Source organism: Streptomyces sp. NPDC058751, assembly GCF_042746485.1.
Classification (GTDB): domain Bacteria; phylum Actinomycetota; class Actinomycetes; order Streptomycetales; family Streptomycetaceae; genus Streptomyces.
The window spans coordinates 1-115,343 of record NZ_JBHYPZ010000012.1; the positions used below are offsets into that span (position 1 = coordinate 1).

General features: G+C 72.0%; 93 protein-coding genes, 1 tRNA gene and 4 pseudogenes (1 of these 98 running past the window's edge). 55 read left to right on the forward strand and 43 right to left on the reverse strand.

The window, feature by feature from the left end; all coding sequences use genetic code 11:
• Positions 1-136: 136 nt before the first annotated feature.
• On the reverse strand, positions 137-568 hold the full coding sequence (locus ACFW6B_RS13675) for a hypothetical protein (protein ID WP_386595358.1): 432 nt from the start codon (positions 566-568) through the stop codon (positions 137-139).
• 264 nt (positions 569-832) lie between these two features.
• Between ACFW6B_RS13675 and ACFW6B_RS13680 the strand changes: the two genes are divergently transcribed.
• Entirely contained in the window at positions 833-1,114 is a 282-nt protein-coding gene (locus tag ACFW6B_RS13680; protein WP_386595360.1) for an SHOCT domain-containing protein, read from the forward strand.
• A gap of 116 nt (positions 1,115-1,230) precedes the next feature.
• On the opposite strand, the gene ACFW6B_RS13685 is transcribed toward ACFW6B_RS13680, so the two are convergent.
• Together ACFW6B_RS13685 and ACFW6B_RS13690 are read right to left on the reverse strand one after the other, a co-directional pair.
• Entirely contained in the window at positions 1,231-1,722 is a 492-nt protein-coding gene (locus ACFW6B_RS13685) for an NUDIX domain-containing protein (protein WP_386595362.1), read from the reverse strand.
• 38 nt (positions 1,723-1,760) lie between these two features.
• A complete protein-coding gene (locus ACFW6B_RS13690; RefSeq protein ID WP_386595364.1) occupies positions 1,761-2,828 on the reverse strand; it encodes an ADP-ribosylglycohydrolase family protein in 1,068 nt (355 codons plus the stop codon).
• Positions 2,829-2,995: 167 nt separating this feature from the next.
• Here ACFW6B_RS13690 and ACFW6B_RS13695 point away from each other — a divergent pair, with 167 nt between their 5' ends.
• Positions 2,996-4,114 (forward strand): glycerate kinase, encoded by a 1,119-nt coding sequence (locus ACFW6B_RS13695; RefSeq protein ID WP_386595659.1) that lies wholly within the window; start codon positions 2,996-2,998, stop codon positions 4,112-4,114.
• 298 nt (positions 4,115-4,412) lie between these two features.
• Here the strand turns inward: ACFW6B_RS13695 and ACFW6B_RS13700 are convergent, their stop codons facing one another.
• Positions 4,413-5,642 carry a PucR family transcriptional regulator gene (locus ACFW6B_RS13700; protein WP_386595366.1) on the reverse strand — a complete coding sequence of 410 codons (1,230 nt, stop codon included), beginning with the start codon at positions 5,640-5,642 and terminating at the stop codon, positions 4,413-4,415.
• A gap of 180 nt (positions 5,643-5,822) precedes the next feature.
• On the opposite strand from ACFW6B_RS13700, the gene ACFW6B_RS13705 reads away from it, so the two are divergent.
• From ACFW6B_RS13705 to ACFW6B_RS13725, 5 genes are all read left to right on the forward strand, one after another.
• Complete coding sequence (locus ACFW6B_RS13705) at positions 5,823-6,629, forward strand: ABC transporter ATP-binding protein (RefSeq protein WP_386595368.1); 807 nt, start codon at positions 5,823-5,825, stop codon at positions 6,627-6,629.
• Between the two features lie 139 nt (positions 6,630-6,768).
• Positions 6,769-7,530, forward strand: a complete 762-nt coding sequence (locus ACFW6B_RS13710) for an ABC transporter ATP-binding protein (protein ID WP_386595662.1) — start codon at positions 6,769-6,771, stop codon at positions 7,528-7,530.
• A complete protein-coding gene (locus ACFW6B_RS13715) occupies positions 7,527-8,417 on the forward strand; it encodes a branched-chain amino acid ABC transporter permease (RefSeq protein WP_386595370.1) in 891 nt (296 codons plus the stop codon). The genes ACFW6B_RS13710 and ACFW6B_RS13715 overlap by 4 nt, the downstream gene beginning before the upstream one ends.
• Entirely contained in the window at positions 8,410-9,567 is a 1,158-nt protein-coding gene (locus ACFW6B_RS13720; protein WP_386595372.1) for a branched-chain amino acid ABC transporter permease, read from the forward strand. The genes ACFW6B_RS13715 and ACFW6B_RS13720 overlap by 8 nt, the downstream gene beginning before the upstream one ends.
• Positions 9,564-10,826: an ABC transporter substrate-binding protein gene (locus ACFW6B_RS13725; protein WP_386595374.1), complete on the forward strand. Its 1,263-nt coding sequence runs from the start codon at positions 9,564-9,566 to the stop codon at positions 10,824-10,826. The genes ACFW6B_RS13720 and ACFW6B_RS13725 overlap by 4 nt, the downstream gene beginning before the upstream one ends.
• 137 nt (positions 10,827-10,963) lie before the next feature.
• Here ACFW6B_RS13725 and pssA read toward each other — a convergent pair whose 3' ends face one another.
• The 9 genes from pssA to ACFW6B_RS13770 all read right to left on the reverse strand — a co-directional run bounded on the left by pssA (position 10,964) and on the right by ACFW6B_RS13770 (position 21,887).
• A complete protein-coding gene (pssA, locus tag ACFW6B_RS13730; protein ID WP_386595664.1) occupies positions 10,964-11,746 on the reverse strand; it encodes a CDP-diacylglycerol--serine O-phosphatidyltransferase in 783 nt (260 codons plus the stop codon).
• A gap of 58 nt (positions 11,747-11,804) precedes the next feature.
• A complete protein-coding gene (locus ACFW6B_RS13735; protein ID WP_386595376.1) occupies positions 11,805-12,452 on the reverse strand; it encodes a phosphatidylserine decarboxylase in 648 nt (215 codons plus the stop codon).
• Between the two features lie 170 nt (positions 12,453-12,622).
• Positions 12,623-13,828: an acyl-CoA dehydrogenase family protein gene (locus tag ACFW6B_RS13740; RefSeq protein ID WP_386595378.1), complete on the reverse strand. Its 1,206-nt coding sequence runs from the start codon at positions 13,826-13,828 to the stop codon at positions 12,623-12,625.
• Between the two features lie 2 nt (positions 13,829-13,830).
• Positions 13,831-14,358, reverse strand: coding sequence for a MaoC family dehydratase (locus ACFW6B_RS13745; RefSeq protein WP_386595380.1), 528 nt, complete (start codon positions 14,356-14,358; stop codon positions 13,831-13,833).
• A 5-nt stretch (positions 14,359-14,363) separates the two neighbouring features.
• Positions 14,364-15,329, reverse strand: coding sequence for an HpcH/HpaI aldolase/citrate lyase family protein (locus ACFW6B_RS13750; RefSeq protein WP_386595383.1), 966 nt, complete (start codon positions 15,327-15,329; stop codon positions 14,364-14,366).
• A complete protein-coding gene (locus ACFW6B_RS13755; protein WP_386595385.1) occupies positions 15,326-17,353 on the reverse strand; it encodes a protein meaA in 2,028 nt (675 codons plus the stop codon). Before ACFW6B_RS13755 ends, ACFW6B_RS13750 begins: the two co-directional genes overlap by 4 nt.
• A gap of 9 nt (positions 17,354-17,362) precedes the next feature.
• On the reverse strand, positions 17,363-18,700 hold the full coding sequence (gene ccrA / locus ACFW6B_RS13760; protein WP_386595387.1) for a crotonyl-CoA carboxylase/reductase: 1,338 nt from the start codon (positions 18,698-18,700) through the stop codon (positions 17,363-17,365).
• Positions 18,701-19,132: 432 nt separating this feature from the next.
• Positions 19,133-19,945 carry a TetR family transcriptional regulator gene (locus ACFW6B_RS13765; protein WP_386595389.1) on the reverse strand — a complete coding sequence of 271 codons (813 nt, stop codon included), beginning with the start codon at positions 19,943-19,945 and terminating at the stop codon, positions 19,133-19,135.
• A 136-nt stretch (positions 19,946-20,081) separates the two neighbouring features.
• Entirely contained in the window at positions 20,082-21,887 is a 1,806-nt protein-coding gene (locus ACFW6B_RS13770; protein ID WP_386595390.1) for a 3-hydroxyacyl-CoA dehydrogenase family protein, read from the reverse strand.
• A gap of 369 nt (positions 21,888-22,256) precedes the next feature.
• Here ACFW6B_RS13770 and ACFW6B_RS13775 point away from each other — a divergent pair, with 369 nt between their 5' ends.
• Complete coding sequence (locus ACFW6B_RS13775; RefSeq protein WP_386595392.1) at positions 22,257-22,841, forward strand: adenylosuccinate lyase; 585 nt, start codon at positions 22,257-22,259, stop codon at positions 22,839-22,841.
• Positions 22,842-23,242: 401 nt separating this feature from the next.
• On the opposite strand, the pseudogene ACFW6B_RS13780 reads toward ACFW6B_RS13775, so the two are convergent.
• From ACFW6B_RS13780 to ACFW6B_RS13795, 4 genes and pseudogenes are all read right to left on the reverse strand, one after another.
• Positions 23,243-23,722: pseudogene (locus ACFW6B_RS13780) on the reverse strand (GNAT family N-acetyltransferase); the annotation flags it as partial.
• Between the two features lie 20 nt (positions 23,723-23,742).
• The gene (locus ACFW6B_RS13785; RefSeq protein WP_386595394.1) at positions 23,743-24,141 is read right to left on the reverse strand and encodes a RidA family protein; all 399 of its coding nucleotides are present in this window, start codon (positions 24,139-24,141) and stop codon (positions 23,743-23,745) included.
• A gap of 60 nt (positions 24,142-24,201) precedes the next feature.
• Positions 24,202-25,782, reverse strand: a complete 1,581-nt coding sequence (locus ACFW6B_RS13790; protein WP_386595396.1) for an alpha/beta hydrolase — start codon at positions 25,780-25,782, stop codon at positions 24,202-24,204.
• A 220-nt stretch (positions 25,783-26,002) separates the two neighbouring features.
• Positions 26,003-26,655 (reverse strand): annotated as a pseudogene (locus ACFW6B_RS13795) (radical SAM protein); the annotation flags it as partial.
• Positions 26,656-27,384: 729 nt separating this feature from the next.
• On the opposite strand from ACFW6B_RS13795, the gene ACFW6B_RS13800 reads away from it, so the two are divergent.
• From ACFW6B_RS13800 to ACFW6B_RS13815, 4 genes are all read left to right on the forward strand, one after another.
• Positions 27,385-28,263, forward strand: a complete 879-nt coding sequence (locus ACFW6B_RS13800) for a recombinase family protein (RefSeq protein ID WP_386595666.1) — start codon at positions 27,385-27,387, stop codon at positions 28,261-28,263.
• Positions 28,264-28,409: 146 nt separating this feature from the next.
• Positions 28,410-28,631, forward strand: a complete 222-nt coding sequence (locus ACFW6B_RS13805) for a hypothetical protein (RefSeq protein WP_386595398.1) — start codon at positions 28,410-28,412, stop codon at positions 28,629-28,631.
• A 19-nt stretch (positions 28,632-28,650) separates the two neighbouring features.
• Positions 28,651-29,004 (forward strand): hypothetical protein, encoded by a 354-nt coding sequence (locus ACFW6B_RS13810; protein ID WP_386595400.1) that lies wholly within the window; start codon positions 28,651-28,653, stop codon positions 29,002-29,004.
• A 537-nt stretch (positions 29,005-29,541) separates the two neighbouring features.
• Positions 29,542-29,703: a hypothetical protein gene (locus ACFW6B_RS13815; protein WP_386595402.1), complete on the forward strand. Its 162-nt coding sequence runs from the start codon at positions 29,542-29,544 to the stop codon at positions 29,701-29,703.
• A gap of 184 nt (positions 29,704-29,887) precedes the next feature.
• On the opposite strand, the gene ACFW6B_RS13820 is transcribed toward ACFW6B_RS13815, so the two are convergent.
• The gene (locus ACFW6B_RS13820; RefSeq protein WP_386595404.1) at positions 29,888-30,055 is read right to left on the reverse strand and encodes a hypothetical protein; all 168 of its coding nucleotides are present in this window, start codon (positions 30,053-30,055) and stop codon (positions 29,888-29,890) included.
• A 74-nt stretch (positions 30,056-30,129) separates the two neighbouring features.
• Positions 30,130-30,360: pseudogene (locus ACFW6B_RS13825) on the reverse strand (radical SAM protein); the annotation flags it as partial.
• A 183-nt stretch (positions 30,361-30,543) separates the two neighbouring features.
• On the opposite strand from ACFW6B_RS13825, the gene ACFW6B_RS13830 reads away from it, so the two are divergent.
• The 9 genes from ACFW6B_RS13830 to ACFW6B_RS13870 all read left to right on the forward strand — a co-directional run bounded on the left by ACFW6B_RS13830 (position 30,544) and on the right by ACFW6B_RS13870 (position 42,617).
• Positions 30,544-30,987: an SRPBCC family protein gene (locus tag ACFW6B_RS13830; RefSeq protein ID WP_386595406.1), complete on the forward strand. Its 444-nt coding sequence runs from the start codon at positions 30,544-30,546 to the stop codon at positions 30,985-30,987.
• Positions 30,988-31,433: 446 nt separating this feature from the next.
• Positions 31,434-33,893 (forward strand): SpoIIE family protein phosphatase, encoded by a 2,460-nt coding sequence (locus tag ACFW6B_RS13835; protein ID WP_386595408.1) that lies wholly within the window; start codon positions 31,434-31,436, stop codon positions 33,891-33,893.
• A gap of 171 nt (positions 33,894-34,064) precedes the next feature.
• Entirely contained in the window at positions 34,065-34,790 is a 726-nt protein-coding gene (locus ACFW6B_RS13840) for a class I SAM-dependent methyltransferase (RefSeq protein ID WP_386595410.1), read from the forward strand.
• 74 nt (positions 34,791-34,864) lie between these two features.
• Complete coding sequence (locus ACFW6B_RS13845) at positions 34,865-35,698, forward strand: M55 family metallopeptidase (protein ID WP_386595412.1); 834 nt, start codon at positions 34,865-34,867, stop codon at positions 35,696-35,698.
• Positions 35,691-36,995: a M20/M25/M40 family metallo-hydrolase gene (locus tag ACFW6B_RS13850; protein WP_386595414.1), complete on the forward strand. Its 1,305-nt coding sequence runs from the start codon at positions 35,691-35,693 to the stop codon at positions 36,993-36,995. Before ACFW6B_RS13845 ends, ACFW6B_RS13850 begins: the two co-directional genes overlap by 8 nt.
• Before the next feature lie 9 nt (positions 36,996-37,004).
• Entirely contained in the window at positions 37,005-38,978 is a 1,974-nt protein-coding gene (locus ACFW6B_RS13855) for an LpqB family beta-propeller domain-containing protein (RefSeq protein WP_386595416.1), read from the forward strand.
• 43 nt (positions 38,979-39,021) lie between these two features.
• Positions 39,022-39,969 carry an LD-carboxypeptidase gene (locus tag ACFW6B_RS13860; protein ID WP_386595419.1) on the forward strand — a complete coding sequence of 316 codons (948 nt, stop codon included), beginning with the start codon at positions 39,022-39,024 and terminating at the stop codon, positions 39,967-39,969.
• A 45-nt stretch (positions 39,970-40,014) separates the two neighbouring features.
• Positions 40,015-40,563, forward strand: a complete 549-nt coding sequence (locus tag ACFW6B_RS13865; protein WP_386595420.1) for a GNAT family N-acetyltransferase — start codon at positions 40,015-40,017, stop codon at positions 40,561-40,563.
• A gap of 77 nt (positions 40,564-40,640) precedes the next feature.
• Positions 40,641-42,617 (forward strand): DUF5107 domain-containing protein, encoded by a 1,977-nt coding sequence (locus tag ACFW6B_RS13870; RefSeq protein ID WP_386595422.1) that lies wholly within the window; start codon positions 40,641-40,643, stop codon positions 42,615-42,617.
• Between the two features lie 93 nt (positions 42,618-42,710).
• Here the strand turns inward: ACFW6B_RS13870 and ACFW6B_RS13875 are convergent, their stop codons facing one another.
• Positions 42,711-43,058, reverse strand: a complete 348-nt coding sequence (locus ACFW6B_RS13875; protein WP_386595424.1) for a VOC family protein — start codon at positions 43,056-43,058, stop codon at positions 42,711-42,713.
• A gap of 253 nt (positions 43,059-43,311) precedes the next feature.
• On the opposite strand from ACFW6B_RS13875, the gene ACFW6B_RS13880 reads away from it, so the two are divergent.
• A complete protein-coding gene (locus tag ACFW6B_RS13880) occupies positions 43,312-45,159 on the forward strand; it encodes a transketolase (RefSeq protein WP_386595426.1) in 1,848 nt (615 codons plus the stop codon).
• 174 nt (positions 45,160-45,333) lie between these two features.
• On the forward strand, positions 45,334-46,077 hold the full coding sequence (locus ACFW6B_RS13885) for a GvpL/GvpF family gas vesicle protein (RefSeq protein WP_386595428.1): 744 nt from the start codon (positions 45,334-45,336) through the stop codon (positions 46,075-46,077).
• On the opposite strand, the gene ACFW6B_RS13890 is transcribed toward ACFW6B_RS13885, so the two are convergent.
• The gene (locus ACFW6B_RS13890; RefSeq protein ID WP_386595430.1) at positions 46,058-46,924 is read right to left on the reverse strand and encodes a class I SAM-dependent methyltransferase; all 867 of its coding nucleotides are present in this window, start codon (positions 46,922-46,924) and stop codon (positions 46,058-46,060) included. The genes ACFW6B_RS13885 and ACFW6B_RS13890 overlap by 20 nt on opposite strands.
• Positions 46,925-47,092: 168 nt before the next feature.
• Positions 47,093-48,592: a bifunctional phosphatase PAP2/diacylglycerol kinase family protein gene (locus ACFW6B_RS13895; protein ID WP_386595432.1), complete on the reverse strand. Its 1,500-nt coding sequence runs from the start codon at positions 48,590-48,592 to the stop codon at positions 47,093-47,095.
• A 105-nt stretch (positions 48,593-48,697) separates the two neighbouring features.
• On the opposite strand from ACFW6B_RS13895, the gene ACFW6B_RS13900 reads away from it, so the two are divergent.
• The 7 genes and pseudogenes from ACFW6B_RS13900 to ACFW6B_RS13930 form a co-directional block, all read left to right on the forward strand.
• Complete coding sequence (locus ACFW6B_RS13900; protein WP_386595434.1) at positions 48,698-50,317, forward strand: ABC-F family ATP-binding cassette domain-containing protein; 1,620 nt, start codon at positions 48,698-48,700, stop codon at positions 50,315-50,317.
• 210 nt (positions 50,318-50,527) lie between these two features.
• Entirely contained in the window at positions 50,528-50,770 is a 243-nt protein-coding gene (locus ACFW6B_RS13905; protein WP_355771041.1) for a DUF6158 family protein, read from the forward strand.
• Positions 50,767-51,345, forward strand: coding sequence for a TIGR03086 family metal-binding protein (locus tag ACFW6B_RS13910; protein ID WP_386595436.1), 579 nt, complete (start codon positions 50,767-50,769; stop codon positions 51,343-51,345). Before ACFW6B_RS13905 ends, ACFW6B_RS13910 begins: the two co-directional genes overlap by 4 nt.
• 359 nt (positions 51,346-51,704) lie before the next feature.
• Complete coding sequence (locus ACFW6B_RS13915; protein WP_386595439.1) at positions 51,705-52,499, forward strand: RNA polymerase sigma factor SigF; 795 nt, start codon at positions 51,705-51,707, stop codon at positions 52,497-52,499.
• 440 nt (positions 52,500-52,939) lie between these two features.
• A complete protein-coding gene (locus ACFW6B_RS13920) occupies positions 52,940-54,007 on the forward strand; it encodes a hypothetical protein (RefSeq protein WP_386595441.1) in 1,068 nt (355 codons plus the stop codon).
• 119 nt (positions 54,008-54,126) lie between these two features.
• Positions 54,127-55,374 (forward strand): aminotransferase class I/II-fold pyridoxal phosphate-dependent enzyme, encoded by a 1,248-nt coding sequence (locus tag ACFW6B_RS13925; RefSeq protein WP_386595442.1) that lies wholly within the window; start codon positions 54,127-54,129, stop codon positions 55,372-55,374.
• Positions 55,373-55,678: pseudogene (locus tag ACFW6B_RS13930) on the forward strand (MBL fold metallo-hydrolase); the annotation flags it as partial. The gene ACFW6B_RS13925 and the pseudogene ACFW6B_RS13930, both read left to right, overlap by 2 nt.
• Before the next feature lie 9 nt (positions 55,679-55,687).
• Here ACFW6B_RS13930 and ACFW6B_RS13935 read toward each other — a convergent pair.
• Complete coding sequence (locus tag ACFW6B_RS13935) at positions 55,688-56,428, reverse strand: DedA family protein (RefSeq protein WP_386595444.1); 741 nt, start codon at positions 56,426-56,428, stop codon at positions 55,688-55,690.
• The gene (locus ACFW6B_RS13940) at positions 56,428-57,201 is read right to left on the reverse strand and encodes an MBL fold metallo-hydrolase (protein WP_386595447.1); all 774 of its coding nucleotides are present in this window, start codon (positions 57,199-57,201) and stop codon (positions 56,428-56,430) included. Before ACFW6B_RS13940 ends, ACFW6B_RS13935 begins: the two co-directional genes overlap by 1 nt.
• A gap of 84 nt (positions 57,202-57,285) precedes the next feature.
• Between ACFW6B_RS13940 and ACFW6B_RS13945 the strand changes: the two genes are divergently transcribed.
• From ACFW6B_RS13945 to dnaK, 6 genes are all read left to right on the forward strand, one after another.
• Positions 57,286-57,765 (forward strand): hypothetical protein, encoded by a 480-nt coding sequence (locus ACFW6B_RS13945; RefSeq protein WP_386595449.1) that lies wholly within the window; start codon positions 57,286-57,288, stop codon positions 57,763-57,765.
• A 239-nt stretch (positions 57,766-58,004) separates the two neighbouring features.
• Positions 58,005-60,002 (forward strand): alkaline phosphatase family protein, encoded by a 1,998-nt coding sequence (locus ACFW6B_RS13950; protein WP_386595668.1) that lies wholly within the window; start codon positions 58,005-58,007, stop codon positions 60,000-60,002.
• A gap of 193 nt (positions 60,003-60,195) precedes the next feature.
• A complete protein-coding gene (locus ACFW6B_RS13955; RefSeq protein WP_386595451.1) occupies positions 60,196-61,257 on the forward strand; it encodes an ATP-binding protein in 1,062 nt (353 codons plus the stop codon).
• On the forward strand, positions 61,254-63,053 hold the full coding sequence (locus tag ACFW6B_RS13960) for a hypothetical protein (RefSeq protein ID WP_386595453.1): 1,800 nt from the start codon (positions 61,254-61,256) through the stop codon (positions 63,051-63,053). The genes ACFW6B_RS13955 and ACFW6B_RS13960 overlap by 4 nt, the downstream gene beginning before the upstream one ends.
• Before the next feature lie 168 nt (positions 63,054-63,221).
• Entirely contained in the window at positions 63,222-63,647 is a 426-nt protein-coding gene (locus tag ACFW6B_RS13965; RefSeq protein ID WP_386595455.1) for an OsmC family protein, read from the forward strand.
• 143 nt (positions 63,648-63,790) lie between these two features.
• Positions 63,791-65,689 carry a molecular chaperone DnaK gene (gene dnaK, locus ACFW6B_RS13970; RefSeq protein WP_386595457.1) on the forward strand — a complete coding sequence of 633 codons (1,899 nt, stop codon included), beginning with the start codon at positions 63,791-63,793 and terminating at the stop codon, positions 65,687-65,689.
• On the opposite strand, the gene ACFW6B_RS13975 is transcribed toward dnaK, so the two are convergent.
• Together ACFW6B_RS13975 and ACFW6B_RS13980 are read right to left on the reverse strand one after the other, a co-directional pair.
• A complete protein-coding gene (locus ACFW6B_RS13975; RefSeq protein WP_386595459.1) occupies positions 65,683-66,546 on the reverse strand; it encodes a helix-turn-helix domain-containing protein in 864 nt (287 codons plus the stop codon). The two genes, dnaK and ACFW6B_RS13975, sit on opposite strands and share 7 nt — an antisense overlap.
• Positions 66,547-66,718: 172 nt before the next feature.
• On the reverse strand, positions 66,719-67,558 hold the full coding sequence (locus ACFW6B_RS13980; RefSeq protein ID WP_386595461.1) for a helix-turn-helix domain-containing protein: 840 nt from the start codon (positions 67,556-67,558) through the stop codon (positions 66,719-66,721).
• Between the two features lie 359 nt (positions 67,559-67,917).
• Here ACFW6B_RS13980 and ACFW6B_RS13985 point away from each other — a divergent pair, with 359 nt between their 5' ends.
• Complete coding sequence (locus tag ACFW6B_RS13985; protein WP_386595669.1) at positions 67,918-68,223, forward strand: 4a-hydroxytetrahydrobiopterin dehydratase; 306 nt, start codon at positions 67,918-67,920, stop codon at positions 68,221-68,223.
• 119 nt (positions 68,224-68,342) lie between these two features.
• On the opposite strand, the gene ACFW6B_RS13990 is transcribed toward ACFW6B_RS13985, so the two are convergent.
• Positions 68,343-68,858: a hypothetical protein gene (locus ACFW6B_RS13990; RefSeq protein ID WP_386595463.1), complete on the reverse strand. Its 516-nt coding sequence runs from the start codon at positions 68,856-68,858 to the stop codon at positions 68,343-68,345.
• A 39-nt stretch (positions 68,859-68,897) separates the two neighbouring features.
• Between ACFW6B_RS13990 and ACFW6B_RS13995 the strand changes: the two genes are divergently transcribed.
• Positions 68,898-69,842, forward strand: a complete 945-nt coding sequence (locus ACFW6B_RS13995; protein ID WP_386595465.1) for a helix-turn-helix transcriptional regulator — start codon at positions 68,898-68,900, stop codon at positions 69,840-69,842.
• A 6-nt stretch (positions 69,843-69,848) separates the two neighbouring features.
• On the opposite strand, the gene ACFW6B_RS14000 is transcribed toward ACFW6B_RS13995, so the two are convergent.
• The 3 genes from ACFW6B_RS14000 to ACFW6B_RS14010 all read right to left on the reverse strand — a co-directional run bounded on the left by ACFW6B_RS14000 (position 69,849) and on the right by ACFW6B_RS14010 (position 76,950).
• Entirely contained in the window at positions 69,849-70,679 is an 831-nt protein-coding gene (locus tag ACFW6B_RS14000; RefSeq protein ID WP_386595467.1) for a class I SAM-dependent methyltransferase, read from the reverse strand.
• A 553-nt stretch (positions 70,680-71,232) separates the two neighbouring features.
• Positions 71,233-73,884, reverse strand: coding sequence for a cellulose binding domain-containing protein (locus ACFW6B_RS14005; RefSeq protein WP_386595469.1), 2,652 nt, complete (start codon positions 73,882-73,884; stop codon positions 71,233-71,235).
• Between the two features lie 141 nt (positions 73,885-74,025).
• A complete protein-coding gene (locus ACFW6B_RS14010; RefSeq protein WP_386595471.1) occupies positions 74,026-76,950 on the reverse strand; it encodes a glycoside hydrolase family 48 protein in 2,925 nt (974 codons plus the stop codon).
• A gap of 255 nt (positions 76,951-77,205) precedes the next feature.
• Here ACFW6B_RS14010 and ACFW6B_RS14015 point away from each other — a divergent pair, with 255 nt between their 5' ends.
• The 4 genes from ACFW6B_RS14015 (at position 77,206) to ACFW6B_RS14030 (ending at position 82,401) form a co-directional block, all read left to right on the forward strand.
• Positions 77,206-78,684, forward strand: a complete 1,479-nt coding sequence (locus ACFW6B_RS14015) for a cellulase family glycosylhydrolase (RefSeq protein ID WP_386595474.1) — start codon at positions 77,206-77,208, stop codon at positions 78,682-78,684.
• 11 nt (positions 78,685-78,695) lie between these two features.
• On the forward strand, positions 78,696-80,417 hold the full coding sequence (locus ACFW6B_RS14020; protein WP_386595476.1) for a glycoside hydrolase family 6 protein: 1,722 nt from the start codon (positions 78,696-78,698) through the stop codon (positions 80,415-80,417).
• A gap of 163 nt (positions 80,418-80,580) precedes the next feature.
• Positions 80,581-81,558 carry a class I SAM-dependent methyltransferase gene (locus tag ACFW6B_RS14025; protein ID WP_386595478.1) on the forward strand — a complete coding sequence of 326 codons (978 nt, stop codon included), beginning with the start codon at positions 80,581-80,583 and terminating at the stop codon, positions 81,556-81,558.
• A gap of 141 nt (positions 81,559-81,699) precedes the next feature.
• Positions 81,700-82,401, forward strand: coding sequence for an SDR family oxidoreductase (locus ACFW6B_RS14030; RefSeq protein ID WP_386595479.1), 702 nt, complete (start codon positions 81,700-81,702; stop codon positions 82,399-82,401).
• Positions 82,402-82,506: 105 nt separating this feature from the next.
• Here the strand turns inward: ACFW6B_RS14030 and ACFW6B_RS14035 are convergent, their stop codons facing one another.
• The 5 genes from ACFW6B_RS14035 to ACFW6B_RS14055 all read right to left on the reverse strand — a co-directional run bounded on the left by ACFW6B_RS14035 (position 82,507) and on the right by ACFW6B_RS14055 (position 88,111).
• On the reverse strand, positions 82,507-83,298 hold the full coding sequence (locus tag ACFW6B_RS14035) for an aldo/keto reductase (RefSeq protein ID WP_386595671.1): 792 nt from the start codon (positions 83,296-83,298) through the stop codon (positions 82,507-82,509).
• Between the two features lie 226 nt (positions 83,299-83,524).
• Positions 83,525-84,307, reverse strand: coding sequence for an oxidoreductase (locus ACFW6B_RS14040; RefSeq protein WP_386595482.1), 783 nt, complete (start codon positions 84,305-84,307; stop codon positions 83,525-83,527).
• Positions 84,308-84,408: 101 nt separating this feature from the next.
• Positions 84,409-84,987 carry a TetR/AcrR family transcriptional regulator gene (locus ACFW6B_RS14045; RefSeq protein WP_386595484.1) on the reverse strand — a complete coding sequence of 193 codons (579 nt, stop codon included), beginning with the start codon at positions 84,985-84,987 and terminating at the stop codon, positions 84,409-84,411.
• 139 nt (positions 84,988-85,126) lie between these two features.
• Positions 85,127-86,953: an AMP-dependent synthetase/ligase gene (locus ACFW6B_RS14050; protein ID WP_386595486.1), complete on the reverse strand. Its 1,827-nt coding sequence runs from the start codon at positions 86,951-86,953 to the stop codon at positions 85,127-85,129.
• A gap of 270 nt (positions 86,954-87,223) precedes the next feature.
• Positions 87,224-88,111, reverse strand: coding sequence for a LysR substrate-binding domain-containing protein (locus ACFW6B_RS14055; RefSeq protein WP_386595488.1), 888 nt, complete (start codon positions 88,109-88,111; stop codon positions 87,224-87,226).
• A 144-nt stretch (positions 88,112-88,255) separates the two neighbouring features.
• Here ACFW6B_RS14055 and ACFW6B_RS14060 point away from each other — a divergent pair, with 144 nt between their 5' ends.
• Positions 88,256-89,371 carry a bile acid:sodium symporter family protein gene (locus ACFW6B_RS14060; protein ID WP_386595490.1) on the forward strand — a complete coding sequence of 372 codons (1,116 nt, stop codon included), beginning with the start codon at positions 88,256-88,258 and terminating at the stop codon, positions 89,369-89,371.
• Here ACFW6B_RS14060 and ACFW6B_RS14065 read toward each other — a convergent pair.
• On the reverse strand, positions 89,368-91,314 hold the full coding sequence (locus tag ACFW6B_RS14065; protein ID WP_386595492.1) for an exo-alpha-sialidase: 1,947 nt from the start codon (positions 91,312-91,314) through the stop codon (positions 89,368-89,370). The two genes, ACFW6B_RS14060 and ACFW6B_RS14065, sit on opposite strands and share 4 nt — an antisense overlap.
• 234 nt (positions 91,315-91,548) lie before the next feature.
• Between ACFW6B_RS14065 and ACFW6B_RS14070 the strand changes: the two genes are divergently transcribed.
• A complete protein-coding gene (locus ACFW6B_RS14070) occupies positions 91,549-92,091 on the forward strand; it encodes an isochorismatase family protein (protein WP_386595494.1) in 543 nt (180 codons plus the stop codon).
• A 132-nt stretch (positions 92,092-92,223) separates the two neighbouring features.
• On the opposite strand, the gene fdhD is transcribed toward ACFW6B_RS14070, so the two are convergent.
• Together fdhD and ACFW6B_RS14080 are read right to left on the reverse strand one after the other, a co-directional pair.
• A complete protein-coding gene (gene fdhD, locus ACFW6B_RS14075; RefSeq protein WP_386595496.1) occupies positions 92,224-93,087 on the reverse strand; it encodes a formate dehydrogenase accessory sulfurtransferase FdhD in 864 nt (287 codons plus the stop codon).
• 174 nt (positions 93,088-93,261) lie between these two features.
• Positions 93,262-94,233: a 2-dehydropantoate 2-reductase gene (locus ACFW6B_RS14080; protein ID WP_386595498.1), complete on the reverse strand. Its 972-nt coding sequence runs from the start codon at positions 94,231-94,233 to the stop codon at positions 93,262-93,264.
• Between the two features lie 225 nt (positions 94,234-94,458).
• Here ACFW6B_RS14080 and ACFW6B_RS14085 point away from each other — a divergent pair, with 225 nt between their 5' ends.
• The 4 genes from ACFW6B_RS14085 (at position 94,459) to ACFW6B_RS14100 (ending at position 97,907) form a co-directional block, all read left to right on the forward strand.
• Positions 94,459-95,790 (forward strand): OFA family MFS transporter, encoded by a 1,332-nt coding sequence (locus tag ACFW6B_RS14085; RefSeq protein ID WP_386595500.1) that lies wholly within the window; start codon positions 94,459-94,461, stop codon positions 95,788-95,790.
• Complete coding sequence (locus ACFW6B_RS14090) at positions 95,759-95,947, forward strand: hypothetical protein (protein WP_386595502.1); 189 nt, start codon at positions 95,759-95,761, stop codon at positions 95,945-95,947. The genes ACFW6B_RS14085 and ACFW6B_RS14090 overlap by 32 nt, the downstream gene beginning before the upstream one ends.
• Positions 95,948-96,082: 135 nt before the next feature.
• The gene (locus ACFW6B_RS14095; protein ID WP_386595504.1) at positions 96,083-97,030 is read left to right on the forward strand and encodes a beta-ketoacyl-ACP synthase III; all 948 of its coding nucleotides are present in this window, start codon (positions 96,083-96,085) and stop codon (positions 97,028-97,030) included.
• Positions 97,031-97,187: 157 nt separating this feature from the next.
• The gene (locus ACFW6B_RS14100; RefSeq protein WP_386595506.1) at positions 97,188-97,907 is read left to right on the forward strand and encodes a GntR family transcriptional regulator; all 720 of its coding nucleotides are present in this window, start codon (positions 97,188-97,190) and stop codon (positions 97,905-97,907) included.
• 98 nt (positions 97,908-98,005) lie between these two features.
• On the opposite strand, the gene ACFW6B_RS14105 is transcribed toward ACFW6B_RS14100, so the two are convergent.
• The 3 genes from ACFW6B_RS14105 to frc form a co-directional block, all read right to left on the reverse strand.
• Entirely contained in the window at positions 98,006-99,394 is a 1,389-nt protein-coding gene (locus ACFW6B_RS14105) for an OFA family MFS transporter (protein WP_386595508.1), read from the reverse strand.
• Between the two features lie 123 nt (positions 99,395-99,517).
• A complete protein-coding gene (locus tag ACFW6B_RS14110) occupies positions 99,518-101,665 on the reverse strand; it encodes an acetate--CoA ligase family protein (protein WP_386595511.1) in 2,148 nt (715 codons plus the stop codon).
• 1 nt (position 101,666) lies between these two features.
• The gene (frc, locus tag ACFW6B_RS14115; RefSeq protein ID WP_386595513.1) at positions 101,667-102,899 is read right to left on the reverse strand and encodes a formyl-CoA transferase; all 1,233 of its coding nucleotides are present in this window, start codon (positions 102,897-102,899) and stop codon (positions 101,667-101,669) included.
• A gap of 166 nt (positions 102,900-103,065) precedes the next feature.
• Here frc and sucC point away from each other — a divergent pair, with 166 nt between their 5' ends.
• The 3 genes from sucC to ACFW6B_RS14130 all read left to right on the forward strand — a co-directional run bounded on the left by sucC (position 103,066) and on the right by ACFW6B_RS14130 (position 106,880).
• Positions 103,066-104,196, forward strand: a complete 1,131-nt coding sequence (gene sucC / locus ACFW6B_RS14120) for an ADP-forming succinate--CoA ligase subunit beta (RefSeq protein WP_386595515.1) — start codon at positions 103,066-103,068, stop codon at positions 104,194-104,196.
• An 11-nt stretch (positions 104,197-104,207) separates the two neighbouring features.
• Positions 104,208-105,146: a succinate--CoA ligase subunit alpha gene (gene sucD, locus ACFW6B_RS14125; RefSeq protein ID WP_386595517.1), complete on the forward strand. Its 939-nt coding sequence runs from the start codon at positions 104,208-104,210 to the stop codon at positions 105,144-105,146.
• A gap of 210 nt (positions 105,147-105,356) precedes the next feature.
• Positions 105,357-106,880 (forward strand): aldehyde dehydrogenase family protein, encoded by a 1,524-nt coding sequence (locus ACFW6B_RS14130; protein WP_386595673.1) that lies wholly within the window; start codon positions 105,357-105,359, stop codon positions 106,878-106,880.
• Between the two features lie 50 nt (positions 106,881-106,930).
• On the opposite strand, the gene ACFW6B_RS14135 is transcribed toward ACFW6B_RS14130, so the two are convergent.
• Positions 106,931-108,262 carry a DUF2254 domain-containing protein gene (locus ACFW6B_RS14135; RefSeq protein WP_386595519.1) on the reverse strand — a complete coding sequence of 444 codons (1,332 nt, stop codon included), beginning with the start codon at positions 108,260-108,262 and terminating at the stop codon, positions 106,931-106,933.
• Positions 108,263-108,404: 142 nt separating this feature from the next.
• Between ACFW6B_RS14135 and ACFW6B_RS14140 the strand changes: the two genes are divergently transcribed.
• Positions 108,405-108,492, forward strand: a tRNA-Leu gene (locus ACFW6B_RS14140).
• A gap of 194 nt (positions 108,493-108,686) precedes the next feature.
• Here the strand turns inward: ACFW6B_RS14140 and ACFW6B_RS14145 are convergent.
• A complete protein-coding gene (locus ACFW6B_RS14145; RefSeq protein ID WP_386595521.1) occupies positions 108,687-111,428 on the reverse strand; it encodes a pentapeptide repeat-containing protein in 2,742 nt (913 codons plus the stop codon).
• 466 nt (positions 111,429-111,894) lie between these two features.
• Here ACFW6B_RS14145 and ACFW6B_RS14150 point away from each other — a divergent pair, with 466 nt between their 5' ends.
• From ACFW6B_RS14150 to ACFW6B_RS14160, 3 genes are all read left to right on the forward strand, one after another.
• The gene (locus ACFW6B_RS14150) at positions 111,895-112,815 is read left to right on the forward strand and encodes a glycoside hydrolase family 11 protein (protein ID WP_386595675.1); all 921 of its coding nucleotides are present in this window, start codon (positions 111,895-111,897) and stop codon (positions 112,813-112,815) included.
• Positions 112,816-112,848: 33 nt separating this feature from the next.
• Positions 112,849-113,853, forward strand: coding sequence for a polysaccharide deacetylase family protein (locus ACFW6B_RS14155; RefSeq protein WP_386595523.1), 1,005 nt, complete (start codon positions 112,849-112,851; stop codon positions 113,851-113,853).
• A 362-nt stretch (positions 113,854-114,215) separates the two neighbouring features.
• Positions 114,216-115,343: the 5' end (the start) of a Pls/PosA family non-ribosomal peptide synthetase gene (locus ACFW6B_RS14160; RefSeq protein WP_386595525.1), read on the forward strand. The gene runs 2,748 nt beyond the window's last position; the window shows 1,128 of its 3,876 coding nt (coding positions 1-1,128); its start codon is at positions 114,216-114,218; its stop codon lies off the right edge, out of view.

A 115,343-nucleotide genomic window follows, 5' to 3' on the forward strand; every position in this document is an offset into this window, starting at 1 on the left:
GGGGCGCGGGGGGGCGGGGCGCGGGCGGCGGCCCCCCCCGCCCTGGCGGGCCCCCCCCCCCCGCCGGGGCGCCGCCCCCCCCCCCGGGGGGGGCGGCCCCCCCCCCGGCCGGAGGTTCCGGGGAGGTCGCGGAGGGCTAGGCGGTACGGGCTGAGTCCCGGCCGGATCCGACGCACAGTGCCCAGATGACGAAGGCGTCGACGGCGATCAGCACGCTGGCCCACACAGGGGAGTACGGCAGCCACATGAAGTTGGCGACCATGGCCAGTCCCGCCAGGGTGATGCCGACGATCCGGGCCCACAGCATGCCGCGGAACACGGCGATGCCGGCGAAGACGATCAGGACGCCGAGGGTGAGGTGGATCCATCCCCAGCTCGTGAGGTTGAAGGTGTAGACGTAGTTGCGGGTGGTGACGAACACGTCGTCCTCGGCGATGGCGGCGATCCCCTGGAACACCGCCATCGCGCCTCCGAAGATCATCATGACTCCGGCGAAGGCGGTCCAGCCGGACACCCACGCCCCCGAACCGCCGGCGGTTCCCTGCCGGTGCATACCCGTCGTAGCCATTGCGAGCTCCTCGTGAGTAGACCTCGCCACCGACCGGGCTACGGTCGGTGGCCCACGTTTCAGCTTGCCATGGGAATGACGGACCGGCAGATCGTCGGGAAATGCCCCGGTGGGAAGGGGCCGATGTGCGGGGGAATCCGTTCGGTGTTCCAATGGACCTGCCCGGTGCGCCGAGACGAATTCGGCGCGCACAAGGGATCGAAACGAGGAACGAATCCCTTTCGGGCTCGTTCCGTATGCACTCGCGCCGGAAAGGAAACCACCGTGCCAGGTCTCCTCCGCGGGGTCGCCCGCACCGCCGTGGTGGCCGGTACGGCCACCGCCGTCTCGAACCGCGTGTCACGTCGTCAGCAGGGACGATGGGCGCAGCAGGAAGCACAGCAGCAGTACCAGTACCAGGAGCAGCAGGCCCCGCCTCCGCCCCCCGCCCCGGCCGACGAGATGACCAGCAAGATCGATCAGCTCAAGCAGCTGGGGGACCTCAAGGCCCAGGGCGTCCTCACCGAAGCCGAGTTCGAGGCGCAGAAGGCCCGGATCCTCGGCTGACCCGCACACGCCCGGCCGAGGATCCCCGTCGGGCCCCCTGACGAATCCCGGTGAGGAACCCCGACCGGGCCCGGCCGGTGTCCGAGGTCCTGGGGCGGCCCGCCCGGCGGCCGTCGTCAGCCCACCCGGTGGCCGTTCTCCAGCTCCGCCGTCCCCGAGCCCTCCGCCAGGACGTCGAGCGCGGTGAGGACGCGACGGCCCGTGGCGCCCGACAGATGGGAGGCCACGTCCGCGCGCGGCACCATCCGCCAGGACAGCAGCTCCTCCTCCTGCAGCCGGATCGCCTTGAGGTCCTGGTCGTCCAGCACCCCGCCGTCGTACAGATAGGCCACCAGGGGCGGGCGCTCCGGCCCCAGGATCCAGTCGACCGCCAGCAGCCGTCCGAGTTCCACGTCGAGCCCGATCTCCTCGGCCGTCTCGCGGCGCGCCCCCTGCCGTGGGCTCTCCCCGCTGTCCGACTCCACGGTCCCGCCCGGGAGCGTCCAGCCCGCGCGGTAGTTCGGTTCGACGAGCAGCACCCGCCCCTCGGCGTCCCGGAAGAGTGCGGCGGCCCCGGCGAGGACACGGGGCAGACCGGCGATATATGCGGCGTAGTCCGAAGTGCTCACCCCGGAAGGGTAACCAGGTCCGGCCCCGGACCCCCGGCTCAGACCCCGGCCAGCGCGACCGTGCGGGACGCGAGCTCGCTGATCCGCACCCCGTCGAAGCCGAACACCGCGCTGCGGACGGTGTCCTCCAGCGGCTCCTTCCACTGCGGGGGAATCGCCCGCGCGCCGCACAGGACGCCCGCGACGGAACCCGCGGTCGCGCCGTTCGAGTCGGTGTCCAGGCCGCCGCGGACCGTCAGCGTGATGGTGCGGGTGAAGTCGCCGTCGCCGTACAGCAGTCCGGCGGTCAGCACCGCCGCGTTCGGGACCGTGTGGATCCAGCCCATCCCCGCGGTCTCCTCGGACAACGCGGTGAGCGTGTCCTCCCAGGACAGCCCGGTCTCGTGGAGCGCGATCACCCGGCGCACGGTGCGGGACAGGCGGCTGCTCGCGGGGATCACGGTGAGCGCCGTCTCCAGCGCGTCCCGGACGGAGGCGGCGGTGAAGGCCGCGGAGATCAGCGCCGCCGCCCACATCGCGCCGTACACGCCGTTGCCGGTGTGGGACAGGACGGCGTCACGACGGGCCAGGGAGGCCGCGCGCAGCGGCAGCCCCGGGGACGTCCAGCCGTAGACGTCGGCGCGGATCAGCGCTCCGATCCACTCCTGGTACGGGTTCTCGTACGTCGCCGTCACCGGCGGCCTGAGTCCCTGGGCGAGGTTGCGGTAGGCGGCGCGCTCCGCCGTGAAGGTCTGGAGGTACGGAAGCCGCATCAGCCACAGGTCACCGACCTGCTCGGTGCTGAACGAGAAGCCGTACGTCTCCAGCAGGTCGAGTCCGAGGATCGCGTAGTCCACGTCGTCGTCGCGGCAACTGCCGTGGATGCGGCCGCGCACGCAGTCGCGCCACTCGGGCCGCAGCTCGAACTCGCCCCCGTCGCCGTCGTCGGCGGGCCCGGGGAGGTAGTCGGTCAGGGGCAGGGCCCCGGCCTGCCGCAGGTAGCGGTCGATCCGGTCCCGCGTCCAGTGGTCGCCCTGCTCGACCGGCTTGCCGAGCATGTTGCCCGCGATCCGGCCGAGCCAGCCCCCGAGGACGCGGTCGTCGAGGTCGGTGCCCTGAAGGGTCATGGCTCCGGTCTAACCGATTCCGGGCGGTCCCGCAGGCTGGGCAGGGGCATGACGGCGGGGGTCCGCTGCGGTTATGGTCGCAGCGGCGCGACTGCCTTGACGTGTGCGAGGCCCGGAAGCAAGGGGAGTGCAAGGTGGCGGACGCTGCTGTGGACCGGACCCCGCGTGTGCTCATCGCGGCGGACAAGTTCAAGGGATCGCTGACGGCCGTGCAGGTCGCGGAGCGGGTGACGGCCGGACTGCGCCGCGTCGCGCCGTACGCCGAGATCGAGTCGCTGCCCGTGGCCGACGGCGGCGACGGCACCGTCGACGCGGCGGTCGCGGCCGGGTTCGAGCGCCGCGAGGTGCGCGTCGCCGGGCCGCTGGGCCACGAGGTGACCGCCGCGTTCGCGCTGCGCGGGCGGACCGCGGTCGTGGAGATGGCCGAGGCGAGCGGGCTCCAGCGGCTGCCCAGGGGCGTCTTCGCGCCGCTCTCGGCCTCGACGTACGGCACCGGGGAACTGCTGCGCGCCGCGCTGGACGCCGGTGCCGACACCGTCGTCTTCGGCGTGGGCGGCAGCGCGACGACGGACGGCGGGGCGGGCATGCTCTCCGCGCTCGGCGCGCGCTTCCTCGACGCGGAGGGCGAGCCGGTGGCTCCCGGCGGCGCGGCGCTGGCCGACGTGGAGCGCGCCGATCTGTCCGGCCTCGACGACCGGCTCGCCGCCGTCGACCTCGTCCTCGCCAGCGACGTGGACAACCCGCTGACCGGTCCCGAGGGCGCGCCCGCCGTCTACGGCCCCCAGAAGGGCGCCGGTCCCGACGACGTGGCGGTGCTGGACACCGCCCTCGCCCACTTCGCGGGCGTCCTGGAGAAGGAGATCGGCCCGGGGGCCGCCGGGTACGCGGGCGCGCCCGGCGCCGGTGCCGCGGGTGGGGTCGGTTACGGGGCCCTGGTCCTCGGCGCCCGCTTCCGGCCCGGCATCGAGGTGATGCTCGACGTCCTCGGCTTCGCGCCCGCGCTGGAGCGCGCCACGCTGGTGATCACCGGTGAGGGGTCGCTGGACGAGCAGACCCTGCACGGCAAGGCGCCCGCCGGGGTCGCGGCGGCCGCCCGGGCGGAGGGCAAGGAGGTCGTCGCGGTCTGCGGCCGCCTCGCGCTCCCGCCCGAGGCGCTCGGCAGGGCCGGCATCCGGCGGGCCTATCCCCTCACCGGGGCCGAGCCCGACATCGCGCGGTGCCTCGCCGACGCCGGTCCGATCCTGGAGCGGGTGGCGGAGGACATCGGACGGGACTTCCTGGTCTGAGCACGGGTCCACGGCCACGGCGCGAGGGCAGTCGGCCCCCGGTCCGAGGACCGGGGGCCGGGGCCGACCGGTGTTCCTGCCGGACCCAGGTCCTGCCGGACCCAGGTCCTGGTGGTCCGAGGGCCGGGGCCGACGGCGTTCCCACCGGGCCTGCGACCTGCCGGTCCGGGCACCGGGGTCGACCGGCGTCCCCACAGGGCGCGCGCCCCGGCGGTCCGAGGGCCGGGGGCCGGCGGCTTTCCACCGGGGCCGCGGCTTGCCCGGCGTGCGTACGGTCCGGGCCCAGGGGCCAGGGTTCTCACCGCCCCGGCCCCGCCCCCGTGGCCGCCGTGGTGCCCGTCAGCCGGTAGGCGTCCAGGGCCAGGGTCATCTCGATCAGGTCGCGGGGGCGTGCCAGCGAGCGCGAGGTGAGCTGTTCCAGCCGGCGCAGGCGGTTGAAGACGGTGTTGCGGTGGCAGTACAGACGTCCTGCCGCGCGTCCCGCGGAACCCTCGCAGGCCAGCCACGCGTCCAGCGTCTCGATCAGCACGGCCCGGTCCCCGGGTTCGAGCTCCAGCAACGTGCCGAACACGTCCGACACCAGCCGGTCCGCCAGCTCCGGCTGGCTCACGACGAGCGCCGTCGGCATCCGCTGGTCGAGGCGTACGACACCGGTCGCGTCCGGCGGACAGGTACGCAGCGCCAGTTCGGCCCACCGCCTGGCCCGCCCCAGCTCGCCCAGACCCGACACCACGGGAGAGATGCCGCCCGGGCCCGAACGCCGCCCGTCCAGCAGCCCGGCCACCTTGTCCAGACCCTGTCCCGGGTCCAGCGCCACCACCGCGATCTCGCAGTCGGCCCGCATCCGCCAGATGAACCGCAGCCCCGCGCCCAGCACCGGCCGGACACGGGCGTCCCGTCCGTCGTGACGCTCCGCCCGCAGCACGACGACGGCGTACGGTCCGTGCTCGGGCAGATCGAGCCCGGCCGCCGCCCGTGCCGCGAGCCCCGGCGCCTCCTGGCCCTCGAGCAGCGCGTCGAGCAGGGCCTGCAACTGCTCGTCCGTGCGCCGCCGCAGCTCCCGTTCCGTGGCGAGGTAGGACTCCGAGGCGGCCCTGGCCTGCGCGTCCACCGCCGCCCACACCATCGTGGCGCACCGCGTGAGCACCGCGAGCCGCTCGGGCTCACGGCCCGCCGCGCTCTCCACCAGCGCGTCCCACACCAGATAGCCCGCGGCACGGTAGGCGTGCACGAGGAGTTCGAGCGGCAGCCCCTGCTGGGCCCGCCGCCGTCCCGCCTCCTCGGCGTGCTCCAGATCGCGGCGCGGTGAGTCCCGCGGCGCGGAGATCGCCTTGATGCCGATGCGCATCGCGGTCTCCGCCTCCCGCCACTGCTGGTCGTACGGCAGCACCTGCCCGTAGACGGGGGAGTACTCGGTGAGCTGCCTGAGGTGCTCGTCGACGAGCTCGGGCAGCCGTTCCAGCAGAGCCGCGCACGACTCCGCGAGCAGCTTCCAGTCATGACCGGTCCGCGGTCTGCGCCCTCCCATGGCCGGAGGATGCCACCGCGACGCGGGGTCGCACAGGCCCCTGACACGCGGTGTTGTGCGCGTGCACAACGGGCGGGCGCCACCGGTGGGCTCCCGCCGCGTTTGTGCCGCGGCCCGTGGACGGGGGTGTCCGCCGGTGCTGAGGTGAGCGCCACACCGGGTGAGAACAAGGGAGATGCCATGGGCGGTTCCGCTCTGCTCGTGCGGGAACTGTCGGTCGGATACGGCCCCGTACGCGCACTGCGTCATGTGTCGCTGGAGGTGCCCGAGGGGACCGTGGTGACGGTCCTCGGCGGCAACGGCGCGGGCAAGTCGACGCTGCTGCGGGCGGTGTGCCGCACCCTCTCCTTCCACGGGGGAGCGGTCACCGGCGGCACGGTCACCCTGGGCGGACGCCCGCTGGACCGGCTGCCGCCGGACCGGGTGGTGGCCGCCGGGGTGTCCCAGGTCCCGGAAGGGCGGCGGGTGTTCAGCCGCATGACGGTCGCGGACAACCTGCGTGCCGGAGCGCTCGGCGGCACCGGGGGCCGCGCCGGCAGGGCCCGCGCCCTGCGGCGCGTGCACGACCTGTTCCCCGTCCTCGCCGACCGCGCCGGTCAGCGGGCGGGGCTGCTGTCCGGCGGGGAGCAGCAGATGCTCGCCGTCGGCCGGGCGCTCATGGGCGCCCCCAGGGTGCTGCTGCTCGACGAGCCCTCCCTCGGGCTCGCCCCGCTGATGGCCGCACGGATCGCCGACACCGTGCGGGAGATCAACGAACAGGGCACCTCCGTCCTGCTCGTCGAACAGAACGCGGCCCTCGCCCTGCGCCTCGCCTCCCGTGCCTACGTCCTGGAGGTCGGCGAGGTCACCTTGTCCGGTCCCGCGGACGAACTCGCCGCCTCCGACGAGGTGCGCCGCCGCTATCTCGGCGTGGTCGACGAGGACGCCGCTGCCGACGGTGCGGCCACGCCCGAGGGCGTTCCCTCCCTGTCCCGCTGGAAGGGGTGAACCCACCGTGGAAGAACGCGACACCGCGGCCGCTGCGGGGACCGCGGCGGCCCGCACGGCCGCTCCGGAGACCGCCGCGGCCTCCCCGGACGCACGGACGGCCCCGCCCTCCGGCGTCCCGTCGCTCGACGTCAGGGACGTGACCGTCCGCTTCGCAGGACTGACCGCGCTCGACGGCGTGAGCTTCAGCGTGCGGCCGGGCACCGTGCACGCCCTCATCGGCCCGAACGGCGCCGGGAAGTCCACCTGTTTCAACGTGCTGTCCGGCGTGTGCCGGCCCGCCGCCGGGAGCGTCCGTCTCGGACAGCAGGAGCTCACCGGTCTGCCGCCCCACAGGATCGCCGGGCTCGGCGTGGCCCGGATCTTCCAGAACCTCGCCCTGCCCCCGCACGCCACCGTCGAGGACAGCCTGCTGCTCGGCCGGCACCGGCTGACCCGCGCCGGGTTCCTCGCCGCCGGACTGCGGCTGCCCTCGGCGGCCCGCGAGGACCGGCGCCACCGCGAACGCGTCCGCGAGATCGCCGCGTTCGTGGGCCTGGAGCGGCAGCTCGGCCGGCCCGCCGGATCACTGCCGTACGGACAGCAGAAGCTCGCCGAGCTCGCCCGGGCGCTGTGCATGGAACCCCGGGTCCTGCTCCTGGACGAACCCGTCGCCGGCATGACCGCCGACGAACGGCGCCGTACCGCCGCGGTCGTCGCGGGGGTCCGCGACAGCCTCGGCATCTCGATCGTGCTCGTGGAACACGACATGGGGGTGGTGATGCGGCTCGCGGACGCGGTGACCGTACTGGACTTCGGGCGCCGGATCGCCGACGGCGCCCCCGCCGACGTACAGAACGATCCGGCGGTCGTACGCGCCTACCTGGGCGAGCACACCGGACCGGAGGAGACCCAGTCATGAGTACTTTCGCCGAACTCCTTCTCAACGGACTGTCGTTGGGCTCCGTCTACGCCCTCGTCGCCCTCGGATTCGTCGTCATCTTCCGGGCCACCGAGGTCGTCAACTTCGCGCACGCCTCCCTGCTTCTGGCGGGCGGCTACGTCACCGCGGTCCTCCACGACGACATCGGCTTCTGGCCCGCCCTGCTCGCCGGGGCCGCGGGCGCCGCGACCGTGGGCGCCGCCGTCGAGTTCCTGGTGATGCGCCGCTACCGGGGCTCCGACCAGAGCGTCCTCGCGATCGTCACCATCGGCGTCGACATCCTGCTCACCACCGAACTGACCCGCAGGATCGGCACGGACGTCCTGGTGCCCGGCGACCCCTGGGGCGACGCGGTCCTCACCGTCGGCCCCGTCACCGTCGCCCACACCCGGATCGCGGCCTTCGTCACCGCGTCCCTGCTCATCACGGTCTTCCTGCTGGCCTTCCGGTACACCTCCTGGGGCGTGGCGATGCGTGCCGCGGCCGAGAGCCCGGAGACCGCCGCCCTGATGGGCGTGCGGCTCGGCCGGGTGTCGCTGGGGGCGTGGGCGGTGGCCGGCGGGCTCGCGGCCGTCGCCGCGCTGTTCCTGACCGTCTTCCCGACACCGGGGCTGGAACGCGCCACCTCGCTCGCCGCGCTCAAGGCCTTCCCCGCGGCGATCCTCGGCGGCCTCGACTCGACGACCGGCGCGCTGGTGGGCGGACTCCTCGTCGGCGTCACCGAGTCCCTGGCCACCGGCTACCAGAGCGACCTCACCTTCCTCGGACGCGGACTCGGCGACCTCGCTCCCTACCTGGTCATGGTCGCGATCCTGCTCATCCGGCCCGCCGGGCTGTTCGGCACGAAGGAGCTCGCCCGTGTCTGAGGTCCTCATCCACGACGAAGCGGGCAGCGCGACCGGCCCGGCCCGCCGGCGCACGGTCCGGCTGCCCGCGGCCCGGACCGCCGGCGGGGCGGCGGGCGCCGTCCTGCTGCTCGCGCTGCCCTTCTACGTCGACCGCTTCTGGTTGCAGGCCGGACTGTTCGCGATGGCCGCGGCGATCGGCGCCATCGGCCTGAACCTCCTCACCGGCGCGACCGGGCAGCTCTCCATGGGGCACGCCTTCTTCCTCGCGGTCGGCGCGTACGGCTACTGCGTGTTCGCCGCCGACGGGGGCGACGGGTTCACCGGGCTCGGCCTGCCGGCCTGGCTCGCGGCCGTGCTCGCCGTGGCCCTCTCCGGGGTCGCCGGTGGCCTGTTCAGCCCGATCGCGGGGCGGCTGCGCGGCGCCTACCTCGGCATCGCCACGCTCGCCCTGATCTTCATCGGCCAGCACGTCCTGTTCAACGCCCGGGACCTGACGGGCGGCTTCAACGGCCGCGACGTACCGCCGCTCAGCCTCTTTGGCCTCACCTTCGACGACCGCGAGCTGGTCGTCGCGAACGTGCCCTTCGGCTCGGCCGAGAAGCTCTGGTACGTGGGGCTGCTGCTGCTCCTCGGATGCGGGCTGTTCGCCCGCGGGGTGCTGCGCGGCCGGCCCGGCCGGGCGATGAACGCGATCCGCGACCACCGGATCGCCGCCGGGGTGCTCGGCGTGCCCGTCGCCCGCTACCGCGCCGGCGTCTTCGTCCTGTCCTCGATGTACGCGGGCCTGGCCGGGGTGCTGCTGGCCCTGGTCTTCCAGCGCACGGTGCCCGACTACTTCGGGATCACCCTCTCGCTCGACTACCTCGCCATGATCGTCATCGGTGGGCTCGGCTCGTGGGCGGGGGCGGTGGCCGGGGCCGTGTTCGTCTCGCTGCTGCCCCAGGTGCTGACCCGCTACAGCGACACCCTCCCCCTGGTCTCCGACCCGGGCACGGGCGGGATCGCGCCGGGCGAGGCGGCCCGGTACCTGTACGGCGCCGCCGTCGTGGCGGTGGTGCTCTTTCTTCCGGGCGGCCTGGTCAGGGTGGCCGCCCGGCTGCGCGTCAAGCCCCGTCCCGGGGCCCGCGTCACGCCCCGTCCCGGGGCCACCGAAGGGGAGGAACGATGAGTTCGACACACACCGCGAGGCTGGCCGCAGGGGCGCTGGCCGCCCTGCTCGTGCTGGCCGGATGCAGCTCCAAGGCCAAGGACGGCGACGACGGCGAGGGGTCGGCCGGCGGGGTGAGGACCGGCGAGGGGATCTCGGGGAAGACGATCAGCCTCGGAGTGCTCACCGACATGAGCGGGGTCTATGCGACCCTCGGCAAGAGCGTCACCCAGGCCCAGCAGCTCTACGTGAAGCAGACCAACGCCGCCGGCGGTGTCTGCGGCTACAAGCTGGCCCTGACGGTCCGCGACCACGGCTACGACCCGCAGAAGGCCGTCTCCGGCTACACGGAGCTGGCGCCGAAGGTGCTGGGCTTCACCCAGTTCATCGGCTCGCCGTTCGTCGCCGCCGTCAAGCAGCGCATCGACGGCCAGGACAAGGCGTTGGTCCTGCCGCAGGCGTGGTCGGCCACCCTGCTGGGCAGCCCCTACATCCGGCCCATCGGCGCCACGTACGACATCGAGACGATCAACGCGATCGACTTCCTGATGAAGGAGAAGGGGCTGAAGAAGGGCGACAGCATCGGCCACGTGTACTTCGAGGGCGACTACGGCGAGAACGCCCTGACGGGCTCCCGGTACATGGCGAAGCAGGCCGGTCTCAAGGTCGTCGAGCAGAAGATCAAGCCGACGGACAACGACATGACCGGCCAGGTCGTCGCGCTGAAGAAGGCCGGGGTGAAGGCCGTGGTCATCAGCGCGGGCCCGCGGCAGGCGGCCTCGCTCGTCGGGGTCGCGGCGGCCGGCAAGTTCGACGTTCCGATCATCGGCAACAACTCGGCGTTCGCCCCGCAGCTCCTGGCCACCGCCGCGGCCCCGGCCCTGGAGGCGAACTACTACGTCGCGAACCCCTCGCTGCCGATCGGCGCGGACACCCCGAAGGCGAAGAAGCTGGTCGCGGACTACAAGGCCGCCTATCCGAAGGACTCCCTGGACAACGGCGTGGTGGCCGGCTGGACGGCCGCGACGGCGTTCGGCGAGGCGCTGAAGAAGGCCTGCGCGGCCAAGGACCTCACCCGTGCGGGCGTCGACAAGGCCCTGCTGACCATCGACGCCCTCGACACGGGGTTCGGCATCCCCCAGGACTTCACCGACCCGAAGGCGGCGTCGTCGAAGGAGAGCGTCATCCTGCAGCCCGACAAGAAGGCCGTGGGCGGGATGAAGGTCGTCCGTGACGCGGAGGCGTCGTCCGTCGCCCAGGGGTACACACCCGGCGCCTGACACCGGCGCGCGCCCGGCGCATGCTCCACCGCGCCCCCGCGCGGGGGCGCGGTGGAGAGGCGGGCTCCGCCCAAGCGGAAGGGCCCCGAACCGAGTGGTTCGGGGCCCTTCCGCGTCGTACGGGGTGTTACGAGGTGTTACGGGAGCTGGGCGGCTCGTGCCTCACGGCGGTTGCCCCGGAAGTTGTTCACCCGGCGGGCCGTGGCGAACAGCGGGATCACCGCGCCCATGACGAGCTGCAGTGCGCAGCCGGTCTGGAGGAGGAGCTGCCCGCCGGGAGCGTCGAACGCCCAGGCCGCCAGGAGCGCCATCGAGAGCACGATCCAGGAGAGCATCGCCACCGCGAGGCGGCCGCGCGGCTTGGGGTACTCGACCCGGCTCACCATCAGCCAGGCGGTGCCCATGATCGCCATGAGCGTGGCGACGAAGGGCAGCTCGAGCAGGATGATCGAGACCACCGTCAGCGCGCCGAACGGGCTCGGCATGCCCTGGAACGTGCCGTCCTTCACCGTGACGCAGGAGAATCTCGCGAGCCTCAGCACCACGGCCAGGAGCACCACGATCGCTCCGACCGCCGCCACCTTCTGGTAGGCGTCGTCGGCGACCATGCCGTAGACCAGCACGAAGTACGCCGGCGCGAGGCCGAAGCTGATCAGGTCGGACAGGTTGTCCAGCTCGGCGCCCATGGGGGAGGAGCGCAGCTTGCGGGCCACCAGGCCGTCGAACAGGTCGAAGACCGCGGCGCAGAGCATGAGGATCACGGCCGTCGCGGCGGAGTGGTGGGCCATGCCCGACTCGTCGCTGCCCGTGAGGTGCGGGATCAGGATGCCCGTGGTGGTGTAGTACACCGCCATGAAGCCGCAGGTGGCGTTGCCGAGGGTGAGCGTGTCCGCTATCGAGAGGCGGAGCGAGAGGGGCATCTCCTCCTCGTCGTCCGCCTCGTCGGCCTCCGGCGCCCAGCCGGCCTGTGTCTCGGGATCAATCACGGTCAATTCGAGTCACCCCAGCCACGGTCTTCTGACCGACCTCCACGTCGACCTCGACACCCTCGGGGAGGTAGATGTCGACGCGCGAGCCGAAGCGGATCAGACCGATCCGGTCGCCCTGCTCGACCTTCGTCCCCTGCGGGATGTAGGGCACGATGCGACGGGCGACGGCGCCGGCGATCTGGATCATCTCGATGTCACCGAGCTCGGTGTCGAAGTGCCAGACGACGCGCTCGTTGTTCTCGCTCTCCTTGTTGAACGCCGGAACGAACCCACCGGGGATGTGCTCGACCGACGTGACCGTGCCGGAGAGGGGCGCGCGGTTGACGTGGACGTTGAGCGGGCTCATGAAGATCGCGACGCGGGTGCGTCCGTCCTTCCACGGCATGATGCTCTGCACCACACCGTCGGCGGGCGAGATGACACGACCCTGCGTGATCTCGCGCTCGGGGTCGCGGAAGAACCACAGCATCCCGGCCGCGAGCGCGGTGGCGGGTACGGCCACGGCCTTGGCCGCGCCGGAACGGCGCGAACGGGCCAGGCTGAGTGCTGCGGTGGCAACGGTCGGGAAAAGCCACGGCGATGCTCCGCGCGCGAGGCGGACCCGGCCGCGAGGTGCAGAGGTTTGGCTGTGGGGCATGGATGACCTTCGTAGCGGATGATGCCGCGCTCGGACGGGGGACGGCGGCTTTCACGCGATCGTACCGGTCGCAGACCGCAACTGGGCAAGCCAAGATGCGGAGTCGACGGCTGAAGAGAGCTGACGGGGTGTGATCCTCTTCTCAAAGAAAACACCCCGAACCCGGACATCTAGCCCTGGAGTCGATACTCTTCGAGCAGCCGGCGCCCGATGATCATTTTCTGGATCTCGGCGGTACCTTCGCCGATCAGCAGCATCGGTGCCTCGCGGTAGAGGCGCTCGATCTCGTACTCCTTGGAGAAGCCGTAGCCGCCGTGGATCCGGAACGCATCTTCCACGACCTCTTTGCAGTACTCGGAGGCGAGGTACTTCGCCATCCCTGCTTCGAGGTCGTTTCGTTCCCCGGAGTCCTTTTTGCGAGCTGCGTTCACCATCATTGCATGAGCGGCCTCGACCTTGGTAGCCATCTCGGCCAGCTTGAACTGGATCGCCTGGTGCTGGGCGATCGCCTTGCCGAAAGTGTGACGTTGCTGGGCGTACGAGACACCGAGCTCGAACGCACGCTGTGCGACGCCGCAGCCACGGGCCGCGACGTTGACGCGGCCGACCTCGACTCCGTCCATCATTTGGTAAAACCCTCGGCCGGTGGTGCCCCCGAGGACCCGATTGGCCGGAATGCGCAGTCCGTCCATGATGAGTTCGGTGGTGTCGACCCCCTTGTAACCCATCTTGTCGATCTTCCCGGGGATGGTCAGACCGGGGCGGACCTCACCGAAGCCCGGCTCCTTCTCCACGAGGAAGGTCGTCATCGACTTGTGGGGCGCCGTGCCCTCGGGGTGTCCTTCGTCACTTCTGACGAGAACGGCCACCAGGGTCGAGGATCCGCCGTTCGTCAGCCACATCTTCTGGCCGTTCAGGACGTACTCGTCGCCGTCCTTGACCGCCTTGGACGTGATCGCCGACACGTCCGAGCCGAGCCCCGGCTCCGACATCGAGAAGGCACCGCGCACCTCACCGAGGGCCATGCGGGGCAGGAAGTACTCCTTCTGCTCCTGGGTCCCGTGCTGCTTGAGCATGTACGCCACGATGAAGTGGGTGTTGATGATGCCGGAGACCGACATCCAGCCGCGGGCGATCTCCTCGACGCACAGCGCGTAGGTGAGGAGCGACTCGCCCAGGCCCCCGTACTCCTCGGGGATCATCAGACCGAACAGACCCAGCTCCTTGAGCCCGTCGACGATCGCTTGCGGGTACTCGTCGCGGTGCTCCAGCTCGGTGGCGACCGGGATGATCTCCTTGTCCACGAAATCGCGGACCGTGGAGAGGATCTCCTGCTGGACGTCGGTCAGACCGGCGGTCTGGGCGAGTCGCGCCATGACTACTTCTCCGTCTTCTTCTCCGCCGGGGCGGTGAGTTCGGGCCGGCCGGGCTGCTCGCCGCCGCGCTCCTTGATGTACGTCTCGGTGGGGACCATCACCTTGCGGCGGAACACGCAGACCAGCGTGCCGTCCTGCTTGTAGCCCTTGGTCTCCACGTAGACGATCCCGCGGTCCGACTTGGACCGGGAGGGCGTCTTGTCGAGGACCGTGGTCTCGCCGTAGATCGTGTCGCCGTGGAAGGTCGGCGCCACGTGCCTCAGCGACTCGATCTCCAGGTTGGCGATCGCCTTGCCGGAGACGTCCGGCACGGACATGCCGAGCAGCAGCGAGTAGATGTAGTTCCCGACGACGACGTTCCTGCCGAAATCGGTCGTCTTCTCCGCATAGTTGCTGTCCATGTGGAGCGGGTGGTGGTTCATGGTCAGCAGGCAGAAGAGGTGGTCGTCGTACTCCGTGACCGTCTTCCCGGGCCAGTGCTTGTAGACCGCCCCGACCTCGAACTCTTCGTAGGTGCGTCCGAACTGCATGGTGCTCAGGCCTCCGGGGCTTCGAACGAGGTGGTGCGCTGCATGCCGGCGGCCCGGCCCTTGCCCGAGATGACGAGCGCCATCTTGCGGCTGGCCTCGTCGATCATCTCGTCGCCGAGCATCGCGGAGCCCTTCTTGCCGCCGGCCTCGGACGTGTAGTAGTCGTACGCGTCCAGGATCAGCTCGGCGTGGTCGAAGTCCTCCTGCGAGGGGGAGAAGATCTCGTTCGAGGCCTCCACCTGGCCCGGGTGCAGCACCCACTTGCCGTCGAAGCCGAGCGCGGCGGCGCGCTGGGCCACCGCCTTGTAGCCGTCGATGTTGCGGATCTGGAGGTAGGGGCCGTCGATCGCCTGGAGGTTGTTGGCACGGGCGGCCATCAGGATCTTCATCAGGATGTAGTGGTAGGCGTCCGCCGGGTAGCCGGGCGGCTGCTCGCCCACGACCAGCGACTTCATGTTGATCGACGCCATGAAGTCGGCCGGGCCGAAGATGATCGTCTCCACGCGCTGCGAGGCGGTGGCGATCGCGTTGACGTTGTTCAGGCCCTGGGCGTTCTCGATCTGCGCCTCGATGCCGATCTTGCCGACCTCGAAGCCCATCGTCTTCTCGATCTGCGTCAGCAGCAGGTCGAGGGCGACGACCTGCTCGGCCGTCTGCACCTTCGGCAGCATGATGCAGTCGAGGTTCTGGCCCGCGCCCTCGACGACCGTGACGACGTCGCGGTACGTCCACTCGGTCGTCCAGTCGTTGACGCGCACGACCCGGGTCTTGCCGGTCCAGTCGCCCTCGTTGAGGAACTTGACGATGGTGTGCCGGGCGTCGGGCTTGGCCAGCGGCGCGCACGCGTCCTCCAGGTCGAGGAAGACCTGGTCCGCGGGCAGCCCCTGGGCCTTCTCCAGGAAGCGCGGGTTGCTGCCCGGCACGGCGAGACAGGAACGCCTGGGACGCAGACGGTTCACGGGCGTGGTCATGCGGGGACCTCCAGGGGGTCGAGCTTGTTCGCTTTCCGGATCTCGTCGACGATACGGCCGATGATTCCGGTGATGTCGAAGTCCTTCGGTGTGAAGACCGCGGCCACTCCCGCGGCCCGCAGCTGATCGGCGTCCGCGTTCGGGATGATCCCGCCCGCGATCACCGGGATGTCGCCCGCGCCGGCCGTGCGCAGCTTCTCCAGGACGTCCGGGACGAGCTGGGCGTGCGAGCCGGACAGGATCGACAGGCCCACGGCGTGCACGTCCTCGGCCACGGCCGCGTCCACGATCTGCTCGGGGGTGAGCCGGATGCCCTGGTAGACCACCTCGAAGCCGGCGTCACGGGCCCGCACGGCGATCTGCTCGGCGCCGTTGGAGTGCCCGTCCAGGCCCGGCTTGCCCACCAGGAAACGGAGGTTGCCGGCGCCGAGGTCCTTGGCGGTCAGCTCCACCTTGCGGCGCACCAGGGCGAGCGCGGTGCCCTCCTCCGCGGTGACCGCGACGGGCGCCGAGGAGACACCGGTCGGGGCGCGGAACTCGCCGAACACCTCGCGCAGGGCCCCGGCCCACTCGCCGGTGGTGACACCGGCGCGGGCGCACTCCAGGGTGGCCTCCATGAGGTTGCCGGTGCCCTTCGCGGCCTCCTTCAGCCGCTCCAGCGCCTTGCACGGACGCGGGTGGTTGAAGGGGGGCTGGTACCGCGTGTCGCGCCAGGTCCCGAGCGCGGAGATCGCCTGGGCCTCGACCGAGGGGTCGACCGTCATGATCGCCGCGTCGAGGTCCGCCGTGAGCGGGTTCGGCTCGGTCGACTCGAAGACGTTGACGCCGACGATCTTGTCGGTGCCGCCCTCGATACGGGCCCGGCGCTCGGCGTGCGAGGAGACGAGCTGCGACTTGAGGTAGCCGGACTCGACGGCGGCCATCGCGCCGCCCATCTCCTCGATCCGCGCGATCTCGGCCAGCGACTCCTCGACGAGGGCGGTCACCTTGGCCTCGACCACGTGCGAGCCCTCGAAGATGTCCTCGTACTCCAGCAGGTCGCTCTCGTGCGCCAGCACCTGCTGGATGCGCAGCGACCACTGCTGGTCCCACGGGCGGGGCAGGCCCAGCGCCTCGTTCCAGGCGGGCAGCTGCACGGCACGCGCGCGAGCGTCCTTGGACAGGGTGACGGCCAGCATCTCCAGGACGATCCGCTGGACGTTGTTCTCCGGCTGCGCCTCGGTCAGACCGAGGGAGTTGACCTGGACGCCGTACCGGAAGCGCCGCTGCTTGGGGTCCTCGATGCCGTACCGCTCGCACGTGATCTTGTCCCAGATCCGCCCGAACGCCCGCATCTTGCACATCTCCTCGATGAAGCGGACGCCCGCGTTCACGAAGAAGGAGATGCGGGCCACGACATCGCCCTTGCGGTTCTCGGAGATCTGCCCGGACGCGAACACCGCGTCCAGGACGGCGATCGCGGTGGACATCGCGTACGCGATCTCCTGGACCGGCGTGGCGCCCGCCTCCTGCAGGTGGTAGCTGCAGATGTTGATCGGGTTCCACTTGGGGATGTGGTTGACCGTGTACGTGATCATGTCCGTCGTCAGACGGAGGGAGGGCCCCGGCGGGAAGACGTGCGTCCCCCGCGAGAGGTACTCCTTCACGATGTCGTTCTGGGTCGTGCCCTGGAGCTTGGTGATGTCCGCACCCTGCTCCTCGGCGACGACCTGATAGAGCGCCAGCAGCCACATGGCGGTGGCGTTGATGGTCATCGAGGTGTTCATCTGCTCCAGGGGGATGTCCTGGAACAGCCGGCGCATGTCACCGAGGTGCGAGACCGGCACGCCGACCCGGCCGACCTCGCCGCGGGCGAGGACGTGGTCGGGGTCGTAGCCGGTCTGCGTGGGCAGGTCGAAGGCCACGGAGAGCCCTGTCTGCCCCTTGGCGAGGTTACGCCGGTACAACTCGTTGGACGCCTCGGCCGTGGAGTGGCCGGCGTACGTGCGCATGAGCCACGGCCGGTCCTTCTGGCGCTCTGTCATGGGTGGACCTCAGACGTTCCGGAAGCGGTTGATGGCGTCGATGTGCTGGGCGCGCTTCTCGTGGTCGCGGACTCCCAGGCCCTCCTCGGGCGCCAGCGCGAGGACGCCGACCTTGCCCTGGTGGAGGTTGCGGTGCACGTCGTAGGCGGCCTGCCCGGTCTCCTCCAGGGAGTAGACCTTGGAGAGCGTCGGGTGGATCTTGCCCTTGGCGATGAGCCGGTTGGCCTCCCAGGCCTCGCGGTAGTTCGCGAAGTGCGAGCCGATGATCCGCTTCAGCGACATCCACAGGTAGCGGTTGTCGTACTCGTGCATGTAGCCCGAGGTCGAGGCGCAGGTGGTGATGGTGCCGCCCTTGCGGGTGACGTAGACCGAGGCGCCGAAGGTCTCGCGGCCGGGGTGCTCGAAGACGATGTCGATGTCCTCGCCGCCGGTGAACTCGCGGATGCGCTTGCCGAAGCGCTTCCACTCCTTCGGGTCCTGGGTGGTCTCGTCCTTCCAGAACTTGTAGCCCTCGGCACTGCGGTCGATGATCGCCTCGGCGCCCATCGAGCGGCAGATGTCCGCCTTCTGCTCGCTGGAGACGACGCAGATCGGGTTGGCGCCGCCGGCGAGCGCGAACTGCGTGGCGTACGAGCCGAGTCCGCCGCTCGCGCCCCAGATCAGGACGTTGTCGCCCTGCTTCATGCCGGCGCCGTTGCGGGAGACGAGCTGCCGGTAGGCGGTGGAGTTCACCAGGCCGGGGGCGGCGGCCTCCTCCCAGCTCAGGTGGTCGGGCTTCGGCATGAGCTGGTTGGACTTGACGAGCGCGATCTCGGCGAGGCCGCCGAAGTTGGTCTCGAAGCCCCAGATGCGCTGCTCGGGGTCGAGCATCGTGTCGTTGTGGCCGTCGGAGGACTCCAGCTCGACGGACAGGCAGTGCGCGACGACCTCGTCGCCGGGCTTCCAGGAGTTCACGCCAGGGCCGGTGCGCAGGACGACGCCCGCGAGGTCCGAACCGATGATGTGGTACGGCAGGTCGTGGCGCTTGCTGAGCTCGCTCAGCCGCCCGTAGCGCTCCAGGAAGTTGAAGGTGGACACCGGCTCGAAGATCGACGTCCAGACCGAGTTGTAGTTCACGGAGGACGCCATCACGGCGACCAGGGCCTCGCCCGGGCCGAGCTCCGGCAGCGGAACGTCGTCCAGGTGGATCGACTTGCGGGGGTCCTTGTCGCGGCTGTTGAGCCCGGCGAACATCTCCGCCTCGTCCTTGTGCACGGTGATCGCGCGGTAGGACTCGGGGAGCGGGAGAGCGGCGAAGTCGTCGGCCGTGGCCGTCTGCGACTGGATCGCGTCCAGGATTTCCTTCACGGTGTTGCCTCCGGCGATGCGCGTTCCGAGGGAGAAACGCTGAGGGGTACGTCGGTGCTGCTGCTGAGGGGTGTGCCGTCGGTTCGGCGAAGGTGGTGCTGTGGCAGCGCTGTGGTTGGCGCAGGAGGTTGCCTGTGACGCAGGCGTCCGGGCGCGCAGGCCATGGGGCTTGCGGGGACAGCCGGCGTACGCATGGTCTCTGCACGCCGGCCGCCCGGACTCCTTCAACGTATGGCACGCCGTGTCACCTGACAAGGCACGGAGTGCCAGAAGTTGCGCTCAGGTGAAATCTTTACGTAACACGTGAGCGATGATCGATCAGATCAGATCGCAAAACGCTCAAACCAGGGCACAAAAAACGCCGGACGCGCTCGAAGTGAGCGTGTCCGGCGCATGGTCGGAAGAAATGGACCGTCCTGGGGACGCGGGCCGTTACGGCCGCTCCTTGAGGGCCTGTTCGATGGTGCGCATCACCTGGTCCAGCGGGGCGTCCACACGGGCGACGGTCACCAGGACGTCCCCCTCGGTGAACGAGGAAGCCGGCGCCGGCCGCGGCGCGGTCTCCCGTCCCGCGCCGATCCCGGTGCCGAAGGTCTTGCGGACGATCGCGAAGGCGTGGTCGAGCTGGGACTCCACGTCGCCCTGGCCGTCGGCCCGCAGCCACCGCCGCAGGACGTGGTTGTGGGCCGTGACCACGGCCGACGCGGCCACCTCGGCGAGCAGCGGGTCGTCGTTGGCGTCGTCGTCGTGGGCGTGCTCGTCGAAGTGGCCGAGGAGGTAGCGGGTGAAGAGCCGCTCGTAGCGGGCCACCGAGGCGATCTCGGCCTCGCGCAGCGTCGGCACCTCGCGCGTCAGCCTGTAGCGCGAGACGGAGATCTCCGGCTGGGCCGCGTACATCTTCATGACTTCCTTGATGCCGCGGCACACGGTGTCGAGAGGGTGCTCGTGAGGGGGTGCCGCGTTCAGCACCGCCTCGGCCCGGATCAGGGTGTCGTCGTGATCGGGGAAGATCGCCTCTTCCTTGGAGCGGAAGTGGCGGAAGAACGTCCGGCGGGCCACTCCGGCCTGGGCCGCGATCTCGTCGACGGTGGTCGCCTCGTACCCCTTGGCGGCGAACAGCTCCATGGCCGCGGCCGCCAGTTCCCGGCGCATCTTGAGGCGTTGGGCCGCCGCGCGACTGCCCGCGGCGCTCTCCGGCGCGTCGGGCGTGGCTGGTGTACGTGAGGACCTGGCGGGCTGGGACATGCCCCGAACGTACTGCATGTATGCAGGGGAGCGCGCATGTCCGGGGATCCCCCCGCCCCAGAAGGGCGGGGGGTGTCCGGCGGGGCCCAGCAGTCCGCCCCAGTCCGCGTCGGCCGCGAGCCGGTCGCCCGGACCCTCAGCGGCGGGCATATTCGCGGAAGCCGCGGCCCGTCTTGCGGCCGAGGCAGCCCGCGGCCACCAGGTGCTCCAGGAGCGGTGCGGGGGCGAGTCCCGGGTCCCGGAACTCGCGGTGCAGGACCTTCTCGATGGCCAGCGAGACATCGAGCCCGACCACGTCGAGCAGCTCGAAGGGTCCCATCGGGTAACCGCCGCCCAGCTTCATCGCTGCGTCGATGTCGTCCAGCGAGGCGTAGTGCTCCTGCACCATCTTGATCGCGTTGTTCAGGTACGGGAACAACAGCGCGTTCACGATGAAGCCGGCCCGGTCGCCGCAGTCCACCGGGTGCTTGCGGATCTTCGCGCAGACCTCGCGCACGGTGGCGTGCACGTCGTCCGCGGTCAGCACGGTCCGCACGACCTCGACGAGCTTCATCGCCGGGGCCGGGTTGAAGAAGTGCATGCCGATGACGTCCTGCGGGCGCGAGGTGGCGCGGGCGCAGGCGACGACGGGCAGCGAGGAGGTGGTGGTGGCGAGGATCGCCCCGGGCTTGCAGACCTTGTCGAACGTGGCGAAGAGCTGCTGCTTGATGTCCAGGTCCTCGGCGACCGCCTCCAGCGCCAGGTCCACGTCGGCGAAGTCGTCGTAGCTGCCGGTCGGCGTGATCAGCTCCAGGGTCCGCGCCGCCGCCTCGGCCGTCATCCGGCCCTTGTCGACGGAACGGGAGAGCGACTTGCCGATGCGGGCCTTCGCGGTCTGGGCCTTCTCATCCGTACGGGCGGCGAGCACGACCTCGTAGCCGGCCTTGGCGAAGACCTCGGCGATCCCGGAGGCCATCGTGCCCGAGCCCGCGACACCCACCGAGCGGACCGTGCGCCCCTCCGCCAGGACGGCGCCCTCCAGCGGCGTCAGCGCGTCCCGCACGACGGCGTCGCTGCCGGGGGCCTCGTACGAGTAGAAGCCGCGGCCGGACTTGCGCCCGGTCAGGCCCGCCTCGCTGAGCTGCTTGAGGATGGGCGCGGGGGCGTGCAGCCGGTCGCGCGACTCGGAGTACATCGCCTCCAGGACGGTCCGCGCCGTGTCCACGCCGATCAGGTCGAGCAGCGCGAGCGGGCCCATGGGCAGTCCGCAGCCGAGCTTCATCGCCGCGTCGATGTCCTCGCGGGAGGCGTACTTCGCCTCGTACATCGCGGCCGCCTGGTTGAGGTAGCCGAAGAGCAGCCCGTCGGCGACGAAACCGGGACGGTCGCCCACCGCGACGGGCTCCTTCCCGAGCTCCAGCGCCAGGTCGGTGACCGCGGACACGGCCGTCGGCGCGGTCAGCACCGAGGAGACGACCTCGACGAGCTTCATCGCGGGCGCCGGGTTGAAGAAGTGCAGGCCGAGCACGCGCTCGGGGTGGGCCGAGTCGGCGGCCAGACGCGTCACGGACAGGGCGTTGGTGCCCGTCGCGAGGATCGCCTCGCGGCGCACGATGCCGTCGAGCGCCCGGAAGACCTGCTGCTTGATGTCGTACGACTCCGGGGTCACCTCGATGACGAGGTCGGCGTCGGCGGCGGCCGCGAGGTCGGTGAAGGTGCGGAAGCGGGCGAGGGCGTCGGTGCGCTCCGGCTCGCTGAGGTGCCCGCGTCGCACGGCGCGGGCGGTGGAGGCTTCGAGGGTGGACACGGCCTGGACGGCCGCGGCTTCGCTGACGTCGATGCCGATCACGTCACGGCCGGCCCGGACCAGGACCTCGGCGATGCCGGTGCCCATGGTGCCGAGGCCGACGACGGCGACGGTCTTCAACGGGGACAGAGGGGTGTCGGACAGGGGAGTGGCCATCGCGGGACTCCTGGAAGAGGTGACGACTGAGGAGCGCACGCGGGTGCGCCGAAAGGCGCACACCGTGCGGAGGTTGCGGGTGTTTCCGGGCTGACGAGCGCACACGCCCGGTGCCGTCCCAAGGCGCCGTCGAACGGGCGCCCACGGGCGGTGAAAGCCGACCGGCCCTGTCCCGGAGCCATGTCGTACTGAGGTACCTGAAGTACCGAACCGACTGCTCTCACGGCGGCTGCGTCACCAGGCCACCGGGAGGTGAGACACGAGTGGGTAACTCGCTCGTCTGAGCTTAACCCGCGGGTAACGAGCGCGCCAGTCCCCGACTTTGTGATGTACGTCCCCGCACCCCACGGGCTTGCCTAAGCTCGCCCCATGGACGAAGCGTTGCGATCACTCACGGAGCGTCTACGGGCCGAGGCCGGGGCCGGTTCCTCGGCGGCGTACGAACGCCTGGCGCTGACGGAGGACCGCGAGGTGCTGGCCGCCGCGCTGACCGAGCCCGGACAACCGCTCTGGGCACGGGAGTTGGTCGCCTTCCGGCTCGGCACGGCCGGGGACCGGCGGGCCTTCGAAGCACTCGTCCTGCTGCTCAACCACCGCGATCCGCAGCGCTGCGCGTCCGCGGCCCATGCCCTGGCCCGGCTGGGCGACCCGCGCACCGCCCGCGCCGCCGCGGCGCTCGCCACCAACGAACTGCGGGTCGCGTACGCGCTCCAGCCGGTACGGCTCCTGGTCGAACTGCGCGCGCCCGAGGCCGTACCCGCGCTGATCACCACACTGCAGCGCCGGCTGCGCCCGCACGATCCCCACCGCAAGGTCGCCCTCGCGTGCGCGGAGGGCCTCGGCGTCCTGGGCGACGCCCGCGCGAGAAGGGTCCTGAACGAGGCGCTGGCCCATCCGGTGCTCGCGGAGACGGCAGTGCGCGCACTGGCCCGGCTGCCCGGGGCGCAGGTCTAGGCGGCACCCGCGCGGGCCGGTGCGCCTGAGCCCGCGCCCGGGCTCAGGCGCACCGGTGCCGCACGCATCGTCCGGTGCCGGGCCAGCCCGCCTTCGTCAGTCCTGTCCCGCGCCCGTCAGCACGCGCGCTTGACGCCCTCATCTGCCGGAGGGCAGGTGATTCCGGTCCGTACTGCTCCGCAGCACCACCACGGGTTCCTGTTTCACGGGCCTCCGCCGACCGGTGAAGGTCGGTCTTACGTGGCCTCCGCAGGCCTGACATCCCGCCCGTCCGGCGGTAGGCCGGACAGCTCTGTTGTCCGACGAGACGATCCTGCCATGCCGCTGCGGCTCTCCGGGCCGCCATGGACAGGATGCCCTTCACCTCCACCCTGAAGGAGGGAGCGCTGGATAAGTATTCGATAGCGCACCTCGGGTACCGCGACCCCGTCCGCCTCGAAGGGCTCCTCGGCGCCGTCGGGGCGGAAACCGGCCCTCTCGTAGAAACGGCGGGCCGGGGTGTTCTCCTTCAGGACCCACAGCAGCATGCGCTCGTGCCCGGCCGCCGCGCAGCGGCGCACCGACTCCCCCAGCAGGGCGTGCCCGACCCTTTGGCCGAGCACGTCGGGGTGTACGTAGATGGCGTACAACTCGGCTTCCCCGGAACGGACCTCGCCGTCCCGGTGCGGTCCGTGGCAGGCCCAGCCGACCACGGACCCGTCGCGCTCCGCGACCAGGTTCACGACGCTGCCGTCACCCTGTTCGAGGTTGCGGCGGCGCCGCGCCGTGTCCTCGGCCACGCTGAGCCCGTCCAGGTACGACTGCGGTATCAGCCCCTTGTACGCGCTCTGCCAGCCGCGCACCCGTATCTCGGCCACGCGCGGACAGTCGTCGAGGGTCATCTCACGGACCAGGAGCCCGCTCACGCGCCGACCACCGCGTACGCCTCGATCTCCATCAGGAACTCGGGCCGGACCAGCGCGGCGACCTGGACCGCCGAGGCGGCCGGAAGACGGTCCGCCGGCATGTGCTCGGCGCGGGCGGCCCGGATCGCGGGCATGTGGGCCATGTCCGTGACGAAGAAGGTGAGCTTGACGACGTCGTCGAAACCGGCGCCCGCCGCCGCCAGGCAGCGGCGCAGGTTCTCGAAGACCTGGCGGGCCTGGGCCCCCGCGTCACCCTCGCCGACGAGATCGCCGTTCTCGTCCAGGGGGACCTGGCCCGACACCGCGACGAAACGGCCCGTGGCCGCCACGACATGGGAGTAGGCGGCGGCTGGGGCGACCCCGTCGGGGGCGGGGATCCGTGTCGGCTCACTCATGGGTCCATGGTGGACCACGGGTCCGACAGCGCCCCCGACGGGTGTGCGCGTGGGGGAGGTTCAGCCCCGGTAACCGAGCAGTCCGTGCAGTGTCGAACCCCGTGACGAGGACGAGGCGGCCTTCGCCGTCAGCGGCTTCGGGTCGGGCAGCGCCTCGCACACCGCGTCGGCCTCGCCGCCGCCGCGCGGCACCCTGCCGTCGGTCAGGTAGGCGGCCAGGTACTTGTCGAGGCAGGCGTTGCCGCTCAGCGTGATGCCGTGGTTGCCGCCGCCCTGCTCGACCACCAGGCTGGAGCCGCGCAGCTGGTGATGGACGGTCACCCCGCCCTCGTAGGGAGTGGCCGCGTCCCCGGTCGCCTGGAAGAGCAGCGCCGGCGGCAGGGAGCGGTTGGAGACGTCCACCGGCCGCAGCGAGTCCGTGGGCCAGAACGCGCACGGCGCGTTGTACCAGGCGTTGTTCCAGGCCATGAACGGCGCCTTGTCGTGCACGGCCCAGGTGTCCCGGCGCCACCGGCGCCAGTCGCGCGGCCAGGACGCGTCACGGCACTGCACCGCCGTGTAGACGCTGTAGCCGTTGTCGCCCGAGGCGTCGACGGCGCCGAAGTTCTCGTACGCCTCGACCAGCGGGTCCGCGTTCTTGCTGTTCACGTAGGAGGAGAACGCCTCGGCGAGGTAGGGCCAGTAACCGTTGTAGTAGCCGCCCGGGATGAAGGTGTCCTCCAGTTCGGAGGCGCCGACCTTCTTCTGGGCGGGGTTCTCGGCGAGCGCCGCGCGCATCGCGTACCACTTGGCCTCGACCACGGCCGGGTCCGTGCCGAGCCCGTAGGCCGCGTCGTGCTTGGCGACCCAGGCGAGGAACGCCAGGTGGCGGTCGTTGAAGGCGTAGTCCTGGCTGAGGTTGTCGTCGTACCACACCCCGGTGGGGTCGACGATGGAGTCGAGGACCAGCCGGCGGACCCGCTGGGGGTAGAGCTTGGCGTACACGGCCCCCAGGTAGGTGCCGTACGAGTAACCGAAGTAGTTGATCTTCTTGGCGCCGAGGGCCGCGCGGATCGCGTCCATGTCGCGGACCGCGCTCACCGTGTCGAGGTACGGCAGCAGGTTCGCGTACCTGGTGGCGCAGGCCCCGGCGAAATCCCTGGCGCGGGCGAGGTTGGCCCTCTCGACGGCCGCGGTGCCGGGGACGGTGTCGGGACGGACGGGCTTGAAGTGGCCCGGCTTGCAGTCGAGGGCCGGCTTGCTCCTGCCGACACCGCGCGGGTCGAAGCCGATGACGTCGTACTGCGCCGCCACGGCCTTGGGCAGTGCCGAGGCGACGAAGCCGGCCAGCGTGAGTCCGCTGCCGCCGGGACCGCCCGGGTTCACCAGCAGCGGCCCCTGGTACGTCCTGGCGGTGTGCGGGACGCGGGACAGCGCGAGGGTGATCCGCTCGCCGTAGGGGTTCGAGTGGTCCAGCGGCACCTTCACGGACGCGCACTGGAGCATCGGGTAGTCGCTGGTCCCGCACTTCTTCCAGACGGGTTTCGCGGTCCGGGCGGTGCGCGGTGCGGCGGGGCCGGTGCTCGCGTCGGCGGGGATCGACGTGATCATCCCGGCCAGGACGACGGCCGCCCCGCACAGAGCGGCTGCGCGTTTCTTCACAAGGCCTCCCAGGACGGAGGATTTTGAGCCGTGCACGCCACGGCCTTCGCCGTATCGTGCCGGAGGGGGGTCCTGGAAGAACGTGTTCCGGTGAGACTCGACCCGATTGGACGGCGGGATGCGCTCGGATGCCGTCACGGGCCGTGCGTACGCGCGGTCTTCGGGCGTGTGGTTGCCCGGGGCGGCGCGAGCGGCCGCCGTGACGGGCCGTCATCGGCCCTCAGAGCAGTGTGAGCTGCGTCGGTCCCGGCGCGGCGGGGGCCGGTGCGGCCGCGGGCCCGGGGGAGGTGATCCGGCGCGGCATGCCCGCGCGCGCGGGGCCTATGCCGTACTCCTGCGCCAGCTCGTGGACCTGACGGGTGATCCGGCGCTGGTACCACTTCGGCGCGTAGGCCCCTCCGCGTACAGCCGTTCGTAGCGCCGTACGAGGTGGGGGTGGTGGTGCTCCAGCCAGGCCATGAACCACTCGCGGGCGCCGGGCCGCAGATGCAGCACCAGCGGGGTCACCGAGGTGGCTCCCGAGGCCGCGACGGCCCGTACGGTGGCACGGAGCTGTGCGGGGTGGTCGCCGAGGAAGGGGATCACGGGGGCCATGAGGACGCCGCAGCCGATGCCGTGGTCCGCCAGTGCGCGCACGACGTCCAGGCGGCGCTCGGGGGCCGGTGTGCCCGGCTCCACGGTGCGCCACAGCTCGGTGTCGGTGAAGCCCACGGAGACCGAGATCCCCACGTCGGTGACCTCGGACGCCTGCTTCAGCAGGTCGAGGTCGCGCAGGACGAGCGTGCCCTTCGTCAGGATCGAGAAGGGGTTCGCGTGGTCGCGCAGGGCCGCGATGATGCCCGGCATGAGCCGGTAGCGGCCCTCGGCGCGTTGCACATTGGCAGTCCAGCCCGCTGACATGCGACGAATGATGTGTGGGCACTCAAACGGAAGACACCAGCACCCTGATTGATCTGGTCTGCCGGAAGTCGCAGGCCGTGAAGTCGAAGACCGGCCGCCGGGAAATCTCGGTCAGCGCGCAAGAGGCACGGGGACGACGTACAGCCGCTGTACAGCCGCTGAGCTTGGGCTGACCGTCCGGCACGTCTGGCGGGAAGTCGGCTCGGCCAGCCGCTTTCGCCGGTCGAAGAAAGTTCCGCAGCAGGATTTGGCTTTGCAGGCTCTGGAGCGTGGGGAAATCGGCGGCCTTTGGGTGTTCAGGCTTGACCGCTGGACCCGCCGGGGAGCGGGTGCAATCCTCAGCATCGTTGAACCGACGGACGGGCGGCCCCGCCGTCTGCTGGTGGACAACGGAGACCCTGACACGCCGGGCGTAGGACTGGATAGCGCAAACCCGCGTGACCGTAGCGAACTCATCCGGCGCGCTGAGGATGCCCGCGAAGAAACGGAAGTGCTCAGCGAGCGCGTACGGAACACCAAGACTTTCCAGCGGGAAAATGGGGAGTGGCTTAACGGTGTCGCGCCTTATGGGCTGCGAATCGTGATGGTGTCCACCGAGGACGAGGATGGCGAGGAAATCGAAGAACGCAAGCTAGAGCGTGACACTGAGACGCTGCCGGGGTGGCTAAGCGGGAGATCTCCCGTCGGCTGGACGAACGGGGCGTGCCGTCTCCCACGGGTAAGACTTGGGCTTTCAGTACCGTGGCGAACATGATCGACAATCCCGCGTATGCCGGATGGCAGGTGACCGGGCGTGAGGAAGGAAAGTCCCGGCGACTGCTGTACCGGAACGCTGCCGGGGAAAAGGTCAGCGTGATGATTGGCCCGGCGGTTCTCACTGAGAAGGAGTGGAACGCGGCGCAGGCGGCATCGCGGGGCACCGGGCCGCCCGGAGGCAAGGAATCTTGGAAGGCGCGGCACGTCCTCACGGATCTACTGGAATGCACTGGGTGTGGCGGTTCTATGACGTGGCGTGGCAAGGGGTATTCGTGCTGGCGCCCTGGTGCTGGTGGGGTATGCCCCGCGCCCGCCTATGTCGCGCAGGAAAGCGCGGAAGGCCACGTGTTCTATCGCTGGTCCACTCGGCTTGCAGCGCTGGACCCGGGCGACCGACTGCTGTCGATTGTCGCGGAGCGCTGGAAGGCGCGGCAGGACCCTGAGGCGACCGAGGGCGAAGCGGCGGCGCGGGCGGCGCTGGCGGACGCCGAGGCGGCACTCTCGCGACTGTGGAAGGACCGGCGCGCGGGTCTCTACGACGGGCCGTCTGAAAGCTATTTCGCCCCGTCGCTGAAGGAAGCCAACGACGCCGTGTTGACAGTGCGAAAGACGCTGGATGGGGCGCGCGGGCAAGGTTCCGTAGATATCTCGTTTCTGCTGGAGACGGTAGACCAGCACGAAGCGTGGGAAGTGGCGGATGACCTGCTCAAGCGTGATCTGCTGCGGCTGGCTATCCGGCGTATCCGGGTGAAGAAAGCCGACTACCGGGGCCAGGCGTTCGACGGCCTAAAGCGCATGGAAATCATCTGGCACGACGACGAATAGCAGCAAGGCACCACGGGCCCGGTTCGGAGCGATCCGGGCGGGGCCCTTTCGCGTCCACAGACGGCCATCCAGAGGCCCTAAGGCAGTGCCGCCACCGACCCATAGAGTGTCTGTCGCGGACATGCACAGGCAGAGAGACAGGCACAGTGATAGAGCACGGACCCGAGATCATCGGCCGCGAGATCCTGCGGGTGATGGCGCAGACCGAGCGTGAGGCGGACACCATGGGCAAGACCCGGCGGCGCGAGGTGAACACCCGGCTCAGCGCCCTGAAGTGGGCGCTCAACGTCCTCGTAACGGGTGACACCACCAAACCCCCGGGGGCGGAGCTTGAGGCGTTCCTAGGGGCTCTCAAGTCCTCGCAATAGCGGGTCTCGCGGAACCCAGGTGATCGACATCGTCGGCACGGGAGGAGGCGGCGCCCACACCGTCAACGTCTCCGCCATGGCCGCGATCGTCCTCGCCGCCACCGGTATCTCCGTCGTCAAACACGGCGGCCGGTCCGTCTCCAGCAAGGCCGGCAGCGCCGACGTCCTGGAAGCGCTGGGCCTGCCCTTGGACCTCACCCCCAACGACGTGGCGCGGTGCGTGCACGACGTCGGGATCGGTTTCACTTTCGCTCCGCGGTTCCACCACGGGCTGCGGCACGCCGTCCCGGTCCGAAAGGCCCTCGGCGTGCCCACGGCCATCAACTATCTGGCCCCGCTGACCAACCCCGCCGGCCCCGGCAACGGGACCTGACGCCGGCCGCCATCCGTTGACCGCCGGTACCCGTGCCGCCCAGGGCCTTGGACCAGCAAGACGGCGCCAACAGCCGCCCGATGCCGTACGAATAGTGGTGACCCACGACATCGACCGAGTCCTTCCCCGCCATCTCTGGTCACGCCCGCCCCGCCAGCACCGTCGCGGGTCGCGCGGACTCGCCCGGAGACACCATGGCCCTCGTCATGGCGGAGCATGGCCGGCTCGGCGACCGGCGCAGCGCATCAGCCCCGAGGAGGAAGTGGCGATCTTTGCTCGGGCCGACGAGCTCAACGCCCGCATCGCCGAAATTCTCGAGCAGTACGGTCTAGTGCCGCGGCAGGCAACGTTCGCCCCGTCGCGACGCCCGGCACGCTCCCCCAAGCTCTTCGAGCAGGGGGCACCCCCACTCGCCGCACCGGCCGAAAGCCCGAGTACGCCCAGTACGAGGGCTTCCGGCCGGCACGCCGAGAGCACGCACCGGACGCCGCTCCTCGATGGGCGAACGTTGCCTGCCGCGGCACTAGGCTCGTAGGCATGGGAATCGACTGGGAGAACATGCTCGGCACAAGCGGCAACGGCCTCGACGGCGCCTACGACAGCGCGGTCTCCGCGGTCATCTACAGCGAGGACCCGGGGGACGACCGTCGTTCACTCCCAGTCGGCGAAGAGCGCGACGACACAGACGGCCTGCGCTGACCTGAGCGCACACACGGAAACGCCCCGGTGGGCGTCAGGGAAGTCGCAGGGGTCGTCCGGGCCTTGCAGGGCGATTGTCCGCAGGCTGGTTCCGCGCGGCCTGTACGGGCCGGTGCAGGACTGCCTCGACGGCGTCCTGGGTGACTGACGCGTTCCTGAAGCGTGTCTGCTGCTGGTGCGTCGGTTACAGGCGCTTCGCTGTGCGGTCGCGCAGCAGCAGCCACTGGCTCGCGTCGGCGCCGCCTGAGCGCGCAGCCGGTCCATGCAGCAGCACGGCGTAAGCCGTCCTCTCCGCCTTGCTCGGGGCGGGATGCTGGCCGGGTGCCTCCGGGGTCGGGAATGACCTCGTCATGGCTTTCCATGCCTTGTCCGCGTTCGGAGTGCTGAGCATCGGCCCTCCCGGGCTCAATAGGGTCATGCAGTGAAGTACACGCACGCGTGCGAGCAACCGCGGTAGGGGTTGACCGTCCACTCGAACGGCATCCGGGAGGCGCCCGGAACCCGGTTCACGATCGACCGTGCCCGGATCTCGTGGAACGTGATCCCCCTGAACTCCGGCGTGTCGAACGTCCTCGTGGTGACCGAGTCCGCGCCGAACAGGGCGGCGTCCCGGGCGGGGGTCCCGGCGGGCTCCGCTGTCAGGTTCTCCCAGCGCATGGCGCCTCCTAGGTAGCACTGGACAGAGAATAGAACACATGTTCCCTTGATCGTGCGACCTGATTCCCGTGTCGTCCCGCCGACGCCGCCCGCACCCGCGGGGCACCCCGATTTGGGCGGCCGGGGCGCCGGGTGGTTGGCTGGCCGCACACCCCGAGGAACGAAGTGCTGGAGGAAAGTGCCATGGCGCAGGTCGAGGCCACGACGGAGCGGGTCATCGCGGCGGACGCGGAGGCGGTGTTCGACGCCCTGGCCGACTACAGCAGCACGCGGCAGAAGGTGCTGCCCGAGCACTTCAGCGAGTACGAGGTGCGCGAGGGCGGCGACGGCGAGGGCACCCTCGTCCACTGGAAGCTCCAGGCCACCAGCAAGCGCGTCCGCGACTGCCTCCTGGAGGTGAGCGAGCCCACCGACGGCGAGCTCGTCGAGAAGGACCGCAACTCCTCGATGGTCACCACCTGGCGCGTCACCCCGGCCGGTGAGGGGAAGTCGCGCGTCGTGGTCACCACCGTCTGGAACGGCGCGGGCGGCATCGGCGGCTTCTTCGAGCGGACCTTCGCGCCCAAGGGGCTCGCCCGCATCTACGACGCCCTGCTCGCCAACCTCGCGGCGCAGACCGAGAAGTGACCGTCCCCTCCGGGACGCGCACGGCTCCCGGAGGAAAGGGCGGGGCCGCCGGACGGTGACGTGACGGGCGTGGCCGCCGCGAGGCCGTCCCCGGGCGTGCCGTGCCTTCACCGTTGCGGGCGGATCCCCCTCTTCCGCGCGGCGACGGGCCGCGATCCGTCACGCCCGCCGGGAGCCGTCGCGGCCGGTGGTGATCGCCCGGCGGGCGCCACGAGGGAGCGGGCGCGTCGGCGGGAGCGCTCCGGCGCGGGGCGAACCGGCCGTCTTCCCCCCCCGGCGGACCGGCCCGAGGAGCGCCCGAGGAGTGCCCGGAAGGCCCGCCGCGCGCCGGAGCCGCCCCCGCGGCATCAATTCACGGGTTGCCACACATCGCGACCGGCCGCCGCCGTACGGTAGTGGGGGCGGCACAAATCTTGCGGAGCCGTGGGGAGAGGGGGCCCTGGGTCATGGACCGTGGCACCGAAGCGGGCGCGGCCACCGGCCCCGGCGTCGGGACCCCCGCGGGGGAGCACGCCGGCATCGGCCGTGTCCCGCTGGCCGTGGTGGTCGTGGACCGCGACGGGCTCGTCTCGCACTGGAGCAGCGGCGCGCGGCGCATGTTCGGCGCCTCCAGGGAGGAAGCGCTCGGCCGCCACGCGGTGGACCTGCTCCCGGTCTCCGGCGCACTCCCCGACGACGCGGCCCCCTTCGGGAGCCGTGCCACGTACGACGGACTCGGGCCCGGCCTGGAGTCCTCCCTGGACGGGGACCTCTCCTATCCCACCGCCGGACGCGCCCGCCTCACCGAGGCCGGTCCCGACCGGATCGACGTCCTGTGGTGGGCCTACCCGCTGGTGGGCCCGGGGCCCGAGCGGCTGCTCGTGCTCGCCGCCGACGCGGCCGCGATGCGGCACGAGGACGACGACGTCTCCTTCGAGCGCATCGCGCCCGGCTTCGCGCTGCACACCGACTTCCCCGGCGCCGAGGAACTGGCCCGCCGGCTCCCCGACATCCTGCCCAGCATGAGCGTCGGCGAGAGCGCCCGGATCGTCGCACAGGTTCTGGAACTGGGATATCCCGTCCTGGAGTTCAGCCAGAACGAGCGGGTGCCCGTTACCCCCGACTGGGGAGTGCCCCGGCGCGCGGAGCGCAAGGCGCGCCGCGAGCGGGCGGCCCGGGCCGCGGCCTCCGGGAAGCCCCTGCCGCAGGACCCGCAGGACCCGCAGGACGACGAGGGCGAGGACCTCGAGTACGTGGCCGTGCGGGAGCGCCTGGAGTTCCTGAACGAGGTCAGCGGACGCATCGGAACCTCCCTCGACCTGTCGCGGACCGTCCTGGAGGTCAGCCGGGCCGTCGTGCCGCGCTTCACGGACGTGGCGGGCACCTATCTGCGCGAACAGGTCGTGGCCGGCGAGGGCTTCCCCGAAGGCGTTCCCGACACGACCACGATGTGGCACCGGGTCGCCGTGGAGCACACGGACGAGCCGGGCCGCTGGGACGACGTCGTGCCGGTCGGCGAGGCCATGCCCTTCCCGGCGCACACCCCCTTCTTCCAGTGCATGACCACCGGCGAGCCCGTCCTCGTGCCGCGCATCAGCGAGCAGATGGGGCACATGATCGCCGCGCAGTTCGAGAAGCGCGACATCAGGCCGCTCATCACCGGCCGTTCCATGCTGGTCGTTCCCCTCAAGGCCCGGCAGGTGGTGCTCGGGTTCATGATCCTGCTGCGGCACCCCGAGCGCGTCGAGTTCAACGACATGGACCGGGTCACCGGTGCCGAGCTGGCCGCCCGCGCGGGCCTGGTGCTCGACAACGCGCGCATGTACACCTATCAGGAGAGCGTCGCCGAGACCCTCCAGGACAGCATGCTGCCGACCATCGCACCCCGCATGGCCGGCTGCGACATCGCCACCCGCTACCTGCCGGGAACGCTCCTCGGACGCGTCGGCGGCGACTGGTTCGACTCGGTGAAGCTGCCCGGCTCGCGCACCGCCCTGGTCGTGGGGGACGTCATGGGCCACGGCCTCAACTCCGCGGCGATGATGGGCCAGCTGCGCACCGCCGTGCAGACCATGGCCGCGCTCGACCTGCCGCCCGCCCAGCTCCTGCGCAACCTCGACGACCTCGCCCAGCGTCTCGGCGACACCTACCTCGCGACCTGCCTGTACGCCGTCTACGACCCGATCGCCGGAATGCTGCACCTCGCCAACGCCGGCCACGTCCCGCCGGTCCTGGTCCGCGCCGCGGACGGCCGCAGCGAACTGCTCGACCTGCCGACAGGCGCGCCCATCGGGGTCGGCGGAGTGCCCTTCGAAGCGGTCCGCGTACGGGTGGAACCGGGCGACCGGCTCGTGATGTGCACCGACGGGCTGGTCGAGGTGCGCGGCGAGGACATCGGTGTCGGCCTGGCCACCCTGTGCGAGTCCGCCGCCCACCCGGCCGCCTCCATGGACCACGCCTGCGACACCATCATCCGCGCGCTCAACACACGGGGCGGCCGCAAGGACGACGTCGCCCTGCTGATGGCCCGGCTCAACGGGATCGAGCCGGCGGACGTCGCCGAATGGCGCCTGGCGCTCGACCCGGCCGAGGCCGGCAGAGCGCGCGCCGTGGTCCGCGAACAGCTTCACGAGTGGGGCCTGACGGGTCTCGCCGACAACGCCGGGCTGATGGTCGGCGAACTCGTCACCAACGCCGTACGGCACGCGAACAGCCGTGGGATCGAGCTGCGTCTCGTCCGCGGCGACACCCTGCTGTGCGAGGTGGGCGACGACGATCACACGCTCCCCGTCCTGCTCAGCGCCGGCCCCGGCGACGAGTTCGGACGCGGACTGCGGCTCGTGAGCACGCTGTCCCGCGAGTGGGGGGCCAGTCGTACCGGCGCGGGCAAGACCGTGTGGTTCGAACTCACGCTTCCGCGCCGCTGATCCCTTCCCTCGCCGTCCCGCACGCCGGCGCGGCCACCGCGGGTGAAGACGTACGGGGTTCGAATGAGGGGTGAAGGAACGCGTCAGCCGCTTGTCGCCGCACGCCGGGCGCGGTAGACCGATCAGGTCCGCCGGATCCCGGCGGGCGCGGTCGCGACCCCGGGAGCGGGCATGAGCGTGAGCAGTCGGTACAGGGGAGCCTGGGAGGGCTTCTGGCGCGAGGCCCCCACCGGACAGGGCGGGGTCCTCTGGGACACCGAGCCCGCGCTGACGGCCGCCGTCCACCTCGCCCACTTCGAACCGCACCTGACGGCACCCGACCTGCCCCTGGTGGACCTCGGCTGCGGCAACGGCACCCAGACCCGCTTCCTGGCCGACCGGTTCCCGCAGGTCGTCGGCACGGACCTGGTGTCCGCGGCGCTCGACCACGCCCGCGGCGCCGATCCGGCGGGCCTGGCCCGCTACCGGCTGCTCGACGCGGCGGACAAGGCCGAGACCGAGGCGCTGCACGCGGAGCTCGGCGACGCCAACGTCTACATGCGGGGCGTGCTCCACCAGTCCGAGCCGGACGACCGGCAGTCGCTGGCGGACGGTCTGGCCACCCTCGCGGGCGACCGGGGCCGGATCTTCCTGGTCGAGCTCGCCGAGGCCGCCGGTCCGCTCCTGCGCGCCCTGGCCCAGGGCCCGGACGGCCCCCCGGCCAAGCTGGCCCCGGTGTTCCGGCACGGCATAGCCCCGGGCGAGGTCACGGACGCGGCGGTCCCCGAGCATCTGCGCCGGGCCGGCCTCACGGTCCTCGCGAGCGGTGAACTCCCGCTCCTGACGACCGAGCACACGCCCGACGGCACCGCCGTCGAACTTCCGTCGCGGTGGCTGGTGGCCGGCCGCCCCGGCTGACGCCGGTGGCCCTGACCGGCAGGAGTTGTCCACAGGCTCTGCCGGGTCCGGGCCGGAGCGCGTACGGTTTCGGCATGAAGATCCTCATCAGCGCCGACATGGAAGGCGCCACGGGCGTGACCTGGCCGGCCGACGTGTTGCCGGGGACTCCCCAGTGGGAGCGGTGCCGCGCGTTGTTCACCTCCGACGTGAACGCCGCGGTGCTCGGTTTCTTCGACGGCGGCGCCGACGAGGTGCTGATCAACGAAGCCCACTGGAGCATGCGGAACCTGCTGCTCGAGCGGCTCGACGAGAGAGCGGAGATGCTCACCGGGCGGCACAAGTCGCTGTCCATGGTCGAGGGCGTGCAGCACGGGGACGTGGACGGCATCGCGTTCGTCGGCTACCACGCGGGAGCGGGCATGGAGGGCGTCCTCGCCCACACCTACCTGGCGAACTCCATCACGGGCGTGTGGATCGACGACGTACGGGCCAGCGAGGGCCTGCTCAACGCGCGCGTCGTCGCCGAGTACGGCGTGCCGGTCGTGCTGGTCACCGGCGACGACGTGGCCTGCGAGGACGCCCTCGGGTACGCGCCCGAGGCGCCGAAGGTCGCCGTGAAGGACCACGTCTCGCGGTACGCGGCCGTGTGCCGCACCCCGGCCAGAACCGCCGCGGACATCCGGGCCGCAGCCAAGGAGGCGGCCGCGCTGGCGGTGCGCCACGAGCCGGTCGCCGGCGGGCCGTTCACCATCGTCCTGGAGTTCGACGCCGAGCACCTGGCCATGGCCGCCACCGTCGTCCCCGGAGTGGACCGGGTCGGCGAGCGGAAGATCGCTTACACCAGCGACACGATGTACGAGGGAATTCGGACCTTCAAGGCGGTCACCACGATCGTCTCGGCCGCAGTGGAGGAGCAGTATGGCTGACGAACGCGCACTCGACGAGGTCGTCCGGTTCACCTCCGACCTCATCCGGATCGACACCACCAACCGGGGCGGTGGGGACTGCCGGGAGCGCCCGGCCGCCGAGTACGCCGCCGCCCGGCTGACCGAGGCGGGCCTGGAACCCACGATCCTGGAGCGCACCAAGGGGCGCACGAACGTCGTGGCCCGGCTGGAGGGCACCGACCCGTCCGCCGACGCGCTGCTCGTCCACGGCCATCTGGACGTGGTGCCCGCCCAGGCCGAGGACTGGAGCGTCCACCCGTTCTCCGGGGAGGTCCGCGACGGCGTCGTGTGGGGACGCGGCGCGGTCGACATGAAGAACATGGACGCGATGATCCTCTCCGTCGTCCGGTCCTGGGCGCGCGAAGGCGTACGGCCCCGCCGTGACCTGGTCATCGCGTTCACCGCGGACGAGGAGGCGAGCGCCGAGGACGGCTCGGGCTTCCTGGCCGACAAGCACTCGGGGCTCTTCGAGGGCTGCACCGAGGGCATCAGCGAGTCGGGGGCGTTCACCTTCCACGACGGCGGCGGACGGCAGCTCTATCCGATCGCGGCGGGGGAGCGCGGTACCGGCTGGCTCAGACTCACCGCGCGGGGACGGGCGGGCCACGGCTCCAAGGTGAACCGGAGCAACGCCGTGACCCACCTCGCCGCCGCGGTCGCCCGCATCGGCGCTCACGAGTGGCCGCTGCGCATCACCCCGACCGTGCGGGCCGCCCTGACCGAACTCGCGGCCCTGTACGGGGTGGACGGCGATCCGGACGACGTGGACGCCCTCCTGGGCAAGCTCGGCCCGGCGGCCTCGCTCGTCGAGGCGACCGTCCGCAACAGCGCCAACCCGACGATGCTGAGCGCCGGTTACAAGATCAACGTGATTCCGGGGGAGGCCGTCGCCCACGTGGACGGCAGATTCCTGCCCGGCGGCGAGGACGAGTTCCGCACCACCATGGACCGGCTCACCGGACCGGACGTGGAGTGGGAGTTCCACCACCGCGAGGTGGCTCTCCAGGCCCCGCTGGACTCACCGACGTACGCGCGGATGCGCGCGGCCGTCGAGGAGTTCGCGCCCGAGGGCCATGTCGTCCCGTACTGCATGTCGGGCGGCACGGACGCCAAGCAGTTCTCCCGCCTCGGCATCACCGGCTACGGCTTCGCACCGCTCAAGCTCCCGGAGGGCTTCGACTACCAGGCGATGTTCCACGGAGTCGACGAGCGCGTCCCGGTCGAGGCGCTCCACTTCGGTGTCCGCGTCCTCGACCGCTTTCTGCGCACGGCCTAGGGGGACGAGATGCAGACCACGTCATACGGTTCATGGCCCTCGCCGATCGACGCGGGGCTCGCCGCCGCGCACGACGGCCATCCCGAGTACGTCGGCTTCGTCGGCGACGAGGCATGGTGGACCGAGCCCCGGCCCGCCGAGGGCGGGCGGCGCACACTGGTGCGGCGCAGGGCGGACGGCACCGAGGAGCCGGTCCTCCCGGCCCCCTGGAACGTGCGCAGCCGCGTCATCGAGTACGGCGGCAGCCCCTGGGCGGGAGCCATGCGGCCCGAAGGCCCGCTGGTCGTCTTCGTCGACTTCGCCGACCAGCGCCTCTACCGCTGTGAGCCCGGAGGCGAACCGCGCCCGTTGACACCCCTCTCGCCGGTGGGCGGCGGGCTGCGCTGGGTCGACCCGCAGCTTCACCCGGAGCGCGGCGAGGTCTGGTGCGTGATGGAGGAGTTCACCGGCGAAGGCCCCACCGACGTGCGCCGTGCCGTCGTCGCGGTGCCGCTGGACGGATCGGCGGCGCTGGACCGGGACGCCGTGCGCGAACTGTCCGACGGGCGGCACCGGTTCGTCACCGGCCCCCGGCTCTCGCCGGACGGCCGGCAGGCGGTCTGGCTCGCCTGGGACCACCCGCGGATGCCGTGGGACGGCACCGAGGTGATCCTCGCCGACGTCACCGGGGACGGCACGCTGTCCGACCCGCGGACCGTCGCGGGAGGCCCGGAGGAGTCCGTCGTCCAGGCCGACTGGGCGGCCGACGGCACACTCCTGTACGCGAGCGACCGCAGCGGCTGGTGGAACCTCCACCGCCTCGGCGCGGACGGCGGGCCGATCGCCGTCTGCCCGCGCGAGGAGGAGTTCGGCGGCCCGCTCTGGAAGATCGGACTCCGCTGGTTCGCGCCGCTGGACAGCGGTCTGATCGCCGTCGTGCACGGACGGGGCGCCACCGCGCTGGGGATCCTGGACCCCGAGACCGGCGAACTCGTCGACACGGCCGGCCCCTGGACCGAGTTCGCGGCGACGCTCGCCGTGCACGGCAGCAGGGTCCTCGGCGTCGGGGCGAGCCCCCGCAGCGCCCACGAGGTCGTCGAACTGGACGCCCGCACCGGGCGGGCCCGGGTGATCGGGGCCGCGCACGACGACCCGGTCGATCCCGCCCACTACCCGGAACCCCAGATCCGCACCTTCGCCGGTCCCGCCGGACGCGAGGTCCACGCGCACATCTACCCCCCGCACCACCCCGGCCACGTCGGCCCCGCCGACGAACTCCCGCCGTACGTCGTGTGGGTGCACGGCGGCCCCACCGGCCGGTCGCCCCTCGTGCTCGACCTGGAGATCGCCTACTTCACCTCCCGGGGGATCGGGGTGGCCGAGGTCAACTACGGCGGATCGACCGGCCACGGGCGGGAGTACCGCAACCTGCTGCGCGAGCAGTGGGGCGTCGTCGACGTCGAGGACTGCGCTGCCGTCGCGCTCGCGCTCGCCGACGAGGGCACCGCCGACCGGCGACGGCTCGCGATCCGCGGCGGCAGCGCGGGAGGCTGGACGACGGCCGTGTCGCTCGCCACCACCGACGTCTACGCCTGCGGCACGATCATCTATCCCGTGATCGACCTCACCGGATGGGCCTCGGGCGGGACCCACGACTTCGAGTCGCAGTACCTGGAATCGCTCGTCGGTCCGATCGCCGAGGTGCCGGCCCGGTACACGGAGCGGTCGCCGTCCACGCACGCCGACCGGATCACCGCTCCCTTCCTGCTGCTCCAGGGGCTCGACGACGCCATCTGCCCGCCCGACCAGTGCGAACGCTTCCTGGCGAGCGTCGAGGAGCGGGGTCGCAGGGTCCCCCACGCCTACATCGCCTTCGAGGGGGAAGGGCACGGGTTCCGTCGCGCCGAGACGATGGTGCGCGCGCTGGAGGCCGAACTCTCCCTGTACGCCCAGGTCCTCGGACTGAACCCGCCCGGCATCCCCGCCCTGGAGCTGTCCGAGTGAGGCGGACAGCAGCATCGGAACACCAGCGACCGGAGTACCACGAGTGACCCGAACGACCGCACCGACGACCGCACTGACCAGGCCCGCGCGGCTCACCGCGGGGGCCAGGGTCGCGATCGTCGCGCCCAGCGGCCCCGTCCCCGAGGAACGGCTCCAAGCCGGCCTCGACATCCTGCGGGGCTGGGACCTCGACCCTGTCGTGGCACCCCATGTCCTGGACCGGCACGCCGAGTTCGCCTACCTGGCGGGCACGGACGCGGACCGGGCCGCCGACTTCCAGGCGGCCTGGTGCGACCCGGACGTGGCCGCGGTGCTGTGCGCCCGCGGCGGCTACGGCGCCCAGCGCATGGTCGACCTCCTCGACTGGGACGCCGTCCGGGCCGCGGGCCCCAAGGTCCTCGTCGGCTTCAGCGACATCACCGCGCTGCACGAGGCGTTCGCCACGCGGGCGGGGCTCGCGACCCTGCACGGGCCGATGGTGGCCTCCCTCGTGTTCCTGAAGAACGCGCGGGCGCAGGAGCACCTGCGGGCGACCCTCTTCGAACCCGAGTCGGTGCGGACCATCGCCTCCGGCCGGGCCACCCCCCTCGTGCCGGGGAAGGCCCGGGGCGTCACCCTCGGCGGCTGCGTCAGCCTGCTGGCCGCCGAGCTCGGCACACCGCACGCCCGTGCCGGTGCCCGGGACGGGCTGCTCCTGATCGAGGACGTCGGCGAGGAGGCGTACCGGCTGGACCGGATCCTGACGCAGCTGCTGCGCGGCGGCTGGCTCGACGGGGTGGCCGGGGTGGCGCTCGGCTCCTGGGTGGACTGCGGACCGTACGAAAAGCTCCGCGAGGTGTTCGCCGACCGGCTCGGCCCGCTCGGTGTCCCGGTCGTCGAGCACATGGGGTTCGGGCACGAGGAGGGGACGCTGACGATACCGTTCGGCCTCCGCGCCGAGCTCGACGCGGACGCGGGGACACTGACACTGGAGGAACCCGCGCTGCGCTGACGTCATGAAGCTGTCGCCGGGCCCGTGTTCGCGTAGGGTGACCGGATGCCTGAGAACGCCGGCCTTCTCGCCGAGGGTCCCCGTGTGGGCATCCGCCCCTTCACCCTCGCGGACGGCGCGGAGTTCACCGCACGGGCCCGGGAGAGCAGGAGCCTGCACCACCCCTGGCTCTTCCCGCCCACCGACATCGACGCCTACGCCGCCTACGCCGGGAGGCTCATCGAGGACCCGACCAAGGCCGGGTTCCTCGTCCGCGAGCGGGACGGCGGGGGGATCGCCGGTTTCATCAACATCAACAACATCGTCCGGGGCGGTTTCCTGTGCGGCGCCCTCGGCTACGGCGCCTTCGCGCACGCGGCGGGGCGCGGGCTGATGACCGAGGCGCTCGGCCTCGTCGTGCGGTACGCCTTCGGGAAGATGGGCCTGCACCGGCTGGAGATCAACGTGCAGCCGGGCAACGCGGGGTCGATCGCGCTCGCCCGGACGAGCGGCTTCCGGCTCGAAGGTTTCTCACCGGACTTCATCCACATCGACGGTGCCTGGCGGGACCACGAACGGTGGGCGATCACCGCGGAGATGGTCAAAACCCCCTGACGGCCGGCGCCTTTGCCGAATCCTGACCGGATCCGGACCGGCGGACACCCTGGTCAGCGGACCGACGACCATGTTCCATGGGCGTCGTGACGACGATCCGACGTGACGTGCTGGTCCTCCCGGCGGCGGAACTGGGCCCGAGCAACCCGCTGCCGCCCCTGCGGACCCTCGACGAGATGCACCGTATCGACGACCGCGACCGCGTCGGCCTGCCGGGCGACATGGCCCGGCAGATCGGGTACGAGCCGCTGCGCAGCGTGCTGCCCGAGCGCATACGCGACGGGTACGGGCGGGAACGGGTGCCGCGCGAGCTCGACACGATAGTGATCGAGAACGACCGGCTGCGGGCCACCGTGCTGCCCGGCTACGGGGGCCGCGTCGTCTCGCTCTTCCACAAGCCCACCGCGACGGAGCTGCTGTACACCAACCCGGTGCTCCAGCCGGCCTGCTTCGCCCTCAACGGCGCCTGGTTCTCCGGCGGCATCGAGTGGAACATCGGAGCCACCGGGCACACCACCCTGTCGTGCTCACCCGTCCACGCGGCCCGCGTCCCCGCCCCGGACGGCGGCGAGATGCTGCGCCTGTGGGAGTGGGAACGCCTGCGCGACCTCCCCTTCCAGGTCGACCTGTGGCTGCCGGACGGATCCGACTTCCTGTACGTCGGCGTCCGCGTCCGCAACCCGCACGAGAGACCCGCCCCGCTGTACTGGTGGTCCAACATCGCGGTCCCCGAGGAGCGCAGGGTGCTCGCCCCGGCCGAGGAGGCCTATCACTTCGGCTACGAGCGACGGCTGCGCCGGGTGCCCGTGCCGGCGTACGACGGGACCGATCGGACGTACCCCCTCGACAGCGTCTTCCCCGCCGACTACTTCTACGAGGTGCCCGACGGGCGGCGCCGCTGGATCGCCGCGGTCGACGGCTCGGGCGAGGGCCTGGCCCAGACGTCCACCGACGTCCTGCGCGGGCGCAAGCTCTTCGTCTGGGGCTCGGGACCCGGCGGCCGCCGCTGGCAGGAGTGGCTCACCGAGCCGGGCACCGGCGGGTACTGCGAGATCCAGGCCGGACTCGCCCGCACCCAGCTCGAACACGTACGGCTCGAGGCGGAGAGCGACGTCTCCTGGCTGGAGGCGTACGGGCCGCTGTCGGTGAACGCGGAGACGGCGCACGGGGCGGACTGGGAGGCCGCCCGCACGGAGGTCGAGGGCCGGCTGGAGAGCGCCCTCTCCCGGGACGCGGTCGACGCCGCGTACGCCGCCTGGCTGCCGCACGCCGACACCGCGCCCGGCGAGGTCCTCGCCGTCGGTTCCGGCTGGGGCGCGCTCGAAGTGCTGCGCGCCGCCCACAAGCTGCCCGGGACGCCCTTCGAGGAGAGCACGCTCGGCGAGGAGCAGGAGCCGTGGCGGGAGCTGCTGGGCTCCGGGGCGTTCCCCGAGCCCGGGCGGGCCGGGCCGCCCGGCGGGACGCTGGTGGCGTCGCACTGGCGCGACATGCTGGAGACGGCGCCCGCCACCCCGTCCGCCGAGTACCACCTCGGGGTCGCCCAGTGGCATGCCGGGGACGTGGCGCAGGCCGTGCGGAGCTGGGAGCGGGCGCTCGAACCGGCCCCCTCGCGCTGGCCGTTGCTGCGCTGCCTCGCCGTCGCCGACCAGGAGGCGGGCAACGACGAGCGGGCCGCCGACCGTTACGCCGAGGCCTTCGACGACCTCTGCCGCGAGGTGGGCGACGACGGGCGGCGGTGGACCGAGGTGAGCGCCGCGCTCGGCCGTGAGGCCGTCGAGGCGCTGCTGAAGGCCAGGCGTCCGGCACAGGCGCGTGCCGTGTGGGAACGGCTGGACCGCGGAACCCGGGAGCGCGGCCGGTTCCGCCTCGTCGAGGCCGGACTCCTGCTCGCCGAGGGCCGCCGTGAGGACGCGCGGGCGGTCTTCGAGGCGGGCTTCGAGGTCGCCGACCTGCGCGAGGGGGCGGAGACCATCGACCGGCTGTGGTCCCGGATCGGCGACGAGCCCCTGCCGGCGCGCTACGACTTCCGCATGCGGCCGCCGTCCACGCCCTGAGCCGGCCTCCCCGGACCCGCGTGACCACCGGCCCGGGTGCTCCACCGCCGGGTGGGGCACCCGGGACGCCCCGCCCCGCGGGGCGGGCGCCCGTCAGCCGTTGCGGTCCGCGTACTCGTACACCGATCCGTCGGGATGGACGGCGATGAGGTTGCGGCCCGCGGGTGTCTCCACCGGGCCCGCGACGACACGGGCGCCGAGGCCGGTGAGGACCCGGCCGGTCTCCTCGACGTCCTTGACGGCGATCGTCGCCGCGACCTTGCGCAACACGTCGAGTTCGGACTCCGGCCCGCTCATCAGCAGGAAACAGCCGACCGCGGCGACCGACACGCCGCCGCGCTCGAAGCGGAGCGCCCTGCCGCCCGAGAGCCGTTCGTAGAAGGGGACCGCAGCCTCCAGGTCGTCGACGCAGACGCGCAGCGTGGCTCCCAGAATCTCCATGGGGGCGAGCCTAGTTGGGCGCGCCCGGCAGGGGAGATCGATTCGGGCGATCGCCCACGGTGCCCGAGTGCCTCCGTCGTGTGTCCGGCACGGGCGCGGTCCGTGAGACGCCGGGCGCGCCCGTGTTTGGGTCCCCGGGTCGGGGGGACGCGGAAGGCCCGTGCGGCGGACGGAGACCGGCCCCCCGCCCGTGTGGGTGAGGGGCCGGAGCACCGGGCTGTCCGGAAGCCGCCGGGCGGAGGGAAGGAGCATCATGACCACACGCCGGCTCATCGACCTGGCCCAGCAACTGCGTGTCGACAGCGTCCGGGCCGCCGACGCCGCGGGTTCGGGACACCCGACGTCGTCCATGTCCGCCGCCGACCTGATGGCGGTCCTGCTGGCCAACCACACGCGCTACGACTTCGAACGCCCCCAGCACCCCGGCAACGACCGCTTCGTCCTCTCCAAGGGGCACGCCTCACCGCTCCTGTACGCCGCGTACAAGGCGGCCGGCGCGTTGAGCGAGGCCGAACTGCTCACCTTCCGCAAGGCGGGCAGCCGGCTCGAAGGGCATCCCACGCCCCGGCGGCTCCCCTGGGTCGAGACCGCCACCGGATCGCTCGGCCAGGGGCTGCCCGTCGGGGTCGGCATCGCGCTCGCCGGAAAGAGGCTCGACCGCACCGGGTACCGGGTCCGGGTGCTGTGCGGCGACAGCGAACTGGCCGAGGGGTCCGTGTGGGAGGCCGCCGAGCACGCGGGGTACGAACGCCTCGACAACCTCACGGTGATCGTCGACGTCAACCGCCTGGGCCAGCGCGGGCCGACCCGCCACGGACACGACCTCGACGCGTACGCGCGCCGGTTCGGGGCCTTCGGCTGGCACACCGTCGAGATCGACGGACATGACGTGGACGCGATCGACCGGGCCTTCGGGGAGGCGGATTCCACCGACGGACAGCCCACCGTGATCCTCGCCCGCACCCTCAAGGGCAAGGGCGTGCAGTCGGTCCAGGACCGCGAGGGCCTGCACGGCAAACCGCTGCCGGACGCCGAGGAGGCGATCGCCGAACTCGGCGGTGTGCACGACCGGAGGGTGGAGGTCCGGCAGCCGCCCGCCGCCAGGACGCTGCACGCCGTGCGCTCCGGACACCTGGACCTGCCGCGGTACGAGACCGGTGACGAGGTCGCCACCCGCGACGCCTTCGGAAAGGCGCTCGCCGCGCTCGGCGACGCCCGGGGAGACGTCGTCGCCCTGGACGGCGAGGTCGGCGACTCCACCCGCGCCGAGTTCTTCGCCGAGAAACACCCCGAGCGCTACTTCGAGTGCTACATCGCCGAGCAGCAGCTCGTCGCCACCGCCGTCGGCATGGCGGCGCGCGGCTGGGTGCCGTACGCCTCGACGTTCGCGGCCTTCCTCACCCGGGCCCACGACTTCGTCCGCATGGCCTCCGTCAGCGGTGCGGGCGTCAACCTCGTCGGCTCCCACGCGGGCGTCGCCATCGGGCAGGACGGGCCCTCACAGATGGGCCTGGAGGACCTGGCCATGTTCCGGTCCGTGTACGACTCGACCGTGCTGTACCCGTGCGACGCCAACCAGACGGCGAAGCTCGTCGCCGCGATGGCGGGCCTGGAGGGCATCCGCTATCTGCGCACCTCACGCGGTGGGACCCCCGTCATCTACAGCGCCACCGAGGAGTTCCCGGTCGGCGGCAGCAAGGTGCTCCGCGCCTCCGCCGACGACCGGCTCACGCTCGTCGCCGCCGGTGTCACCGTCCACGAGGCGCTGGCCGCCGCGGAGGCGCTCGGCCGCGAGGGCATCCAGGTCCGTGTGATCGACCTCTACTCGGTGAAGCCCGTGGACCGGGCGACCTTGCGCGAGGCCGCCGAGGAGACCGGCTGCCTGGTCACGGTGGAGGACCACCGGGAGGAGGGCGGGATCGGGGACGCGGTGCTCGACGCCTTCACCGACGGCCGTCCCGTGCCCCGGCTGGTGCGCCTCGCCGTCCGTACGATGCCGGGCTCCGCGAGCCCGGACGAGCAGCTGCGCGCAGCGGGAATCGACGCCGGGTCGATCGCGGCGGCGGGCCGGCTGCTCGTCGAGACGGCCATGGTGCGCTGACCGGTTCCGGGACGGGAGGAACGCCGTGGTGCGCCGACCGGTCCCGGGACGGGTGAGGCGTCTCGGCGCGCCGGCCGGGCGCGGGCGGGCCGTCGTGGTGCGCCGACCGGTGCCCCGAGGGCACCATGGTCAGTACGCCGCGGGGGGTGCGAGTGGAAGCGCGGGAGGAGACCCATGAGCGCTCTGCGCTACGTCTACGCGATCTGCCGCCCCTTCTCGGCTGCGCTGTCGGCCGAGCTCACCGGGGTCGCGGGCGTCCCGCCCGTACTGCTGCGCCACCGTGACCTGATCGCCGTGGTCGGCTCGGTCCCGGAGCGGGATTTCGCCGCCGAGCCCCTGCGCCGCCGGCTGGAGGACGTCCGCTGGCTGGAGGCGACGGCCCGCGCCCACCAGGGCGTCATCGACGCGCTCACCGTCGTCACGAGCCCGCTGCCGCTGCGGCTCGCCACCGTCCTGCGGGACAGCAGCGGCGTACGCGTGATGATGGACGACCACAGGGAGGACTTCCTGCGGACGCTCGACCGGCTCGACGGGCGCGTGGAATGGGACGTGCGGGTGTACGCCGGGAGCGTCCCGGAACACGCGGACGAGTTCACACGCCGGCTGCACGACACCCTTTCCGGGTACGCCGAGGCGAGCCGGCTGGTGGCCCCCCGGGAACCGGCCCCGTCCCGCGGAGCGTCTTCCGGGGCGTCTTTCGGGGAAGAGGGGCACACCGTCCTCGACGCGGCCTATCTGGTGCCGCGCGCTGCCTCGGGGGAGTTCGTGGAACGGGTGAACGGAAGCGTGGGCGAGGAGCCGGGGCTGCGCGTGGAGCTGACGGGCCCCTGGGCGGCGTACTCCTTCACGGGAGCGGCCGCCTTCACCGGGTTCACGAGCCTCACCGGATTCGCCGGCCTCATGAGCTGTACGGGCTGAGGGGCGCGGAGCGGGAGCCCGGGTCCTCCTTCCGGCAGAGGATCTCCCCGTGCAGCACGGAGAACCAGGCGTCCTCCTGCCGCCCCCACAGCCGCCAGGCGTCCGAGACCGCCCGCAGCTCCCGCGCGCTCGCGTGGCCCCCTTCCGTCGCCCGCTCCGCGTACGCCGAGGCCAGTGTGCGGTCGGCCCACAGACCGCTCCACCACTCCCGTTCCTCCTCGGTGGCGAACGTCCAGGTGCTCGACGTGGCGGTGATGTCCCGGATGCCGGCTGCCAGTGCCCACGACCTGAGACGGCGACCCGCGTCGGGCTCGCCCCCGTTGCCGCGGGCGACCCGCAGGTACAGGTCCAGCCAGTCGTCCATGCCCGGTACGGACGGGTACCAGGTCATGGCCGAGTAGTCCGCGTCGCGGACCGCGACGAACCCGCCGGGCCTGGTGACCCGGTGCATCTCGCGCAGCGCCCGCACCGGGTCGCCGACGTGCTGGAGCACCTGGTGGGCGTGGACCACGCAGAACGTGTCGTCCGGGTACTCCAGCGCGTGGACGTCGGCGACGGCGAAGTCGACGTTGCGCAGGCCGCGCTCGTCCGCCGTCCGGCGCGCCCGGTCGAGGATGCCGGGCGCGTGGTCGACGCCGGTGACATGGCCGTCCGGAACCCGTTCGGCCAGGTCCGCGGTGATGGTGCCCGGTCCGCACCCGATGTCGAGGATCCTCATGTGCGGCTTCAGCGAGCCGAGCAGGTAGGCGGCCGAGTTGGCCGCCGTGCGCCAGGTGTGCGAGCGCAGCACCGACTCGTGGTGGCCGTGGGTGTAGAAGGCGCTCTCCTGCGGCTTCGACTGCGACATGACCGTTCCCCTTCTCGTCGTACGGACCTCACGGGCGTGCACGCACTCCCCGGGGCGATGTCATCACCGTACGCGGTCATGCCAAATTATGAGACCCGTATCTCGCCATGTGGACGACGGGTCGTCCGTGCGGGTGCGCGGCGGGCGTGGACGAGGCGCGCGGACGGATCAGCGCGCGGGAAACGGGCGGTAGACGGTCAGCGCCTCGCGGCTCTTGCTCAGCGTCACCTCGCCGCCCACCTCGGTGACCTCGCCGTCGTAGGCCAGCAGCGTGCCGGGCGCGATGCCCTCGACGCGCAGCCGGCCCACCCGTACGGCCGCGTGGGCCGGCGAGCGGGTGAGGGGCCCGGCGAAGGCCGCGGCCAGCAGACGGACGGCGGGACGACGGCCGCCGTGCACGACCCGTACGTCGAGACGGCCGTCCGCGAGGTCGAAACGGCGGGCGGGTGCCAGACCCATCCGGTGGTAGGTGCCGTTGCCCGCGAACAGCAGCCACAACGGGTGGCTGCGGCCCCCGAGTTCGGCCCGCAGCGGATGGTGGTCGGCACGCAGCACGCGCAGGGCGCCCAGCACCCCGGCGGGCCAACTGCCGATCGCCCCGGACCAGTTCTCCCGCTCGCGCACCAGCTCCGGATAGACGCCCAGGCTGCAGGTGTTGAGGAAGACACCGCTCCTGCCGCCGGACGTGAACCGGCCCACGTCCACCCGGACCGCCCCGCCCTCCCGGAGCGCGCGGACCAGATCGCGTTCGCCCTCCACGCCGAGGTCGTGCGCGAAGTGGTTGAGCGTGCCGCCCGGCAGGACGGCGAGGGGGATCCCGTGCCGCAGGGCCACCTCGGCCGCGGTGTTCACCGTGCCGTCGCCGCCGCACACGCCCAGCACCCGGGCGCGGGCCGCCGCCTTCTCCAGTTCCTCCCGCACGTCGTGGGGTTCGCACTCCACGATCTCGGCGCGCGGTAACGCGCCGGCCAGCGCGCCGACCCGCTCGGCGGTGCCCGAACCCGTGTTGGCCACCATGACCAGACCCTCGCCGTCGGCCGGCGCGGGCGCGTCGGTGCGCGGACGGCCGGGCGGGGTGAGCCGGTCCCGGGTGGGCACCAGCGCGCGCACGGCGTACGCGGCCCCGACGCCCAGAACCGCACCGGCCACGACATCGCTCGGGAAGTGGACGCCGGTGTAGACGCGGGACAGTGCCACCGCCGCCGCCAGCGGGGCGACGGCCGCGCCCCAGCCGCGGGACTCCAGCGCCACCCCCGTGGCGAAGGCGGCGGCGGAGGCGGCGTGCCCCGAGGGGAACGACGTGGTGACCGGCTGCCGCTTGAGCTGCCGGACGGCGGGGACCGGGCCGAGACCGGGACGGGTACGGCGCACCGAGCGTTTGCCGACGGTGTTGATCGCCGCGGAGGCCAGGGCGAGCGAGGCCACACCCCGTGCGGCGGCCCGGCGGGCCCGCGGAGTGCGGCTCGCCGCCACGGCGGCGGCCGTGGCGAACCACAGGAGCCCGTGGTTCGCGCCCCGGCTCAGCCGCGGCAGCACCGGGTCGCCGCCCGGCCAGTGCCGCGCCGCGACCGCCTCGAAGAGGCGCAGGTCCAGGCCGAGAAGGCGGTCCCGAAGGGCGTGGCGGCCCGGTACGAGGGCGGTCAGGTCGACATCCGGGGTGGTCGTCATGCGGGTCCGTCTACCCCGGATCAGGCGTTTCCCGCCCCCGCCCGGCGGGCCCGCCGTCGCATACGCGTTTGCCCCGCACCCCCGCTCCCCGGAGAATGCCTGCCCATGGGACACCTCGAAGCCGCACATCTGGAGTACTACCTTCCCGACGGGAGGGCGCTGCTCGGCGATGTGTCGTTCCGGGTGGGGGAGGGCGCCGTCGTGGCCCTGGTGGGGCCGAACGGCGCCGGGAAGACGACGCTGCTGCGGCTGATCTCGGGGGAGGTCAAACCCCACGGCGGGACCGTGAACGTGGGCGGCGGGCTCGGGGTGATGCGGCAGTTCGTCGGGTCCGTACGCGACGAGACGACCGTGCGCGAACTGCTCGTCTCCGTGGCCCCGCCCCGGATCCGCCAGGCGGCCGAGGCCGTGGACGCCGCCGAGCACGCGATGATGACCGTGGACGACGAGGCGGCACAGCTCCGCTACGCGCAGGCGCTGTCCGACTGGGCCGAGGTCCGCGGCTACGAGGCCGAGACCCTCTGGGACATCTGCACGACGGCCGCCCTCGGTGTCCCCTACGAGAAGGCCCAGTGGCGCCTGGTGCGGACCCTGTCCGGGGGCGAGCAGAAGCGCCTGGTGCTCGAGGCGCTGCTGCGCGGCACCGACGAGGTGCTGCTCCTCGACGAGCCGGACAACTATCTCGACGTGCCCGGCAAGCGCTGGCTGGAGGAACGGCTCGCGGAGACCCGCAAGACCGTCCTGTTCGTCTCCCACGACCGCGAGCTCCTCGCCCGCGCCGCCCAGAAGATCATCAGCGTCGAGCCCGGTCCGGCCGGCGCGGACGCCTGGGTGCACGGCGCCGGATTCGCGACGTACCACGAGGCCAGGCGGGAGCGGTTCGCCCGCTTCGAGGAGCTGCGCAGGCGCTGGGACGAGAAGCACGCGCAGCTCAAGAAGCTGGTGCTGAACCTCCGTCAGGCGGCCTCCGTCAGCCATGAGATGGCGTCCCGCTACGCGGCGGCGCAGACCCGGCTGCGCAAGTTCGAGGAGGCCGGACCGCCCCCGGAGCCGCCGCGCGAGCAGGACATCACGATGCGGCTGCACGGCGGACGGACCGGGGTGAGGGCCGTGACCTGCAAGGGACTTGAGCTCACCGGGCTGATGAAGCCCTTCGACCTGGAGATCTACTACGGCGAACGCGTCGCCGTCCTCGGCTCCAACGGCTCGGGCAAGTCGCACTTCCTGCGGCTGCTCGCGGGCGGCGACGTCGCGCACACCGGTGAGTGGAAGCTCGGCGCCCGCGTGGTCGCCGGCCACTTCGCGCAGACCCACGCCCACCCGGAACTGGAGGGCCGCACGCTCCTGGACATCCTGTGGACCGAGCACTCGCAGGACCGCGGAGCCGCCATGTCCAGGCTGCGCCGCTACGAGCTGACCGCCCAGGCCGAGCAGCGCTTCGAGAAGCTGTCGGGCGGCCAGCAGGCACGTTTCCAGATCCTGCTCCTGGAACTGGAGGGCTCGACGGCCCTGCTCCTCGACGAGCCGACCGACAACCTCGACCTGGAGTCCGCGGAGGCCCTTCAGGAGGGCCTGGAGGCGTACGAGGGGACGGTGCTGTCGGTCACCCACGACCGCTGGTTCGCCCGATCCTTCGACCGCTACCTGGTCTTCGGCTCGGACGGCCGGGTGCGGGAGACGCAGGAGCCGGTGTGGGACGAGCGCCGCGTGGAGCGCGAGCGGTAGACGGGCGGGAGCGGGGGCCCGCGCGGGCGGCCCCGGCGGGGGGACGCCGGAGGCCGGGCACGTCCCGGGGAGGCCCGGCACCCCGGATGTTCGTAGAGTGGAGGGAGTGGGTCTCGATCCACGGCTCCCTCACGGACGCCGCTCGGGGCAGTGTCTGCCCGGGGCGGACGCCCGTACCGCACCGACGGCCACGACGAGCGGGGTAGCACCATGACCGGAGTCGACCCGGGCCGGCTGGACGACCAGCAGCTCATGAAAGAGCTGGAGGCCATCCACCGCACCCGCCACGACACGCTGTTGCACGGCTCGAACGACGCGCTCCACACCCACAACGTGCGCATGGCCCAGCTGGAGGGCGAGTACCTGCGCCGCCACCCGCGGCGGCCCGTCGCGGCGGCCCGCACCCGTGACGGCGCCCGGGAGCGCGGACCGGCGGGGGTGCCGCCGGCATGAGCGACCCGCACCCGGTCCTGGACCGGCAGACGGAGGCCCTGGAGCTCTTCGGCCGCCGGGTCCACGCGATCCGGGACGACCAGTGGGAGGCCCCCACGCCGTGCACCGCCTGGAGCGTGCGCGACCTCGTGGGCCATCTCGTCGCCGAGCAGGCGTGGGTGCCCGCGCTGGTACGGGACGGCGCCACCGTCGACTCGGTCGGCGACCGCCTGGACGGCGACCTGCTCGGCCCCGACCCGGTCGCGGCCTGGGACGCGGTGGCCGGCGCCTCCCGTGAGGTGTTCGCCGAGCCGGGCGCGCTCGACCGCACGGTCCACCTCTCCTTCGGGGACGTGCCGGCGGACGACTACTGCGCGCAGCTCGTCACCGATCTGACGGTCCACGCCTGGGACCTGTCCCGCGCCATCGGCGCCGACGAACAACTCCCCGAGGACCTGCTGTCCTTCGCGGTCCGGGAGGTCACCCCGCACGCGGCGGAACTGGAGAACAGCGGACTCTTCGCCGCCCCGGAGGAACCCCCGCCCGGCGCCGACGTCCAGACGAAACTGCTCTGCCTGGTCGGGCGCCGGCCCTGACACGGGGCGCCGTCACGGGCCGGACGGGCGCGTACCGGACGTGCGCGTACCGGATGTGAACAGGACATCGTGCCGTGTGATGGTCCGGCCCGGGGCGTGTGCCCGGGCGGGACTTCCGCTGGTGAGGGCCCGGGGGAGCCGGAGCGGAGGCCTCCGGGAGGACGGGGTGCCCGGCGTCGGGGAGAATGGAGGGGTGTTTGCCCCGCATGGCGCGGGGCAGACGCAGTTGCAGTGCTTCGGACAGGAGGCACGTCCGTGGGAGCGGCTATCCGCGCCATGGGTGTACCCGTCCGGCGCACGGGTGCGTTCCCACGATGACTGTCCATCACATGGCACCATCAAGGGAGTTGCGACGCACCATGCGAACTCGAGCGAGCGCGACGCACCATCCGCACGACGACGCCCCCGACACCGGGGAGGCATTCCGCAGGCTCGCCACGCTCCCGCCGGGACAGCGGCGTGACGCTCTCCGTGCCGAGATCGTCGAGTCCTGGCTGCCGATGGCCGAACGGCTCGCGGGACGCTTCCGCAGCCGCGGCGAGAACTTCGAGGACCTGCGCCAGGTCGCGGCACTCGGGCTGGTCAAGGCCGTCGACCGCTACGACCCCGAACTCGGCAACGCCTTCGAGAGCTACGCGGTACCGACGATCACCGGCGAGATCAAGCGTCACTTCCGTGACCACATGTGGACCCTGCACGTGCCGCGCCGGGTCCAGGACCTGCGCAACCGGGTCCGGTTCGCCGCCCAGGACTTGTCACAGACCATCCCGGGCCGCCGGCCCACGGTCGCCGAGATGGCGGAGCACGCCGGAATGAGCGAGGAGGACGTCCGAACGGGCCTGGAGGCGCTGGAGAGCTTCACCGCGCTCTCCCTGGACGCCGAACTGCCGGGCGGCGAGGACGGCTACTCGCTCGGCGACGTCCTCGGGTCGCACGATCCGGCGCTCGACACCGTCATCGACCGCGAGGCCGTCAAACCCCGGCTCCAGGCCCTGCCCGAGCGCGAACGCACCATCCTCTACATGCGGTTCTTCGACGACATGACCCAGAGCCGTATCGCCGACGAACTGGGCATCTCCCAGATGCACGTCTCCCGCCTCATCAGCCGCTGCTGCACGAGGCTGCGCGACCAGATCATGCGCGACGCGGCCTAGGGCCCGGTACGCACAGGGGTTGCCCGGGACGGAAATTGACGAAACGTCAAATGCGGTGTCCCCTCCAGGCCGGACCGCCGGCCGCGGGGCACGGCCGGGCGCGCGTCGTACGGGCTCGGGATCGGGTTCCAGGGGCCGTACGGGCTCGGGTGCCGGGTGCCGGGTGCCGGGTGCCGGGTGCGGGGTGCGGGGTGCCGTCGGGGGCTCCGGCCCGGGCCCGTACGGGCCCGGGGCGAAGGCGGGTCCCGGGCGCGGGCGGCGTCGCACCGCGGGTGCGGGGGACCGGTCGCGCCCCGCCCGCGACGTCACCCGCTCGGGTCAGCGCTTTCCCGCGAATGGTGCCCGGCCGTTCGCGCCCGGCGGTACGGCGGGCTCTGATGGCCCCGAGGGACACGACGGCCGTGGCCCTCGGACCGAAGCCCGCCTAAGGAGCCCCGCTCATGCGCCGTACCGCCCGTGTCCTGTACGCCACCGCCCTGGCCGGTGCCGCCCTCGGCGCCGCCGCGTCGGGAGCGGCCGCGGATCCGGCCGCGGAGGTCAGTCCGGGCTCCGTCGAACCCGGCGGCACCGTCACCGTCACGGTGAGCTGCGACGCGATCGGGGGGACCCCGCCCGACTCCATCGACGCCAGCTCCCAGGGCTTCCAGGAGGGCAAGGTCCAGTTGCACCGCGTCGAAGGCGCCGGCGGCGCGGCCTCCTACACCGGCACCGCCCACATCACGTCCGGCGAGCCCGGCCCGGCCGCCGACGCGGGGCGCGGCTTCGACGAGGTCGGCCCCGACGCCGCCGGCTCCGGTGCCTCCGACGCGAAGAACCCCGGCGGCGCGCGTGCGGACGTGCGCGCGGAGGACGCGAACGCCGGGTTCGGGGCCTCGGACGGCGTCGTGCCCGACGACCGGGCGCCCGCCCCCGGCGCCGGTGCCCCGGTGGTCCCCGACTCGCTGGTCCCCGACGCCGAGGGCCCGGACACGCTCGGCACGGATTCGCTCGGTCCGGACACGGTCGGCCCGGGTTCTGTGGGCCCGGACGCGGGCGCGGACACGGTGGGGCCCGAGACGGTTCCCGAGCCGGCGGGTCCGGACACGGTGGGGCCGGAGACGGTTCCCGAGCCGGTGGGTCCGGACGCCGTGGGCCCGGACGCCGTGGGGCCCGGCACCACGGTTCCCGGCACCACGGTGGACCCGGACGAGACGGGCCCCGGCACCGGGGGCGCCGACGGACGGTGGGACGTCGGCGGGGTCTGTCCCGCGCCCCCGGGCGATCACGGGAAGCGGTGGACCGCGTCGTACGCCGTGGCCCGCGGCACCACGGCGACCCATGTTCCCGACAGCGGGACCGGCACCGGCGCGGGCGAGCGTCCGCCCACCGTCCGCCGGGGCGTGCACGCGGGTGAGGGCGGTGTGTTCACCGACTCCGTGCCGGCCCTGGTCACCGGCGGAGTGCTGATCACCGGGGCCCTGGGCGCGGCCGCGCACCGGCTGCGCAGACTCCGCCGACGGCGGTACTGAGGCGCCGGGCGGCCCACCGCGAGGGCCGGTGAGCCGTACGCGGCGACGGGGGTACCCGGACCGTACGGGCGGACAGGGCCGGGAACAGGGAACGGCGGCACCCACGGTCGGAGGCAGGCATGCGGCGGACGGACCCCGAGGACCACGGAGCGGTCCGGTACGGCCCGCTCCTGCCCGACCAGGGCGTGCCCGTGCCACCGGAACTCCGCTCCGTGCTGGCCGCGGCGGCGGACCGCTCCGCCGCCGAACCCTGCGGCGGCGGACCCGTGCTCCTCGACGCCGCCAGCGGCTACTGGACCCGGCGCGGGCTGCGTGCCGCGCCCGACCGGGTGGCGGCCGCCCCCGGAGCCCCCGCGCTGCTGCTGGCCCTGACGGGCGCGCTCGGCGGCGACATCCTCGTGACCCGCCCGTGTGCCGCGTGGTGGGCGCCGCAGGCACGTCTGCTGGGCAGGTCCGTGTTCCACGTGGCGACACCCGCGGAGTGCGGAGGCGTCCCCGACCCCTACGCCCTCCTGGAGACCGTCCGCAGGGTCCGTGCGGAGGGCGGCGACCCGCGGCTGCTCCTGCTGTCCGTCGCCGACGACCCGACCGCCACCGTCGCCCCGCCCGAGGTGGTGCACGAGGCCGTGGAGGCCGCGGCGGGCGAGGGGCTGCACATCGTCAGCGACGAGACCTGGCGCGACACCCTGCACGAGCCGCGGGACACCGTGCTGCTCAGCCCCGCCGAGATGCTCCCCGACGACGTCTGCGTGATCACCGACCTCGCGGGCGCCTTCCTGCCGCGGGGCTGGCCCGCCGCCGTCGCCCGCTTCCCCGACAACGCGGCGGGCGCGGCACTGCGTTCCCGCGTCCTCGACGTGCTCACCGTGCTCGGAGCACGCGTCGCCGAACCGGTCGCGGCGGCGGCCGCGTACGCGCTCGGCGAGCCCGCCGCGATCACCGAACGGCTCACCGCGGCCGTACGCCTGCACGCGCGCGTGGCCGACGCCGTCCACCGCGTGGTGAGTGCCGCGGGTGCCGTCGCGCGCCCGCCACGGGCCGGCCGGCACCTGTACGTCGACCTCGGCCCGCTCCGCTCCGCCCTCGGCGCGCACGGCGTCGGCGACGCGCAGGACCTGGAGGACTGGCTCTCCGCCCGGCTCGGCATGCCCGCGCCGGGCGGACACCGCTTCGGCGACGACCTCGGCGCCCTCCGGGTCCGTCTCGGCACCGGAGGACTGCTCGGCTCCACCGGCGCGCAGCGGGAGGAATCCCTCGCTTCCCCTTCGCCCCTGGAACTGCCGCACGTACACCGCGCGTTGACCCTCCTGGGGTCGGTCTTCGGCGATCTCCGCGACGACGCCGAGCGCCGGGAGCCCCCGCGATGACACACCGGTGTTCGTGCCGGCCGGTCTCGGACGCCGGTTCAAGCGGCGCCGGTTCGCCTGGGTCACCGAGCTCGACTGGCGGGAAGCGGCACAACTCGACGGCGTCCGCCTCGACTTCGTCCCCGCCGACCTGCGCATCGGCGCGTACCACCCCAGCTGGTGGCCGAGCGACGTGCACTGCGACCCGGAGGAGGCCGTGCAGGCGGCCGTCGACCTGCGCGCGCCGGATGGCCCGATGCACCGGGGCACGTTCGTGCTCTCGGCCGAACCGGTCCTCGAACCACTGCGACGGGTGCGGACGGCGTGCGGGTCCCTACGGCGCTCTCGTACCGCGGAACCTGCGCCACACGCCCGGCGCCGCGCTGATCGCGACGGTCAGCGCCACCGCCGCCACCACGCCCTGCCACGGCTCGGGGAAGAGCGAGCCGCCGAGGATGCCGATGACCTGGTAGGTGGCCGCCCACGCGAGACAGGCCGGGACGTCCCCGCGGGCGAAGACCCGCAACGGCATCCTCGCGATCAGACAGGCCAGCATCACCGGGATCCGGCCCGCCGGCACGAGGCGGGACAGGACGAGGACGGCGATGCCGTGGTCGTCGAGCTTTTGCTGCGCCCGGGCGAGCCGGTCTTCGGGTGCGCGTTCCCGGATCGTCTCCAGCCAGCGCGACCCGTTCTTCGAGCCCATGCCGCGCCGCCCGAGCCAGTAGAGCGACATGTCGCCGAGGAACGCCGCGACCGAGGAGACCAGGAACACCGACAGCAGCGCGGAGGGCGACGTCTGGTGGAAGGCCACCACGGCCGCCGAACTCACCAGCGCCCCCGTCGGCACCACCGGCACCAGGGCACCGATCAGCACCAGCAGGAACAGCGACGGATAACCGATCGCCTGCTGGGTGGACTCGGGAGGGACGGTCGGCGCCGTGGCGGACAGGAACACGGCCGGCGCGGTGGCCTTGAACGGCAGAACGACGCCGCCCTTGAGGGAAAGGAGAACACCGCTCTTGACCGACTGGAGGGTCGCGGGAGCCACCGCCCCCGCGGCGGACCAGGACATCACCTGGCGGCCCTCGGACGCACGCTCTCCCCCTGCCGCAGCAGATGCACCGCCACCTGCGGCGCACGCTCGGCGGCCAGGCGCACGAACTCCTCACCCGGCGCGTGGAATTCATGGGGGCGCACGGCGTCCATCCCGATGGGCCAGAACGTGCCGTAGTGCACCGGCACGGCGCTGCGCGGACGCAGCGCCGCGAGCGCCTCGGCGGCGCGCCCCGCGTCGAGATGTCCCTCCCCGAGGTACGGACCCCAGCCGCCCACCGGCAGCAGGGCCACGTCCACCGGCCCGACCTCCTCGGCCATCGACGCGAACAGCCCCGTGTCCCCGGCGAAGTACGTCCGCGCCTCGCCCTCGATCACGTACCCCACGGCGGGGGAGCGGTGCGGTCCGATCGGCAGCCGCCGTCCGTCGTGCCGCGCCGGAACCGTGCGGACGGCCAGGTCACCGACCCGCGTGCGGTCACCGGGCGCGACCTCCGTGAGCCGCAGATGGCCCAGCTTGCGCAGACCCGGTACCGAACGCGGCGCACCGCGCGGCACGAGCAGCCGGGTGCCCGGGGCCAGCCGTGCCAGCGAGGGCAGGTGCAGGTGGTCGGCGTGCAGATGGGAGACCAGCGCGACGTCGGCGACCGCGGCCGGGGGAGGGGGCGGCGCCCCGCGCCTGCGCCGCAGGTGCGCGAGCCGGCGCGCGAAGAGGGGGTCGGTGAGCACCCGTGTCCCGGAGTCCTCCAGCGTGCAGGTGGCGTGCCCCCACCAGGTGATCTCCACCGGCACCTCTTCGCCTCCTTCGCACGACTCCCCCCGAGCCTACGGGCAGGAGTAGGGTCTGCGGCGAAACCAGGAGGTGAGGGGGACACCATGAGAGACGCACGCGGTGCCTCCGGTACGCCCGCCCGCACGCGCCGGCCCGAGCGGGGCGGCCCCGTACCGCACTCCCCGCCGCTCCGCGTCACGGCGATCGCGAGCCTGACACCCCTGGAGGAACTCGACGAGGACCCCTTTCTCGTCGACTCCCGCAGCCAGCACGCGATGTGCGCCCGCTGGGCCGCCGAGCACGGCTGCGTCGTCACCAGGGAACTCCTCGTACGCGGACTGCGCCCCGACCACCGCAGCCTGTGGGCGGACGTCGAGGCCGGTCTCGTGGACCTGTTCGTCGCGCCCAGCCGCCGGGTGCTGGAGCGGGCCCTCGCCTCGGTGGAGGAGTTCACCGCCGAGTGCGCCCGCCGCGGCGTCCGCGTCGAGACCGTGGGCACCGCGGAACCGTCGTACGACGCCCAGATGAAGGCCAGGGTCCACCGCCGCCTCTCGATGCCGACGGCCGGCTACGACGGCCGCTGATCCCCAGTCCGCCGCTCAGTCCGCCGCCCAGTCCGCCGCCCGGGAAAGCCGTCCGGGTACTTCTCGCGGCTTTTGGGGACTTCTGGGGACCTCCGGCCGTTGTGGCAGGGTGGGAGCAGGCCACGCGGACCGGGCGGGCCGGGACGTGAGGTGGGCTGGGCGTGGACAAAGGACGTTGGCGCCGCCTCGCCAGCGCGGCGGGACGCAGTATCACGGTGTGGGCCGTGTCCACGCTCACGATGCTCGTCCTCGCCGGTGCCCTGCCCGACTTCCGGCTGCAGTCGGAGTCCGGGGACAGCGCGACGCGGATCGCCGTCACCGCGGCGGCCGGCGCGGGCGTCTTCGGCCTCCTGTCGGCGCTGGTGTGGCCGCTGCTCGTGCGGACCCTGCTGCTCGTCCCGGCCTTCGTGCTCGGTCTGCTCGTCTTCTTCCTGAACGGCTCGCTGCTGCTCGTCGCCCTGCGGCTCAATCCCTCCGGGAGCAGCGAGGCGGCCCCCGAGACCGCCGTGGTCGTGGCCGCCGTCATGTCGGCCGTCGCCTCGGCCACCGGCGCCGCCCTCGCCGTACGGGACGACGACGCGTACCGGCGCCGCCTCTACCGCCTCGCCGACCGGCGCCGCAGACGTGCCACGGGACGGCCCGGCCCCTCGACTCCCGGCGTGGTCTTCCTCCAGCTCGACGGAGTGGGGCACGACGTGCTGCGGGAGGCGGTCGGCAAAGGACTGATGCCGACCGCCGCACGCTGGCTCGACGGGAGGCGCCCCACCCACCGGCTCACCCCGTGGAGAACCGACTGGTCCAGCCAGACCGGCGCCAGCCAGCTCGGCATCCTGCACGGCAGCAACCACGACGTCCCGGCCTTCCGCTGGTACGAGAAGGACACCCAGGAGGTCATGGTCTGCAACCGGCCGACCAGTGCCGCCGAGCTCCAGCGGCGGGCCGTCGCGCGCACCGGCGACGGCGGCCTGCTCACCGCCGGCGGCGCGAGCCGGGGCAACCTCTTCAGCGGAGGCGCCGACGAACTCGCCCTCGTGCTGTCCGTGGCCGCGCGCAGAGGACGGGACAACCGCTCGCGGGCCGGCTACTTCGCGTACTTCTCCGACCCGGCCAACGCCGTCCGTACGGCCATGTCGTTCGTGGCCGAGGTCTTCAGGGAGACGGGCCAGTCCACGCGGGCCCGCCTCCAGCGGCGACGGCCCCGCGTCAAACGCGGCGGGCTGTACCCGTTCGTCCGCGCCTTCGCGACCGTCGTCGAGCGGGACGTCGTGGTCGCCGCGGTGATCGGCGACATGCTCGCCGGGCGCGACGCGGTCTACGCGGACCTGGTGGCCTACGACGAGGTGGCGCACCACTCCGGACCGCGCAGCCGGGACGCCGAGCGGATCCTGGAGCGGCTCGACCGGTCGCTCGCGCTGATCGAGAAGGTCGCCGAGCACGCCCCGCGGCCGTACCGGATCGTCGTGCTCTCCGACCACGGCCAGAGCCCGGGCGAGACCTTCCTGACCAGGTACGGCCTGAGCCTCGGCAATCTGGTCCGGGCCGGCTGCGGGCTGCCCGTGCCCCGCAAGGCCCGGAGCACCCACAGCGGTGCCGAGGCCCGGACCGCCGTCCGGGCCGCGCTGCGCAGACCGGTGGAGGAGCGCGGGGAGCGGCCCGGAGCCGCGGGGCGCCGCTCCGAGCCCCTGGTCCTGGCCTCCGGCAACCTCGGTCTGGTCTCCTTCCCCGACGTCCCGCACCGGATGAGCCGGGAGGAGATCGACCGGCGGCACCCCGCGCTGCTGTCCACGCTCGCCAACCACCCCGGCGTCGGCTTCCTCCTGGTGCGCAGCGAGGAGCACGGCGGCATCGTGCTCGGCGCGCACGGCGTGGAGGTGCCGGTGGGCCGGCTCGACGACGAACACCCCGGCCTCCTGGCCGACTTCGGCCCCGGCGCCGCCGAGGCGGTACGGCGCACGCACGGGTTCCCGCACACCGCCGACATCATGGTCAACTCCTGGTACGACCCCGTCGAGGGCGAAGTCCTCGCCTTCGAGGAGCAGATCGGCTCGCACGGCGGGCTCGGCGGAGCCCAGGGGCACCCGTTCCTCCTCTCCCCGCTGACCCTGTCCGCACCGGCCGGCCCGGACACCGGACTCGTCGGCGCGGAGCGGGTGCACGACGTGCTGCGGCGCTGGCTGCGCGAGTGCGACGGCGCCCAGGTCCCGCTGCCGTCCCGCCCGGACGAGCAGGCGGCCTGAGCGGGGACTTTGCCGCGAGAGGGCGCGAGGGGCGGGCGGCCGGACCGGCCACCGGCCGAAACGCTCGCGCGCGACGGAAAATGGGAGGCGCCGGGCGTACCGCCACGCCCACACTGGGGCATCGCACGCCGCGCTCTCGCGCGCGTCCCTCACACCCCCTCACGTCTCTCTCACGCTCTCGAGGAGCTCGCCTGTGCAGGCAGCCGTCACCGTCACTCCCTCCCGCGTCCCGGAACTGCTCCTCGGTCTCGCCACCGTGCGGCCGGTCTTCCTCTGGGGCGCCCCCGGCATCGGAAAGTCCTCCCTGGTCAGGGAGTTCGCCGAATCGCTCGGGCTGGAGTGCGTGAGCCTGCTGGGCACGCAGCTCGCGCCCGAGGACCTGATCGGCGTGCCGCAGATCCGCGACGGGCGTTCCGTCTTCTGCCCTCCGCAGGCCATCGCCCGCGACGAGCCGTACTGCCTGTTCCTGGACGAGCTGAACGCGGCGACCCCCGACGTGCAGAAGGCCTTCTACTCGCTGATCCTGGACCGCCGCATCGGCGACTACGAGCTGCCGAAGGGCTCCATCGTGATCGGCGCGGGCAACCGCGCGACGGACAACGCGCTGGCCCGCCCGATCGCCTCGGCGCTGGTCAACCGCCTCACCCACGTCCATCTTGAGGCCTCCCCGAAGGACTGGCTCGTCTGGGCCGCCGCGAACGACATCCACCCCTGGGTGCTCGACCACGTCACCGACCGCCCCGACCACCTGTGGTCCAAGCCGCCGAAGACCGAGGAGCCCTTCTCCACGCCGCGCTCCTGGCACATGCTCTCCGACGCGCTGCGCTCCTTCGGCGACGCGCTCGACGAGGAGAGCCTGAAGGTGATCGCCCACGGCACGCTGACGCCCGCGCACGCGGTCGCGTTCTGCGGTTACGTCAAGATCGTGCGCAGCCGCTTCGGCATCGAGGCCATCCTCAAGGGTGACGCCCGCTGGCCCTCCCGCACGGAGGACCGCGATCTCCTCTACTACCTCGCCGAGTCCTTCCGCGGCCGCCTGATCAAGGAACTCCCGGCCGGCCGGGACCACATCCCGGCGAACGCCCGCCAGACCGCGTACCGGGCCAAGTCCCTGCTCATCCAGCTCGCCGAGATATCCGTCGAGGTCGCCCAGAGCGTCATCGCCCCGGACGCCGACGGCAATCCGGTCCTGCCCGCGTGGTTCCTGGTGGAGGCCGCCCGCGACATGCCGCGCCTGGTGGAGGCGCGCCGGTGAGCCGTACCCGCAAGGCCGGGGCCAAGTCCAGGCCCGACCCCGCCGCCGAGGCGTTCGCCGAGGGGATGCGGCTGGTACGGGCCAACCCGGCGCTGGCCGCCGTGGACTTCCGCGTCTGCCGGGAGGAGACCTGCGAGAGGGCGCCCCGGGACGGGCTGACGGTCGTCGACTCCAACGGGACCGTGCACGCCAACGCGTCCCGCCGCGCCGAACCCGTCGCCTGGGCCTGGGCCGTGGCGCACGCCGTCATCCACCTCGGCTTCGGCCACCTGCCCGCCGTGGCGGGCGCGCGCGAGCAGCCGGACCGCTTCGACCTCGCCGCCCGCTGCGCGGTGGTGAACCGCTTCCTGCTCACCTTCTCGGCGCGGCTGACCCCCGAGGACCTCCCGGACTCCTACCCCGACGGCGACGAGGAACGGCTCGCCGCGCTCTGGCGCCGCGACGGCATCCCGCCCCGGTACGAACACTGCGGCACGGCGGGCGGCGACCCGGACCAGGTCCTCGTGCCCTGGAACACCTGGCACGCTCCGGCCGACTGGCAGGTGGCCTTCGCCCACGCGCTGACCAGCACCATGGCCGCCGCGATGGACGTGGCGGGCGGACGACGCGCCTTCCTGACCGACGGGCCCGCCCCGCTCCGGCCCTGGGAGCGGGCGCTGAGCTGGTTCGTCTCCTCCTACCCGCTGCTCGGCGGCATCGCCGCGGGCATCACCCTGGTCGCCGACGCCGAACTCGCCCGCGCCCACGGCATCTCGGTCGCCGCCGTGGACACCGGGGCGGCCGAGATCTACGTCAACCCGCTGCGCGAGTTCGACGACGAGGAATGGCGGTTCATCCTCGCCCACGAGATGCTGCACGCCGCCCTGCGCCACGGCGACCGCTGCGGCGCCCGGGACCCCTACCTCTTCAACGTCGCCGCCGACTACGTGATCAACGGCTGGCTGTGCGAGATGCGGGTCGGCACGATGCCCGACGGGCTGCTGCACGACCCGGAGCTGAAGGACCTGTCCGCCGAGGAGGTGTACGACCGGATCGCCGGCGATCTGCGCAGGATGCGCCGCCTCGCCACGCTGCGCGGCAAGGGAGCGGGCGACATCCTGGGCGGACCGCTCGGTTCGCCGCGCGACCACGTCGACCTCGACGAGTTCTACCGCCGCGGCCTGGCCCAGGGCCTCGATCTGCACCAGCGGCAGGAGCGCGGCTTCCTGCCCGGGGGCCTGGTCGAGGAGATCCGCGCGCTCAGCCATCCGCCGCTGCCCTGGGACGCCCGGCTCGCCCGCTGGTTCGACGAGTTCGTGCCCCGGCCCGAGCCGCTGCGGTCGTACGCGCGTCCCTCCCGCCGGCAGGCGGCCACCCCGGGCATCCCGCGCGCGGGCCGCTGGTTCCCGCCCGAGGAGATCGCCCGCTGCACCTTCGGCGTCGTGCTCGACACCTCCGCCTCCATGGACCGCACCCTGCTCGGCAAGGCACTGGGCGCCATCGCCTCGTACGCGGAGGCCCGTGACGTACCGGCCGCCCGCGTCGTGTTCTGCGACGCCGCCCCGCACGACGCGGGCTATCTGCCCGTCACGGAGATCGCCGGACGCGTACGGGTGCGCGGGCGCGGTGGCACCGTGCTGCAGCCGGGCGTCGACCTGCTGCACCGCGCCGACGACTTCCCGCCGGGCGCGCCCGTCCTGGTGATCACGGACGGGTACTGCGACGTGCTGCGGGTGCGGCGCGAGCACGCCTATCTGGTGCCGCAGGGCGCACGGCTCCCGTTCACCGCGCGCGGGCCGGTCTTCCGGGTCACCTGAGTCCCCGCCGCACCGCACCGCACCGGCGGGTCCGCCGCGGCCCCGGCGACGAAATCCCGGACACGCACCGGCAGGTCGCCGCCCGAACCGCCGGGTGCACCGGGCCCAGGTGTGATCGGATGGGAGGACCGGACCCCGGCAACGGGACCCCACCCGAAAGGAATCACCGTGGCAACCACGCGCACCGCACACACCGTGTGGGAAGGCAACCTGCTCGAGGGCAACGGCGTCGTCACCTTCGACTCCTCCGGCATCGGCCAGCAGCCGGTGACGTGGGCGTCGCGGGCCCAGGACGCGAACGGCAGGACCAGTCCCGAGGAACTGATCGCGGCCGCCCACTCCAGCTGCTTCTCCATGGCGCTGTCGCACGGCCTCGCGGGTGCCGGGACGCCGCCCACCAAGCTCGTCACCAGCGCCGACGTCACCTTCCAGCCCGGCGAGGGCATCACCGGCATCCACCTCACGGTCGAGGCCGCGGTGCCGGGCCTCGACGAGGAGGGGTTCGTCGCGGCAGCCGAGGACGCCAAGAAGAACTGCCCGGTCAGCCAGGCCCTGACCGGCACGACGATCACCCTGTCGGCGAAGCTCGCCTGACGCACGTACGACGGTGCCGCGTCCTCCCCGTGGGGGCGCGGCACCGTCGTGTCCGCCCCCGTACGGCCGTCCGCGCCATTGACAAGCGAGAACACAGGTTTTGTGCTTGAGGGCGGGCAGAGCCGTGGCGGAAGGGGACGGACATGGCACGTGCGGTCGGGATCGATCTCGGTACGACGAACTCGGTGGTGGCCGTCCTGGAGGGCGGTGAGGCGACGGTCGTCGCCAACGCCGAGGGAGCACGCACCACGCCCTCGGTGGTGGCCTTCGCCAAGAACGGCGAGGTGCTGGTCGGCGAGGTCGCCAAACGGCAGGCCGTGACGAACGTGGAGCGCACCGCGCGGTCCGCGAAACGCTACATGGGCGACGTGAACTGGCGGTTCCCCGAGAAGGGCAGCGTCGACGGGACCCGCTACCGCGCCCAGGAACTGTCCGCGCGGGTGCTGCAGAAGCTGAAGCGCGACGCCGAGGCCTATCTCGGCCAGGACGTCACGGACGCCGTGATCACCGTGCCCGCCTACTTCGACGACGCGCAGCGCCAGGCCACCAAGGAGGCGGGCGAGATCGCGGGCCTGAAGGTGTTGCGGATCGTCAACGAGCCGACCGCCGCGGCCCTCGCGTACGGGCTCGACCGCGGGGAGGAGCAGACCGTCCTCGTCTTCGACCTGGGCGGCGGCACCTTCGACGTCTCGCTCCTGGAGATCGGCGACGGGGTCATCGAGGTCAAGGCGACCAACGGTGACACCCGGCTGGGGGGCGACGACTGGGACCAGCGGGTCGTCGAGCACCTCGCCCAGCGCTTCAAGGCCGCGCACGGCATCGACCTCGGGCGCGACAAGATGGCACTGCAACGGCTGCGCGAGGGCGCCGAGAAGGCCAAGATCGAGCTGTCCTCGTCCACCGAGACCACCGTCAACCTGCCCTACATCACCGCCACCGCCCAAGGCCCCCTGCACCTCGACGAGAAACTGACGCGCGCCCAGTTCCAGGAGCTGACGGCCGACCTGCTCGACCGCTGCAGGACGCCCTTCCACCAGGCCGTCAAGGACGCCGGTGTGAAACTGTCCGCCGTCGACCACGTCATCCTGGTCGGCGGATCCACCCGGATGCCCGCCGTCACCGACCTGGTGAAGGAACTCACGGGCAAGGACCCGCACAAGGGCGTCAACCCGGACGAGGTCGTGGCGCTCGGCGCCGGACTCCAGGCCGGTGTGATCCGTGGCGACGTGAAGGACGTCCTGCTCCTCGACGTCACCCCGCTGTCCCTCGGCATCGAGACCAAGGGCGGCATCATGACCACGCTCATCGAACGCAACACCACGATCCCCACGCGGCGTTCGGAGATCTTCACGACGGCCGCCGACAACCAGCCCTCGGTCGGCATCCAGGTCTACCAGGGCGAACGCGAGATCGCCGCGTACAACAAGAAGCTCGGGGTCTTCGACCTCACCGGTCTGCCGCCCGCGCCGCGCGGTGTCCCGCAGATCGAGGTCGCCTTCGACATCGACGCCGACGGGATCACCCATGTCTCGGCGAAGGACCTGGCCACCGGACGCGAGCAGAAGATGACCGTGACCGGCGGCTCCGCGCTGCCCAAGGACGACATCGACCGCATGGTGCGCGAGGCCGAGCGGTACGCCGAGGAGGACCGGCGCAACCGGGAGGCCGCGGAGACCCGCAACCAGGGCGAGCAACTCGTCTACCAGACGGAGAAGTTCGTCCGCGACAACGACGAACGCATCCCCGCCGGGACGAAGGACGCCGTCGCCTCGGCGGCCGACGGGCTGAAGCGGCTCCTGGAGGACTCCTCCACCGACACCGCCGCCCTGCGCGCAGCCATCGAGGAACTGGCCGGGGTCAGCCAGCAGATGGGCCAGGCCATGTACGCCCAGGCCCGGCAGCAGTCCGCCCCGCAGGACCAGGCGCCCACCGAGCAGGCCCCGGGCGAGGACGAGACCGTGGTGGACGCCGAGATCGTGGACGAGGACCGCGAAGGGGACGGAGGAGGCACCCGGGACAGGTCCCCGGGGACCGCTCAGTAGCGTTCGCGGAACTCCCGGAGGATCTCCTTGGTGCGCTCGGCCGAGGCCGAGTGGGCCGACATGTGGTCCAGCACCTCCAGGTGCGTGGCCACCTCCTCGCGCGCGTCGAGATAGAGGGCGCCGGTCACGTACTCGCTGTAGACGATGTCCGGCAGCTCTCGCTCGGCGAAGCGGAACAGGGCGAAGGACGTGTACGTCCCCGGATGCGGGCCGGCGGCGAACTCCGCGACCTGGAGCGTGACGTGGTCGAGCTCGACCCATTCCAGGAGCCGGTCCATCTGGTCGCGCATGACCTCGCCCCGGATGCTCACCGGACGCAGCAACGCCGTCTCGTCCATGACGACCCACAGGTGGGGAGGGTTCTCACGGGTGAGCAGGGCCTGCCGCTTCATGCGCAGCGCCACGTGCCGGTCGATGGCCTCGGTGCCCGTCTGCCCGACCGTCCCGGCCTCCAGGACGGCCCGCGCGTACTCCTCGGTCTGCAACAGCCCCGGCACGAAGTGCGGTTCGTAGCTGCGGATCAGCCGGGCCGCGCCCTCCAGGCTGACGTGCATGCTGAACCAGTCCGGCAGCACGTCGTGGTACCGCTGCCACCAGCCCGGCTCGTTGGCCTCCTCGGCCAGCGCCACGAAGGTCCCGGCCTCGTCGTCACCGACCCCGTACGTGGTCAGCAGGACCTGGACGTAGGGGATCTTGAGGGCGACCTCGGCCGTCTCCATCCGCCGTACGGTCGCCGGCGCGACCCGCAGGACACGCGCCGCCTCCTCCCGCTTCAGGCCCGCGGCCTCGCGCAGTTCCTGCAGCCGTCGCCCCAGGACCACCTGCCCCACCGTGGGTGCCGGCCGCCGCTCACTCACGCCCACGCCTTCCCACGCGCCGAAGTATGCGTGCAGTGTGCCATGCCCGTGCCGAACCGTTCTCTCTTGGCCTCAACACGACGGCGTTCAGCGCGATATGACGCATCGTGAGCCCCGTCGCGCTCTCCCCGCGCACCGTCCCCTGCCGTCCCGTCCGCACGGTGACGGAACATCACGAAAGCAGTGTGTGAAGGTACTTGCCCGTCGCCGGGTCCGCCGGGAGGAACGTCTCGACGGCGAGCTCGGAGACCGTCACGTCCATCGGGGTGTTGAACGTCGAGATGGACGAGATGAACGACAGAACCCGGCCCTCGTGTTCGATCCGCATCGGGAGCGCGAAGAGGGGCGTGGGGCCGGGCGGCTCGTCGTCGTCCGCCCCGGCGTCCCGGTCCGGGACCGGGAACGCCGCGACCTCCTCGTACAGCGCGCGCAGCGGCGCCGACCGGCGCAGCGCGATCTGCCGGTCCATCTGGGCGAGCAGATGGTCCCGCCACGTGCGCAGATTGCGGATGCGCGGCGCCAGACCCTCCGGGTGCAGGGTCAGCCGTATCGCGTTCAGCGGCGGCACGAGGAGCCGGTCCGTGACGCCGTCCAGCAGCAGGGCGATGCCGCGGTTCGCGGCCAGAACGTCGTACGTCGCGTTCACCACCAGCGCCGGATACGGCTCGTAGCCCTGGATCAGCCGCTCCACGCCCTCGCGCAGCGCGTCCATCGAGGGGTCGTCGAGCGGGGTCTCCGTGTAGCGCGGGGCGTAACCCGCCGCCAGCAGCAGCTCGTTGCGCTCGCGGACCGGCACGTCGAGGTGTCCGGCGAGCCGCAGCACCATCTCCTCGCTGGGGCGGGAGCGGCCCGTCTCGATGAAACTGATGTGCCGGGCCGATGAGCCGGCCCGCAGGGCCAGTTCGAGCTGGCTCACCCGCCGTTGCTCCCGCCAGCCGCGCAACAGCGGTCCGACGCCGGCGTCGGCTGGGGCGGTCGGGACGGCGGCGGGACCGGACGGCACGATGCTCATGTGAGGACCGTAACCGAGGAGCGCCCCGGGAACCCCGGAGCACGGGGGGGCGTCCCGCCGAGGCGCGGTCTTCGTACCGGCCGGGGCCGCCGTCCCCGGCTCACCGAGGACGCAGGGAACCCGGCCGACCCCGTACCGGCACCGTCGGCGCCCCGGACGGCCGACGTCGGTCAGGTGCCGCGGACGGCCGGTGCCGGTGGGGCGCCGCGTTCCGCGCGCCCTGCCGAGAGGTGGCGGCTGTGGCACGCTGGGCGAAGGGCCTGCTCCGGCCGCCCTTCGCCGCCGGTCCGACCCCGCCCCAGCCCCCGCTCGGGACACCGCCCCGCACGCCCCACCCGCCGTACGAAGGGATCACGTCCATGGCCGTCGAACCGCTGGAGCCCAGGGAGATCGCGGAACGGCTGGCGGAACTGCCCGGCTGGTCGCTGGAAGGCGACCGGCTCGCCCGCACCTACCGGCTCGGCACCCACTTCGCGGCGACCGCGATGGTCGTGCACATCGCCCAGGTGCAGGAGGAGCTCGGCCACCACTCCGACCTCACCCTCGGCTACAACACGGTCGCCCTCACCGTGAACACCCACAGCGTCGGCGGCGCCGTCACCGTGCTTGACTTCGGCCTCGCCCGCCGGGTGGAGGAACTCGCCCCGGGGCACGGGGCGAGCTGACCCGCCCGCCGGGGCGCGTCGGGCGGCCCTCCTCCGGGTGAAGTCCGTGGTCCGGTCGGCCGGGCAGGTGTTCTCCCCCGCCCGCCCGCGGAGGACGCCCGTTCCCGGCGGGCCGTCGCTCACGCGCGGTCTCCCGTGGTCCCCTCGGGCAGCGAGTCGGCCAGATAGGCGTCGAGGTCGGGCACCTCGGGGGCGAGCAGGTGCCGTACCCAGGCGTCCCGCTCGTGCAGGACCGGCGGCAGCTCCCAGACGCAGCCGATCCACGGGCGGTCCGTGACGACGAAGTGCGCCGGGTCCCGGTCGGGGCAGCCCAGCACCGGCTGGCCCGCGGCGGCGCCCCGGAAGTGCAGGACGTTGTCCCAGACCCAGCTGTACGCGTTGAGATAGGCGCCGTCGTCACCTCCCCGGTGCAGGACGACGAACGTGGCGGGCGGGGTGCCGTCCGGCTCGGGAAGCAGCCGCGGCAGGATCGCGTAGGCCGCCCTCGCGACCTCCGGTTCGATACCGGCGGGGTCCGCGGTCACGTGGTACCGCTTGATCCGCCGTCCCGCGAGCTCGACGGGCGGCGGCACGGTCAGGAACTTCTCCTTGAAGCCCGCCCGGGCCGGGGGAGGCGTGGAGGTGGCTGAAGTCATGGCAGGACGCTAGGCCGACTTCACTGACACCATGTGTCAGTGAAGTCCAGTCGTCTCGTCTCGATCCTGCTGCTGCTCCAGACCCGCGGCAGACTGACCGCCGCCCAGCTCGCCGAGGAACTGGAGGTGTCGGTCCGGACGGTGTACCGGGACGTGGAGGCGCTGGGCGCGGCGGGCGTCCCGCTGTACGGCGACGCGGGGCACGCGGGCGGCTACCGGCTGCTCGACGGCTACCGCACCCGTCTCACCGGCCTCACCACCGAGGAGGCCGAGGCCCTCTTCCTCGCCGGGGTCCCGGGTCCCGCCGCCGAACTCGGACTCGGCGCGGTGCTCGCCGCCGCTCAGCTCAAGGTGCGCGCCGCCCTCCCGCGTGAACTGCGCGAGCACGCGGACCGGGTGAGCGGCCGCTTCCACCTGGACGCGCCGGGCTGGTACGCGGACGCCGACGAGACCCCGTACCTCACCGCGGTCGCCGACGCCGTCTGGAACGGCCGGGCCCTCGACGTCCGTTACCGCCGCTGGCGCGAGCCCACCGACGTGGAGCGCCGCCTCGAACCGTACGGACTCGTCCTCAAGGCGGGGCGCTGGTACGTCGTCGCGGGCCCGGGGCCGCGCACCTACCGCGTGGACCAGATCCTCGAACTCAGCTCGCCCGGCACCGGGTTCACCCGCCCCGAGGGTTTCGATCTGGCGGAGTACTGGACCGCGTACCAACGGGACTTCCACGAGCGGCTGCACCGGACGGAGGCGGTCGTGCGGATCGCGCCCGGAGCCGTCCTGAGCGGACTCGCCGGCCGGGCGGTGACGGCCGACGGACCTACGGACGAGCGGGGTTGGACCCGGGCCACCGTCCCCGTGGAGTCCCTGGACCGGGCCCACGACGACTTCCTGCGCCTCGGAACGGCCGTCGAGGTCCTGGAACCGCCCGAACTGCGGGCCCGCATCGCCGAGACGGTCACGGAACTGGCCCGCAGATACGCGTAGCGGGCCTCACCCGGAGCGCTGTCCGACCCGCAGGACACCGAGGCAGCGGCGGGCCGCCCGGTCGCCCATCCGGGTCCGGACGTGCTCGGCGACCGCGTCGAGCAGCGGCTCACGGACGGCGGGGTCGAGCCGCCTGTACGGCGACTGCGAGCGGAGGAGGTCGGCGAAGCCGTTCCCGTCGAACCACTGGACGGCCGGGTACCAGCGCACGGTCGTCGGGCCGAACAACCCTCCGGGATCCTCGACGAGGCCCCAGCCCTCGGTAGTGGCGCGCACGTCCTCCTCCAGCGGCGGACGACCCCAGTCGGGGTTCCCGGGGGCGAACCGCTCGTGGAGGGCGGCGGTCTCGGCGTAGACCTCCGCCTCTCCCGGCCTGCGGACGACGACGTGGCCGAGCAGCGCCGCCCAGCCTCCGGGACGCAGGACGCCGTGCGCTCGCGGCCAGCCGATCGCCGGGTCGACCCAGTGCCACGACGCCGCGGCCACGAGGACGTCGAAGCGCCTCCCGCGGTCGTCCCACTCCTCGAACGTCGACGTCTCGATCCCGACGTCGGCGCCGAGGGCCGCGAGGCGCCGACGGGCGAGCGCCGCCATGCCGGGTCCCGGCTCCACGGCGGTCACCGAGCAGCCGAGCGCCGCCAGCGAGCGCGTGGCCTGACCGGTGCCGCAGCCCACCTCCAGCACCGACGACCCCTCGCCCAGGCCGGTGATGGCGGAGAGGTCCGCGAACAGCTCGTCGGGGTACCCCGGCCGGACCCGGTCGTAGAGCTCCGGAACCTCGTCGAACACCAGGCCGAGGCCGGTCCGGTCCGTGCGCGCCTTCCGTCCATCGGTCACGAACGCACAAACTAGTGCCGCGGCAGGCAACGTCTGCCCCGTCACGACGCCCGGCACGCACTCTCGCTGTACCGGCCGAAAGCCCAAGTACATCCAGTACGAGGACTTCCGGCCGGCACACCGAGAGCACGCACCGGACGCCGCTCCTTGACGGGCAGACGTTGCCTGCCGCGGCACTAGGCGCCCCGGCCGGGAGCCGCCACCGGTCCGCCAGGGACTCGCACGATCGATTTTCGGCCGACCTCTGTTGCTGTGGCCGGTTCCTGATGCATGGTGTGCAGGTGACCTTCCCGGCCCCCGGGCCAGGACCGTCACACCTTCGGACCCCGCCCGAGCTGCGCTCTTCCCGGGGCCCGCCGCCCCTCCCGGCTCCCCACGGGAGGCCCTGCGGCTGCCCGCGACCAGCCGCCCCGACCTCCACACCGGACCGGCGGCTCCGGGGAGCGGGGGTGTGGTCCCCGTCGGTGATCATCTCGGATGTCCCGGCCCCTCGGGGCACGCGCCCGGCAGGTAGCCGGCGGGCGCGTGCCCCGAGGGGGGTGGGGCGAGGGGATCAGCTCGTCGTGCAGGTCTGGTCCCCCAGCTTGAACGCCGTCGGTTTCGTGTTCGACCCCGTCCAGCTTCCCGTGAAGCCGAAGCCGGCCGTCGAGCCCGGGGCCACGTTCGCGTTCCAGCCGACGTTCCTGGCCGTCACCGCCGCGCCCGACTGGGTGTGGTCGGCGTTCCAGAGCTGGGTGATCTTCTGGCCGTCGGCGAAGGACCAGCCCAGGTTCCAGCCGGTCCAGGCCGAGGAGCCGGTGTTGGTGAGGGACACGTCGGCCTGGAAGCCGCCCGGCCACTGGTTCGTGATCCTGTACGTCACCGAGCAGGCCCCGGTCGGCGGTGGCGTCGGGTCCGTACCACCGCCGCCCCCGGTGTCCGAGGTGTCGCCGTAGACGATCCCGCGCCCGTTCGTCGCGACGTACACGCGCCCGTAGACCCGCGGGTCCCCGGTGACGGCCGCGCCGGTCCAGCCCCACTGGTGGGCGTCGTCGTTGATACGGGTCCAGCTCGCGCCCTTGTCCGTCGAGCGGAAGATCCCGCGGACGCCGCCGATCTTCGCGCTGGTGTAGAGCGTCTGGTACGAGGATCCGGTCGCCGCCTTGCCGAAGCCGATCGTGTCGGCCTGGTCGACGCCCGACAGCTTGGTGAAGGTCGCGCCGGAGTCGGCCGAGTGCCACAGCCCGTACGCGCCGTCGCTCGCGCCGCCCGCGAGCCACACGTCGCCCTTCGTGCCGGGCAGCGCCTTGAAGCGCACGCTGTCCCCGGTCGGCAGGTTGCCGGCCGCGGACGCCGTGAAGGTCGCCCCGCCGTCCGAACTGACGTAGAACTTGCCCGACTTGAAGCCGTAGAAGGTCTTGGGGTCGACCCGGTCCGACTCGACGACCGCGCCGGCGGGGATGCCGGCGGACGCCGACCACGACGTACCGAAACCCGAGGTGTACTGCACGCCGGTGCCCGCCGGGCTCCACACGAAGCGGCTGCCGTCCGAGGCCGTGGCGACCGTGCCGCCGCCGGTGACGCCCGAAGGGTCGCTGCCCGCGAACCAGTTGGCGCCGTTGTCCGTCGAGAAGCCGATGTGCGGACCGGAGTCGAGGTCGCCGACCCGGACCACCGTGTTCGGGCTGGACTCGGCGTAGTCGAGGCTGGTCGTGCTGGTGAGGTTCGGCGAGGTGTACATCATCGACGGGACCTTGGTCAGATCCGTGTGCCGGAAACCGCCGATGTCACCGAGCGCGCTGAGCAGCGGAGCGCCCGACGGGGGAGAAGCGAGGTCGTTGACCGCCGTCTCCTCCAGACCCTGGACCATGGGCTTGACGGTGAACTGGCCGCCCGCGTCCCAGTCGGTGAGGTTCTCGGTGCCGTAGACCGTCGCGCCCGTCCCGTACATCATCCGGGCCGAGTCGAACGGGTCGATCTCCAGCGCCTCGGTCATCCAGCCGAGTTTGGGGGTCTGTTCGGGCGGCGAGGGGTTCGCGCCGAAGGTCAGCCAGGGCACGGACGAGACGTCCATCGTGTAGCGGTTGGAGCGGTTCGGGTACGACGTGTAGTCCCACGCCTTCGTCCAGGTCCCGCCGCTGTCGGTGGACCGGAAGATCTGGGTGTCCGGCCACCAGGAGCTGTACGCCGTCGCCATCACGGTCCCCGGGTGCTGCCGGTCGACGGTCAGTCCGCCGAAGCCGTAGTAGGTGTCGGCCTCCGCCACCGGGCTGATGTCCGTCCACGTCCCGGTCTTCGTCGCGTACCGCCACAGCCGACCCTTGCCGCCGTCGTACGGGCCGCCCTTGTCGCTGTAGGCGAGGTAGAGGTAGCCGTTCACGGCGTCGAGGACGCCCTTGTGGGCGAGGTAGCCGGTCGGCTGTCCCGCGAGCCTGGACCAGGTCGCGCCGCCGTCCGTCGAGCGGTAGACCGCGTTGTCCTTGTCGGCGACCCCCACGTAGACCGTCTGGGTGGCGCTTCCCCGGGTGCCGGTCGACTCGTCGAAGGTGACCCAGACGACGCCCTGGTTGTCGGAGGCGTAGCCGCTGGTGTCGGTGGGGTCCTGGACGTAGTTGCCCGCGTTCGGGAACGCCGTGACCTGCGACCAGCTCGCGCCGGAGTCCGTGGAGCGCCACAGGCCCTTGCCGCTGGGCGCGCCGAGGTAGAGCACGCTGTTCTTGTTGGGGTCGACGGCCAGCCGCTCGCCCATGCCCCGTCCGGGCATGTTGCCGCCCAGCTTGAACGGCAGGTCGGCCTTCTGCCAGCTCGCCCCGCGGTCGGCGGAGCGCAGGACGGCCCCGTTCGTCGGGTCCCAGCCGTTGGTGTACGTGCCGACGGCCGCGTACACCCTGTCCGGGTCGACGGAGTCGGAGGCGAGGCTGACGACGCCGGTGTGGCCCCACTCGTTCCAGCCGACCGAGTCCAGCAGCGGGGTCCAGCTCTTCGTCGCCTGGACCCAGCGGTAGGCGCCGCCGATGTCGGTGCGGGCGTAGGCGAGGTTCTTCTCGGAGCGGTTGAAGACGATGCCGGGGACGAAGCCGCCGCCGTCGACGCGCGCGTTCTTCCAGGTGTACGTGTCCGCCGCGAGCGTCGTGGTGGGGGTGCTCGCGGCCAGCGCGGGCGGGGTGCCGGCCAACAGCCCGGCGGCGAGGGCGAGTACGGCCGTGAGGATGCGTGTTCTTCGCACGGGGGGAGTCCTCTCCGGTGCACGGGACGAGGGGGGAAGGGGGCAAGTGATGGCCGGGCGGCCCTCAGCACGGTGAGGGACCGCCCGGCCGGTGGCCCTGCCGTCAGGGACAGGACCGCGTACCCGGAGCCACGGCGGGGACTATTCGAGAAGCTCCGCGTACGAGCCCATGGCGAGGGCGATGTCCGCCTGCGCCCAGAACCGGTGGTACGTGAAGACGGGCGCGGCGCCGCCCGCCAGATAGCTCTGGATCTTCGACCAGGCAGGGTCGTCCTTGTAGAAGGACCGCAGCGAGGCGAAGGTGGAGGAGGAGTTGACCGCGTCGCCGTTCGGCATCGTGCCGGTGAAGGTGCTCGGCACGTACACGCCGTCGTCGAAGCGGTTGTAGTCGGCGCGGGTCTCCGGGACGGCTATGCCGAGGGCGTCCTGGTAGTTGCCCCACATGCCGTCCAGGAGCGCCTTGGCCGTCGTCTTCGCCTGGGTGTTTCCGGACTTCGCGGCGTAGTACGACAGGGTCTTGGCGTACGCGGCGGCCACGCCCACGTCGTTCGTGTAGTCGGCGACGGTGACGTGGAGTCCGCTGTTGGAACCGGGACTCGACGCGTTCCAGGTGTCGGGGGCGCCGGACCACTGGAGGGTGGAGGGGATCTGGTAGGTGCCGTCCGGGTTGATCGTGGTCTTGGACAGCGCCCACGCGACCCACTTGTCGAGGACCGCCTTGGCGCTCGCGTTCCCCGTCTGCTGGTAGTACTCGGCGACCCGCTCCATGGACCACGCCTGGAAGCCGAACCACTGGTTGGACGGCGGGTCGTGGTACACCGGCTGCTGGTCGTAGTACATGCCGTAGAAGGTCGGCGTCCCCGTGGGAGGCGTCGCGTAACGGCCCGCCCAGCTGTTGGTCGCGCCGCCCGCGATGGCGCCCTCGCTCGACTGGAGCCAGCGGTAGAACTCCAGCTGGCGGGTCAGCGAGGTGGCCCAGTCCGAGGCGCCCGTCGCCGACTTGGGCTTCAGGTCGGCGTTGGTGCTGAGCGCGTAGGCGGCCAGCGGGTTCTGGTAGCCGCCGTGGGTGTGGCTGGAGCCGATGCGCCAGGCCCAGCCCGCCGAGGTGTCGGTCGCGCCGCCCCAGGCGTAGTACCAGGAGAGCAGGTAGTGCGAGGCGTCCTTGCCGGTACCCGCGGCGCAGGCCGCCGGACCGACGCAGTTGCCTATTTTCTTGAAGTACTTGTCGTACATGGAGTAGCGGAGGTAGTCGCCCATCTTCGCGGCCTTGCCGACCGTCGCGGACACGTCGGCGCCCTTGCCCTGGGCCTTGGCCCACAGGTCGGCCCAGTACGCGGCCTGCACCGCACGCGCGTCGGCGTCCGGGGCGTTCGTGTACTTCCACTGTTTGGCGTACGAGGAGTCCCCGGTGAAGAGGTCCAGGTAGCCGTTCTTGCCGCCGTACTTGAAGGCGTCGCAGGTCGGCTGCGGCACCGTCTCCCACACCGACTCCTGCGCCCCGCGCTGGAAGGTGTTGATGTACGAGGGACCCGTGGCGGTCGGACCGGCCTCGCACTTGCCGGGCTCGTTGCCGTAGCCGTAGGTGTTGTCCACGTCCTGGAGCCAGTGCATGCCGTACACGTCGTCCGTGCCGTAGGCGCTCTTCAGCTCGGAGGCGATCGGGTCGGAACCGACGGAGACCGCGGTGTCGAGCTTGGCCGGGTACTCGTTCGGGGTGTCCAGCTCGGGCGCGTAGGTGGCCGGTTTGGACGCGGTGTAGAAGGAGTTCGTCGGCTGGTCGGCGTGCGTGGGGATCATGTACGTCTCCATGGTCGTCCACGCGGCGTTGAACTTCGACCAGTCGCCGGTGACCTTCCCGTACATCGCCTGGAGCCAGATCAGATAGCTGTACGCCTCGGACGTCGTCTCGTGTCCCTGGTCGGGCGCCTCGACGATCAGCGTCTCCACCGAGTGGTAGGGGATGCCCTCGGGGGAGAAGTAGCCGTTCGCCGGGTTGGTGATCTTGCCGTAGAGGTCCAGGAAGCGCGCGTCGTACGTCTTCGTCGCGGCCAGTTCCGTCACGGTGACGGTCGCCTTGGCCTGACCGGTCGCCGAGGCCGTGAAGGTCGCGGACCCGGTGCCCGAGGCGTCGGCGGTGATGGTCACCGTCTGGGCGGTGTTCCAGTTGGACGGGGTGAACGTCAGACTCGAACCGCCGGTCACCGACAGCCCGGTGTTGCCGTCCGTACGGGCCACCGCCACCGTCACGTTGGCGCTCGGCTGGGTCGAGAGCTTGACCGTGAACGTCCCCGACTTGCCCTGCTGGACGCCGAGCTGGGTCGGCGATGCGACGATCGCCGGCCCCGAGGCGACCGTGATGCCGACGGGGGTGGAGGCCGCCGACGCGCCCAGGCTGTCGTACGCCTTCGCGACGACGGAGTGGGCGCCGACGGCGAGCCCCGACGCCGCCAGCGTGTACGGCGAGCTGGTGTCGGTGCCGAGCAGGGTCGTGTCGTCGTAGAACTCGACCTTGGAGATGGTCGCGCCGTCGGCCGCCGCCGCGGTCGCGGCCATCGGGACGGCGTCGCCCTGGGTGTAGACGGCGCCCGCCGCCGGGCTGGTCAGCACGGTGATCGGCGGCTGGTGCGCGCCGGTGCAGGTGGTGCCGTTGACGGCGTAGGAGGCGGGGGCGGTGTTGGTGCCGCTGTAGGTGAACTGCGCGCCGGTGGTCACGGCGGTCCCGGCGCCGATCGTCCCGTTCCACGAGGCGTTCTTGACGGTGACCGCCTTGCCGGACTGGGACCAGGTGCCGTTCCAGCCGTTGGTGAGCGTCTGGTTGCCCGTGTAGGCGTAACTCAGGGTCCAGCCGTTGATGGCGTCGGTGCCCCGGTTGGTGATCGTCAGATCCGCGGTGAAGCCGGAGCCCCAGTCGTTGGTCTTGTAGTCGACGCTGCACTGGAGGGCGGCCGCGTGTGCGGGAGTCGTACCGGTGGCCAGTGTCGCGAGCGGAAGGGCCAGAGCCGCCACTACGGCGGTCCACAGGCGCCGTGATCTGCGACGACGTCTCCATCGAGGGCTGGGATCCATGGTGCTGGTTCCTCCTTGCGGCTCGGAGAATGGGGGGAGGAGCAACAAGCCTTGAACCAGTGGGAGCGCTCCCATATTGGAGAGGGGGGTGTGAGCGGTCAAGGTGCTTGAAGAGTCGAAATGATTCGATTGATCGACTGTGCAACCCCTCTGTGCAACGGGGGCACTTGGCGCTAGCTTCATCCGCACCAGTGGGAGCGGTTCCATCAGTCGGCGCGTCCGTCACGGCGTGCCAGAGCTGCAAGGAGTCGCTTCATGCGTCACCCCCCGCGTCTGTCTCTCTTAGTGATCGGTGCCGCGGTCGCCCTCGTGGGCACGGCCGTCGCGCCGGTCGTCACGGCCTCGGGAGCAACTCCCGCGTGCACGGTGGAGTACTCGGTCACCGGCCAGTGGGACACCGGCTTCCAGGGCGCCGTGAGAATCACCAACAACATGGCCGCGCTGAGCGGTTGGAGCCTCGGCTTCGACTTCCCGAACGGCCAGAAGGTCACCCAGGGCTGGAACGCCAAGTGGTCCCAGTCCGGTACGACGGTGACCGCGGCCAACGAGAGCTGGAACGGCTCGCTCGCGAGCGGCGCGAGCGTCAGCGCCGGCTTCCTCGCGTCCTGGTCGGGCAGCAACGCGGTGCCGACGGCCTTCCGGCTCAACGGCACCACCTGCAACGTGGACACCCAGCCCACGCCCACGCCCACCCCGACCGATCCACCGCCGACCGGCGGTGGGGCGCCGAAACTGCACGTCTCGGGCAACAAGCTGGTCGACTCCGCGGGAGCCACCCGCAGGATGCTCGGCGTCAACCGCTCCGGCGGCGAGTTCATGTGCGTCCAGGGCTACGGCTTCTTCGACGGTCCCGTCGACGACGCCTCCGTCAAGGCCATCGCCGACTGGAAGGCCAACACGGTCCGCATCCCGCTGAACGAGGAGTGCTGGCTGGGACTCTCCAACATCAAGCCGGAGTACGCGGGCGCCAACTACATCGCCGCCGTCAAGGACCTGGTGGCCAAGGTCGAGGCGCACGGCATGACGCCGGTCGTCGAACTGCACTGGAGCTACGGCCAGTACACCGGCAACTCGGCGGGCTGCTCCGACGTGCACGCCACCTGCCAGAAGCCGATGTCCGACGCGCAGTACACACCGTCCTTCTGGACCTCGGTAGCGAACACCTTCAAGGACGACCAGGCCGTCGCCTTCGACCTGTTCAACGAGCCCTACCCGGACCGCGCGACCTCCACGGCCACCCAGGCGTGGACCTGCTGGCGCGACGGCGGCAGCTGCCCCGGCATCTCCTACGAGGTCGCCGGAATGCAGGACCTGGTCGACGCGGTACGCGGCACCGGCGCCAAGAACCTGATCCTGGCCGGCGGTCTCGCGTACTCCAACGACCTGAGCCAGTGGCTGACGTACAGGCCCAGCGATCCCGCGGGCAATCTCGTCGCCGCGTACCACGTCTACAACTTCAACACCTGCGCGAGCGAAAGCTGCTGGAACTCGACCCTCGCTCCCGTCGCCGCCCAAGTACCGCTGGTGGCTGGGGAGATCGGGGAGAACACCTGCTCCCACGCGTTCACCGACACCGTCATGAAGTGGTTCGACGACCGGGGGCTCTCCTACCTCGGCTGGACCTGGAACACCTGGGACTGTTCCTCCGGCCCGTCGCTGATCTCGAACTACGACGGAACTCCGACCTCCTACGGCATCGGGCTGCGCGACCACCTGCGCGCCCTCAACGGATAAGGAACCCGCACATGAGCCGTGCAAGAACAGCCGTCCTCGGGGCACTCGCCCTGATCGCCGCGGGAACGGGCGGAGCCGCCGCGGCCGTCCCCGCCGAGCCCGGCACCGCCGCCGTCGCGGCCGTCCCCTGCACCGTCGACTACAAGGTGCAGAACCAGTGGGACAGCGGCTTCACCGCCGCCGTCACCGTCACCAACAACGGTGCTGCCAAGTCCAGTTGGTCGGTGAAGTGGGCCTACGCCGGCAACCAGAGGGTCACCAGCTACTGGAACAGCAAGATCACCCAGAGCGGCACCGCGGTCACCGCGAACAACGAGAGCTACAACGGCACGCTGGCCAGCGGTGGTTCGGTCAGCTTCGGCTTCAACGGCTCCTACAGCGGCACCAACGCGATCCCGACGTCCTTCACCCTCGACGGTGTCACCTGCAACGTCGACGACGGGGGCAGCGGCGGAGGCGGGGGAGGCGGAGGCGGCACCGGCACCCGCGTCGACAACCCGTACGCCGGTGCCAAGGTGTACGTGAACCCCGAGTGGTCGGCGAAGGCCGCCGCCGAGACCGGCGGCAGCCGGATCTCCAACCAGCCCACCGGCGTCTGGCTCGACCGGATCGCCGCGATCAACGGCTCGTCCACGAGCATGGGGCTGCGCGCCCACCTCGACGCGGCGCTCGCCCAGAAGGGCAGCGGCGAAGAGGTCGTCCAGCTCGTCGTCTACGACCTGCCCGGACGTGACTGCGCGGCCCTCGCCTCCAACGGCGAACTCGGCCCGACGGAGATCGACAAGTACAAGACGCAGTTCATCGACCCGATCGCGGCGATCCTCTCCGACAGCAAGTACGCCTCGCTGCGCATCGTCACGACCATCGAGATCGACTCGCTGCCGAACCTCGTCACCAACACCGGCAGCCGCGCCACCGCCACACCCGCGTGCGACACCATGCTCGCCAACGGGAACTACGTGAAGGGCGTCGGCTACGCGCTCGCCAAGCTCGGCGCGATCCCCAACGTCTACAACTACATCGACGCCGGCCACCACGGCTGGCTCGGCTGGGACGACAACTTCGCCCCCTCCGCGACCCTGTTCAAGCAGGCCGCGACCAGTGAGGGCGCGAAGGTCGGCGACGTGCACGGGTTCATCACCAACACGGCGAACTACAGTGCCCTGAAGGAGAACAACTTCACCATCAACGACACGGTGAACGGCACCTCGGTGCGCCAGTCCAAGTGGGTGGACTGGAACCGCTACGTCGACGAGCTCTCCTACGCCCAGGCCTTCCGCAACCAGCTCGTCTCGGTCGGCTTCGACTCCGGCATCGGCATGCTGATCGACACCTCCAGGAACGGCTGGGGCGGCACCGCACGGCCCACCGGACCCGGCGCGACGACCAGCGTCGACACCTACGTCGACGGCGGCCGCTACGACCGCCGCATCCACATGGGCAACTGGTGCAACCAGTCGGGCGCGGGCCTCGGCGAGCGGCCGAAGGCGGCACCGGCGACCGGCATCGACGCCTACGTGTGGATGAAGCCTCCGGGCGAGTCCGACGGCTCCAGCTCGGCGATCGCGAACGACGAGGGCAAGGGCTTCGACCGGATGTGCGACCCGACCTACACGGGCAACGCCCGCAACGGGAACAGCCTCTCCGGCGCGCTGCCGAACGCCCCGCTCTCGGGGCACTGGTTCTCGGCCCAGTTCCAGGAGCTCATGAAGAACGCGTACCCCGCCCTGTGACCGGCCGGCCGCGCGCCCTGTGACCGGCTGACCGCGCGCACCGGCACCGCGGGCGCCCCCGGCTTTCCGGGGGCGCCCGCTTTTTGCCGTTAGAGCAACACGACTGGCCGTTTCCGGGAGGGGCGGAGCACGCTGTCCTCATACCGAGAGAGAGGCCCGTCCCATGGCACAGGACCACGACCACCACCACGACGGCTGTTCCGGCAGCGGCCACGGCCCGGCGCACCAGCGGGGCGCGGCACACGACCACCGCCACCACCAGGGCTCCGCGCCGGGCCACGGGCACGGCGACGGCCACACCCACATGGACTTCGCCCAGATGCTGCCCATGCTGGTGCAGGAGGCCGAGCTGTTCACCCCGGCGTACGTCCAGGCGGCCGAGTGGCTGCGGGGGCGGCGGCCCGATCCCGGACTGATCGTGGACGCGGGCAGCGGCCCCGGGGTCATCTCCGGCCTGCTCGCCGAGAAGTTCCCCGGCGCGCGGGTCGTCGCCGTGGACAGCGCGGAGCCCCTGCTCGCGGAGGCCCGCGCCCGTGCCGGGCGGCTCGGCTTCGCCGACCGGTTCAGCACGATCGAGGCCGAACTCTCCGAGGGCGTGGGAGACCTGGAGTACCCCGCGGACCTGTTGTGGGCCAGCAGGTCGCTGCACCACGTCGGTGACCAGCGGGCCGCGCTCACCGGCTTCGCCCGGAGCCTGGCCCCCGGCGGCACCCTCGCCCTGCTGGAGGGTGGCCTGCCCACGCGCTTCCTCCCGCGCGACACCGGCATCGGCAGGCCCGGCCTGGAGGCCCGCATCGACGCGGTGCACGACGAGTGGTTCACCCGCATGCGGACCGAGCTGCCCGGATCGGTGGCGGAGACGGAGGACTGGCCCGCCCTGCTCACCGCCGTCGGACTGCGCCACACGGCGACCCGCACCTTCCTGCTCGACCTGCCCGCCCCGGTCTCGGACGAGGCCCGCTCCTTCGTCGTCACCGCCCTCACCCGCAGGCGCGAGGGCCTCGCCGAGGCGCTCGACGCCGAGGACCTCGCCACGCTCGACCGGCTCCTCGACCCGGACGACAAGGCGAGCGTGCACCACCGCCCGGACGTGTTCGTCCTGACGGCGATGACGGTGTACGTGGGGGTCAAGCCGGAGTAGTCCCCGCGCACGCGGGCGGCGGGCCTTGACATCGAGCGCGCTCCAAGTGATGGACTCCCGCCGTTCGCCGTTCGCCGTTCGCCGTTCGCCGTTCGCCGTACCGCCGGGCCACGCCCGGCCGGACAACCCTGGGGGCAGAAAATGGCCGGATCTCCTGTCGCACTGATCACCGGAGGCGGAAGCGGCATCGGAGCCGCGGTCGCCCGCCGGCTGCTCGACGCCGGGCACCGGGTGGCCGTCACCGGTCGCGGAGAAGAGCGGCTGAACGCCTTCGCCGAGGAACTGGGCCGCCCCGAGGGGCTGTTGACGATCGTCGGGCACGCGGCGGAGTACGACCAGGTCAGGGCCGCGGTCGAGGCGACGCTCAAGGAGTTCGGGCGGCTCGACACGGTCGTCGCCAACGCCGGCTTCGCCACCCACGACACGGTCGCGGACGGGGACCCGGCCGGCTGGCCGGAGATGGTGCTGACCAACGTGCTGGGGCCCGCGCTGCTCATCAGGGCGTCCATCGACGCGCTCAAGGAGTCCCGTGGCCGCGTCGTGCTCATCGGCAGTGTCGCCGGGCACGTGAACACGCCCGGCAACATCTACGGCGCGACCAAGTGGGCGGTGACCGGGCTCGCCGAGAACACCAGGCGCCAGGTCACCGAGTACGGCGTGGGCGTGACACTGATCTCGCCGGGCCGGGTGGAGACCCCGTTCTGGGACGGCTACGGCAGCCTGCCGCCGGGGCGGCTCCTGACGGCGGACCAGCTCGCCGACTCGATCGTCTGGGCGGTCGGGCAGCCGGCGGGCGTCGACGTGAACACAGTGGTCGTCCGCCCCGTCGGCCAGCCCGTCTGACCCGCGCCGGGGGAGGACGCCCCGCCCCTCGGGCCGCTCCCGCAAGGCCGCGGGCCCGGACGCGTCGCGCGTCCGGGCCCGCGGCCTCGGTGCCGGACGGGCCGGTCAGCCGACGTCGAAGACGGCCGGGTCCGGGCCGATGCGGCGGTCCTCGTTCAGCGCGGAGATCGCCGCGATGTCCTCGGTGTCCAGGGAGAAGTCGAAGACGTCGATGTTCTCCTTGATCCGGGACGGGGTCACGGACTTCGGGATCACGACGTTGCCGACCTGGAGGTGCCAGCGCAGGACGATCTGGGCCGGTGTGCGGCCGTGCTTCTGGGCGACGGCGATGATCGCCGGGACCTCCAGGAGGCCCTTGCCCTGGCCCAGCGGCGACCAGGCCTCGGTGGCGATGCCCTGCTCGGCGTGGAACTCGCGGGCCGCGCGCTGCTGGAGGTGCGGGTGCAGCTCGATCTGGTTGACGGCCGGGATCACGGACGTCTCCTCGATCAGCTTCTCCAGGTGCTCGGGAAGGAAGTTCGAGGTGCCGATGGCCTTGGCGCGGCCGTCGGCGTAGATCTTCTCGAAGGCCTTGAACGTGTCGACGTAACGACCCCGGGACGGTGTCGGCCAGTGGATCAGATACAGGTCGACGTAGTCCAGGCCGAGCTTCTCCAGCGAGGTGTCGAAGGCACGCAGCGTGGAGTCGTACCCCTGGTCGCTGTTCCAGAGCTTGGTGGTGACGAAGAGCTCCTCGCGGGCGATGCCGGAGGCGCGCACGCCCTTGCCGGTGCCCTCTTCGTTGTCGTAGATCGCCGCTGTGTCGATGCTGCGGTACCCGGACTCCAGTGCGGTGGCGACCGCCCGCTCCGCCTCGTCGTCCGGCACCTGCCAGACGCCGAAGCCGAGCTGCGGCATCTCGACGCCGTTGTTCAGGATGATCGGGGGGACCTTGCTCACGAGCTCTCGATCCTTCAGTCGTCGGGTGGTCTTCGTATGGTCAACGATCACGGGCCGTGATGCATTCCTGACCGGGCCCCGGGCGCGGGGAATCGAAGATTGGCTGAAATAGTCCGATCAATCGCGCCGAAGTTTGCGGAGTTCCCGGTCGCGGGTTCCGGGCGCGTCGTCCCCCTCGCGCACCTCACACCGTCTTGATGCCGCCGCCCTCGACGACGTAGTCGGCGCCGGTCGTGCTCGCCGCGCGGTCCGAGACGAGGAACGCGACGACGGCCGCGACCTCGGCGGGTTCGACCATGCGGCCGGTGGTCATGCCCATCGCCGCGGGGACCCCGGCCACGAAGTCGCGGTGTCCGACGCCGTTCGCCTCGGCGAGGCGGGCGCCGAAGCGGTCGTCGTCCTCCCACGCGCCGGTACGCGTCGGGCCGGGGGAGACGGTGTTCACCCGTACGCCCCGGGGACCGAACTCCTCGGACAGTGCCTTGCCGAACGCGTTGAGACCCGCCTTCGCGACGCTGTACTCGATCGGGCCCGTGCCCGGCAGGCGCGCGCTCATGGACGAGATGTTCACCACCGAACCGCGGCGCTCCAGGATGCTCGGCAGCAGCCGGCGGGTGACCCGGACCGTGCCGAACAGGTTGACCTCGAAGCTCTGTGCCCACAGGGCGTCGTCGGTCGCGAGGAACCCGTCCGGGTTGAACGTGTCGCCACCGCCCAGGTTGTTGACCAGGACGTCCACGCCGCCGAGTTCCGCGAGCGCCCGCGCCCCCAGCTCCTCGGCGCCTTCCGGCGTACTCAGGTCGACCGCGACCGGACGGGCCCCGGTCTCCTTCAGTCCGGCGGTGACCGTACGGGCCGCCCCGACCACCCGGACCCCCTCGGCGACGAGCTGCCGGGTGATCGCGAGGCCGATACCCCGGCCGGCTCCGGTGACGACGGCGGTCTTCCCCGCGAGATCGAGCTCCATGTTCGACTCCCTGTAGATTTTTGAACTTCAGGTACAAAACAAGGCCGTGAAAAGGCCGCGAAAAGGCCGTGGCAAGGGGGGTGCCGGTGGGCGGTGCCGCGCTACAGCGACGCCATCGCCGCGTCCACGACCCGCTTCAACTGCGTGGCGTCCTCGGCGGTCTTCGCCAGTACCCGCATGCCGATCACCGTCGCCAGCAGCCAGGCGGCCACCGCCGCCGCGTCGCGATCACCGTCGATCTCGCCCGCCCGCCGGCCTTCCTCGACGGTCGCCCGGAACGCGCTCTCCGTCCGCGCGAACATCTTGCGTACGGTGTCGGCCGTCCCGGGGTCCCAGGGGGCCGACTGGGCCGCGGTGTTGACCGCCATGCAGCCGCGCCGGTCCGGGTCGCCCAGGTCGAGCTCGACCAGCGCCTCCAGCGCGCCCCGCAGGCGGTCCTTCGCCGAACCGGGACGGTCGAGGAGTGCCGTGAGCCACGCCGCCTGTGAGTCCCGGTAGCGTGCCAGCGCCCGCTCGAACAGCGCGTGCTTGCTGCCGAAGGTGTTGTACAGGCTGCCCTTGCCGATGCCGATCTCGTCCACGAGGTCCTGGGGCGTCGTCGCCGCGTACCCCTTGCGCCAGAACACGCCCATCGCGCGCTCCACCGCCGCGTCCGGATCGAACTCCTTCGGCCTGCCCATGGCGTCACCGTAGCAAGGTTTTTGACCTTGAGGTCAAGTAAATGGCCGCGCCGGACACCACCGCTCGGCGAAAGCCCGGCCCGGGCTCCGCTTCCTCGCGGTCCACCCGCACCGCGTCCGGTGGGGCGGTCCACCCGCACTACGTCCGGTAGAGGGCCTCGACCTCGGCCGAGTACGCCTTCTCGATCGCCTTTCGCTTCAGCTTCAGCGACGGCGTCAGCAGGCCGTGCTCCTCGGTGAACTGGTTGGCCAGTATCCGGAACGTGCGGATCGACTCGGCCTGCGAGACCATGGTGTTCGCGGCGACCACGGCACGCCGCACCTCGGTCTCCAGATCGGGATCGCGCACCAGGTCGCCGGCGGGCAGCGGAGGTTTGCCGCGCATGTGGAGCCAGTGTTCGACGGCCTCGGAGTCGAGGGTGACGAGGGCCGCGACGTACGGCCGGTCGTTGCCGACCACTATGCACTGCGCGACCAGCGGATGGTCCCGGACCCGTTCCTCCAGCACGCCCGGCGAGACGCTCTTGCCGCCGGAGGTCACCAGGATCTCCTTCTTGCGGCCGGTGATCGTGAGGTAGCCGTCCTCGTCGAGGGACCCGAGGTCGCCGGTGGCCAGCCAGCCGTCGTGCAGCGTGGCGTCGGTGTCCTTGTCGTTGTTCAGGTAGCCCCGGAACACGTTGCGGCCCTTCAGCCAGACCTCGCCGTCCTCCGCGATGTGCACGGTGGTGCCGGGGATCGCCTGTCCGACGGTGCCGAACCGGGTGAGCTCGGGCGGGTTGGCGGTGGCGGCGGCGGTGGACTCGGTGAGCCCGTACCCCTCGTAGATGGTGACGCCCGCGCCCGCGAAGAACAGCCCGAGCCGCCGGTCCATCGCCGAGCCGCCCGACATCGCGTGCCTGACCCGGCCGCCCATGGCGGCCCGCACCTTGGAGTAGACGAGCTTGTCGAAGACCTGGTGCTGCATGCGCAGGCCCGCCGAGGGGCCCGGACCGGTGCCCCAGGCCTTGGACTCGAGGGCGTCGGCGTAGCGCACGGCGACGTCCACGGCCTTCTCGAAGGGGGCGGACCTGCCCTCCTTCTCGGCCTTGCGGCGTGCGGCGTTGAAGACCTTCTCGAAGATGTACGGCACGGCCAGGAAGAAGGTGGGCCGGAAGGCGGCGAGGTCCGGCAGCAGCGCGGACGCGTTGAGCTGGGGCTGGTGCCCGAACTTGACCCTCCCGCGGAACGCGGCGATCTGCACCATCCGCCCGAAGACGTGCGCGAGCGGCAGGAACAGCAGCGTGGTCGCCTCGTCGCCGCGCTTGGAGTGGAAGACGGGTTCCCAGCGCGCGATGACGGTGTCGGCCTCGAACATGAAGTTCGCGTGCGTGAGGACGCAGCCCTTGGGGCGTCCCGTCGTGCCCGAGGTGTAGATGATCGTCGCGACGGATTCGGGGGTGACCGCGCGGCGGTGCCGGTGGACCACCTCGTCGTCGATGTGCGCGCCCGCCTCGTACAGCTCGTGCACCGCGCCCACGTCGAGCTGCCACAGCTTGTGCAGCTGGGGCAGCTTGTCGACGACCGTGGCGATGGTCATCGCGTGGTCCTCGTGCTCCACCATGACCGCCGACACCTGCGCGTCGTGCAGCATCCAGTGGACCTGCTCGGCGGAGGAGGTGGGGTAGATCGGCACGACCTGGGCGCCGATCGTCCACAGGGCGAAGTCGAAGAGGGTCCACTCGTAGCGGGTGCGGCACATGATGGCGACCCGGTCGCCGAAGCGGACGCCCTGGGACAGCATGCCCTTGGCGAGCGCCAGGACCTCGTCGCGGAACTCGGCCGAGGTGACGTCGCGCCACCGTCCCTGATCGTCCTTGCGGCCGAGCGCGACGTGGAGCGGGTCCACCTTGGCGTACTCGAACACGGCGTCGGCCAGGCCGCCCACCGGTGGCGCCGACGCCGGCAGGGGGTTGGTGAACTCGCGCAATACCGCTCCTCGTGGCCTCCGCACAGCGCCGTGAAAGCTACCCCACCACGCGAGCGGACGGGAGGGGGGCCGAACCGCCGAGGGGTGCGGCGTCCGCACAGGTCAACCACGGAAATGCCGCACAACGGGAAGGGCCGGACAGAATCCCTTACGGTTCCGTAGGTTTTGTCCCCTTGATCTCCACGGAATCGCTACGACCTCGCGTGGGGCCGAACGCCGCGGAGGTTGTTCCGGAATATCTGATTCCGGATGGTTCGCCCGCTGTCGGCCCTAGTTCCGCCGGCCCTGGCCGCGCCGCCCCCGGTGCAGCCGGTCGCCGCCCGCCAGGATCGCCGTCGCCAGCGCGTCCGCGGCGTCCTGCGCGGACGGCCGCCGGCGGCCGTGCACCAGGACGAAGTCGACCTCGCCGAGCTCCGGCAGCCCCGCCCGCTCCGGCACCCGGACCAGACCGGGCGGCACCAGGCCCCGCGAGTGCGCCATCACGCCGAGGCCCGCGCGGGCCGCCGCGATCAGGCCGTTGAGACTGCCGCTGGTGCAGGCGATGCGCCACGGCCGGCCCTGGCGCTCCAGAGCTTCGAGGGCGAGCGCGCGGGTGATGCCCGGGGGCGGGTAGACGATCAGCGGGACCGGCCGGTCCGGGTCGAGCCGCAGCCGCTCGGCGCCGATCCACACGAGCCGGTCGTGCCACACGAGCTCGCCGCGCGGGTCCTCGGGCCGCCGCTTCGCCAGCACCAGATCGAGGTGCCCGGCGGCGAGCTGCTCGTGGAGGGTCCCGGACAGCTCGACCGTCAGCTCCAGGTCCACCTCGGGATGGTCGGTGCGGAACCCCTCCAGGATCTCCGGCAGCCGGGTCAGCACGAAGTCCTCGGACGCGCCGAAGCGCAGCCGGCCCCTCAGCCGGGTCCCCGTGAAGAACGCCGTCGCCTGTTCCTGCACCTCCAGGATCCGCCGCGCGAACCCGAGCATCGCCTCGCCGTCCTCGGTGAGCTCGACGGAGTGGGTGTCGCGGGAGAAGAACTGCCGTCCGGCGGCGTCCTCCAGCCGGCGCACGTGCTGGCTGACCGTGGACTGGCGCACCCCGAGCCGCCTGGCGGCCTGCGTGAAGCTCAGCGTCTGGGCCACCGCCAGGAACGTACGCAGCTGGGACGGGTCGTACACGGCACCACGTTATCGCGATACGTGATGACAGTCAGAGCGGTATGACGGATTCCCGATCGCGGCCCGGGAGAGGACGATGGAGAGGGCACGATCCGCCGACGAGGACCGGACGTACCGCACCGAGCAACCGAGCAGTGGAGCACCGTGAAACGCCTGCAGTGGCCGAGCTGGATGCCGGTCGACCCCTACGTCCTGCTGCTGCTCGGGACCGTCGGCCTCGCCGCACTGTTCCCGGCGAGCGGAACGGCGGCGGACGTCGCCTCGGGCGCGTCCACGGCGGCCATCGCCCTCCTCTTCTTCCTGTACGGCGCACGCCTGTCCACACGCGAGGCGATGGACGGCCTCAAACACTGGCGGCTGCACGGTGCGGTCCTGATCTGCACCTTCGTGGTGTTCCCGCTGCTCGGCCTCGCCGCCCGCGGCCTGGAGCCGGTGTTCCTGACGCACGACCTCTACACCGGCCTCCTCTTCCTCACGCTCGTCCCCTCGACCGTCCAGTCGTCGATCGCCTTCACCTCCATCGCCCGCGGCAACGTGCCCGCCGCCATCTGCGCGGGCTCCTTCTCCTCGCTCGCGGGCATCGTCGTCACCCCGCTGCTCGCCGCACTCCTCCTCGGCGGCAGCGGCGGCGGCTTCTCCACGGACTCGCTGGTCAGGATCGTGCTGCAACTGCTGGTGCCGTTCACGGCCGGGCAGTTGCTGCGCCCCTGGATCGGTTCCTTCGTCACCCGTCACAAGAAGGTCCTCGGCCTCGTCGACCGCGGTTCCATCCTGCTCGTCGTGTACACCGCGTTCAGCGAGGGCATGGTGCAGGGCGTCTGGAGCCGGGTGAGCGCCGTGCGGCTGGCGGGGCTCCTCCTCGTCGAGGCGCTGCTGCTCGGTGTGATGCTCCTGCTGACCTGGTACGGCGCGAAGGCCCTGCGCTTCGGCAGGGAGGACCGGATCGCCGTCCAGTTCGCCGGGTCCAAGAAGTCGCTGGCCTCGGGCCTTCCCATGGCCGGCGTCCTGTTCGGCGCGCACGCCTCCCTCGCCGTGCTCCCGCTGATGCTCTTCCACCAGATGCAGCTCATGGTGTGCGCGGTGATCGCCAGGCGCCGCGCGCGTGACCCGGAGGCGAGCGGCGGGCCGGGCCCGGACGAACGGTCCGGCACCGGCGGCGCGAAAGGCGCGGGAGGTACGGCGGAAGGAGCGGGCCGGACCACCGGCCCGGCCCGCTCCGCCAGGCCCCGGGTCTCCCCGGCCGTGACGACGGGAGGCTAACCGTCCCCGCTCACCCGGTCCATCGGCAGCCACAGGACGGTGCCCGGGGTGAGCTTCCGCGAGGGCGGTGCCGACAGTTCCTCGTCGCTCAACGCGCGGTCGTGGACCCGTACGTCGTCGATCGCCCCGGTGAAGAAGGCCCGGCTGTCCATCCGCTGGCCGACGTGCACGCCGAACGGCGAGTTCCGGCTGACAGTTCCGGGCACGTCCGCCGCGCTGACGGTCGTCCCGTCGACGAACAGGGTGAGCCGTCCCCCGCCGCGGCGCAGCGCCAGATGGTGCCACCGGCCGTCGTTGAAGGCGCCCGTGGTGCGCGCGAACGCCGTGGCCGGGGGCGACGCGCCGTTCCTGGTGGTGATGAGCCCGGTGATCCGGTTGGACGCGGGCTCCCCGCGCAGCCACACCTGTGGCTGGTTCGTGCCGATCCCGCCCATCCACAGCAGGGGCTGCTCACCGCTGGTGGCCGTGTAGCGGAACCACAGGGACGCCGTGAAGTCCTTCGCCCCCAGCGCCAGCCTGTCCTGGTACGGCAGCCGTACGGCGTCGTCGGTGCCGTCGAACTCCAGCCCGCCGCCGAGGACGCCGGCGGTCCCGTTCGGCCCGCCGAGGACCGCCGCCCGCCGGGTGAACGGGGCGAGGTCGGCCGTCGTCGGGTCCGGGCCCCGGCGCGGCTCGAGCCAGTCCTCGGTGAAGCGGGCGAAGCGGATCTCGTCGCGCGCGTCGACCGCGCCGCCCTCGTACAGCAGACCCACGGTCCCGCCGTCGACGCCCACCAGATCGGAGTAGCCCGACCAGTCCGTGGTGACGACCGTCCCGCGGTCCACGCTGTCCCAGGTGCGCCCGCCGTCGTAGGAGGAGCGGATCATCATGGTCCGGCGGCGGTCGGGGTCGGCGGGGCAGGACAGCAGGATCCGGTTCCCGACACGCAGCGTCGAGCCCTGCACCTGGGGCGTGTAGAGGTCCGGGACGTCACGGAAGGGGGACACGAAGCTGTCGCCGCCGTCCCTGCTGACCGCCTGGGTGCGGTGCCCCAGGTCGGTGCCGTCCTGCTCGCGGCCGCTGACCAGGACCGATCCGTCGGCGCGCTCGGTGAGCGTCATCTCGGACGGCTTCTGCCGGAAGGTGCCGTCCGCCGCGATCGGCCAGGAGTCGCTCGCCCCGATGTCCCAGTGCTCGCCGCCGTCGTCGCTGGTGATGAGGGCGGCGTGGTTGGCGGTGACCCGGCCGCCGTCCCAGGTCTCGGTGTTGACGGCGAACACGAGCCGTCCCGCGTGCCGTCCGCGGGTGAGCTGGATGCCGTGCACGGGACCGGTGGCGTACCAGGAGTTCCAGTCCGCGGGCAGGATCTCGGAGCTCAGGTCGCGCGGCTGCGACCAGCTCAGACCGTCGTCGTCGCTGTACTGCAGGTGCGGGGTGCGGTCGCAGGGCACCGAGCAGCCGGCACTGTCCGCACGGCCCGTGTTGTAGGTCTCCGCCAGCACGATCCGGCCGGTCTCACGGTCCACGACCGGGGTGGGGTTGCCGTGGGTGTCCCCGTTCCCCTCGTTGACGACCTGGAGCGGGCCCCAGGTGCGGCCGCCGTCGCCGGAGCGCTTCACCACGATGTCGATGTCGGCCGCGTCACCGCAGTTGAGGACCCGTCCCTCGGCGAACGCCAGCAGTGTCCCCTCGGTCGTCCGGACGACCGAGGGGATGCGGAAGCAGGCGTAGCCCGGATCCTGGGAGGCCTTGAACAGCACCTGTTGCTCGAACTCGGGTGCGACCGGGGTCGGTTCGGCCCGTGCCGTGCCCGGGAAAGCGACCAGCGCCGCGATGCCGAGGACGGTGGTCAGGGCGGCCGTGAGGCGGGCCCGGAAGGAGCGGGGGCCGGGCCGGACGGCGGGGGCGGATCTCGGACGGGTGGCGAAGACGGGTCTCGGACGGGTGGCGAGGCGTGACGGCATGGAGCGACCTGCCCTTCGTACGGCGGCTGGGCAATCCGGATTCTCGGGACATCCCACGTCCAACGTTCGCGCCGCAGAGGCTACTTGGGCTCCAAAGCACCCCACAAGGAGCATGCATCGGTCGTGTTCACGCCAGAATTCGCACGCCCGTGCGTCCGTCCGGCGGGGAGCGGTTCACGGGCTCGTCGACCCGGATTTCCGGTACGGACGGCTGATGCGGGCTAACGTTCCGTCATGACCGTACCCGAAACCGAACCCCGCCTCGCCCTCGACCCGGCGCGCACGGCCCTTGTGCTCGTCGATCTGATGGAGCGCATCGTGGCGCTGCCCCTGGAGCCGTACAAGGGGACCGAAGTCCTCGCCACCTCGGAGGAGTTGGCGGAATCCTTCCGGAAGGCGGGCGCGCTCGTCGTGCTCGTCCGGGTCGAGCGGCCCGGAGTCGCCGAGCAGCCGCCCGGGAGCGGCCTGGTCGCCGGACTCGTCGCGGAGGGTGACCTGGAGGTCGTGAAGCGGACCATCGGCGGGTTCCAGGGCACCGGCCTCGACGAGCGGCTGCGCGAACACGGCGTCTCCACCCTGGTGTTCGGCGGGATCGCCACCAACCTCGGGGTCGAGTCGACCGCGCGCGCCGCCGGTGACCTCGGCTACGACCTCGTCTTCGTCGAGGACGCGATGGCTGCGTTCACCGCCCCCGAGCACGACGCCTCCGTCCGTCTGGACTTCCCGCGGCTCGGCACGGTCGTGACCGCGGGTGAGGTGCGCTTCTCGGTCCGCTGAGGCCCGGCCGCGGGCGGAGCCCGTCGCGCACGGCGGCGGCCGCGCCGGCCCGGGGCCGAGGCGGGGCCCCTCCGGCGCAGGGGGCGCTCCCCGCCGTCCGGGGCCCCGCCGCCGTGTCGCGGGGAGCCGGTGTCAGCCCTGGCCGGCCGTGGCCCGCAGGGTGATGCGGTGCTCGCCCGCGTACACGTTCATGTCGGCGCCGCGCAGGAAGCCGACCAGGGTCAGGCCGGTCTCCGCCGCGAGGTCGACGGCCAGGGACGACGGGGCGGAGACGGCCGCCAGCACCGGGATGCCCGCCATCACCGCCTTCTGCGCCAGCTCGAAGGACGCCCGGCCGGAGACCAGCAGGACGGTCCGGGAGAGCGGGAGCGTGCCGTTCTGCAGGGCGCGGCCGACCAGTTTGTCGACCGCGTTGTGCCGGCCCACGTCCTCGCGTATGTCGACCAGTTCCCCCTCCTCGGTGAACAGCGCCGCCGCGTGCAGACCCCCGGTCCGGTCGAAGACCCGCTGGGCCGCGCGCAGCCGGTCGGGGAGGCTCGCGAGCAGGTCGGGTTCCAGCCGCACCGGGGGAGTGGTGCCGCCCGCCGTGTCGTCGACGCTCCAGCGGGCCGTCGTACGGACGGCGTCCAGACTCGCCTTGCCGCACAGGCCGCACGAGGACGTTGTGTACACATTGCGTTCGAGCGTGATGTCGGGGACGACGACACCGGGCGCCGTCCGCACGTCGACGACGTTGTACGTGTTGGAGCCGTCCGCCGTGGCCCCCGCGCAGTACACGATGTTCTGCAGCTCGTCGGCCCGCCCCAGCACCCCTTCGCTCACCAGGAAGCCCGCGGCCAGCGCGAAGTCGTCGCCCGGGGTGCGCATGGTGATCGCCAGCGGCTTGCCGTTCAGCCGGATCTCCATGGGCTCCTCGGCGACGAGCGTGTCCGGACGGGAGCTCACGGCCCCGTTCCGGACGCGGATCACCTTGCGTCGTTCCGTGACTCGTCCCATGTCCTGATCAGTCCCGCTTCCGTACGTGCGGCCGGCCGGGTCGGCCCTTGCGGTCGCCGGTTGACACCCGGGTCGCCCGGGGCGTGCGGTGGAGGCGGCCTCCACGCTCTCATTGTCCTGCACCCGCGGGGCGGGCCACGGGGCGCCTCGCCCGGAGCGCCGCCCGATCCGCGCTCACGCGGCCGTCCGCAGCGCGAGCAGGTCCGAGATGGCGTGCACGGTGCGCAGCGTCGGGACCGGCACCCCGGTGATCTCCGCCAGCTCCACGACGGCCGCGAGCAGCACGTCGAGTTCCAGCGGCTTGCCGCGCTCCAGGTCCTGGAGCGTGGAGGTGCGGTGGTCGCCGACCCGCTCGGCGCCCGCGAGGCGCCGCTCGATGGACACCCCGACCTCGCAGCCGAGTGCCTCGGCGACGGTCAGCGTCTCGGTCATCATGATCTCGATGACCCTGCGCGTCCCGCCGTGCAGGCACATCTGCCGCATCGTGGCCCGGGCCAGCGCGCTGATCGGGTTGAAGGAGATGTTGCCGAGCAGCTTGAGCCAGATGTCGTTGCGCAGGTCGGGTTCGACCGGGCACTTCAGCCCGCCCTCCCGCATGGCGTCGCTGAACGCGCGGCAGCGCGCCGAGACGGACCGGTCGGGTTCCCCGACGGAGAACCGGGTGCCTTCGAGGTGACGGACGACGCCCGGTCCCGCCAGTTCGGTCGCGGCGTACACGACGCATCCGACGGCCCGTTCCGGGGCCAGTACCGCGCTGACCGCGCCGCCCGGATCCACGCTCTCCACCCGGTGGCCGTCGTGGGGTCCGCCGTGCCGGTGGAAGTACCACCAGGGAATGCCGTTCTGGGCGGCGACGACCGCCGTCGTGCCGTGCAGCAGGGGCTCGATCAGCGGCCCGCACGACGCGTACGAGTTGGCCTTCAGGCCGAGGAAGACGTAGTCGACCGGACCGATCTCGGCCGGGTCGTCGGTGGCGTGGGCGTGCGCGGTGAAGTCCCCGCGCGGACTGATGACTTGGACGCCGTGCTGCCTCATGGCCGCGAGATGCGGTCCACGGGCGACGAGGTGCACGTCGGCGCCCGCGCGGTGCAGGGCGGCGCCGACGTAGGCGCCGATCGCACCGGCGCCGAGAACTGCGACTCTCACTGTGGGCGCTCCGTTCGGTCGAGGGTACCGAGGAACTGCCGAACTCTGTCGACGAAATATTGTCTACAGGATGGAATGAATGGGGGCAAGGGACGGCGCGACGACCGTTCGGGAGACGGCGCGACGACCGTTCGTCGCGCCAGGGATACCGTTCATCCCATACGGTCGACCGGGTTCGGTCGCACCGCTTCACAGCCGGGCGGCCGGTTCCTATGGTCCCGGATCATGAGCCCTCCTGTCGCACCGCCCGGTTGGAGCCGCTGGCTCGTCCCGCCGGCCGCCCTGTCGGTCCACCTCTCCATCGGCCAGGCCTACGCCTGGAGCGTGTTCAAGCCGCCGCTCGAATCCGCGCTCGGTCTCAGCGGAACCCAGAGCGCGCTGCCCTTCCAGCTCGCCATCGTGATGCTCGGCCTGTCGGCCGCGTTCGGCGGCACCCTCGTCGAGCGCAAGGGCCCGCGCTGGGCCATGACCGTCGCCCTCGTCTGCTTCTCCTCCGGTTTCCTCGTCTCCGCGCTCGGGGCGGCCACCGAGCAGTACTGGCTGATCGTCCTCGGCTACGGCCTCGTCGGCGGCACGGGACTCGGCATCGGCTACATCTCACCCGTCTCCACCCTGATCAAGTGGTTCCCGGACCGGCCCGGAATGGCCACCGGCATCGCGATCATGGGCTTCGGCGGCGGCGCGCTGATCGCCTCGCCCTGGTCCGCCCGGATGCTGAAGTCGTTCGGCTCCGACTCCTCCGGGATCGCGGCCGCCTTCCTCGTCCACGGGCTGGCGTACGCCGTGTTCATGGGGCTCGGCGTGCTGCTGGTGCGCGTGCCGCGCGGCGAGAGGCCCGCCGGTTCCGGCCCGAGCGCGCTCGACGGCGTCCAGGTCTCCGCGCGCGACGCCGTCCGCACCCCGCAGTTCTGGTGCCTGTGGGTCGTCCTGTGCACGAACGTGACGGCGGGCATCGGCATCCTGGAGAAGGCCGCCCCGATGATCACGGACTTCTTCGCGGACACCTCCACCCCGGTCACGGCCTCCGCGGCCGCCGGGTTCGTCGCCCTGCTCTCCGCCGCCAACATGGCCGGCCGGATCGGCTGGTCCTCGACCTCCGACCTGATCGGGCGCAAGAACGTCTACCGGGTCTACCTCGGGGTCGGCGCCCTGACGTACGCGCTCATCGCGTGGCTCGGGGACTCCTCCAAACCGGTGTTCGTCCTGGGCGCGCTGGTGATCCTCTCCTTCTACGGCGGAGGCTTCGCCACGGTCCCGGCGTATCTGAAGGACCTGTTCGGCGCCTACCAGGTCGGCGCCATCCACGGCAGGCTGCTCACCGCCTGGTCCACCGCGGGCGTCCTCGGACCACTGATCGTGAACCGGATCGCCGACCACCAGGAGGCGGCGGGCAGACACGGCTCGTCCCTGTACGGACTGTCGTTCCTGATCATGATCGGGCTGCTCGCCGTCGGCTTCGTCGCCAACGAGCTCGTACGCCCCGTGCACGCCCGCCATCACATCCCCGCGCCGAGGGAGGCCGCCGATGTCGCACGACAGCAGCCCGAGTCCGCCTGACGCCGACGGCCCCCCGGCCCCACCCGACGGCGACGGCGTCACGGCTCCGCCGGACCGGCGGGCGCTGACCGCCTTCGCCTGGCTGTGGGTGGGAGCCCCCTTGGGCTACGGCGTCTACGAACTCGTACAGAAGGCGACCCAGCTGTTCTCGGGCTAGATGTTCGGACGTCCCAAGGTCTGACAGAAGCCGACAAGCCTGGCGCCGTAATCCTGTTCCTTCACCTGCCGCCGTACTGGTGAGTCATTGATCAGACTGGTGGATCCCGCACCCGAGGCACGAGGGGAACCACCCATGAACGGCACACGGATCGCCGCCGTCGGCCATTACCAGCCCGCCAAGGTACTCACGAACGAGGACCTGGCGGGCATGGTCGACACCAGTGACGAGTGGATCCGGAGCCGCGTGGGCATCCGGACCCGCCACATGGCCGGGCCCGGGGAACCGGTCGACGAGCTGGCCGCGCACGCCGCCGCCAAGGCGCTCGCCTCGGCGGGGCTGGCGCCCGGCGACATCGACCTCGTCCTCGTCGCCACCTCCACGGCCGTCGACCGCTCCCCGAACATGGCCGCCCGGGTCGCCGCCCGCCTCGGCATCCCCTCGCCGGCCGCGATGGACGTCAACGTCGTCTGCGCCGGGTTCACCCACGCCCTCGCCACCGCCGACCACACCGTGCGCGCCGGTGCCGCGACCCGGGCGCTCGTCATCGGCGCCGACAAGATGACCGACGTGACGGACTGGACCGACCGCACCACGTGCGTCCTGGTCGGGGACGGCGCGGGGGCCGCCGTCGTCGAGGCCTGCCCCGACGGCGAGGAGCCCGGCATCGGGCCGGTGCTGTGGGGCTCGGTGCCGGAGATGGGGCACGCGGTGCGCATCGAGGGCACCCCCTCGCGGTTCGCGCAGGAGGGGCAGAGCGTCTACCGCTGGGCCACCACGCAGCTCCCGCCGATCGCCCGGAAGGCCTGCGAGCGCGCCGGCCTCGCGCCCGAGGACCTCGCCGGGGTCGTCCTGCACCAGGCCAACCTGCGCATCATCGAGCCGCTCGCCCTGAAGATCGGCGCGGTGAACGCCGTCGTCGCGCGCGACGTCGTCGACTCCGGGAACACCTCCGCCGCGAGCATCCCGCTCGCCTTCTCCAAGCTCGTCGAGCGCGGGGAGATCTCCACCGGCGACCCCGTCCTGCTGTTCGGCTTCGGCGGCAACCTCTCCTACGCCGGGCAGGTCGTCCGCTGCCCGTGAGACGGTCCGGGCCGTCCGCCCGGCCCCCGCGTCCCCCGGTGTGACAAGCCCAACTCCCTTGCCTGCGAAGCTTTTGCGCGCCGTAGACTGTAGGCGAAAGACAATTGACAATCGACTTTCCTATCGCGGCGGCGACGCTGCCCAGGGAGGGACCGTGATGTTGTCGACAGGCCTGCCCCAGGGAGCGGTACCCAGGCTCGAACGGCCCGGCCCGCTCCGTGACCGTGTCTACGAGGCGCTGCTCGAACTCATCACCACCCGCGCCCTCCAGCCGGGCCAACACCTCGTCGAGAGCGAACTCGCCGGCCATCTCGGCGTGTCCCGGCAGCCGGTGCGCGAGGCCCTGCAGCGGCTGAGCACCGAGGGCTGGGTCGATCTGCGGCCCGCCCAGGGTGCGTTCGTGCACGAGCCGACCGAGGAGGAGGCCGACCAGCTCCTCACGGTCCGTACGCTCCTGGAGGCCGAGGCGGCCCGGCTCGCCGCGGCCAACGCGGGTCCCGCCGCCGTCAGCGCGCTCGAGGAGCTGTGCGCCGAGGGCGAGCGGGCGGTCGCCGCCGACGACGTCGACGCCGCGGTCGCCACCAACGCGCGGCTGCACGCCAAGGTCATGGAACTCGCCGGCAACAAGGTCCTCGCCGAGCTCGCCGCGCAGGTCGACCGCCGGGTCCGCTGGTACTACACACCGGTGGCCCGGCAGCGCGGGCGGCAGTCCTGGACCGAGCACCGCGAACTGATCGCCGCGATAGCGGAGCGCGACGGCCGGCGGGCCACCGCGGTCATGCGGGCGCACACGGAGCACACCCGGCAGATGTACCACGACCGCGCGAAGCGGCCCGCCGACGGGCCCGGACCGCGTCAGGGCCCGTCGGCGGACTGACGCCGTCCGTGCCCGGGAGCCGGTGCAGAAGGTGACAGGCGGCCCTCCCCGTCAGGCCACGGGGAGGGCCGCCGGCATCAGGTCGTCCCCCGGCCGGATCAGGCCGTCTCCTCGCCGAGCGGGTGCGGATTGGGGACGACGCCACGGGCCGCGGGCCGGTCCGGCGACCTGAGGAACAGGGCCAGTACGGCGGACGCCAGACCGATGCACCCGGCGAGCACGAAGGCGCCCTCGTAGTCCCACGCGCCGACGACGACCGCGCCCATGCCGGAGCCCACGAGGCCCGAGATCAGCTTCGAGCTGTAGACCATCCCGTAGTTGGAGGCGTTGTTGTTCTCACCGAAGTAGTCCGCGGTCATGGCCGCGAACAGCGGGAAGATCGCGCCGCCGCCGAAGCCGGAGACCATGGAGCAGAACAGGAAGAACGGCATGCTGCCCATCTGGCCCGAGACCAGCACGCCGAACTGGGCCGTACCCAGCACCAGACACACGATGATCAGCGTGTGGCGACGCCCGACGCGGTCGGAGATCCAGCCGATGACCCCGCGCCCGGTGCCGTTGACGATGGCCTTCAGCGACATCGCGGTGGCCACGATCCCGCCCGCGAAGCCCATGTCCTTGCCGAAGGGGACCTGGAAGGCGATGCCGAAGATGTTGATCCCGGCGGTGCACAGCAGACAGAACCACATCATCCACAGAACAGGGGTACGCGCGGCCTCCTTCGGGGTGTACTGCTTCGCAGCCGGCGGGTTCTTCTCCAGCGCCCGCCGGATCTTGGGGTCGTCCGACACCTTCAGCGGGTCCACGTCCGGCGGCCACCAGCCCTTCGGCGGGTCCTTGAAGAACCAGCCGGCCGCCGCGACCACGGCGCAGCAGAGCAGACCGACGCCCACCAGGACGCCCCGGTAGTTGCCGAGGTCCATGTACGAGGTGAACAGGAAGACGAAGGGCACGGACCCGTAGGCGAAGCCGCCGTTGACGAAGCCCGTCTTGCCGCCCTTGCGCTCCGGGTACCACTTGCCGACCATGTTCACGCAGGTCGCGTAGACGAGACCCGCTCCGATGCCGCTGCACATGCCGAAGCCGAGATAGGCGACCACGACGTGCGGCGCGAACGCCAGGGACACGTAGCCGAGCAGGGTGCCGAGCGCGCCCAGCAGCATCGCCGTACGGGCGGGGAGCCTGCCGCTCTCGCGCAGTTGCCCGGCCGGGAAGGCCACGGCCGCCTGGAAGAACACCCAGACGCCCATCAGCCAGAAGATGTGTCCGCTGCTCCACAGATGAGCCTCGTGCAGCGTGTCCTCCGCCGAGGTGAACGCGTACTCGGCGGAACTGATGCCCAGCATGCCCGCCCAGGGCAGGAAGACCATCCAGGCCCGTCCGCGGCCCATGATGTCGATGTCGGTCTCGCCGACGCGGTACACGCGTCCGTTCCGGTCCCTCACCTCCTGGTGAGTCACCGATGTCGAGTAGCCGGTGGTTGTCATGTCGATCGAGGTCCCCTCGCGTCGAAAGATCTGGTCAGCGCCCCCTGCCACATGCCTTTCGTGCGCTCACGGGTCCCGGGGGCGGCCGACGCGCACCCTCGGCCGCCCCCGCGCGTCCTCATGTCATGGACGACCCCCCAACAAGCCGGCCGCACGTGCCCAGCGGTACTTCGCGCCGAGGACGGCCACCGGCATCTCGGTGGTGTACGGGTAGGCCACGACCCCCCGCTCGTACAGGTACCGGCACGCCTCCTCGACCTCGACGTCTCCCGCGAGCGAGGCCACCACGGGCTTCTCGACGCCGCGTTCGCGGAACTCGGCCACCACGCGGGCGGTGAGCTCGGCGAAGACCATGGGAGGGGTCACGATCGTGTGCCAGTAGCCGAGGACGAGCGCGTGGACGCGCGGGTCCTCCAGGCCGAGCCGGATCGTCGCCTCGTACGTCGACGGCGGCTCGCCGCCCGTGATGTCCACCGGGTTGCCCGCCGCCCCGAAGGGCGGGATGAACTCCCGGAAGGCGGCGTCGAGATCCGGCGGGATCTCCATCAGGGACAGCCCGTTGTCGGTCACCGCGTCCGACAGCAGGACGCCGCTGCCGCCCGCGCCGGTGATGATCACGACGTTGTCGCCCCGGGGGGCGGGCAGCACCGGCAGGGCGCGCGCGTACTCCAGCATGTCGTTCAGCCCGGGAGCCCTGATGACCCCGGCCTGCCGGAGGACGTCGTCGTACACGGCGTCGTCGCCCGCGAGTGCCCCGGTGTGCGAGCCCGCGGCCCGCGCGCCGGCGGCGGTCCGCCCCGCCTTCAGGACGACGACGGGCTTCTTCGGGACGGTGGCGCGGGCCGCCTCCACGAAGGCGCGCCCGTCCTTCAGGTCCTCCAGGTGCATCGCCACGCACCGGGTGTGCGGGTCCTCGCCGAACCAGGTGAGCAGGTCGTCCTCGTCCAGGTCCGCCTTGTTGCCGAGCCCGACGATCGCCGAGACACCCGTGTTCGTGGCCCGGGCGAACCCCAGGACGGCCATGCCGATGCCGCCGGACTGCGAGGAGAGCGCGACACCGCCCTTCACGTCGTACGGCGTGCAGAACGTGGCGCACACGTCCTGCCAGGTCGAGTAGTAGCCGTAGATGTTCGGGCCGAGCAGCCGGATGCCGTACCGCTCCCCGATGGCGGTGATCTCGTCCTGGAGCGCCTGTTCGCCGGTCTCCGCGAACCCGGAAGGGATCAGGACGGCGTTGGGGACGTTCTTGCGCCCCACCTCCTCCAGGACCCGTGGCACCGCCCGGGCGGGGACGGCGAACACCGCGACGTCCACCTCGCCGGGGATGTCCGTGACGCTCGCGTAGGCCTTGCGCCCCTGGATGTCGTCGGCCTTGGGGTTCACCGGGTGGATCTCGCCCGCGAAGCCCCCGTCGAGAAGGTTGCGCAGTACCGCGTGGCCGATCTTGCCGGGGACGTCGGACGCGCCGATCACGGCGATCGACCGCGGCCGCATCAGCCGGTCCATGGACGCGAGGATCTCGTCCCGGGTGTACCGGCGCCGCGCGGGCGGGGCGCTCCCGCCGAGGATCACGCGGACGTCCGCCGCGAGCGCGCCCCGCGGGGCCGCGATCACCGGGTTGAGGTCCACCTCGGCGATCTCGGGGAAGTCCGTGACGAGTTCGGAGACCCGCCGGATCTGCTCGGCGAGGGCCGTCCGGTCCACCGCCGGGCCGCCGCGCACCCCGCGCAGGACCTCGGCCGAGCGGATCGAGTCGAGCATCGACAGCGCCTCGTCCGTGCCGACGGGCGCGAGCCGGAAGGTGACGTCCTTCAGCACTTCGACGAGGACACCGCCGAGCCCGAAGGCGACGACCTTCCCGAACGTCGGGTCGGTCACCGCGCCGACGATGACCTCCTGCCCCGGCGGGACCAGTTCCTGCACCTGCACGCCGTCGATCCGGGCGCGGGGGTCGTAGGCGCGGGCGTTGTCGAGGAGCGTCCGGAAGGCGGCCCGTACGTCCGCTTCCCCCTCGACACCCACCAGCACCCCGCCCGCGTCGGTCTTGTGCAGGATGTCGGGGGAGACGATCTTCATCACCACGGGCTTGCCGAAGCGTTCCGCGTGGGCCGCGGCCTCGTCCTCGTCCCGGGCGAACTCCTCGCCCGGGACGGCGATCCCGTAGGCGTCGGCGACCTGCCTGCCCTCGGGCGCCGTCAGCGCGGTGCGCCCCTCGCGCCGTACGCCGTCGAGGAGCGCCCGTACCCGCGCCACCCGGTCCAGGTCCGCCACCTCAGATCACCCCGCCCGACCTGAGAAGGCGCAGTTCCTCGTCGCCGAGGCCGAGTTCGCCGACGTAGATCTCCTCGTTGTGCTCACCGAGCAGCGGGGAGGCGGTGATGTCGACGGGGGAGTCGGAGAGCTTGAGCGGGCTGCCGACGGTGACGTAGGAGCCGCGCTCGGGGTGCGCGACCTCGACGACCATGTCGTTGGCGGCGAGCGAGGCGTCCTCGATGATCTCCTTGGTGGACAGGATCGGTCCGCACGGGATGCTCTCGGCGTTGAGCTTCTCCAGCACCTGCCATTTGGGCAATGTCGTGGTCCATTCCTCGATGAGCTGGAACATCTTGGCGAGCCTCGGCAGCCGGGCCCCCGGGGTGGACCAGCCGGGGTCGTCGGCCAGTTCGGGGCGGCCGATCAGCCGGGTGAGCGGTTTCCAGCCGGCGGGCTGGACGATGACGTAGACGTAGTCGTTGGGGCCGCCGGGCGCGCACTTGACGGCCCAGCCGGGCTGTCCGCCGCCGGAGGCGTTGCCCGAGCGGGGGACCTCGTCGCCGAAGTCGTCGTTGGGGTACTCGGCGAGCGGCCCGTGGGCCAGGCGCTGCTGGTCGCGCAGCTTGACCCGGCACAGGTTGAGGACGGCGTGCTGCATGGCCACGTTGACGCGCTGGCCGCGTCCGGTGCGGGTGCGCTGGAGGAGCGCGGCGAGGACGGCGGCGACGGCGTGGACGCCGGTTCCCGAGTCGCCGATCTGGGCGCCTGTCGCCATCGGCGGGCCGTCCTCGAACCCGGTGGTGGCCATGGAGCCGCCCATGGCCTGCGCGACCACCTCGTACGCCTTGAAGTCGGTGTAGGGGCCGTCCCCGAAGCCCTTGATGGAGGCGTAGACGATCCGCGGGTTGATCTCGCGGATGCGGTCCCAGGTGAAGCCCATGCGGTCGACCGCCCCGGGGCCGAAGTTCTCCACCATGACGTCGGAGCGGCGGATCAGCTCGGTCAGGAGCTGTTTGCCGCGCTCGGTCTTGGTGTTGAGGGTGATGCTGCGCTTGTTGCTGTTGAGCATGGTGAAGTAGAGCGAGTCGGCGTCCGGGATGTCCCGCAGCTGGGTGCGGGTGATGTCACCGCTCGGCGCCTCGAGTTTGACCACGTCGGCACCGAGCCATGCCATCAACTGGGTCGCCGACGGGCCGGACTGAACGTGCGTCATGTCCAGGACCCGGATGCCTTCGAGAGCCTTGGTCGTCACAGGTCACCTCACTTGTCCGTTGCCTCGATCCGCCCCGGTGCGGCGGCGGGTGGGTCAGGTTCGGTACATTGCATACAGTCGACGAATACTGTATGAAGATGGTTATCCCGCATCCGATGGGTGATGTCCAGGGGTCGTGCACCACTTTCAGGACAGGAGCCGGAACGTGGACCTGTACGAACATCAGGCACGTCAACTCTTCGAGGAACACGGCATCTTGGTGCCGCGCGCCGAGGTCGCCGACTCGCCCGGCGCCGCGCGCGCCATCGCCCGCCGGCTCGGCGGCCGGGCCGTCGTCAAGGCCCAGGTCAAGACCGGCGGGCGCGGCAAGGCCGGCGGAGTGCGGCTCGCCGAGGACCCCGACGCCGCCGAACGCACGGCACGCGAGATCCTCTCCATGACCATCAAGGGCCATCCGGTCCGCACCGTCATGCTCGCCCGGCCCGTCGACATCGAGAGCGAGTTCTACGTCTCGTACGTCCTCGACCGCGCCGCCGGACGCTTCCTCGCGATCGCCTCCGCCGAGGGCGGCACCGAGATCGAGGAGGTCGCGGCGGCCCGGCCGGAGGCGGTGGCGCGCGTCCCCGTGGACCCCGCGGAGGGCGTCACCCCGGAGAAGGCCGCCGAGATCGCCCGGGCGGCCGGACTGCCGCCGCGCACCGCCGACGTCCTCGTCAGGCTCTGGCAGGTGCTCACCCGCGAGGACGCCCTCCTCGTCGAGGTGAACCCCCTCGTCCGCACCGTCCAGGGGCAGCTCGTGGCCCTGGACGGCAAGGTCACGCTCGACGACAACGCCCGCTACCGGCAAGCCCGTTGGGCGGACCAGGAGACCTCGCACGATGACCCGCTGGAGGCCGAGGCCGCCGCCAAGGGCCTCAACTACGTGAAGCTCGACGGCGAGGTCGGTGTCATCGGCAACGGCGCGGGCCTCGTCATGTCGACGCTCGACGTGGTCGCCGCCAGCGGCGCCCGCCCCGCCGACTTCCTCGACATCGGCGGCGGGGCCTCCGCGCGGGTCATGTCCGACGGACTGTCCGTCGTCCTGTCCGACCCCGGTGTGAAGTCCGTCCTCGTCAACGTCTTCGGCGGCATCACCGCCTGCGACGCGGTCGCCGACGGCATCGTGCGGGCCCTGGACGAGGTACGGCCCACCAAACCGATCGTGGTCAGGCTCGACGGCAACAACGCGGCCCGGGGCCGCGCCGTCCTCGACGCCCTGGCGCACCCGCTGGTGCACCAGGCCGCCACCATGGACGCCGCCGCCCGCCTGGCCGCCCGACTGGCCCACAGCAGCTGAAGGAGCGGGACATGGCCGTCTTTCTCACCGAGGACTCCAAGGTCCTCGTCCAGGGCATGACCGGTGCCGAGGGCATGCGGCACACCCGGCGCATGCTCGCCGCCGGCACGGACGTCGTCGGCGGCGTCAATCCGCGCAAGGCCGGTCTGACCGTCGGGTTCGACGCCCCCGGCCCCGGGGGCGGGGGCGTCGAACCGCGGTCCGTCCCCGTCTTCGGATCGGTGCGCGAGGGGACCGCGGCGACGGGAGCCGACGTGAGCGTCGTGTTCGTGCCGCCCGCCTTCGCCCGCGCGGCCGTGCTGGAGGCCGCCGACGCCGGCATCGCACTCGTCGTCGTCATCACCGAGGGCGTCCCCGTCCACGACTCGGTCGCCTTCTGCTCGTACGCCGCCGCCCGGGGCACCCGCGTCATCGGGCCGAACTGCCCCGGCATCGTCTCCCCCGGACGGTCGAACGCGGGCATCGTCCCCGCCGACATCACCGGGTCCGGACCGATCGGCCTGGTCTCGAAGTCCGGCACCCTCACCTACCAGCTCATGCACGAACTGAGGGACGCCGGCTTCTCGACCTGTGTGGGCATCGGCGGGGACCCCGTCGTCGGCACCTCCCACATCGACTGCCTGGCGGCCTTCGAGAAGGACCCCGACACCGAGCTGATCGTCCTCATCGGGGAGATCGGCGGCGACGCCGAGGAACGGGCGGCCGCGTACGTGCGCGATCACGTCACCAAGCCCGTCGTCGGCTACATCGCCGGGTTCACCGCCCCCGAGGGCCGGACCATGGGGCACGCCGGCGCCATCGTCTCCGGCTCCTCGGGCACCGCGGAGGCCAAGAAGAAGGCCCTGGAGGCGGCCGGGGTGCGGGTCGGCGAGACCCCGGCCGAGACGGCACGGCTGGTCCTCGCGCGACTGGCGGAGCGGGCGGTCCCGAGCGATGTCACCCATGGTTGACCCGAGGTGACTGCCGGGGTCCGCCCGGCCCCACCGCCTTCCCCGTACGTACGCGACGACCGTTCGCGAGGGCCCGTACGAACTGCCGTCCGGCAGGGCCGGGCCCCCGCCCCCGACTGTGCACCGAGAGCGGAGACACCCGTGACAGCACACGACCCCACCCCTCCCGCGCCGCGCCGCCCCGGCCCCCACGCTCCCGCCCCCCTCGTCCTGAAGGCCGGCACGTCCTGGGCCGACGCCTGGCGGCGGTCCCTCGCCGTCGCCCCCGAGGCGTTCCGCGACGACCGGGTGCTCAACCTCTGGAACTCCGGCTGGCGGACCGACGGCCGGGTCCTGCCCGCCACCAGCCCCGTCGACGGCGGCCCCGTCGCGGGACCGCCCCGGCTCGACGGCGCCACCGCCCGGGAGGCCGTCCGCGCCTCGCTCGACCAGCACCGCGCCTGGCGCCACGTGCCCCTGACCGAACGCCGGGCCCGCGTGGCGGCGGCCCTCGACGCCCTCACCGAACACCGGGAACTGCTCGCCCTCCTGCTCGTCTGGGAGATCGGCAAGCCCTGGCGGCTCGCCCGGGCCGACGTGGACCGCGCGATCGACGGCGTGCGCTGGTACGTCGACGGCATCGAACCCATGGTGGAGGGCCGGACCCCGCTCGACGGGCCCGTCTCCAACATCGCGAGCTGGAACTACCCGATGAGCGTGCTCGTCCACGCCATGCTGGTGCAGGCCCTGGCGGGCAACGCGGTCGTCGCCAAGACCCCGACCGACGGCGGTGTCGCCTGTCTCACCCTGGCCTGCGCGCTCGCCGTGCGCGAAGGCATCCCCCTCACCCTGGTCAGCGGCAGCGGGGGCGAGCTGTCGGAGGCGCTCGTGCGCGCGCCCGAGATCGGCTGCGTGTCCTTCGTCGGCGGCCGGGACACCGGCGCCGCGGTGGCCACCGCCGTCGCCGACCTCGGCAAGCGCCACGTCCTCGAACAGGAGGGGCTCAACACCTGGGGCGTGTGGAACTTCAGCGACTGGGACGCGCTGACGGCGGTCGTCCCGAAGCTCTTCGACTACGGAAAGCAGCGCTGCACCGCCTACCCGCGCTTCGTCGTCCAGCGCGCGCTGTTCGACGACTTCCTCGCCGCGTACCTGCCGGCGGTCGCCACCCTGCGCACCGGTCACCCGCTGGCCGTCGAGCGGCCCGGTGACCCGTACCCGTCGCTCGACTTCGGCCCGGTCATCAACGCGGCCAAGGCCAAGGAGCTGAACGACCAGGTCACCGAGGCCATCGACCGGGGCGCGGTCCCGCTGTACCGCGGCAGTCCGTCCGACGCCCGCTTCCTGCCCGGCCAGGACACGGCGGCGTACGTCCAGCCCGTCACGCTCCTGGGCCCGCCCCCCTCCTCCCCGCTGCACCACGCGGAACCCTTCGGCCCGGTCGACACCATCGTCCTGGTCGACACCGAGGCCGAACTGCTCGCCGCAATGAACGCGTCGAACGGCGCGCTGGTCGCCACGCTGTCCACGGACGACGAGACGACGTACGCCCGGCTGGCCCCCCAGATCCGCGCCTTCAAGGTCGGCCACGGCAGGCCCCGCTCCCGCGGCGACCGCGACGAACTGTTCGGCGGCTTCGGGGCGTCGTGGCGCGGAGCGTTCGTGGGCGGGGAGCTCCTGGTGCGAGCCGTGACCCGGGGCCCGGCGGGGGAGCGGCTGCCGGGGAACTTCCCGGACCACCACCTGATGCCTTGAGCCCGGCGGCCCCGAAGCCCGTGAGCCCGGCGGCCCGGCGGCCCGCGCGGCTATCCGATGCCCTGCCGGTCCGGGTGCAGTGCGAAGGCGCGGTCGGAGGGCTCGGGGACCGAGCGCTCCACGGCCTCGACGAGCAGGGCGCGGTGGCGGAGCAGGGGACCGAGGCGGTCCGCGGGAGCGATCGCGGCGAGATCGTCGAGTCCTGCGACGAGGCGCCGGGTGACCTGAGGGGTGCCCACCGCGCAGCCGCGGATCTCCGCGAACCCCAGATCGACCAGCTCCGTCCAGCCCGGCACGGGCTGCACCAGCCGCACGGTGCCGTGCCGGTCGCGGTGCAGGACCGTGTCGAGGGGCCGGCCGGCGACGGCGGCCAGGAACTGCACGATGCGGTCGACCGCCTGCACGGCCGTGGTCGGGTCGTTCACCGCGGCCGACAGCGCCCGCAGCCCGATGTCGGCGAGCTGGCGCAGCCCGAACGCGAAGTCCTGGTGGAAGGTGCGGTCCACCCCGACGGACACGGTGTGACCCAGTGACCGTCCCGCCGGGGCGGGGCCCTCGTGCACGGCGAACAGCGGTGTGCCCGGTACGACGAAGTCCCCGATCCGCGGGATCAGCCTCAGTACGACACCTTCCCGCCGGGCCGCCCCCACCAGCCGGGCGATGTTCACGTCCCGCAGCACGCCGGCCCGCCCGTGATGGGCGAGGCGGGCGGTCTCGGGCCCGAGCGTCTCCTCCTCGCCGGTCGAGCGGGCCGCGGGCATGCGCGCGACGACCTTGAACGCCTCGCGGGTGATGCGGTCGATGACATGGCTGATGCGCATGAGCCGTAGGGTCTGGTTCACGTACAGGACGAAGAGCAGCAGGCTCAGCCCCAGCATCGTGAGCGTCAGCACCGACTGGACCAGGGGGACCGAGGTCACGTACATCGCCTCGGCCTGTCCCTCGTACGAGGTCAGCACGAGGAGCGACAGCAGGAACGTGGCGAGGAAGACGGCGAAGGTGGCCTTGGTGATCCGGCTGCGCACGAAGATCCGCACCACGCGCGGGGTGAACTGCCCGCTCGCCATCTGCACGGCGACCAGCGAGATGCTGAAGACCACGCCGATGAAGGTCATCATCGCCGAGCTCACCACGGTCACCACGGCCTTCGCGTCGTCCGCCAGACGCAGGAGGTCGTCGATGGTGTCGTAGTCGCGTGCCTCGCGCAGCGAGTCGACGATCGCGGTGTCGATCTCCGTCGCCACCGCCCACACCACGAAGACCAGCACCATGGCCGCGGTGGGCGCGAACCAGAACGTGTCCCGCAGATGCTCCCGCAACGGCGACAGAGCCCTGGGCCGTCGCCCTTCCCGCAGACCGCCGGCAGTCATCCAGTCACCCATGGTGAGACTGTAGGCGCACCCCGACCTCGCTCCACGGACCCGCTCCGGGAGCCCGGATACGCAGGTGAAAGGCACTCCGAAACCTTGGTATTGTTGTCCATGTCGCCGCGGGGAACACCCCCGGCCAGGCGGCAGACACCTTGTCCGGGTGGCGGAATGGCAGACGCGCTAGCTTGAGGTGCTAGTGCCCTTTATCGGGCGTGGGGGTTCAAGTCCCCCCTCGGACACCAGCGAAGACCCCAGTCGATCTGGGGTCTTTCTGTTTCTCGGCGCATTCGGTAGGCGTATTCGGTACACGGCGTGACCGGCCACGTGACCGGCAGCCGGGCGGATCCCCGGCACGCCGATGCGGATCGGCGTACCGGGTGACACATCGCGGGGCCGCACCCGCTCCTCTTGGTCACGCTCCTTCTGGTCGCACCGGTCACGAATCCAGTTCGGAACGAGCCGTGCCGGGCTCGGCGGCGGGCCACTGCGTGTGGGGCGACCACCGCGCGTCGGCCAGGTCCGCGTCGGTGAGGTCGGCTCCGCGCAGGTCCGCGCCGCTCAGGTCCGCGTAGGTCAGGTTCGCGCCGGTGAGGTCGGCTCCGCGCAGGTTCGCGCCGCTCAGGTTCGCGTGCTCCAGCTTCGCGCCGGTCAAATCCGCCTGCTCCAGCTTCGCGTGGGTCAGGTAGGTGCCGTACAGCTGCGCTCGGGCCAGGTTCGCGCCGGTCAGGTTCGCGCGGGCCAGGTTCGCGCGGGCCAGGTCCGCGAAGGCCAGATTCGCGCGGGCCAGGTCCGCCTCGACCAGGGTCGCGTTCTCCAGCTTCGCGTTCTCCAGCTTGGCGTTGCCCAGTTTCGCGTTGATCAGGGTCGCGTTGATCAGGGTCGCGCAGCTCAGGGTCGCGCAGCTCAGCTCAGCGCGGGTCAGGTCCGCGAAGGCCAGGTCCGCGCGGGTCAGGTCCGCGCCGAACAGGTTCGCGTGTTCCAGGTCCGCGGAATTCAGGTCCGCGTCGATCAGGTTCGCGCGGGTCAGGACCGTGTGGCGCAGGCGTGCCCGGGGCAGGGTGGCGCCGGTCAGGTCCGTGTTGGTCAGCTCGGCGCCGGTCAGGTCCGCTTCGGTCAGCGTCGCCTTGCCGAGGAACGAGTTGGCCAGGACGGATTTGCGCAGGTCCGCGTCGGTCAGGTTCGCGCCGGTCAGGTCCACGTGGCGCAGGCGCGTCGTGCTCAGGTCCACGCGCTGGAGGTCCGCGCCGGCCAGGTCCGTGTTGGTCAGGGTCGCTTCGCGCAGGCCGGCGCCGGAGAGGGTCGCGGATGCCAGTTTCGCGCCGGTGAGGTTCGCGTGCTCCAGCTCCGCGCCGGTCAGGTCCGCCTGCTCCAGCCTCGCGCCGGTCAGCGTCACACGGGTCAGGTCCGCGCCGGTGAGGTTCGCGTGCTCCAGCCTCGCGCCGGTCAGCGTCGCACGGGTCAGGTCCGCGCCGGTGAGGTTCGCGTGCTCCAGCCTCGCGCCGGTCAGATCTGCCTGCTCCAGCCTCGCGCCGGTCAGCGTCACACGGGTCAGGTCCGCGCCGGTCAGCGTCACACGGGTCAGGTCCGCGTCGGCCAGGTTCGCGCGCTCCAGGTGTGTGCCGGTCAGGTTGGCGTCGGTCAGCGTCACGCGGTTCATGCGCGATCCGCTCGCGTTCGCGGAGGTCAGGTCGGCACGGCTCAGGTCCGCGCCGGTCAGGTCCGCTTCGGTCAGGTGTGCGCCGGTCAGGTTCGCCTCGGTCAGGTCCGCGCGGCTCAGGCGCGATCCGCTCGCGTATGCGGAGGTCAGGTCGGCACGGCTCAGGTTCGCACCGGTCAGGCAGGCGCCGACCAGGCCCGCCTCGGTCAGGTCCGCGTGCTGGAGGTCCGCGCGCGTCAGGCTCGCGTCGGCCAGGTCCGCGTCGCGCAGGCTCGCGTGGACAAGGTCCGCCCCGTGCAGGCACGCGCCGGTCAGGTCCGCGTCGGCCAGGTCCGCCCCGCGCAGACCCGACTGCGACAGGGACGCACCGTGCAGCGTCGCGCGGAGCAGTTTCGCACCGGTGAGGTCGACGCGGTCCAGACACGTTTCGGTCAGGTCCGCGTCGGCGAGGTCCGCCTGGCCGAGTCGCGCGCCGCTCAGGGGAAGCCTGTGGAGATCCGCGTGCCGGAGGGGGCCGCCGGGGAACCGGGCCAGGTCTTCGACGAGTTGACGCAGTTCGCGGATCCGCGGCAGACGCGGGTCGTCGTACTCGTGGTACCGGAGCTCGCCGGTCAGCTCGCCCAGGCGATCCATCTCCCGCAGGTCCGCCGGGACGGGTGCTCGCGCGGTGTCGCTCCGGGGCGGTGTCGCGAGGGCGCAGGCACGGTTCCACGCCTGCCACGCCGAGTTCGCCCGGTCCGCCGCGGCGGTGGCGTCGGCCGGCCGGTGGGCGGGATCGGGGCTCATCAGGTACAGGACCAGGCCGTCGAGTTCGTCGGGCAGGCCGGCCCGCAGGGTGGAGGGCGGCGGCACCCGGCCGTCCGGTGTGCCGTGGGCGGGCGGCGCACCGGTGAGCAGCCGGTAGAGCATGCAGCCCAGCGCGTACAGGTCCGCCCGTCCGTCCACGGTGGCGGGCGTGGTCAGCTGCTCCGGCGCCGTGTACGCCTGGTCGTCGGCCGTGCCCCCGTCCTCCTCCGGGGCCGGCTGCGGCCGACGGGCGATGTCGCGGACCGTCCAGGCGATCTCGGCGTCCAGCAGTTTCACCACGTGGCCGTGGACGAGCACCACGCTCGCCGGATCGAGGCCGCGGTGGACCAGGCCGGCCGCGTGCACGGCTTTGAGCACCTGGCACATCTGCCACGTCCAGCTCAGCGCCGCGGCCACCTCGGCCGGGCCGTCGGCGGCGGCCCGCGCCAGCGTCCAGCCGCTGCCGGCCGTCTCCATCACCACGAACACCGTGCCGTCCGGGTCCTGGCCCTGGTCCAGCACCTGCGCCACGCGCCGGTCCTGCACCTTCCCCAGCGTCCGTGCTGCGGCGGACAGCCGCTCCTGCGCGTCCGGCTCGCCGTACTCGGGCGGCAGCACCCTGACCGCCACCGCGCACCCGGCCCGCTCGTCCCAGCCGTGCCACAGGACCCCCGCCGCGCCCCGGCCCAGCTCCTCACCCAACCGGTACCGCTCTGCCAGCACCCTGCCGTTCATCGACACCCCCGACGTCCCGTACACATGATCAACGGATTCTCCTCCGCAACCCCTGTTCGGCCCACCGATATGCGAACTCGCGACCGACCTGCCGGGTGGTCGGACCGGACGAGCAGACGATCGGCGAAATCTTCGAAATGTTTCGAAGATTCGACGCCACCCGATGATCACGCCAAAGGTGCATCCGACGACGACCTCCCCTGTAGGGAGTAAATCGGCTGGCCTGAACAGGCAGAATTCCCTCCACTCTCGCAACCGACACAAACGAATGTTTCGACTTGGACGTCGAAAGTATTGACACTTGACAGGGCCAGTTCAACACTGTGGGCGATCGCAGCGCGTCACCTCACGAGAACGAGGAGGAAACACGCACATGACCGACGCATCCGCACATCCGCCGGGCCACCACGGCGGCCGCTCAGGGACGTTCCGCCACCTCAGGCTGCTCATCAGCGGTGTCTGCACCATGCTGCTGGTCGCCGTGGCCGCCATGACCCTGCCCGGGACCGCCCGGGCCGACACGGTCGTCACGTCGAACCAGACCGGCACCGACAACGGGTACTACTACTCGTTCTGGACCGACAGCAGCGGGACGGTGTCCATGAACCTGGGCTCCGGCGGCAACTACAGCACCTCGTGGCGCAACACCGGGAACTTCGTCGCCGGCAAGGGCTGGAGCAACGGCGGACGCAGGAGCGTGACCTACTCGGGCACCTTCAACCCGTCCGGCAACGCCTACCTGGCCCTCTACGGATGGACGGCCAACCCGCTCGTCGAGTACTACATCGTCGACAACTGGGGCACCTACCGGCCCACGGGAACGTTCAAGGGCACCGTCACCACCGACGGCGGCACGTACGACATCTACCGGACGACACGGACCAACGCGCCCTCCGTCGAGGGAACACGCACCTTCGACCAGTACTGGAGCGTCCGGCAGTCGAAGCGGACGGGCGGGACCATCACCACCGGCAACCACTTCGACGCCTGGGCCCGCGCCGGAATGAACCTCGGCAGCTTCAACTACTACATGATCCTCGCCACCGAGGGTTACCAGAGCAGCGGGAACTCCAACATCACCGTGGACGGCACGGGCTCGGGCGGCGGCGGTGGTGGCGGTGGCGGGTGTGCCGCGGCCCTGTCCGCGGGTCAGCAGTGGAGCGACCGCTACAACCTGAACGTCGCGGTCACCGGATCGAGCAACTGGACCGTGACCATGAACGTGCCGTCCCCCGCGAAGGTCCTCTCGACCTGGAACACCAGCGCCAGCTACCCCAGCGCCCAGGTCCTGACCGCCAAACCCAACGGCAACGGCAACACCTTCGGCGTCACCATCCAGGCCAACGGCAACTGGACCTGGCCCACGGTCTCCTGCAGCACGAGCTGACCCCCGCCCCCTGACGCGGAAGGACCCCTTCGCATGAGATTCCGCACGAGACACCGGACGAGATCCGGACGACTCGGCCCGTTACGCTCGCTGATCACGGGGCTGGCCGTCGTGGCGACGGCCGTCACCGCCCCCCTCGCCCTCGACGCCGGACCCGCGCGCGCCGCCGCCTGCAACGGGTACGTCGGACTCACCTTCGACGACGGACCGTCGAGCAGCACGTCGAGCCTGCTCTCCGCCCTCAGGCAGAACGGCCTGCGGGCCACGATGTTCAACCAGGGCCAGTACGCGGCCTCCAACCCCGCCCAGGTACGGGCCCAGGTCGACGCGGGGATGTGGGTGGGCAACCACAGCTACACCCACCCGCACCTCGTCCAGCAGAGCCAGGCGCAGATCGACTCGGAGATCTCCCGGACCCAGCAGGCCGTCGTCGGCGCCGGGGGCGGTACGCCGAAACTGTTCCGCCCGCCGTACGGAGAGACCAACGCGACGGTGAGGTCGGTCGAGGCCAAGTACGGCCTGACCGAGATCATCTGGGACGTGGACTCCCAGGACTGGAACGGCGCGAGCACCGACGCGATCGTGCAGGCGGCGGGCCGGCTCACCAACGGCCAGGTCATCCTCATGCACGACTGGCCCGCCAACACGGTCGCCGCGATCCCGCGCATCGCGCAGGGACTGGCCTCCCGCGGCCTGTGCGCCGGGATGATCTCCCCGCAGACCGGCCGTGCCGTGGCTCCCGACGGCGGCACAGGTGGTGGTGGCGGCGGTGGCGCGTGCACCGCCACGCTGTCCGCGGGTCAGCAGTGGAGCGACCGCTACAACCTGAACGTCGCGGTCACCGGATCGAACAGCTGGACCGTGACCATGAACGTGCCGTCCCCCGCGAAGGCCCTCTCGACCTGGAACACCAGCGCCAGCTACCCCAGCGCCCAGGTCCTGACCGCCAAACCCAACGGCAACGGCAACACCTTCGGCGTCACCATCCAGGCCAACGGCAACTGGACCTGGCCCACGGTCTCCTGCAGCACGGGCTGAGGCTGCCGCACGGCATCGAGGAACAGCGCGTCCGGCGCGGCGGCCGTGAGCCGTCGCGCCGGCCTTCACGCCTGTCAGGGCGAGGGCCCCGGCCACCGGACCGGGCCCTCGCTCACCGTGTCCGTGACGTCACGGACAGATGTGGGACAGATCTCGTCACTCTGGGATACCCCCACGTCACAGCATCGGCGCAAGGGAACGAAAGACCCCTTTCGGGGCACCTCGCATCGCTGATCCACAGGTCTGCGGATAGCGTCGTACTAAAATTCCAGGCTTGTTCGGAGCTGGACCGGAATATCCCCAGGCGTACCTGCGGGCCCGCCGGCTCCCCGGAGTCATCCGGGACGACACGTGAGGACCCGATGGCAGCCCTCCAGCAAAGCCCCGCGCTCGCGTTGTCCGACGACGAGGTACGGGCGGAATTCGGTGACCGGGCCCGCTTCTCCGCCGCCCCGGCCGCCTCGCCCCGTACGCTCGTCGACATCCTCGACGCCTCCGTGCGGGCGTACCCGGACGAGCCCGCCCTCGACGACGGCCGGCGCTCCCTCACCTACCGGGCCCTGGCCGCCGAGGTGGAGGTTCTGCGGTCACGGCTCGCGGAGGCCGGGGTCGGTCTCGGCGACCGGGTCGGCGTGCGGGTCCCGTCCGGCACGAACGAGCTGTACGTGGCGGTGCTCGCCGTCCTCGCGGCCGGGGCCGCCTACGTCCCGGTGGACGCCGAGGACCCCGAGGAGCGGGCCGGGCTGGTCTTCGGCGAGGCGGGCGTGCGGGCGGTCGTCGGCGCGGCGCACGAGCTGACCGTGAACGGCCGCTCCGGTGTCCCCGCCGGGCGGCCCGGTGTCGAGCACGACGCGTGGATCATCTTCACCTCGGGTTCCACCGGAAAGCCCAAGGGCGTGGCCGTGAGCCACCGCAGCGCCGCCGCGTTCGTGGACGCGGAGGCGAGCCTGTTCCTGACCGAGGAGCCGATCGGCCCCGGGGACCGGGTCATGGCGGGCCTGTCCGTCGCCTTCGACGCCTCCTGCGAGGAGATGTGGCTGGCCTGGCGCTACGGGGCCTGTCTGGTGCCGGTGCCGCGCTCGCAGGTGCGCAGCGGCGCCGACCTCGGCCCCTGGCTGGTCGAGCAGGAGATCACCGTCGTCTCCACCGTGCCCACCCTCGCCGCGCTGTGGGAGCCGGAGACCCTGAACGAGGTCCGGCTGCTGATCTTCGGCGGCGAGGCGTGCCCGCACGAGCTGACGCAGCGGCTGGTGACCGAGGGCCGGGAGGTGTGGAACACCTACGGGCCGACCGAGGCGACCGTGGTGGCCTGTGCCTCGCTGCTGACCGGCGAGGAACCCGTCCGCATCGGGCTGCCGCTGAACGGCTGGGAGCTCGCGGTCGTCGACGAGGCGGGCGAGCCGGTGCCGATGGGCGGCAGCGGCCAGCTCGTGATCGGCGGGGTCGGGCTCGCCCGCTACCTCGACGCGGAGAAGGACGCCGAGAAGTAC

Excerpts from the sequence above, each read along its gene's own strand:
- ACFW6B_RS13675 (WP_386595358.1), bottom strand. The coding sequence starts at position 568 with ATGGCTACGACGGGTATGCACCGGCAGGGAACCGCCGGCGGTTCGGGG.
- ACFW6B_RS13690 (WP_386595364.1), bottom strand. The coding sequence starts at position 2,828 with ATGACCCTTCAGGGCACCGACCTCGACGACCGCGTCCTCGGGGGCTGG.
- ACFW6B_RS13700 (WP_386595366.1), bottom strand. The coding sequence starts at position 5,642 with ATGGGAGGGCGCAGACCGCGGACCGGTCATGACTGGAAGCTGCTCGCG.
- ACFW6B_RS13705 (WP_386595368.1), top strand. The coding sequence starts at position 5,823 with ATGGGCGGTTCCGCTCTGCTCGTGCGGGAACTGTCGGTCGGATACGGC.
- ACFW6B_RS13715 (WP_386595370.1), top strand. The coding sequence starts at position 7,527 with ATGAGTACTTTCGCCGAACTCCTTCTCAACGGACTGTCGTTGGGCTCC.
- ACFW6B_RS13725 (WP_386595374.1), top strand. The coding sequence starts at position 9,564 with ATGAGTTCGACACACACCGCGAGGCTGGCCGCAGGGGCGCTGGCCGCC.
- pssA (WP_386595664.1), bottom strand. The coding sequence starts at position 11,746 with ATGCCCCTCTCGCTCCGCCTCTCGATAGCGGACACGCTCACCCTCGGC.
- ACFW6B_RS13735 (WP_386595376.1), bottom strand. The coding sequence starts at position 12,452 with ATGCCCCACAGCCAAACCTCTGCACCTCGCGGCCGGGTCCGCCTCGCG.
- ACFW6B_RS13740 (WP_386595378.1), bottom strand. The coding sequence starts at position 13,828 with ATGGCGCGACTCGCCCAGACCGCCGGTCTGACCGACGTCCAGCAGGAG.
- ACFW6B_RS13745 (WP_386595380.1), bottom strand. The coding sequence starts at position 14,358 with ATGCAGTTCGGACGCACCTACGAAGAGTTCGAGGTCGGGGCGGTCTAC.
- ACFW6B_RS13750 (WP_386595383.1), bottom strand. The coding sequence starts at position 15,329 with ATGACCACGCCCGTGAACCGTCTGCGTCCCAGGCGTTCCTGTCTCGCC.
- ACFW6B_RS13755 (WP_386595385.1), bottom strand. The coding sequence starts at position 17,353 with ATGACAGAGCGCCAGAAGGACCGGCCGTGGCTCATGCGCACGTACGCC.
- ACFW6B_RS13765 (WP_386595389.1), bottom strand. The coding sequence starts at position 19,945 with ATGTCCCAGCCCGCCAGGTCCTCACGTACACCAGCCACGCCCGACGCG.
- ACFW6B_RS13770 (WP_386595390.1), bottom strand. The coding sequence starts at position 21,887 with ATGGCCACTCCCCTGTCCGACACCCCTCTGTCCCCGTTGAAGACCGTC.
- ACFW6B_RS13775 (WP_386595392.1), top strand. The coding sequence starts at position 22,257 with ATGGACGAAGCGTTGCGATCACTCACGGAGCGTCTACGGGCCGAGGCC.
- ACFW6B_RS13785 (WP_386595394.1), bottom strand. The coding sequence starts at position 24,141 with ATGAGTGAGCCGACACGGATCCCCGCCCCCGACGGGGTCGCCCCAGCC.
- ACFW6B_RS13815 (WP_386595402.1), top strand. The coding sequence starts at position 29,542 with ATGGGAATCGACTGGGAGAACATGCTCGGCACAAGCGGCAACGGCCTC.
- ACFW6B_RS13820 (WP_386595404.1), bottom strand. The coding sequence starts at position 30,055 with ATGACGAGGTCATTCCCGACCCCGGAGGCACCCGGCCAGCATCCCGCC.
- ACFW6B_RS13830 (WP_386595406.1), top strand. The coding sequence starts at position 30,544 with ATGGCGCAGGTCGAGGCCACGACGGAGCGGGTCATCGCGGCGGACGCG.
- ACFW6B_RS13835 (WP_386595408.1), top strand. The coding sequence starts at position 31,434 with ATGGACCGTGGCACCGAAGCGGGCGCGGCCACCGGCCCCGGCGTCGGG.
- ACFW6B_RS13840 (WP_386595410.1), top strand. The coding sequence starts at position 34,065 with ATGAGCGTGAGCAGTCGGTACAGGGGAGCCTGGGAGGGCTTCTGGCGC.
- ACFW6B_RS13845 (WP_386595412.1), top strand. The coding sequence starts at position 34,865 with ATGAAGATCCTCATCAGCGCCGACATGGAAGGCGCCACGGGCGTGACC.
- ACFW6B_RS13850 (WP_386595414.1), top strand. The coding sequence starts at position 35,691 with ATGGCTGACGAACGCGCACTCGACGAGGTCGTCCGGTTCACCTCCGAC.
- ACFW6B_RS13855 (WP_386595416.1), top strand. The coding sequence starts at position 37,005 with ATGCAGACCACGTCATACGGTTCATGGCCCTCGCCGATCGACGCGGGG.
- ACFW6B_RS13865 (WP_386595420.1), top strand. The coding sequence starts at position 40,015 with ATGCCTGAGAACGCCGGCCTTCTCGCCGAGGGTCCCCGTGTGGGCATC.
- ACFW6B_RS13870 (WP_386595422.1), top strand. The coding sequence starts at position 40,641 with ATGGGCGTCGTGACGACGATCCGACGTGACGTGCTGGTCCTCCCGGCG.
- ACFW6B_RS13875 (WP_386595424.1), bottom strand. The coding sequence starts at position 43,058 with ATGGAGATTCTGGGAGCCACGCTGCGCGTCTGCGTCGACGACCTGGAG.
- ACFW6B_RS13880 (WP_386595426.1), top strand. The coding sequence starts at position 43,312 with ATGACCACACGCCGGCTCATCGACCTGGCCCAGCAACTGCGTGTCGAC.
- ACFW6B_RS13885 (WP_386595428.1), top strand. The coding sequence starts at position 45,334 with ATGAGCGCTCTGCGCTACGTCTACGCGATCTGCCGCCCCTTCTCGGCT.
- ACFW6B_RS13890 (WP_386595430.1), bottom strand. The coding sequence starts at position 46,924 with ATGTCGCAGTCGAAGCCGCAGGAGAGCGCCTTCTACACCCACGGCCAC.
- ACFW6B_RS13895 (WP_386595432.1), bottom strand. The coding sequence starts at position 48,592 with ATGACGACCACCCCGGATGTCGACCTGACCGCCCTCGTACCGGGCCGC.
- ACFW6B_RS13900 (WP_386595434.1), top strand. The coding sequence starts at position 48,698 with ATGGGACACCTCGAAGCCGCACATCTGGAGTACTACCTTCCCGACGGG.
- ACFW6B_RS13905 (WP_355771041.1), top strand. The coding sequence starts at position 50,528 with ATGACCGGAGTCGACCCGGGCCGGCTGGACGACCAGCAGCTCATGAAA.
- ACFW6B_RS13910 (WP_386595436.1), top strand. The coding sequence starts at position 50,767 with ATGAGCGACCCGCACCCGGTCCTGGACCGGCAGACGGAGGCCCTGGAG.
- ACFW6B_RS13915 (WP_386595439.1), top strand. The coding sequence starts at position 51,705 with ATGCGAACTCGAGCGAGCGCGACGCACCATCCGCACGACGACGCCCCC.
- ACFW6B_RS13920 (WP_386595441.1), top strand. The coding sequence starts at position 52,940 with ATGCGCCGTACCGCCCGTGTCCTGTACGCCACCGCCCTGGCCGGTGCC.
- ACFW6B_RS13925 (WP_386595442.1), top strand. The coding sequence starts at position 54,127 with ATGCGGCGGACGGACCCCGAGGACCACGGAGCGGTCCGGTACGGCCCG.
- ACFW6B_RS13935 (WP_386595444.1), bottom strand. The coding sequence starts at position 56,428 with ATGTCCTGGTCCGCCGCGGGGGCGGTGGCTCCCGCGACCCTCCAGTCG.
- ACFW6B_RS13945 (WP_386595449.1), top strand. The coding sequence starts at position 57,286 with ATGAGAGACGCACGCGGTGCCTCCGGTACGCCCGCCCGCACGCGCCGG.
- ACFW6B_RS13950 (WP_386595668.1), top strand. The coding sequence starts at position 58,005 with ATGCTCGTCCTCGCCGGTGCCCTGCCCGACTTCCGGCTGCAGTCGGAG.
- dnaK (WP_386595457.1), top strand. The coding sequence starts at position 63,791 with ATGGCACGTGCGGTCGGGATCGATCTCGGTACGACGAACTCGGTGGTG.
- ACFW6B_RS13980 (WP_386595461.1), bottom strand. The coding sequence starts at position 67,558 with ATGAGCATCGTGCCGTCCGGTCCCGCCGCCGTCCCGACCGCCCCAGCC.
- ACFW6B_RS13985 (WP_386595669.1), top strand. The coding sequence starts at position 67,918 with ATGGCCGTCGAACCGCTGGAGCCCAGGGAGATCGCGGAACGGCTGGCG.
- ACFW6B_RS13990 (WP_386595463.1), bottom strand. The coding sequence starts at position 68,858 with ATGACTTCAGCCACCTCCACGCCTCCCCCGGCCCGGGCGGGCTTCAAG.
- ACFW6B_RS14010 (WP_386595471.1), bottom strand. The coding sequence starts at position 76,950 with ATGGATCCCAGCCCTCGATGGAGACGTCGTCGCAGATCACGGCGCCTG.
- ACFW6B_RS14015 (WP_386595474.1), top strand. The coding sequence starts at position 77,206 with ATGCGTCACCCCCCGCGTCTGTCTCTCTTAGTGATCGGTGCCGCGGTC.
- ACFW6B_RS14020 (WP_386595476.1), top strand. The coding sequence starts at position 78,696 with ATGAGCCGTGCAAGAACAGCCGTCCTCGGGGCACTCGCCCTGATCGCC.
- ACFW6B_RS14025 (WP_386595478.1), top strand. The coding sequence starts at position 80,581 with ATGGCACAGGACCACGACCACCACCACGACGGCTGTTCCGGCAGCGGC.
- ACFW6B_RS14030 (WP_386595479.1), top strand. The coding sequence starts at position 81,700 with ATGGCCGGATCTCCTGTCGCACTGATCACCGGAGGCGGAAGCGGCATC.
- ACFW6B_RS14035 (WP_386595671.1), bottom strand. The coding sequence starts at position 83,298 with ATGCCGCAGCTCGGCTTCGGCGTCTGGCAGGTGCCGGACGACGAGGCG.
- ACFW6B_RS14040 (WP_386595482.1), bottom strand. The coding sequence starts at position 84,307 with ATGGAGCTCGATCTCGCGGGGAAGACCGCCGTCGTCACCGGAGCCGGC.
- ACFW6B_RS14045 (WP_386595484.1), bottom strand. The coding sequence starts at position 84,987 with ATGGGCAGGCCGAAGGAGTTCGATCCGGACGCGGCGGTGGAGCGCGCG.
- ACFW6B_RS14065 (WP_386595492.1), bottom strand. The coding sequence starts at position 91,314 with ATGCCGTCACGCCTCGCCACCCGTCCGAGACCCGTCTTCGCCACCCGT.
- ACFW6B_RS14070 (WP_386595494.1), top strand. The coding sequence starts at position 91,549 with ATGACCGTACCCGAAACCGAACCCCGCCTCGCCCTCGACCCGGCGCGC.
- fdhD (WP_386595496.1), bottom strand. The coding sequence starts at position 93,087 with ATGGGACGAGTCACGGAACGACGCAAGGTGATCCGCGTCCGGAACGGG.
- ACFW6B_RS14085 (WP_386595500.1), top strand. The coding sequence starts at position 94,459 with ATGAGCCCTCCTGTCGCACCGCCCGGTTGGAGCCGCTGGCTCGTCCCG.
- ACFW6B_RS14090 (WP_386595502.1), top strand. The coding sequence starts at position 95,759 with ATGTCGCACGACAGCAGCCCGAGTCCGCCTGACGCCGACGGCCCCCCG.
- ACFW6B_RS14095 (WP_386595504.1), top strand. The coding sequence starts at position 96,083 with ATGAACGGCACACGGATCGCCGCCGTCGGCCATTACCAGCCCGCCAAG.
- ACFW6B_RS14100 (WP_386595506.1), top strand. The coding sequence starts at position 97,188 with ATGTTGTCGACAGGCCTGCCCCAGGGAGCGGTACCCAGGCTCGAACGG.
- ACFW6B_RS14105 (WP_386595508.1), bottom strand. The coding sequence starts at position 99,394 with ATGACAACCACCGGCTACTCGACATCGGTGACTCACCAGGAGGTGAGG.
- sucD (WP_386595517.1), top strand. The coding sequence starts at position 104,208 with ATGGCCGTCTTTCTCACCGAGGACTCCAAGGTCCTCGTCCAGGGCATG.
- ACFW6B_RS14135 (WP_386595519.1), bottom strand. The coding sequence starts at position 108,262 with ATGGGTGACTGGATGACTGCCGGCGGTCTGCGGGAAGGGCGACGGCCC.
- ACFW6B_RS14145 (WP_386595521.1), bottom strand. The coding sequence starts at position 111,428 with ATGAACGGCAGGGTGCTGGCAGAGCGGTACCGGTTGGGTGAGGAGCTG.
- ACFW6B_RS14150 (WP_386595675.1), top strand. The coding sequence starts at position 111,895 with ATGCTGCTGGTCGCCGTGGCCGCCATGACCCTGCCCGGGACCGCCCGG.
- ACFW6B_RS14155 (WP_386595523.1), top strand. The coding sequence starts at position 112,849 with ATGAGATTCCGCACGAGACACCGGACGAGATCCGGACGACTCGGCCCG.